This window comes from Phycisphaerales bacterium (assembly GCA_035627955.1).
GTDB lineage: Bacteria > Planctomycetota > Phycisphaerae > Phycisphaerales > UBA1924 > JAEYTB01.
Genome location: DASPKU010000011.1, coordinates 1 through 114,405, shown reverse-complemented (window position 1 = coordinate 114,405; position 114,405 = coordinate 1). Strand labels below are relative to the sequence as shown.

The window sequence follows — 114,405 nt, the reverse complement described above, 5'->3', positions numbered from 1 at the left end:
CGGGGGTCATCAGCGGTACGTCGAAGTGCTTGAGGGAGCCGTCAAAGTACGCGGCCAGCTCCAGCAGCAGCTGCTCCAGCGGGCCGGGGAGCTTGCTTCCCGCGGGCGCGATCTCGCGCCGGGTCAGTTTTGGGAGGTCGCGCAGCTCGGTCTTGAGCGCGCGACGGTCCTTGAACTCCAGCAGGCAGACCCCCTCGTCGGTGGCGGCGGCGACCATGCCGCCCAGCGGGGAGTCGAACTCGGTGACGACGATGGGCGACGCTGGCGCGTCGGGGCCGTCCTGGATGGTCGCCTGCTTCACCGTGGTTCCTCCCTGACTCTTTCCATGACGGGGGCGGGGCGCATCGTCGCATAACCGGATCGCGTAATCAACTGTTTCGAAATTGTTAAGACCTGCTCACGCGGGGGCGCTCCACCTACACTGCCCGTCCGCACACTTTGGAGTTCTGCATGACCGCTACCGCCGCCGCGCCCTCTGCCGCTTCCAAGGACAGCACCAGCCCCTACGGCGAGCTGTGCAAGGCCCTGTACGACGTTGCCACGCTTTCTGCGGTCAGCCAGCTGCTGAGCTGGGACCAGGAGACGTACATGCCCGCGGCCGCGGCGGGGAACCGGGCGGAGCAGCAGGCGATGCTGGCGGCGCTGGTGCACGAGCGGAAGACCAGCCCGCGGATGGGCGAGCTGCTGGCCGCGTGCGAGTCGGACTCGGCACTCAATAAGTCGGGCAGCGAGTCGGCGGCGAACCTGCGAGAGATCCGTCGCGACTACGACCTTGCGACCAAGCTGCCGGCGGAGCTTGTCGCCGAACTCGCCCGCACCGGCAGCCAGGCGCAGGAGGCGTGGAAGCACGCCCGCGAAAAGTCGGACTTCGCGGCCTTCGCGCCGTGGCTTGAGAAGATGATGGCGCTGACGCGCCGCAAGGCGGAGGCGTACGGTGCGCCGAAAGGCGGCGAGCTGTACGACGCGCTGCTGAACGAGTACGAGCCGGGGATGACGGCGGCGGAGGTCGAGAAGATATTCACGCCGCTGCGGGCGAGCTTGACGGAGCTGATCCAGCAGGTGCAGGCGTCGGGCACGAAGGTCAACACGAAGGTGCTGAGCATCGCGTGTGACCCTGCCGACCAGCACAAGTTCGGGCAGAAGGTGCTCGAGCACATGGGCTTTGACCTGTCCGCCGGGCGGCTGGACGTGACGACGCACCCCTTCTGCTCGGGCTTTGCGCCCGGCGACACGCGGCTCACGACGCGGTACCGCGACGAGAAGTTCACCGACGCCCTGTACGGCACCATGCACGAGGCCGGGCACGGGCTGTATGAGCAGGGGCTGCCCAAGCTCGCCAAGAACAAGCACGGCCCGCTCTTCGGCCAGCCCCTGGCGGAGGCGATCTCGCTCGGCATCCACGAGAGCCAGTCCCGGATGTGGGAGAACTTCGTGGGCCGCAGCAAGGCCTTCTGGAAGTGGGCGCACCCGCAGATCGTCAAGCACCTCTCCAGGAAGTTCGACAAGTACACACCCAAGGACCTGTACCTGGCGACCAACACCACGCAGCCCAGCCTGATCCGCGTGGAGGCCGACGAGGGCACGTACAACATGCACGTGATGATCCGCTTCGAGATCGAGCGGGCGCTGATCGCCGGCGACATGGCGGTCAAGGACGTGCCGGGCGAGTGGAACCGGCGGTACAAGGAGTACCTGGGCGTTGACGTGCCGGATGATCGGCGCGGGTGTTTGCAGGATGTGCACTGGAGCTTCGGGCTCATCGGGTATTTCCCGACGTACACGCTGGGGAACCTGTACGCCGCGCAGCTGTGGGACACGATCAACGAGCAGATCCCCGACCTGCAGAAGCAGATCAGCAAGGGCAAGTTCCTCGAGCTGAAGGAATGGCTGAACACCAACATCCACCGGCATGGCCGCCGCTACCTGGCGGGCGAGCTGTGCAAGAAGGTGACGGGGAAGGAGCTCTCGGCGGAGCCGCTGCTGCGGCACCTGCGCGAGAAGGCGGAGGCGGTGTACGGGATCTGAGCACCATGGTGCAGGCACGGCACATCGACTCGGGTTGCTCGGTGTACGCCTATGCGGACGAGTTCCTGGTGCACTGCCCAAGGTGCAGGGGGCGCGCGCGGGTGGTTCCATCGCCAAGAGGATCGGAAGGGGGGCGAGCGGCGGTCGCTGTGGTCGGGGCCCTTCACCCTGACGTGTCAGTGCGGTCATCTGGAGCAGCGCAAGCCGAACTTCTTGTGGGGACGCGAGGCGGTCGACATCGTGTTCCGGCTGCCGTTGTGGCTGGTCACGCCGTGCCGCGGGCGGACGCTGTGGGTGTACAACGGGCGGCAGCTGGGTGATCTTGAGAGTTACATCGCGGCGACGCACCGGCCGCGGGTTGTGGTCAATGGGCAGCGGGTGAACAGGAGCTACCTCGCGCGGCTGCCGGGGTGGATGCTGGCGGCCTCGGCGCGGGACGACGTGCTCGCGGCGGTCGCAAGGCTGCGGGCGAAGCTGGTTGCGTGATGTTGGGTTTGTGATGATGCCGGCGGGTGGCTTCGCCGTGGCGTTGTCCGTTGCGCGAGTCGTGGCGGCGCTTGGTTGATGGGTCGGTGCGCGGGGCGCTGGCGAGCGTGGAGGCGGAGGTGAGCCGTCGGGCGGTCTGCGTCTTGGGTCGTGCGTGGGGTCGTCGGGGTTGGACCCTCGCTGGCGCGTCGGGCTTGACATGCGCAGGATGGTGGTGGCTGCGCGGCGGGCGGTCTCTTCGTGGTTGGAGTAGGTGGCGATGCCGAGCAATCGCGAGAGGGCCGCGTGGTTGGACTCGGCGTGCAGCGTCTGCGTGCGATGGTTGGCGATGCTGGTGATCTGGTCCAGGTGGTGCTTGATGTGCGGCTGCGCGGCCCAGGCGGCAAGCTCGAGGACGGAGATGCCGAGGTTGTGGGCGAGGTGCGGGAGGCGGGAGTCGTGGTCGAACCAAGCTTCGAAGATCTCGCGGCCGCGGGGGGTGAGGGGGGCGTTGATGTCGGATGTCGGATGTGCGGTGTCGGAGGGGGGGAGGGGCGGATGGGAGGCGTGCGAGTCATGGGAGGCATGCGGGTTGGTGGGTGGGGTGTGCATCGCGCGGGTCCTCTACCTCAAGGGTGGAGGGCGATGTTTGTGCGCGCTTTTTGAGGGGTGGTGGTGGGCGTGCGTGCGTTTGGGCCTGTGATTCTCGGGGCAAGAAAATCTGTCGATTCTGGGAGATCGGGTTGGTGCGCGTGCGGAGTTGTGCGCACAAACGTCGCCGATGGTGGCGAAGGTGGTGTGGGTGGGGTGGTTGCGCGGGAGGGCGATTGCGCGCGTCTGGTGACAACGGTTGCGCTGGTCGTTGGAACGGGGAAGTGGGGGTGACGGTGGTAAGTGGGGGTGGTGTAGGGGGCTGCGCGCGGCAAGTCGATCTCGCTTGGCGCTCGGTGTCGCACGCATCGATTGACCGCTCAGGGCAGCGGTCAATCGATGGCACCCCGGCGAGCGCCGTACGCTGAATACCCGCGCGGGCTGGTGGGGCCGGCGCGGGGCTGCTGCTACTTGTTCTTGCGCTGGCTGTCGCTCCCGCCCTGCGCCTGCCGCCCTTGGCCGCCGGTGTCGCCGCCTTTCTCTTGCTGCTGGTTCTGCTGCACCTGCTGGCTGTGGTGGTCGAGGTTGGCCTGCACCTGCGGGCCCGGGACCTGGTTGGCGCCAAAGCGTCCGTCGGTGGGCATGCCGCCCTCGGGCCCGCCGCGTCCCTGGTACTTGCCGGGTTCGTTTGCCATGAGTCTGCTCCTTGTTTGGCCCGCCGCACGCGGCACGCACCGCGCGGGACGCGGGCGGTCAAGCGCGCAAGGCTAGCCGTGGGCGCCGGGGACCGACGTCGTGCTGGTTCAAGCGGTTTCAGGTCAGGTGGTGATGGGAGTTTGGTCGAGATCCAGGTGTCTGGGGGCGCGAGTCCATAGCGACGAAGACGTTGCCATGGCACGCGAGGACGTGCTCACCCAGGCGGTGAGCATGCCACACGTGATCGGAGTGTGGGCCGCGGCGAAGACGCATAGCGACGAAGACGTCGCCATGGCACGCGAGGACGTCGTCAGTGCACTTGGAAAGGTCAGCGGCGGCGGCGGGCGAGGGTGGTGAGGGCGATGGAGAGGATGGGGAGTGCGGCGGGGGCGGGACTGGGGTGGCGTTGATGCGGAAGGCGGCGCGTTCGGAGTCGGTGCCGGGGATGCCGGTGGCGGGGTTCCAGGGGCCGTTGTTGACCTGCCAGGCGCGGAGGCCGAAGTCGTCGACAACGTTGTAGGCCCAGGAGAGGTGGGCGTCGGTTTCTTCGGTGCGAAGGGAGAGCCAGTAGGTCTGGCCGTTCTGCAGGATGACGTCGCCGCCGAAGGGGGCGAGCATGGGCGGGGGCATGGTGCCGGGGGTGATGGTGCCGCCCGCGCTGGTCTGGTCGAGGACGGCGCCGGGGACGCCGCTCGCGTCGGCGTGGAGAGTGAAGAAGACGCGGTCGGGGCCGTAGAAGTGGTTGACGGCGACCTCGGCGGAGTCGAAGTAGTAGTTGCCGCCGGTGACGGTAAAGGGCACGGCGTCCTCGAAGGCGTCGCCGCCGAGGGGGCCGCCGTAGGAGAGGGTCCAGCCGTAGACGGTGTCGTAGCTGTCGCCGGGGCCGAAGTTGCTGAAGAGGACGTCGGCGCTGGTGTGGGTGGCGGTGAGGGCGGTGATGGCGGTGATTGCGGCGATGGTGGTGATGGTCAGTGCGGGACGCATGGGCTCACTCCCTTGGGCGCGGCGGTGGCCCAGCCGTTTCCACGGCGCGCTCCGATAAGGGGGAAGCTACACCGGGTTGGGCGGCGTGCCACCAAAGTGGCGGGCTGCCAACGACAGCGGGGGCCCGCTCGCGCAGGCCCCCGCCGGAAAAGGACGCCAAGGGAGTTGGCTCAGGCCGCGGCCTTGCCCTTCAGCTGGGTCTCCTGGCTGAACTGGTCGGCGATGAACATCCCCCCGCCGCCCTCAACCCCGAACTGCACCGTGAACAGGGCCGACTGCGGGCCGGACTGCTGCCCGCGCTTGCCGGTCACGATGTACGCCACCGACCGCGTGCCCGCGGGGATGGTGGCATCCACGAACTGCTTCTCGCCCACCACGTCCAGCAGCACGAAGGCCCCGGTGTTGAGGCGGCGCTTGACCTGGTAGACCACGTTGCTGATCCCGCGGGGGTTGCTGCACTTCCACTTGATGGTGAGGGCCCCGTCGCTGTCGATCTGCGCCGTCAGGTCCCGCGGCTGCGCGGGGGGCGGGGCGGTGCCGGGCTCCTTGGGGGCGGGGATCTGCCCCAGGGCGTACGTCGCGCCGGGGTTGCTGCTGTTGCGGGCGGTGGTCTCGATGTCGCGCACGCACGCGGCCGCCTCCACGCGGAGCAGGCGGGTGTTGGTGTTGTACTCGGTGGTGGCCGCCAGGGCCGCGGCCTTGGCCTTGATCTGCGCCGCCTCCGAGGCCTGCGCCTTGGCGAGCGCCGCCTTCAGGGCCGCGATGCGGGCGGGCGGGATGTTGAGGGCGACAAGGTTGTCCTCCCACCCCTCCTCCCGCGCGGCGACAAAGTTGATGAGATCGGACGCTTTGGACGGCAGTACTGGACCCGAAAAGTTCCACCCGGAAACCCCGGCAACGTCGCCGCAGGCCCTCCAGGTCATGCACCCCTCATCGGCGGCACTGGTTTTCAACTGAACTGACTTGCCTGGATTTGGCCCGTTTATTCCGCCTGCGCCGTCGGCGCGGGCCGCTTCGTCCTGATAACCGCCTCAAAGACCACGCCTGTTCGGGTTCTGAAATGGCCGCGAGGTTGCAACAGGCGCGGCCCGTTGCCCAAAGTGCGCGAGCATTTGGAGCTTTTGCGCGAGCATTTCCCGCGTTTGCGCGATCATTTGGAGTCTTTGCGCGAGCATTTGCCGCGTTTGCGCGATCATTTGGAGCTTTTGCGCGAGCATTTCCCGCGTTTGCGCGAGCATGCGCGGCGTTTGCTCGAGCATTCGTGCCATTGGCGGCTTTGCCCGCCAGTGCCGCGGCGACGCAGAGCGCGCGGGGACCCTCAGGGCCCGCGCAATGTCGGCACTGAATCAGCGAGCGACCATCCTGTAGACCAGGATGAGCAGGAAGACGACCACCACTCCCAGCATCACGAGCCACGCCTGGCGGGTCCTGCGCCGCTCCAGCCGCCGCCCGCGTGGGTTGAGGTTTTTGAACGCCCAGTTACGCAGCATCCACTTGAGCACGTTTGATCGTAGTGCAGCGGTGCGCAGGGCCCGGTGCGACTGGTTGCTCGCCGACAAGTGCCGCGGTTGCCCCGTGCTGAGGAGGAGCCCGGTGCCACTGGCGGCTCGCCCGCCAGTGCCGCGGTTGCGCCTGTGCGCGCGGGTGTCGCCGCCGCGCCCCGCGTCACCGCCGCACTGGCGGGCAAAGCCGCCAGTGGCACGCCGGGTCGTGACGAACCTCACCGCACGTCACGCCAGCGGATCAGGCCGGTACAGCTTCGTATCCAGCGCCCACTGCTTCTCCGTGAAGTTGCCGCCGAGGTCGAACGCGTTGGCGCGGTCGGGCCGCGCTGCGGCCAGCGACATCGTCGTCTTCGCGTCCAGGTTGTCGAGCTGCGAGACCAGGATGGCCTCGGGGGTGGAGGGGACCTTGGCGGCGCCGAACTCGGGCTGGCCGTGGTGGGAGATGATGATGTGCTGCAACACCGTCAACAACCCATGCGGCAGGCGCAACCCATAATCGCGCATGACGAGCTGGGCCTTGTCGTGGAGCATGATGGCGCCGTCCACGATGTGGCCGATAAGCTCGCCGCGGTCGGAGTAGCAGAAGGCGCGGTCGTAGCAGAGCTCGCGGGTCTTGCCCAGGTCGTGGAGGAAGAGGCCCAGGATCACGATGTCGCGGTTGATCTTGGGGTAGAGGGGGCAGATGCGGTCGGCGAGCTTGACGAGGGTCAGGGTGTGCTCGAGCAGGCCGCCGAGGTAGGCGTGGTGCATGGACTTGGCGGCGGGGGCCTGCTTGAGGGCGTCCATTAAGAACTTGTCGTCGGTATAGGCCTTGGCGAGGGCCTTCGCGGCGGGGTGCGTCAGCGTGTCGAGCACGGCGAGGAGCTCGCCGAACATCTCGTCGCAGTCGCGGGCGGAGCAGGGGAGCAGGTCGCGCATCTGCTCGGGGGTGGGCTCGATGGGGCGGATGCGCTGGATGATGAACTGGACCTCGCCCTGGTAGGCCTGGGTCTGGCCCTCGACGTAGACGAAGCCGTCGGTAGGGAGGCTGGTGTAGGTGGGCTCGTCGATGGTCCACATGCGGGCGGGGACCTGGCCGGTCTTGTCGCCCAGCAGGCACTTGAGAAAGTACTTCTTCTGGTCCTTGGTGGTGCCCAGCTGCTTGTTGATGATGGCGAACTCGCCGGCGATGTCCTGCGGGGGCTCGGAGAAGTCCTTGATGTAGGTGCGGGCGGGCTTGGTGGGGGCGGGGCGGGGGGTGGGGGTGGTCGTGTTGGCGATGGTGGACATTCAGGGTCTCGCTTCAGAGCCTTAACGCGGAGGATCGCGGAGTAGGGCGGAGGTGCGCGGAGGGGGGACCTTGGAAGTGAAAAACCCCGCGGGTGGGCGGGGTTGGGATTCTAGGGGATGGCGGGCGTGGGAGTGGTGGGGGAAAGACCGGGATCGTGGTGGTGGACTTCGCGCTTCGTGCACCCTTTCAGGGTGCGGGTGGGAGCGCGGCCGAGGTGTCCGTGGGCGGCGCTCGGCGAAGCGCCTCGCTCTGCCCGCGGCTACTGGCCTGCTGCCTTGCAGGCAGCGATTGCGGTTGAGTGACCTGTCGCTGGCCAACCATCGAGATGAGGACATCTCGATGGCACGGGTCAGTGGCCCGGTGCGGGTGCGGCGGGCATGCCCGGTGGGGGGGTGAAGGTGGAGTCGGGGGCCTTGTTCTTCACCGCGGGGAGGGACTTGAGGTAGGTGTAGATCGCCTTGACGTCCTCGTCCTTGAGCTCCTTGTAGTAGCCCACGGGCATGGGGGGCAGGATGGGGCGGCCGCCCTTCCAGTGCTGGCCGGTCTTGAAGCTCTTGGCGAAGGTGTCGAGGGTCATGACGCCGAGGAGGCCGGTCTCCATGTCGGGCGTGAGGTTGGGGGCGACGGCGGTGCCCAGGGGCGTGGCGAAGGCGGTGAGGGTGGGGGCGATGGTGCCGATGTTGCCCTGCTGGATCATCGACGGGTTCCAGGTGGGGAGCGGCGCCTGCTCGGGGTGGCCGGAGAGGAGGCGGTCCTTGATGGGCTGGCCCTTGTCGTCGTGGGGGGTGTGGCAGTCGTTGCAGGCCATGATGGTGACGAGGTACTGGCCGTGGGCGCGGAGGTCGGCGTCGGAGAGCGGGGCGGGAGCGGCGGTCTTGGTGACCTTGCCGGCGGGGGCTTCTTTGCCACCGTCCTTGTTGGTCCGCGGGCTGGTGGCCATGTAGAGGATGCCGCCACCGGCGGCGAGGGCGAGGATGAGGATGATGGCGGCGCGCATGAGCTGACTCCGTGTGCTGGTGCTTGGTCCCGGGTGGTGTGAGAGCCGGGTGGAGTTCTTAGGTGATCACCCCGGGACTTTCAACTCTCGTTGAGAGGATGTTGAGGTCCACACGGCACGGTGAGCTGGACCCTTCTCTCGCTTACGAAAGGAGTTGTATGAACAAGCTGAACCGCTTTGTGAGTGTGACCGCATTGATCGCGGCGGTGGGCGCGGCCGTGTCGATCGCGCAGCCGACGACGCAGCCGACGCAGCCTTCGCAGCCGACGCAACCCACTCAGCCGACGAACCCCACGACGCCGCCGACGACGACGCCGACGCGTCCGGATCAGCCGACGACGCCGCGTCAGCCGGACACGACTCGTCCGACGCAGCCGACGACACCGCCGACGACGACGCCGCGGACTCCGGACACCACGCGTCCGACCCAGCCGACCTCACCGACGACGACGCCGACGACTCCGACCACGCCGCGTCAGCCGGGGACCACGGATCCCAACCGCGACACGCGCGACCCTAACCGTGACCTGCGCGATCCCAACCGCGACACGCGGCAGCCGGGGACGACGGACCCGACGCGGCGTGACACCACGCGCGATACGACCATCACGCGTGACGCCAACCGCACAACGCAGACCACGACCGTGACCCGCGAGCAGGTGGACCAGTTCGTGACCACGTGGCCGGTGGAGACGCGCCGCTTCGTGACCACGCACTTTGAGACCTTCGGCGCCCCGGTGGCGGCAACGAATGAGTTCGTGGTGTGGCACGACGTGGGGCCGTGGGAGAAGGTGATGGTGATGAACGAGGCCTACGACAACACGGTGATCGTGGGCGGGCCCAAGGAGTTCATGACCACGTGGCTGAGCATGGACGTGCCGGCGGCCAAGGCGTGCGACCTGATGCGGTTCAACCCCAGCATCATCGTGAACCAGACGGCGAAGCAGGTGGGCGTGATGGCGAGCAGCCAGGAGATGGCGTTCGCGACGTTCAACCTGGCGCACGAGATCATCCAGGGCAGCCGCACGGTGGAGGATGCGCAGCAGCAGCTGATCCAAGTGTCGCGGACCATCCAGCAGGGCGGGGCGCGGGACCCGATCACCATGCAGCTGAACTTCCAGCCGGCTGCGCCCACTGGCGGTGACATGAACCGGCCCAATGGCGTGCCGTTCCGTGACGGGGGCTTCAACCCGCCGGGCAACGACCGCATCAACCGGCCGGGCGACAGCACGCCTGGCAACCCGGGGCGCCCCAGCAACACGCCCCCGGGTCGTGACAAGGACCGCCCTGGCATGGAGCCCAATACTCCGCCGCGGCGTGGGCCGTGAGCGGTGCCCTGAGCTGGCTCGCTTGATGCGGCCGCTAACTTGAGGCAGTTACGTTGGCAGTCACATGGGGCCACCGCGAGCGCGGTGGCCCTTTCGCGTGTGTGAGCGCGTGGGCGCGTTCTTGCATGCGGCGCTGAGGCGCGGTTCAGGGCGCGGCTGCACGGTAGCGGCCAACCCTCTCCCAATATTGAAAGGAGCAGCATGAACAGACTCAACCGAGTAGTCACTGTCGGTGCGTTGGTCGCGGCGGTCGGGGCGACGGTGTCGCTGGCGTTCCAGCCCGAGACATTGCGGCCGACGCAGCCCGGGACTCCCACGACGCAGCCGGGCACGCAGCCGCGTGATCCGTCGCTGCCGGGGCGCGATCCCAGCATGCAGCCGGGCCGCACGCCCACCCTCAGCCAGCCGGGCATGAACCAGGGCGGGGACTTCAAGTTCCAGCAGGGGCAGAAGGTCTCGCGCGAGCAGGTGGACCAGCTGATCAACGCGTGGCCGCAGGAGAGCAAGAAGGCGGCGCAGGCGACGCTCGAGAAGTACGGGCCGCCCGACGGCGGCACGTTCCAGGAGCTCATCTGGCACGATGCGGGCCCATGGCACAAGGTGGTCGTCTCGAAGGAAGCCCACGACCACAACTTCCCCATGGCCCACAAGGACGTGCTGATGGGCGTGATCAAGTTCAAGGTGCCGCAGGACAAGATCTCCGACCTCATGGCCTTTGACGGCAGCCTGGTGATCAACCGCACGGCGGGCACCATCGCCGCGGTGTGCGACAAGGAAGAGGCGAACTTCGCGGCCCTCAACCTGGCCCACGACATCATCCAGGGCAGCAAGAGCGTGGAGGAGGCCAAGGACCAGATGGCCAAGGTGGCGCAGGGGATCCAGCAGGGCACCAACGACCCCATCACCCAGGACTTCAAGTTCGAGGTGGACAACAACCAGGAGACGGGCGACCCCGACCAGCCGCACCGTCAGACCCCTGGCATGACGCCGACCGATCGCCCGTCGCGCGACCTCGACCGGCCCAGCCCCACCATGCCGCGCACGCCGGGGACGACCGACCCCACGCTGCCGCGCCGGCCGGGGACTGATCCGGACGTGCCGCGCACGCCGGGCACGGACCCCAACCGGCCCACGCCGCCGCGCGACCCGCTGAACCCGACGAACCCGGGCAACCCGACGCCGGACAACCCGACGCTGCCGCGGCGTCCGGGCGGGGGTTGATGGTTGTTGTTGAGAGCTTATAAGAGACCGTGGTGAAGAGTTGAGACTCCAGGGCCCCTGTGCGCGAGTGCGGGGGCTTTTTTCGTGCGCTGGAGTTCTCGGGGCGAGCGTCAAGGCGCTACCGCGGAGTTTCGCGGAGTGGGCGGAGGGGCGCGGAGTTGGGGAGGAGGACTGAACAAGCTGCAGGAGCAGGTCCAAGAAAAACGGCGTTCTGACGCCGCGGGGGAACGGCCCGTGTGGTGTCGCGTTATTGGGCCCTGCAGTTCAGAGCAAACGGTGCCCAGTTCAGAGCAAACTGCAGACCTTCCAGGGCAAACTGCAGACCTTCCGGAGCAAACAGCAGACCTTCCGGAGCAAACAGCAGACCTTCCGGGGCAGACAGCAGACCTTCCGGGGCGAACAGCAGACCTTCCGGGGCAGACACCAGACCCTGCGGGTCGGACGGTGGACCCTTCGTGCGAAGTGCAGCCGCTTCGACGGGGGTCACCGGCGAGTGCTTCGCCACCAGTAGCGCGGTTGTGCGGAGAGCAAGGCGACGGCCACTTGGGACGCGTCGCGAAGTTGTCGGGTGCGAGTTCTCTGTTGACCGGGCAACTCTTGCCCGACACCAGTGGGTCGGCCGTTGACCCATTTGTGCCACGACCGTGCTTTGACGGTCGTGTCTTCCTGCGGCGAGCCCACGACCGTCAAAGCAGGGCGTGCCACGCGCACGGTCGTGCCACAGTGGGCATCCATCGGCCTCACTGGTGTCGGTCAGGTTGCACAAGGGCGCGGGTTGTGTCCTACCGACACCTGGGCGGAGCCTCCCAAAGAAAAACCACGACAGCGCGGTAGGCTGTGGGCGTGCCCGTGACGTCCTTCCGCAACTCCGCACGCCTCCGCCGCTGGACGCTCAAGATCACCCTCGCCCTGCTCGCGGGCGTGGTGGTCACGTGGGCGGTGGCGTGGGGGTGCGCCCTCTGGGGTCCGGAGGACACCGGCCATCGGAGCATCGCTTTCGACGCATACACCACCGCCTGGGAGACTCCGCCTACGGAGCGCCAACTAGACGCGATTGGCGGCCACCATGTGGTCCGCACGCTGGTCGGTCTTCCCATGCGGTCAATGCAATGCACTGAGGTCTGGCGTGACTCGAGCGGCTCGCCCGACATTGACGGGATACCGATTAAGCGCGACACGTTGGGTTGGTTGCGACCGACGTACAACGTTGGTGAACTACCGATGCGCATCCTTCCCCTCGGCTTCGCCCTCAACACCCTGCTCGCGGCCGGTGTGATCCTGACGCTCACCGAGGGCGCGGGGGCGTGGCGGCGGCGGGCGCGGCGGACGCGTGGCCGGTGCCCGTGGTGCGGGTACGACCGCGCGGGGGTTGTGGTTGCGGCGGCGTGCCCGGAGTGCGGGAGGGCATGAAGGGGGCGCGGATCGCATTCCGAGTGTTGCTGGCGCTGATTGAGGGGGCGCTCGCGTTTGGTTTGGTAGTGGCTGCGATACTGGTGCTGCCGAGGCAGATGGTTGTGGTGTGGTTCGTGATCGGGGCCGTGGCGCTTGGATGGGCTTGGTTCATGATCGTGAGGTCGCTGGGGCTCGTGCCTCTTAAGTCGCCGCGCCCGAGCTGGGAGTGCCTTGTGTGTGGTTACGACCGGCGCGGCCTTGCTGCGGACGCGGCGTGCCCGGAGTGCGGGGGGAGGGCGTGAGGCCGGCTTCGACGTCAAGCGTGCTGCGGGATCTGGCGATCGTGGTCGCCGGGTTCGCTGGTCTTGGTGTGGTGGTCGCGGTTCTGGCGGTGTTGGAGGATGAGCTGAGGACGCCGCTGTGGGTGTCGCTCGGGGTGTTCGGGGTTGCGGTGGTGGTGTTTCTGTATGTCGTCTTCCGGCCTGACTTGAAGCGGGTGAGGGAGTGGCGGCGGCGGGGGCGTCGGTGTTGCCCCTTGTGTGGGTATGACCGATCGGGATTGTCGGTGGATGCGTCGTGCCCGGAGTGCGGCAGGGGGGTGTGATCGTGCGTAGGCGTTGGCTAAAACGGCTTGCAGTGGCGGCATCGCTCGGGCTCGCAGCGGCCATCGTGCAGCACTCGCTCACAACCTACGCACCGGGCGCGAGCGCCGCGGCTCATTGGGTTTCTTTCGGGCTGACCTTTGTGCTGACCGCGACTGGTGCCTTGCTGGTGTTCGAGGTCGTCCGTGGCATCGTGGCGGGTGGGAGAACATGAACGCGGGGGGGAAAGGGGTGTCGGTGCATGCTGCCGACCGGTGTCGAAGACGCCACGTCCCAGCCAGGGCCGTACGCCGCGTCCGCGGCGGAGGCACATAGCGACGCAGAGCCGTCGCCATGGCACGCGCGGGCATGCGGTGGCACGGCGGACCCGTCACTGACGTTCCGGGCTCGTGGGGACGTCGCTGGTGCACCTTTGATCGGCGGCATCCGGTAGAGTGCGGCGATGCGATTGATTACCACGAAGCTGCACCGGGCGTTCCCGGAGCTGGACCGGTTCAGCGATGAGCAGTGCGGGCGGTTCATCCGGGCGACGGGGCGGAGCTGGCGGGCGGCGCCGCACCTGGTGGTGGTGTGGGCGTCGTACCTGCTGACGGTGGCGGTGGTGGTGGGGTTGGGGGTGCTGGTGGCATGGCTCGCGGGTGTGGACCCTTCGCGGGTGGATCCGCTGGCGCCGTGGGGCGTGGTGGCGGTGCTGGTGACGGCGGGGGTGTGCCTGGTGCCGGCGTTTATCGTGCGCGACCGGCTGCTGCGGGCGCGGGTGCGGCGGGTGCTGGTGGCGCGGTCGCATTGCGTGCACTGCCGCTACTCGCTGCTGGGGATGCCGGTGGGGGAGGACTGCATCGTGGTGTGCCCGGAGTGCGCGACGCCGACGGAGGTTGACCCGTCGCTGGGCGAACTGGAGACAAGTGAAACCGGCGGACGGCGGTTTGCGCCGAAGGATGCGGGGCTGAAGGGGAGCGGCATGAGCGAGCGGCAGCGGCGGATCGTCAAGCGCGGGCTGATTGCGGCGGGGGTGCTGGTGTGCGTGCTGCTGCCGGGGCTGTGGGGGTTGTACGAGCTGGTGCTGACGCGGCAGGCCAAGGCCGCGGGGGCGGAGCGGCCGCAGCTGGAGCAGTTCATGGCGCTGGTGGAGCGTCGGCAGCCGGCGGGGGCGGGCGATGGCACGCCCAACGCGTGGGAGCTGTTCCCGCGGGTGCAGCTGCGGATGATGGACGTGGACGGGATGCTGCCGCTGCCCAAGGACAGCATGGGGAACGAGGTGTACGCGGACTTTGCTTTGATCTATTCGCCGCGGGTGATCGAGCTGATGGGGGAGGACGACAGCGCCGGGAAGCTGCGGCAGGAGCAGGACAAGCTGGCGGCGGAGGCGGCGCGGGCGCGGCTGGAGAAGTACCGCGAGAAGGGCGTGTTCGAGCTGATGGACGAGATGGCGGCGCGCCAACGTGCGGTGCGGCCGCTGCACTTGCCGGAGGACCAGCCCGCGGTGGAGGTGCTGCTGCCGGAGCTGGGGCAGTCGCGGAACATGGCGCGGCTGAACGCCGCGCGGATGCACATGGCGATCGAGGAGGGCGGCGCGGAGGGAACCGCGGAGTGGCTGCGGGCGTTCGAGGTAAACCTGGCGCTCTCGCGGATGAACCTGCTGCAGCCGTCGCTGATCGATCAGCTCGTAGGTGTTGCGATCTCGGCGCTGACGTACGAGCGGCTGCGCGAGTTTCTGAAGACGCACCCCGAGGCGGCGACCCTGGAGAAGATCATCGCCATCCTGGACCGGCAAGCGGTGGTGATGGATATGACGGAGATGCTCGAGGGCGAGCGGCTGTCGAGCCTGAACACGATCGGCTGGGTGTTCACGCACAAGCACATGGTGCGGCTGGGGCGGTGGTCCAAGGGCGTGCCGTTCGGGAACGCGGGGAGCACGGGGCGGGTGGGCTCATGGGCGGAGAACCGCGATGCGGTGAACGCGTACTTCGAGGGCGCGGCGAAGCTGCTCTCAACGCCGCTGCGCGAGCGGCCGGTGGGGCAGCCGACGCTGTCGGGCCTGAAGATGGTGGACCTAATGATGCCGTCGATCGACATGGCGCTGCGGTCGTTTGACCTGATCGCGATGGAGGAGGCGGGGGTGCGGGCGATGGTGGCGCTGGAGCGGTTCTATGCGGCGGAGGGGCGGTATCCGGCGACGCTGCAGGAGCTGGTGGCGAAGTACCTGGCGGCGGTGCCGGGCGACGCGTGGGACGGCCAGCCGCTCAAGTACCGCGTGCACGCGCCCGGACAGGAGCGGAACGGGTGGGGGTACACGCTGTACTCGATCGGCGGCAATGGCGTGGATGACGGCGGGCGCTCGCCGGGGAAGGACCACCGACACTCGCAGTTCAGCAAGAACCCGACGGCGCCGCGCGGGGCGGAGGGCGGGTTTGACTTTGTGGTGAATGAATAGCGTGGAGCGAGGACTCGTGACGGTCCGATTTCGCACCATCGATCCATCGTCCAGAGCGACGTTGAACCTATGGCACCCACCCGTGGTCATTCAGCCGCAGGTGTGCGCGCGCGTCTCGGGTGTGGTGACGAGCGGGGGCTCGTCGGCGTCACGGAGGGCGCGGGCGAAGGCGGTTTCCATCGCGGCCTCGCGCTGGCGCAGGACGGAGGCGGGGACGGGGCGGGCGACGCAGGGGTGAGCGGGCGTGAGGGCGGCTGTGTGCGCGGTGGTATCGGCACCGGGGCGGGTGTTCATCCTTGAGGCTCCGTTGTGCGGTCGTTCGTCGGCGCGGGTGTTGCCTTCGTGGCTCACGCGGCGCGGCTTTGTTGTAGCACACGGCCATGGGTGTTCAAGGCGGTGCGGCTTTTTTCCCGCGGGTGCGCGCAGATTGTGGATGGCGCGTAGGGGCGGCGTGCAGATCGTGTGAAGCTGTGGTGAGGCGGCGCGTGGTGCGCAGGTTTTGTGGGTGCGGTGGGCGCGAGAACCGGCACTGGGGGAGTCATCGGCAGAGCGTCGGTTCGGTCGTCGCATCACCGATCACTATCCAGAGCGACGGTGGATCGATGGCACCCCGCTTACATCCGCGGCCAGAAGAGGATGACGGCGACGGCGGCCGCGGCGTTGAGGGCGAAGACGAGGACGGCGCGGCGGAGCAGGGCGGGGCTGCCCAGGACGCCGCAGATGATGACCTTCATGGCCATGCTGGAGATGAGGGCGATGGCGATGGCGCGGGTGGCCTGGTGGGGCTCCATGCGGCCCTCGGTGACGGCGCGCCCGGAGGAGAGGGTGATGGCGTCCATGTCGGAGAGGCCGGAGATGGCGGCGACGGCGTAGAGGCCGCGGGAGCCGAGGTGTTCCTGGGCGTAGGCGGCGCCGAGGGAAACGGCGGCGTAGATGAGGGCGAAGAGGAAGGCGGCGCGGAGGTTGGTGGGGTTCTGCTGCTGGGGGAGGGACTGCTGGTTGTCGCGGGAGCTGACGAAGAGGATGAGGGCGAGGATGGCGGTGGCGATGCCGATGGCGAGGAGCGGGGCGAAGATGGTCCAGAGGTAGTTGGGGGCGGTGGCGGAGAGCTCGAGGAAGAGGCGGATGAAGACCATGGCGGAGGCGAGCATGATGGCGACGAGGGCGGTACGGGCGGCGTGCCCGTTGCTGTCCTGCTGGTCGCGGGTGATGCGGGCGAAGCTGGCGGTGGTGGCGGTGGAGGAGATCATGCCGCCGATGAGGCCGGAGAGGACGGTGCCGGCGCGCTCGCCGACCAGGCGGTAGGCGATGTAGCCCATGAGGCTGATGCCCACGACGAGCACGACGACGAGCCAGATGTTGCGCGGGTTGAGGACCTCGAAGGGCCCGTAGCCCTGGTTGGGCAGCACGGGGAGGATGATGCAGGCGAGCAGGATGAACTGCATGATGCCGTGCACATCCGTGGCGCCCAGGCTGCTGACGAACTTGTGCAGCAGGTCCTTGGCGTAGAGCAGGAGGACGACGGCGCCGGTGACCGCGACAGCGATGACGGTGTGGCCGGTGGCGTAGCCGAAGGCGAGGTAGACGCCCACCGCGTACATCACGAGGATGGCCATCTCGGTCGTGATGCCCGAGCCCGTCTTCTCCTTGCGCGGAACAGAGCCGAGGGGGTTGGGCGCGGGGGGCGGGAGCCAGGGGCGGGCGCGGAGGTAGTTGCCCAGCATGCTGGCGGCGATGACGCCGACCATGCAGATGACGATCATCGTGATGCCCAGGGGCTGGTTGAAGCCGAAGAGCAGGCCGGCGATGGTGCCCAGGACCGTGATGAGGGGGAAGGTGCGGATGCCCGCGATGTTGGACTCGGCCCACTCGCGCTGCAGGCCCACGATGCCGCCCAGGCCCATGGAGATGGCGAGGACTTGGATGGACTCGCTGACGTTGAGGAGGGGGACCGGGACGGGGTCGGGCATTGGTTGGTCAGCTTAACACACGGGCGGGAAAATGTCGGATGTCGGACTTCGGATGTCGGATGTGGGGGCTTACTTCGGTGGGGGTGGCTGCGGTTGTGGGGTGGTCGGCGCGGGCGGGTGCGAGGGCTGCTCCGAGTTGGCGAGGTGCTGGTTGAGCTGCTGGAGGTTGGTGCGGGCGCGCTGGGAGTCGGGGTTGAGGCGGATGGCGGTCTCGAAGCACTTCTTGGACCAGGCGAAGTCGCCCATGCGGGCCGCGAGCTCGCCGGCCATGTTCCAGATGGTGGGCTGACGGGGCTCCCCCTCGAGGGAGGCGCGGTAGGCGCGGGCGGCTTCCTGGAGGTTGCCGGTCTGCTCGTGGGCGTGGGCGAGCTTGTTGAGCTCGTTCCAGGAGCCGACGCCGTCCTTGAGCGCGAGGGTGTACATATCGCGCGCTTTGGCGAAGTTGCCGGTCTGGAAGTAGAGGTCGGCGGTGAAGATGCGGAGCGTGTGGTCGCCGGTGTAGACGTCGAGGGCGCGCTGGGCGGGGGCGATGGCCGCGGGGATCTGGCCGGCCTGGGCGAGGAGGCCCGCGGTGGTGCGGTCGACATCGGCGAGCTCGTTGCGGGAGACGCCGGCCAGGAGCGTCTCGGCCTCCGCGGACTTGCCCGACACGATGTAGTACGGCGCGAGGGCGAGCTTGTGGCGGCGGACCGTGGGGGCGTTGGCGACGGCCTTCTCGTAGTAGGGGATCGCGGCGGCGTGCCCGTCGAGGGCGGCGAGGGCGTTGGCGAGGCCGGCGTTGTACCAGGCGCGCCCGACACCGCCGTACGCGGCTTTCCATGCGGGGACGGTGTCGTCGGGCTCGGTTGCGGGGGGCTGCCAGCGGTTGACGTCGATGCGGTGCTGGGCGATGAGCGGGGCATTCTGCGGTGTGTTGCGGAGGAAGACGTAGCTGGTGGCGTCAAGTGAGACCAGGGCCCAATCGGGCGAGGTGTAGAGGAATGATGCGAGGTCCGCGTAGTTGGCGGTGGGGATGACAGCGGTGCCGAGGTTGTACTTGGTGGTGAGTGCGTTCCAGGTGGCGGGGGCGGCGCCGCTGACGTCGCGGAGGATCTCCTGCCCGTACTCAATGCGACCGTCGATCATGACGGGCAGGACGTCGCTGACTCGCCAGGTGAAGTAGCTGCCGTCGCGGACGATATTGAAGAGGTTGCCCTGGGGCTTGTGCTGAAGGATGAACTGCTCGGCGCCGCGGGGCTGGTACCACTCGACAACGCCCAGGCCGAACTCGCGCGGGAGGGAGCGGGCGACGGAGTATCGGTCGGTGGCGATGTGCCAGCCGGTGATCGCGAAGAGCAGCCCGAGGGCGGCGCTGGCGAGGTGGGCGGGCTGGCTGTCGCGGAGTTTCAGGGTGTGGGGGACCGCGGCGAGGTCGGCGCAGTTGCGGGTGGCGACCCACGCGAGCAGCACCGCGCCGATGCCGAGGTTGCGCTGGAGCGTGGCGAGGAGGTAGAGGGACATCAGCAGGATGACGGCGCGGGAGATGGGGGCGAGCCTGCGGACGGGGAGGTAGGTGAGCACGGCGAGGGCGGAGAGGATGGCCGCGGCCCAGAAGTCCCAGCCCCAGTCGGCGAAGCGGACCTTGAAGGGGCTGACCATCTCGGTGATGACCCGGGCGGTTGTGTGGCCGGGCTGGGTGAGGCGGAACACCTCGAGGGCGTACATGGCGCCCCAGTGGCCGTAGGGGTTCATCCAGCAGGCGGCGGTGGTGAGGAGGGCGACGATGAGGAGGTTGCGGGTGGGCGCGGCGGTGGAGGGCGAGGTGGCGCGCAGGCGCGATTGCAGCCATTGCGAACCGAGGAAGGTCCACGCGAGCAGCGGGCCAAAGACGAAGGTGGAGTGGGTGTTGGTCCAGATGATCTGGAATAGCGGGAGGAGCCAGAGGGCGCGGCTTCCACGCGAGAGTCCGTCGCGGGTAGCACGCTCAAGGATCACGAGAAACGCGGCGGAGAAGACGTACGTGAGCAACTCGGGGCGGACGACCCAGCGGTTGAAGCCGGCAAGCAGGGCGAGGCCGACGGCGAGCAGGCCCAGCGGCGTCAGCAGCACGCGCCGAACCGGCCACACGATGATCCAGAAGGTGAGCGTCACGAGCGCGGCCTGGAAGAGCACGAGCAGCGCCCCGCCGCCGCCCTGCCAGAGCCACGTGATGATGATGGAGTAGAGCCAGCGCATCTCGCGGACCGGCTCGTTGGGGGCCGTGTGCGAGTACATGAGGGTGTCGGGCACGCGCCGGTTGGCGAGGATCCACTCGCCGTTCTTGAGCTGCCACCAGAAGTCGGCGGACCAGAGTTTCTGGACGGTGACGGCGATGAGGAGGATGAGGAGCCCGGCGAGGGCGGCGGTGGCGAGGGCTTTGAAGTGGCGGGGGGCCGCTTGGGATTCGGGGGTGGTGGGGGCCATTGGGGGGGATGGTACGTGATAGGCTCGGGGGATGTGGATCGTTGCGTTGCTGCTGATGTTGTGGCCGTGGGGGGTGGAGGGGTGGCTGCTGGTGCAGCAGCAGGCCACGCCGACGGCGGGGCTGGTTGAGCGTGGGAACGCGATCATCCGGCGAGGTGAGCCGGAGGTGGGTGAGTCGGCGACCGAGCCGCTCAAGCGGGCCACCGAGACCGCCACGCGGGTCACGCAGAAGGCTCAGGAAGCGGAGCTCCCCAACGGCGAGCAGTACGTGCTTTGGTTCGGGGAGATTACAGGGTCGGACTCGCGCCCGCCCGAGGTGCGCTCGGAGGGGCGGCCGCACGCGATCGCGGCGCTGGAGGAGATGAGGAAGCAGGGCGTGTTCGACGCCGTGCTCGAAGCGGGGCGGGCGCCACGGGACGTGGTGTGGCTGATCAAGGAGCCCGGAAAGCAGTTCGAGCAGGAGGTGGCCCTGGGCGCCCTCCGGCAGATCGTTCGGGCGAACAGCGCGCGTCAGGTGCTGGCGGCCGAGGCTGGCGATTGGGATGAGTATGTCAGCGCGGTGGAGTGCACCCTTGTGATTGGACGGCTGTCGGGGCGTAGTGGCGCGATCCTCAACAGGCTGGTGGGGTTGGCGGCGGTCACCATGCCGCTGGAGAGGGTTCTCGTCGATATCGGCACACGGGATGTGCCGGGCGAGGTGCTCGATCGGCTGAGCGCGGTGTTCGAGCGCGAGCGGATGACGCCGCCGGATGCGACCATTGACCTCATCGGAGTGGACCTGGAGCTCACCGCTGCGCAGCTGTTCACCGACGGGCCGACTGGTGGGCGGCCGATCTACTCGAAGTTTCGCATGTCGTTCGAGTTCATCCGAGCGATCCAGCGCTTCCTCGGGGAATACGAGGGAAGCTGGTTCGACTGGCTCCCGGAGGACGCGGCGTGGAACCTGACGGGACTGGTGATGGCATCAAGGGCAGAGACGCTGCGCGTGCTGAGGCACGCCTACGACGAGTTCCGCACGAACACGGCACTGGCTCGTCCAGAGCGGCGATTACGAGTGAAGATGCCGCTCCCAAAGGGGGTGCGGCACACGTACACCCGGATTCTCGAAGACTTGTGCTTCGGCGCCTACGAGAAGTGGTGGGACACAGAGGAGGCTACTGCCTTCAGACTGGACGGCGCGCGGCTTGTTCTGGCGGTAGAGCGGTATCGGGACCGGCATGCAGGGCAAGCGCCGCAACGATTGGAGGCGCTGGTGCCGGAATACGTGGCTTCGCTGCCGCGGGACCCGATCTCGGGCAAGCCGCTGGTCTACCGCGTGCTGGACGCCGCTGCGGACCCGCAAGGGCGTTCGTACGTGCTGTACTCTGTCGGAGGCGACGGCATCGACAATGGTGGGGAGTATGACCCGATGCGGAACCAAAGCTCGCTGATGGGTCCGGCGACGGCGTCGGGGCATGACTATGTGTTCAGCGTTCCGCCGACGTGGCGAGAGGAGAAGCGATGAGTATCGCCGCGGTCGTGGCGGCGACGTTGGTCGCCGCCGCACAGCCCGAGAGCATCGATCGCATGCCCGACTTTGGCTCGCAGGAGCCTTACCGGGCGCGGCAGCGAGAGCTGCTCGCGGCGATCCCCGGGCCGAACGCGTATGAGGCGGTGATGGAGGCGAGGCGGCTGCTCGACGGGGTGCGTGAAGAGGTGCAGCTCTTCGATCAACCCTACTGGATGCCGTTTGATGCGCTGCTGGGTGAGGCCGAGGAGCCGCACCATGTGGAGGTCGCGCGGGAGATGCTGCGGCTGAGCGCGGGACGAGGGATCGAGCCGGCGATCGCGCGAATCGCGAAAGGCCGTGGGGTGGTGCGGCCGCTGGGAGATGGGCTCGCGATCATGGACCTGCTGCCGGACCTGATCACGGTGCGGCAGTGCAGCAAGATCAACCTGATCTTGATGCGTGAGGATGCGCGTGCGGGGGACTGGGAGCGGTGGCTCGAGAAGCTGGATCAGCTGCTACGGATTGCGCGGGCGTACCGCGAGGATTCCTACCTGATCGGGATCATGATCGGGTTCGCAGTTGAGAGCACGGCGCTGCTGGAGTTGGAGCGCGTGGTGGACCAGAGGGTGTTGGACGCAGCGCAGCTGGAGCGGGTCGCTGGGCTGCTGGATGGACTGGGGATGCGGGAACGGCCGACGCGCGGGATAGAGGCATCGCGGCTGGTGATCAAGGCTGCAATTGATTATGTGTACGAGCGGAACAGCTGGCAGCGTGTGGGGTACTTGGCGCGCGTGTATGAGGACAACCGACTCGCGCCGCCGAACGACGCGGGCCTGCCGTTGTCAGAGGACCCTCCGATCGCGGGGTGGGTGACCAGGGCCGCGGCGCACGCGAGCGTGGATGAGTTGCACGACAACGCCGTGCGGCTGCTGTCGCTGCCCTTCAGAGAGCGGATTGCGGACCCGTTCAAGATTGATGAATACGAGCGACGGCAGTCCATCCATAAGAACCCTGTGGTGGCGATGACACTGCCCGCGATCGCGAAGTACTTTGCGAGCATCGGGCAGATCGAGGCGGAGCAGGCGGGCGCGCGGGCGATGGTGGCGCTGGAGTGGTACCGGGCGGAGCATGGGCGGCTGCCTGCGAGTTTGGGCGAACTGGTGCCGCGGTACGTGGCGGAGGTGCCGCGGGATTACTTCTCGGGCGGGGGGCTGGTGTACAAGGGGCCGCGGGAGGGCGGGTACGAGGGCGGGCGGGAGTACCTGCTGTACTCGGTGGGCTATGACCTCACCGACAACGACGGGAAGTGCGACCCGAAGAGCCGCGTGTGGGCGGTGACGGAGACAGGGAAGGGCTTGGACTTCGTGGTGAATCCGGCGCCGAAAGTGGTGACTCGAAAAGGCGAATGATGTCGCGGTCTACAGGCGATGCCGCAATGAGCGGTGCTCGAACAGGAAGGGGACCTCATGATCGTTGCCGTCTTGAGTGCGTGCGTGTGCCTTGCGGTGCAGCCCGTGGTTGGCGGCGACGGTACGCCCGGCCGCACCGACTACCGCAAGCAGCTCGAGGAGCTGCGAGCGAAGGCGGCGGGGCCGGTCGCGTGGGACGCGCTGATGGAGGCCCGCGAGCTGCTGCTGAAGGCGGGCGAAGCGGTGATGGGGGAGCGGGGGCGTGGCATCCCGTGGGCGGCGCTGGTGGACGAGCAGGCGGACCCGGGCGAGCGGGGGTTGGCGCAGCGAGGGCTCGAGGAGGTGCGGAAGGCCGCCATCGGCGAGGTGATTGCGCGGGTTGCGCAGGCGGGGAACGTCGGGCGCCCGATGCCCGCGGACGTGGCGCTGGTGGAGAGCGACCTCTGCGACCTGTGGACGCTGCGGGCCTGCTGCTGGGTGAACCGCGTGGACATGTTGCAGGCCGCGGAGGAGGGGCGGTGGGACGCGTGGGTGGACCGAGCGGCGGAGAACTTCGCGATGGCGAAGGTGTACTCCACGGACACGGAGATGGTGGGGTACCTTGCCGGGGTGGTGGTGTGCCAGGTAACGCTGGAGGACATCGAGCGCGTGCTGGGGCGTGGGACCGTGCCGGAGGCGGCGCTGGCCCGCCTTGCGTCTCTACTTGACTCTTCACTGCCACTGCCACGACCTGGCGCGGCGGTGCAGGGGGCCAGGCTGATGTCGCTGGCATCCATCCACGCGACGTACACGCGGGATGATCCTCCCGGGATGGCGTCGCGGCAGGAGGCGGTCGCGAAGACGGAGGAGTTCTACGCGGGTGCGGGACGAGTGGTGGGGCTCGGATTCGCGGAGCGCCGGAAAGATGCGTTCAGGTTCGCGGAGTTCGAGTCGGCGCTGGATACCAAGCGTCACCGCGTGCTGGCTGTGACGATGCCGAACCTGCCCGGCGCGATTGAGAAAATGGACGAGGTGGAGGTGGAAGCTGCCGGCGTGGAGGTGATGGTGGCCCTGGAGCGGTACCGGCTCAAGCACGGGGCGTACCCGGAAACGCTGGCGCCGCTGTCGCCCGCGTTCTTGAGGAGTGTGCCGCGGGACCCGTTCACCGGAGCGGAGATGCTGTACAGGGGGCCGAAGGGCGGGCCGCACGCGGGCGGCCGGGCGTGGGTGGTGTACTCGGCGGGGTATGACCAGAAGGATGATGGCGGCAGGGAAGACACGGAGGACCCGACGCGCGCGATCACCGGGCGGGGGATGGCGGGCAGGGCCGGGGGCCTGGACTTCATTGTGAACCCGGCGCCGAAGAAGGGGGAGTGAGCGGCCGGGGCGATATGATTGGGGCATGTCCAGCACCCCCACGACCCCCACCAGCCGTCCGTCCGTTTCGCCATCCATTCCGCCGGTTGACCCCCACGCCGTGACGATTTCGGGGCTGGTGCTCGATCCGTCGTATGGCCCTGGCGAGCAGGGGTACAAGGAGGCGGAGGGGCTGAAGGAGCTGGCGCGGGATGTGCCGCAGCCGGGGCAGTTCCCGTACACGCGCGGGCTGTTCCCCGAGGGGTACCGCACGCGGCTGTGGACGATGCGGCAGTTCGCTGGGTTTGGGTCGGCGGACGACACCAATAAGCGGTTCAAGTACCTGCTGAGCCAGGCCAAGGGGACCAAGGCCAACACGGGGCTGTCCACGGCGTTTGACCTGCCGACCCTGATGGGGCGGGACTCTGATGACGAGCTGTGCGTGGGCGAGGTGGGCAAGTGCGGGGTCGCGATCAGCACGATCGAGGACATGCACCGGCTGTACGACGGGATCCCGATCGACAAGGTGACGGTGTCGCAGACGATCAACGGGCCCGCGGCGGTGATCTGGGCGATGTACCTGGCGCACGCGACGCAGCGGGGGATCTCGTGGGACACCCTTGGCGGGACGCTGCAGAACGACATCCTCAAGGAGTTCCACAGTCAGAACGAGTTCATTTACCCGCCCGAGCCGAGCGTGAAGCTGGTGGTGGACACGATCGAGTTCCAGTCGAAGTTCGTGCCCAAGTGGAACAGCGTGAGCATCTCGGGGTACCACATCCGCGAGGCGGGGAGCACGGGCCCGCAGGAGCTGGCGTTCACGCTGCGGGACGGGATGGAGTACGTGGAGGCGTGCCTGGAGCGAGGGCTGGATATCGACAGCTTCGCGCCGCGCCTGAGCTTCTTCTTCAACTCGCACAACGAGTTCTTCGAGGAGATCTGCAAGCTGCGGGCGGCGCGCCGGATCTGGGCCCGCGTGATGAAGGAGCGGTACGGGGCGAAGAACGAGCGCTCGTGGTTCATGAAGACGCACGTGCAGACGGCGGGGTGCAGCCTGACCGAGCAGCAACCGCTCAACAACATCGTGCGCGTGGCCTACCAGGCAATGGCGGCGGTGCTGGGCGGGTGCCAGTCGCTGCACACCGACAGCATGGACGAGACGCTGGGCCTGCCCACCGAGCAGGCGGTGACGGTGGCGCTGCGGACGCAGCAGATCCTGGCGCACGAGACGGGCGTGACGCGCACGACCGACCCGCTGGGCGGCTCGTGGTTCATCGAGCAGCTGACGGACACGATGGAGCGCGAGGCGCTGAACATCATCGACGAGATCGACCGCATGGGCGAGTACAAGGATTGGCGGGCTAAGGGCTCGCGCGTGCGGGGGGACGTGTCCCTGGCAGAGCACGAGGCGTACGAGGCGCGCCGCACGTTCGGGCGCTCGTGCATCAACGGGATCAACCGCGGCTACTTCCGGCGTTCGATCGCAGAGGCGAGCTACCGGTTCAGCGAAGAGTGCGAGGCGGGGGACCGCATCATCGTGGGCGTGAACGCGTACACCGAGAACAGCGGCGAGCGGCCGATCGACATCCTCACCATCTCGCACGAGGTGGAGGTGGAGCAGAACAGGCGACTGGCTGACTTCAAGGCCCGGCGCGACGCGAAGGCGGTCGCGGCGGCGCTGGAGCGCATCCGCGTGGCATGCCGGGATGGCGACCCGAAGGCCGCGGAGATGGGGCTGAACAAGTTCAACGTGATGCCTGCGCTGGTGGACGGAGCGCTGGCGAACTGCACGCTGGGCGAGATGGTGCAGGCGATGGCGGATGTGTACGGGCGGTACACGGGGGGGCCGGAGTGGTGAGTGATAACGGCGGGGCCGCCGGAATACCGACCTGGGTGCCGGAGCGTGCTCGAGCCGAAGTCCCGCTTCCGAAGGTCACAGAATACCTCTTGAATCCGAGCCATCCCGACGGAAGTCCCAAGGCGAGATTCTTCTCTCGCTTCGGCTTCTCGAGGAATGAGCCTGCAGTTCTCGTCGCGGCGCTGCTGGTTCATGTGGCTGAGAACCCCGCCAGCTAAGTCACGGCTGTTTCCTATGGGACCATCTATGGGATCGATGCTCCGATGCCCTGCCCCGACGGTCGGTTGCCCCAGGTTCGATCGGTATGGATTATCAAGCCACCTCATGACCACCCGAGGCTTGTAACCGCGTACCCGCTGGGTCTTCGCCCTGAGATCGGAACGGAGTGATACCATTGAACGGCATGGCTGAAACCCACGGCATTCCTGAGCTTCACCGTGTCGTCCTCACCGAGGACCTGGCTCAGTACGCGCTCAAAGCTGGTGACGTTGGCACGGTTGTCGACGTCGCGAGCGATGGTCAGGGGTACCTGGTTGAGTTCCTCACTCTGAGCGGTGAAACGGTTGCGGTGGCGGAGGTCAGTTCTTCGCAAGTCCGGGCCATCGATTGGACGGAAGTGACGCACGCTCGCAGGCGCGCAGGGTAACTTACAGTACCGCTGGTGCAGCAATATATCGCGAGGGTTGGAAGCTCACCGCGGCTCGCCCAGGTGCTCCTTCAGGAACGTGGCGATGCGGCCTTGGAGACTCACCGTCACGTTGGGGTCGGGCACCATGTGTGTGAAGCCTGAGAGGGGCAGGAAGTCATGCACCTTGCCGGCGCGGAAGAGGGCCTCGCTCATCTTCAGTGAGTGCATGAAGTAGACGTTGTCGTCGGCGGTGCCGTGGATGATGAGGAGCGGTACGGTGAGGTCCTTGCAGTACGTGAGGACGTTGCTGGCCTGGTAGCCCGCGGCATTCTCCTGCGGCAGGCCCATGTAGCGCTCGGTGTAGTGCGTGTCGTAGTCCTGCCAGTCGCACACCGGGGCGCCAGCAACGCCGGCCTTGAAGACGTCGGGGCGGCGCATCGTGGCCATGGCGGAGAAGTACCCGCCGAAGGACCAGCCGGTGATGCCCACGCGGGTGATGTCCATCTCGGGGTACTTGGCCGCGAGGGCTTTGACCGCGGCGGCCTGGTCCTCGAGGGGGCCGTCGATGACGTTGTTCTTGATGGAGCGCTCCCAGTCGCGCCCGCGACGGGGCGTGCCGCGGGCGTCGATGGAAACGACGATGAAGCCCTGGTCGGCGAGCCACTGGTGCAGGAGGTATGAGCGGGGCGTGGCGTTGACGACGTTGGTGTGCGGGCCGCCGTAGACGCTGTTGATGACTGGGTACTTGCGGGCCGGGTCGAAGGAGCGGGGGCGAATGATGGCGGCGCGGAGGTTGCGGTCGGTGACCGTGGTGAACTCGACGTTGGGGATGAAGGGGGGCTCTTCGGCGGCGGAGGAGAGTTCACCGATCGGCTCCGCTTCCATGCCGCGTCGCACCAGCACCTTGACGGTGCCGTCCGCGAGGTTGCACGAGTGGACCCACGTGCCCAGGGCACCGCCGCCCTTTGCGAAGGTCGCGCTGTGCTGACCGGCCTGGGTGGAAAGCCGGACCGGCTCACCGCCCGCGAGCGGCACGGCCCAGAGGTGGATCTGCATGCCGTCGGGGCTGGCGATGACGTAGGCCATCCCGTGCTTCTCGTCGGCCCCGAGCAGGTCGATCAAGCCAAAGCCCTTGGGAGTGAGCGAGCGCTGGATCGCGTGCTCGCGAGCGCGGTGCACGAGTGACCATTCGCCGGTGCGCTCGGTCAGCCACAGGAAGCCGCTGCCGTCCTGGAGCCAGTGCGGGCAGCTCTGCTGGAGATTGACCCAGGCGTCATCGCGCTCGCGCCGGAGCGCGGCCGTCGAGCCGCCTTCCAGATTCACAGCGAGCAGCATCTCATCGGTCTGCGTGCGGTTCTGCACGAGGATGGTGAGCGGCGCGTTCTTGGGCCACTTCACGGTGGCGAGGTAGGGGTACTGCTCGCGGTCCCACTGAACCCAGACCGGGTCGCCGCCGTCGACGCTGACAATGCCGAGCTTGACGTCGGCGTTCTTGCCGCCGGCACGGGGGTAGGGCCACGCGTTGGGCGCGGCCTCGGGGTGCATGGGGTCGGCGATGTGGAAGACCTCCATGGCGGAGGTGTCGGTCTGCTGGAAAACGATGTGCGTGGAATCCGGCGACCACCAGTAGCCGCGGAAGCGGCCCATTTCTTCCTGGGCGACGAACTCGGGCAGGCCGTTGGTGATGGAGCCTCCGGCGCCGCTGGTCACCTTGCGCTCCTGGCCCGATGCGAGGTCGGTGACGTACACCTCCCCGTTGCGGACGCAGGCGAGGCGGGCGCCGTCGGGCGAGAGGTGGGGGTCCATCGGCGCGCCCGCGTCGCTCTTGATCTCGGTGCGGTGACCGGTGGCGCGGTCGATGATGAACAGGCGGCCGGAGAGCGGGACGACCAGCTTCGAGCCGTCATCAGAGAGCTCGTAGCTGGTGATGCCGCGGCTGGACAAGCGAAGGCGTTCGCGGCGTGCCTTTTCCTCGGGCGTCAGCTGCTCGTCCTGGCCGCCCAGAACCTGCTCGGCGGTCAAGAGCACGCGCTCCTTGCCGGTGGCGACGTCGAACTCGTAGAGGTCGTGGACAAAGGACCGCGGGCCGGAGCGGAGGAAGAGCACGGCCTTGCCGTCAGGCGTGACGGTGATGGACTTCGGGCGGCCCAATGTGAAGCGGTAGGTGGCCGCGTACTGGCGGAGGAAGTCTTCGTTGTGTGCTTTGATCGAGACTTGCGCGACTGAGGTCGCGGTCTGCTGCGGTGCCGGGCGGGTTGTGCAGGCGGTGATCGCGAGGCAGAGGCCAAGGGGCAGGGTCAGACGCCGGAGATGGTGCATCGATAGCTTCCAGAGAGGACGCGAACGCGAGCAGGAGTTCAGGTGCGGGGGAATAGCACTCGTGGCTCACGGCTCGCCATTGGGCCGGTAGTCGCCGTCTTCCCAGGTCTTGAGGGTGACGAGCACGTCGGCCTTTTCGGTCTTGGCGTGGCCATCGAGATACATCGCATTGGCGCCCATCCCATGGCGCTTAGGGGAGATGCGCTGGATGTAGATGGGGTTGTTGGGGACGGAGCCGTCGAGGTTGGAGAGCTCGTGAAGGTCGTAGTGCTGGGCGACCTGGACGTTGGTCTGGCCGGGGGCGTACCACGCGCCCGAGTGCACGTTGGTGGGGTCGTCGGCGAAGCAGGACATCCAGATGCACTCGCTGGGGCGGGGGTAGCGGTGCATGGGCGTGGCCTTCTTGGCGATGCTGTTGAGCATGCCTGGGGCGGAGAAGGAGAAGCCGTTGACGACGTAGTGGATCTGGTGCTTGTCGCCGCGACGGCGGCTGGGGTCTTTGTAGTACGGTGCCTCGCGGAACCACTCGCGCTCGCCGTTGGGGTAGAGCTCGTTGTCCTTCTTCGCGGCCTCGGGGTCGAGGTAGGGGCGGAGGACCTGCGGCCACTGCGGGTTGCGGGGCTGGGTGGGGCGGCCGGGCCACTGCTCGCTGTCGCCGCTCTCGCGCGGGATGTACTCCTTGCGGTCGGCCGCGTAGCCCATGAGGGCGACGCCGATCTGCCGCTGGTTGCTCAGGCAGATGACGGTGCGCGCGGCCTCGCGGGACTTGCCCAGCGCGGGCATCAGCAGGCCGATGAGCAGGGCGATGATGGCGATGACAACGAGGAGCTCGATGAGCGTGAACGCGCGGGGCAGGGTGGGCCGCGGGTGCGTCATGGGTTCAGCTTACCGCGCGTGGTGGGGGCGTGCGAGCGGTTTCGCGGGTTGGCGGTGCCGTGGGGTGGGGGCCCACCGAGATGAGGACATCTCGGTGGCACGATTCCGAAGCGCGCGGGCGGTGGCGTAAAGGGCGGCCGCGGCGGCGAGTGTGAGGGCGGCGGCGGTGAGGTTGCGTTCGGTGCGGGCGCGGCGGAGGCCACCACGCTGGTACTCGCGGGCGTAGTAGTACGCGAGGCCCCAGGTGTTGGGCTTGCCGAGCAGCGGCTGGAGGGAGTCGGCGGGGCCGAAGGCGCGGGCGGGGTTGAAGTAGGGGGCGATGGGGGAAGGGCGTTCGAGGGCTGAATCGACGGCGGTGCGGGCAGCGAGGGTGCTCCATGGGAGGCCGGCGGCGCAGAGGGCGCAGTGGATGGTGCGCGTATCGGCAACTGGGCCAGCGATGGGCAGGATGTCCTTGCTGACGCCGATGAGGCCGGGCCAGTATGCCTCGAAGCGCGCGGGCGCGAGCTGTGGGAAGGTGGATTCGATGTATTGGGTGAGGTGGCGGAGCCCCGCGGCGGGGTCCGGGGTGCCGGCGCGGGTGGAGTGCGTCAGCAGACTGCCGCCGACGAGGAGGCGGTGGTCGGGTGTGGGGCGGAAGTACTGGTAGACGAGGTCGGTGTCCCACACGAGGAGCGGGCCCTTCGGGAAGAGCTGGTGGAGGAGATCGCGCGGCAGCGGGCGCGTGATGGCGAGGTAGGTGCGGGCGCGGTAGACGCTGCGGGTCTGAATCCCGAGCCTGGGGGCGTAGCGGTCGGTGCAGACGAAGATGCGTTGGGCCTCGATGGTGCCGTTGAGAGTCGTGACGAGCCCTTCGGCGATGTCGGTGGCGGGTGTGTGCTCGAGGAGAGTGAGGCCGCGGGACTCGAGCAGGGTGGCGAGGGCGTTGGCGTACTGCGTGCCTTGAATGCCGAAGGTACCGGAGGTGCGGAGCGCGGCCGTGTAGCGGGAGGTGCCGAGCCATTCGGTGATGTCGTGCTCGTGCCAGTGGGCGTCGAAGCCGAGGGCGGTCTGGGCATCGTGCTCGTCGCGGAGGGAGCGTGGGCCGGAGCGGCCGCGGGAGCAGTAGAAGCTGTCGGCCTCAATCATGCCGCAGTCCTGGCCGGAATCGATGACGTTCTGCTTGATGAGGTCGCAGGCGTCCTTGGCGGATTGCCACAACGTGCGGGCGGTAGCGTCACCGAAGCGGCGGCGGAGCTGGGTGACGCCGAGCTCGCTGTCGGGGGTGATGAAGCCGGAGCTTTTGCCCGTGGCGCCCGCGCCGATGAACGATGCCTCGATGAGCGTGACCTGCTGGCCGAGTTCGATGAGACGCTGGGCGCAGGAGAGGCCAGCGATGCCGCCGCCGATCACGAGGTTGTCGGTGCGGTGCGTGCCCGTGAGAGCGGGGCGGCGGGTAGTGGGGAGGGAGCGGTACCAGAAGACAGAGGGGAGCGGGGCGGCCATGCCCAAGTGGGCGGGGTGGGGTTGAGGCGGGGGCGAAGCGCGGGTGAAGCGAGGGCGCAGGTGTGTGGGGGGGGGAGAGGTGCGGCGGGTGCGGCGGTAGGAAGAAGACCCTCGCTTGCGCGTCGGGCTCGTTCAGGCGGCGCCGCCGAGGCGGAGGGTGCCGCTGGCGGCGGGGCTGGGGAACTTGACGCGGAGGATCGCGCCGCCGCGGACGCCCTCGCGGGGGGCGAGCTCGATGGTGCCGCCCATGCCCTGGACAACGTTGCGGGCGACGGCGAGGCCGACGCCGCTGGCGCGGGGCTTGGTGGTGAAGCCAAGGTCAAAGAGGCGGGCGCTATCGACGTTTGCGGGGAGGCCGGCGCCGTCATCGGTGACTTCAAGGAGATACCAGTCGCGCGTGTCGCGCCCATAGCCGCCGATGACCGGCGCGCGGTCGTGGCGGACGCTGATGTCGACACGCCCGCGGACGCCGCGGCGCGAGATCGACTCGACGGCGTTCTGGAGCGCGTTGAGCACGACGGTGTACAGAGCGCCGGCGGGGAGCGATGCGACGGCGGGGACGAGGTCGAGGTGGAAGTCGACGCCGCGGCGCTTGGCCATGGGCGTGAGGAGCTCGACGGCGTGGTCGATGGCCTCGGCGAGCGTGACCGGGCGCGAGCGGGCGAGCGATGCGGAGCCGATGGAGAGCGAGGGCCCCTGCATGGCGTTGTGCACGAGCTCGCTCATGCGCTCCAAGGCCTGCGCGGCGGTGGTGAGGCGTTTCTCGACCTCGCCAGCCATGGCGATCTCGAGCACGGACTCGCCCGATAACTTGGACTTGAGGGTGTCGAGCGTGGTCTTGGAGCCGTCGAGGAGCGAGTCGAGCTTGGCGATGAGGCCGCCGAGGTGCTCGACCTCTTCGTAGCTGGCGAGCGGGCCCACGGCAGCGTTATTGGCACCGGTGAGGGGCGTGCGCCGGTGGGGCGGCTGGCTGGAGTCTTCACGCTCGGGGTTCATGTGAGCTTGAAGATCGGATGTGGGGCGGAACGAAAACGGCCCGCTGCGGGGGATGAGCAGCGGGCCGGGTGGGGTTCTGGGAGTCGGGCAGGTCGTGCCGTTTGTGCGGAGGGGCTGAACGTGCGATAACGCGGTGAGTTACTGGACGCCCACGGCCGCGGCGTCGCGGTCGGTGAGCAGGCCACCGTCGCTGCGCTGCCGGACGGTGCCGTCGCGCTTCCAGGATCGCTCGCATTGCGGCTCCTTGCGGCGGTCCTCGACGGTGATGCCGGTGGCCTTGGCATCGATGCGGACGAGACTGACACCGAGCAGGTCGGCGAGGTCTTCCATGTCGAAGCGGGAGAGCGTGCCGGAGGTGTCGGGCAGGGTGACGCCGAAGTCGAGGGGTTCGGCGGACTTTGCGGCGGGGTCGCCCGCGGACTCGCGTTCGCGGAGCTGCTGGCGGGCCTTTTCGAGCTCGATGAGGGCCGCGGCTCGGAGGGAGGCGACCTCGGTCCACGCGGGGTCGGCCTTGGCGTTGGGCGCGGGGGCAAAGGTCTCGAGGTGGACGCAGGCGTCGCTGTTCTGGTCGGCCTTCAGCAGGGCGCGGTAGGTCTCGTCGGCGGTGTGGGGGAGGATGGGCGCGAGCAGGCGAGCGAGGCCGTCGGTCATCAGGTAGAGCGCGGCCTGCGTGCGGCGGCGGCGCGGTGCGTCGGGCTTGTCGCAGTAGAGGCGGTCCTTCACGGCCGCCAGATAGACCGCGGAGAGCGTGTCGTTGCAGAAGTCGTAGAGCTTGGACTGGGCGGTCTTGAAGTCGTAGGCGTGGTAGGCGGCGGTCACGGCCTCGGCGACGCGGTGGTACTCGGAAAGGGCCCAGGCGTCGAGCGACGTTGGGGGAAAGTCGAAAGGCGCACCGGTCGGGAGACCGGTGCCACCAAGACCGGTGCCACCAAGACCGGTGCCATCAAAGTCATACAGGTTGCTGAGCATGAAGCGGAGGGTGTTGCGGACCTTGCGGTAACTCTCACCGGCGAGGGCGAAGAACTCGACGTCCACCTTGACGTCGTTCTCGTAGGGCAGCGAGGCCACCCACCAGCGCATGACGTCGACGCCGAACTCAACGGTGAGGTTGTCGACCTCGTAGCGGGCGGCGTCGGCGCGGGACTTGCTGAGCTTGCGGCCGTCCTTGTCGACCATGAAGCCGTGGGTAAGGAGGGTCTTGAAGGGCGGCTCGCCGGTGACGCCGAGGGCGGGAAGCAGCGAGGCCTGGAACCAGCCGCGGTGCTGGTCGGAGCCCTCGAGGTAGAGGTCGGCGGGGTAGCCGAGGTTGCGGGCACGGATCACCGAGTTCCACGAGGAGCCGGACTCGAACCACACGTCGATGATGTCGCCGCCCTTCTTGACGCTCTCCCAGCCCGCGGCGTGCGCGGCCTTCACCGCGGCACTCGCGTGCGGGTCGCTCGCGGGGTTGTAGCCGGCGAGCAGCTCGGCGGGCTGCATCTGGAACCAGGCGTCGGAGCCCTTGGCCTTCACGAGCGCGATAATGGCGCGGACGCTGGCGGGCGTCATGAAGGTCGTGCCGTCCTCGAGCACGAAGGCGGGGATGGGCAGGCCCCAGGCGCGCTGGCGCGAGATGCACCAGTCGGGGCGCGACTCGAGCATGCCGCGCATGCGGTTGCGGCCCCACTCGGGGACGAACTTCACCGCGTTTTCGCCTGGCGACACGGCGTTCATCGAGCGGTCGCGGAGCGAGGCCTTGCCGTGCTGTTGCACGTCGAACGCCTGATCCACGGCGATGAACCACTGCTCGGTGCAGCGGAAGATCGTGGGCGTCTTGCTGCGCCAGTCGTGCGGGTAGCTGTGGGTGAACTTGTGGTCGTAGAAGAGGTGGCCGCTGTCGCGGAGGTGCTTGGTGACCTTTTCGTTGGCGTCCCAGACGGAAAGGCCGCGGAGCCACTGAGGGACGGTGGCGTCGTAGGTGCCATCGCCGCGCACGGGGCAGTAGATGGGGAGTCCCTCGCGGAGGCCGGTCTGATAGTCCTCGGCGCCGTGCCCGGGGGCGGTGTGAACGAGGCCCGTGCCGTCCTCGAGCGTCACGTAGTCGGCGCCCATGACGGAATAGACCTTCTCGGTCGTGGCCTGCTGGCGGGCCGCGGCGGTGAAGGTGGGGGAGGCGACGCCCTCCTGCGAGGCGAGGGTGACGAAGGGGTGGCGGTACTTGAGGCCGACGAGCCGGTCGCCGGTGGTGCGGGCCAGGATCGAGACCTCTTCGGACTTGGCGAGCTGCGTCACGCGCGTGACGGCGTCCGCGGCCATGACCGTGATGTTGCCGTCCACCCACACCAGCGCGTACTCGAACTTGGGGTTCACCGCGATGGCGAGGTTGGCGGGCAGGGTCCAGGGGGTGGTGGTCCAGATCATGAAGGTGGGGCGTTGCGAGGGGCGGCCTTTGGGGGGGCCGCCGCGCTTGGACTCGCTCTCACCGGCTTCGGCCTCGTCGGCGCCATCGGCGTCTTCGAGGGTCTCGTCGGTCTCCTCGTCCTTCAGGCCGAACGCGTCGTACACGGCCTCGCCGTCGGCGGCCTCGAAGTCCACGTAGACGGACAGGTCTTCCCGGTCGTAGTACTCCAGTTCGGCCTCGGCGAGGGCGGTCTCGTTGGCGATGGACCAGTGGACGGGCTTGAGGGCGCGGTAGACGAGGCCGCGCTCGAGGAGCGAGGCCAGCACTTCGAGCGTGTCGCCCTCGTACTGCGGGGCCATGGTGAGGTAGGGGTTGTCGTAATCGGCGAGGGTGAGCAGCCGCTGCATCTGGCCTGCCTGGAGCTTGATGTACTTCTCGGCGTGCTTCTGGCACTCGCGCCGCACGGCCATGCGGCGGGTCCACTCGTCGAGCGTCTTGAGCTTCTCGACCTTGCCGCCCTCAACGAGCTCGGTCATGACCTTGTGCTCGATCGGCAGGCCGTGGCAGTCCCAGCCTGGGATGTAGGGGCAGTCCAGGCCACTCATGGACTTGGCGCGGACGACGAAGTCCTTAAGCGTCTTGTTCATGAGGTGGCCGAGGTGGATGGAGCCGTTGGCGTAGGGCGGACCGTCATGGAAGGCAAAGCGGGGCTTGTCCTGGCGTGCCTGGCGGAGCTTCTGGTAGACGCCGACCTTGGCCCAGCGCTTCTGCGAGGCGGGCTCGTTCTGCACGAGGTTGGCCTTCATGGGGAAGCTGGTCTGGGGGAGGTTGAGGGTGGCGCGATAGCGGCTCTTCTCTTCGCCCTTCTTGGCGGAGGTCGGAGAGGTCGCGGGTTGAGCGGGCGTGGTCATAGGGTGTTCTCAGGTGGAACGGGATGTTAGGTGAGCGGGGTGTGCAATTGAGTCGCGGCGGCGCGGTGCCGATTGATCGCAGGTTGGGGTGTGGCTTGCCAACCCGGCCCTAGCCCTCCCCTCAAGGGGAGGGGACGGGAAAGGACCCTCGCTCGCGCGTCGGGCTCGTTGGAATGGAAAAAGGCCGCCCCGTGGGGGTCGGCCTCGTGGAGGTACTCGGATGGGAGCACGCCGCGACCGACCCTCAGCGGGGCGGGGTAATTCGGGCGGCGAGAATCGCTGGGCGGGCGTGCATCGGCGGGAGTGTAGGTCGGCTGTTCGGGGCCGCGGGTTTAGTTGAGGGCGATCACGGCGGTGATGGACTGGCCGCCGACCTCGACGCGGGTGATGGCGTGGAGACGCAGGCCGGTGTCGAGCAGCGGGCGGACGAGCTTGGCATCATTGGTGAGGACGTGCAGGGCGGGGTCGGCGGCGGACTTGAGGGCGGGGGCCGCGGCGACCAGGAGGGGGGCGTGGTCGTTGGCCCAGGACGCGGCCGTCAGCAGGCGGGCGGCGCCGTCGGAGGGGTCGATGTCATCGAGGGCGAGCAGGTGCAGGCGGCCCTGGGCGTCTGCGGCCATGCGGATGGAGGGCGCGTAAGGGCAGGTGATGGTGAGCGGCGTGAGGTGGAGCTGCGAGAGGAGCGGGTCGGAGACGACCGCGAGCGGGCCGACGCGGGAGGCGGTGTGGGGAGTGGGAGAAGTGGAGTGGAGGAGCGGGGGAGTGGAGGAGTGGGGGACCTGCGCGGGGGCGATGGACGCGGGTGCGGGCTGGATGGTGGGGATGACGACGGGCTGCTTGTTTATCGGGGTTGCAGGGCGAGCGTCGCTTGAACCCACCCCAACCCCTGCCTCTGGGAGGGGCTTTGGGGCAGCGGGAGCGGCCCGCAGCGCGGCGATCACTTCGGCGATGGTTGTTGTCGTCGGGGCGCGGTAGAGCTGCACGGCGAGGGAGCTGCTGATCCGGGGGATACGCGTCGCGGCGGGGAGGTCGCGGCGGAGGAACTGGCTTGCGGCCCGGCGCAGGCGGGACTCGGCCAGCTCGGCGCGGGCGTCGGTGGCGCCCATGATGACCAGGTGCACCGCGGGGGCGGTGTCGGTGAGGTCATGCGAGAGGCCCTTGATGGCCTGGAAGGTCGAGACGATCGCGGGGTCGTCGCCGCCGGTCAGGATGGCGATGCCGGCGAGGTGGGGCTGCTGGAAGAAGTCGCTCTCGGAGGGCTCATCGACGCGGATGACCCAGCGGCGGAACCGCGCGGCCATGCGGGCGAGCACGGCCGTGAGCTTCTCGCCCGGGGCGGTGCTGATGTCGGCAGGGATCTTGTGGCCGGTGGGCAGGATGAGGTCGAGGACAGCCTGGCCGGAGACCAGACGCAGCAGAGCGACGGGCTGATCGTCGGTGTCGGCGAGGTGGCGGGCGTATTGGGTGATCCAGGCGGAGGCGAGGACAGGCAGGTGGCCGGCGAGCACGCCCTCGATGACCACGCCGGGGGCGCGGCTGGAGGAGTCGGTGGTGCCGTTTGAGCTCTTGGTGGGCTCGGGCTTCTTGTCGAGCTTGGCTTCGGCCTCGTCGCTGGCGAGCTTCAGGCGCGGGCCGATGGCGGCCGGGCGGGCGAGGGGCTCGTCGGCGAGGAAGAGGTCGGCGAGGGCGTCGTAATCGGTGGGGGCGACATCCATGTCGATGACGGGCGTGGGGGCGGGGATGGGGGGCACTGGTTTCTCCGAAACGCAGCTTGGAGCGGCGATGGCACGACGAGCGGTCAGATGTGGGCCGGGGCGCCGACGGTGAAGGCCGAGTTGGTCTCGCCGAAGGGGTTGGGCTCGCAGGTGTCGTTGTAGGGGTCGGTGCACCACTGGCCATCGATGACGAGGCGGTAGGTGTGTTTGCCGGGGGGCAGCTTGACGCAGAGCTCCCACACGCCCAGCTCAGGATTGGCCTTCAGCACGTGGCTGGTGGGGTTCCAGTTGTTGAAGCTGGCGGCGATGGAGACGCTGTCGCCCAGCGTGAGGGGCTGGACGAAGAGCACGCCCTGGTTGGTCTCGCGCACGCCGAGGAGGCGGTGGGTGCTGGGGGAGACGGGGGCGGGCTTGGTCGCGGGGGTCTCGATCAGCTTGAGGACGGTGGAGCGGGGCTGGGGGGTGGCTTGAACCGTGGTGGCCGGCGGCTGGATCAGCGTGGCCACGCCGCCGCTCGCGTTGTCGACCGTCGGGCCGGAGGGGACTGTGGGGGTCGGCAGGGTGGGGGCGGGGGTCACGGGGGCGAAGCTGGTGGGGGTGGTCTCGGGTGCGGGTGTGCCGGGGTTCTTGCCCAGGGCGACGCGCCGGAGGAACTCTTGCGCGCGCCGAGCGACATCTTCGGCGCGGGAGATCGGCTTGACCTCGGGGGAGGTGGGAACGCTTGGAATAGTCGGGGCCGCGGCGACCGGTGCGGGCGCGGGTGTCTCGTCGGCGGTGATGTCATCGTCAAGGTCGACAACCGTGCTGCCGCGGGGCTTGAGGTTCTCGGCGACCCACTGAGCGAGCTTGAGGTAGTCCTCGGCGCCGGCGGACTCGGGGGAGTAGTCGAGGATGGACTGGCCAAAGCTCGCGGCTTCGCGGAGCTTGGCGTCGCGCCGGATCACCAGCGGCAAGCTCTTCTCCTTGAAGCGCTTGTAGAGCTCCTCGAGGAGGTCGATGGCGACGGCGTTGGAATTGTCGTGGATCGTCGGCAGCACCCACACTGGGAGCGAGACACCCAGGCGGCGGGCGATGGTCTTGACGGTCTGGAGCTGGCGGTTGGCGCCCTGGAGTGAGAAGAAGGAGGTTTCAACGGGGATGAGGACGGTGTCGGCCGCGGCGAGGGCGTTGTACGTGAGCAGACCGATCGAGGGCGGGCAGTCGATGCAGCAGACGTCGTAGTCGCCCTTGAGGTGCGTGAGCACGTTGGCGAGGCGCTTGTCCTTGTCCACAAGGTCAGCGAGGCCGCCCCGGGGCGCCTCGAGGCCGGCCAGGCGCATGCGAGAGGGGGCGAGGTCAAGGTTGCGGCCGGCCCTCCAGAGGAGCTTGGTGGGGTCGATGGGGCGCTGGCCGACGGCGAGCATGGCGTCGCCGATGTCCATCTCGATGCGCTGCTCGGGGATGCCGAGGCCGGCGGCGCAGTGGGACTGGGGGTCCATGTCGATGAGGAGGGTGCGGCGGCCCTGGCGGGCGAGACCGGCGGCGAGGTTGATGGCCGTGGTGGTCTTCCCGCAGCCGCCCTTCTGGTTGATGATCGCGATGGTGCGCATGGGGTGCCTGACCTCGTGTCTGGAGAGTGGAATCAGGCACGCTTATCGACCGCGCAGCAGTTGCCGCTTGAAACGCTCGTGCAAGCCCGGGGCAAGGCTCTACGATCCGGCACGGAGGTCCTCATGCACGGCCTTGGAACCATCGTTGTGGGTATTGACTTCTCTCCCGCGAGCGCGGCGGCGCTGACCCAGGCGATCCGGATCGCGGCGTTCGGGCAGGCGAGCGTGCGGCCGGTGCACGTTATCGAAACCCTGGTGGTCATCGACGTGAACGCGCCGCTGGTGCCCATGGTGGCGGATGCCACGCAGGAGCTGATCAACTCGTCGCAGCAGCGGTGGGCGGAGTTCGCGGCCAGGGTGCCGGGGGCCGAGAAGCTGAAGCTGGAGGTGGAGGTCAACTCCAGCGTGGCGGCGATCTCGCGCCGGGTGGGTGACGCCCATGCGGGGCTGCTGGTGATGGGCGTGGAAGGGGTTACCAAGTCAAAGGGGGCGGGGCCGGTCGCGAGCGGGGCGGTGCAGCGGGCGGGGACGGACGTGCTGCTGGTGCAGCAGGGGCACAGCGGGCCGTTCACGACGGTGGTGGTGGCCGTGGACTTCTCGCCGACCTCGAAGCGGGCGCTGGAGCAGGCGGTGCGGTTCGCCACGCAGGACGGGGCGGGGCTGCACATCGTGCACGCGTACGCGAGCCCGTGGGGGCACAAGCTGAACAAGCCGGGCGAGGTGCCGGAACTCGAGAAGGCGCTGCGAGCGGGGATGGAGCAGAAGCTGCGGGAGTTCGCGGCTCCGCTGTCGCACGAGATGCAGTACCTCAAGCCCGTGTACACCCTGGTGCAGCACGACACGGCCGCGCACGGGATCTCGGCGTATGCCAGGCAGGTGGGGGCGGACCTGGTGATCATGGGTAAGCGCGGGCAGACCAACCTGCGTGACCTGCTGCTGGGGAGCACCGCCGAGCGGCTGCTGCGAACGGCGCCGTGCTCGGTCTTGGCGGTGAGGCCGGGGTGATCGACTTGCGGAAGGTGAGTGGCTGGCCAAGCAGGACCCCTAGGCGGGTCGTGCCACCGGGGGGAACTTGAATGGAAAAAGTGCTTGTGCTCGGTGCGGGGATGGTGGGGTCGGTCATGGCCGCGGACTTGTGCCGTGACTTTGAGGTGACGGTCGCGGATGTAAGCGAGCGGAACCTGGAAGCCGCCAGGGCGCGGTGCGGGGCGCGGCTGAAGACGGTGCGCGAGGACCTGTCCAGTGCCGCGGCCATCACGCGACTGGCTTCGCAGCACGACCTGGTGTGCGGGGCCCTGGCGAGCCACCTTGGGTACGGCGCGCTGGGGGCGGTGATCGACGCGGGGCGGCCCTACTGCGACATCTCGTTCATGGCGGAGGACTTTGGGGAGCTGTCGGCGAAGGCCAGGGCGAAGGGTGTGACGGCGGTGGTCGATTGCGGCGTGGCGCCCGGGATGAGCCACATCCTCTCGGCGTACGGGGCGGCGCAGCTAGACCGGTGCGAGGAGATTGAGATCTACGTGGGCGGGCTGCCGCGGGAGCGGAGGTGGCCGTACGAGTACAAGGCGGCGTTCGCGCCCGCGGACGTGATCGAGGAGTACACGCGCCCGGCGCGGCTGGTGGAGCACGGGCGGGTGGTGACGCGGGAGGCCCTGAGCGAGCCGGAGCTGATGGACTTCGCGGGGGTGGGGACGCTGGAGGCGTTCAACACCGACGGGCTGCGGAGCCTCACGACGTCGCTGAAGGTGCCGTTCATGAAGGAGAAGACGCTGCGCTACCCCGGGCACATCGAGCTGATGCGGGTGATGCGGGAGACGGGGCTGTTCAGCAAGGAGCCGGTGAAAGTGAAGGGCGTGAGCGTGCGGCCGCTGGATGTGACGAGTGCGCTGCTGTTCCCCAAGTGGACGTACGGGCCGGGCGAGGAGGATCTGACGGTGATGCGGGTGACTGCGTCGGGCGAGCGGGGCGGGAAGCCGGCGCGGGTGACGTACGACCTGCTGGACTTCTACGACAAGGCTTCTCAGGCGACGAGCATGGCGCGGACGACGGCGTTCCCGTGCACAATCGTGGCGCGGATGCTGCTTTCAGGGCGGGTCGGCGAGAAGGGCGTGCTGGCGCCGGAGATGATCGCGGGCGTGCCGGGGCTGGTGGAGGACCTGCTGCGGGAGCTCAAGGCGCGCGACGTGTCCTACACGTGCAGCCAGTCGGCGCACTAAGGAGAGGCCTACCGCGGAGGACGCGGAGAGGGCGGAGTTGCGCGGAGAGGGACGTGTTTGCGGAGTCAACCCGGCGGGAGTTGATCCCACTGAAACTCGTTGACTCTGTGCTGAACGAACCCACCCGAACCCCTCCCTCTGGGAGGGGCTTTCAAGGCGGGCTTACTTCATCGCAGGCGACGTGAGCTCCGGGGCCGGGGCGGCCTTGGTGCCAAGCTCGGCGGGGCGGACGGAGCCCTCGAGGCGGCGGGACATCGGTGGGGGGACGCGCATGCGGTTGTTCTGCGGGCCGGAGGACTGGCCGATGGGGCCGACCGTCCACACCATCTCGTCGTAGCCCAGGTCGTTGGCGCGGGACTTGGAGTTGCTGAACCAGAGCTTGAGCTGCTGGCCCGGGGGAATGTCGTAGCTCCAGAGCTGCTCGTTGGTGCCGACGTCGCGGAGGCTGACCGTCTGCGGCACGGCGGCGGTGCTGGTGTACGTCTGCTTCTCGTAGACATCACAGCCGACCAGGAGGGCGGGTGCGAGGGTGAGTGCCGCGAGGACGCCGAGCTTGTTCATTCCCAAGGTCTCCAAAGGTCAGTGGGGCCGGTGTGAGTCCCGGGGCCCACTGTATCGCCTATTCAGCCGGTCCAGCACCAACGTACACCACGGTTGCTGGTCCTGCCGGGAGGTACACTGAGCCGGTGACACCCTCCCGTACGACGACAGACCAGGTGAACGTTCAGCCCGCGTGCCGCATTGGGCACGGGTATGACCTGCACCGTCTGGAAGTGCTTGCACCGCAAGGGGCTGGGCGACCGTTCATCCTCGGGGGGGTGCGGCTGGAGCACACGCACGGGCCGGTGGCGCACTCGGACGGCGATGCGCTCTACCACGCGGTGACGGACGCGGTGCTGGGGGCGCTGGGGCTGCCGGACATCGGCCAGCTGTTCCCCGATACCGACCCGCGGCACGAGTCGCAGGACTCCCGGGTGTTCATCGAGGAGGCCGCGCGGCTGGCGCGCGAGCGCGGGTACGTCGTGTCGAACCTGGACGTGACGGTGATCCTGGAGCGGCCGAAGCTGAGCCCGGTGAAGGAGCGGGTGCGGGGGAATGTGGCTGCCGCGCTGGCGGTGGGGGTGGAGCGGGTGAACATCAAGGGCAAGACGCACGAGAAGGTCGATGCGGTGGGGGAGGGGCGCGCGATCGAGGTGCACGCGGTGGTGCTGCTGGCTCGCGAATAAACGGGAGCCTCAGCAGCTGCCGCCGCCGAGCACGCGGAAGAACGACTCGATGTCCTGGTCGGTGCCGATGTCGCCGTCGTGGTTGAAGTCGGCGCCCTGGCACGTCGCGCAGCAGGTGCCGCCGAGGCAGGCGAAGAACGCCTCGATGTCCTGGTCGGTGCCGTAGTCGCCGTCGCCGTTGAAGTCCGACGAGCAGCAGACGCCGGTCTCGCCCGCGTAGTAGAGGCGGTAGAGGCTCGCCCCGCGCTCGATGGGTGACGCGGCCCCCAAGTCCTTGTAGAGGTCGGTGAAGTAGAGGCCGTTGGGGCCCGCGGCGAGGCCCACGATCGAACCCTTGCCGGCGCCGGCGTACTCGAGCACGGTGCCGGGGCCGGAGGTGAGGGAGCCCTGGTCGGTCTCGTTGGCGCCCGCGCTCACGCCGAACTCGACGATCCGCTTGCCGAGCACCTGCGGCCCGGTGGCGTAGGTGGGGCCGGACTCGGTGACGAAGAGCTTGCCGTGCTTGTCGGCGGGGAAGCCGCTGGCGTTGAAGACCTCGTTCTGAATGAAGACGCCGTTCACGGGGCCGCGGGAGGGGTTCCAGTTGTAGATCGCAAAATTGGCCATGCTGGCGTCGGAGCCGGTGTACGCGAAGTTCCGGCCGCGGACCATCTTCGCAAGGCGGTCAACGGTCGGGCCGTTCTCGATGATGACGTGCAGGTTGTCGGCGAGGCGCCACGCGCCGCCGAAGGGGTTGCGCACGCCGTAGGACCAGACGTAGTCGCGAGCGGAGATACCGTCGGTCGCGTTGTAGAAGGGGTTGTCGGTGGGGGCGGCGCCCGCCTTGGTCATGCGGAGGATCTTGCCGCGGAAGCGGGTGAGGTCCTGGGCGGTGGACGCCACGAAGCCGTCGCCGTTGTGGACGTAGAGCATGCCGTCGGGGCCGAAGGAGATGTTGGAGATCTGGTGGCTCTGGCCCTGCGGGTCCGCGGGCATGTTGAGAATCGTGGTGACAGTTGCGGCGGTGCGGCCGCCATCGTTGCTCTGGAGGCGGATGACGCGCGGGTAGTGGTTGCCGGTTCCGTCGTCCATGAGAACGGTGGCATAGACGTCGCCATTGGTCGGGTCCACGCAGATGCCCGCGAGGCCCTGCTCGCCGCTGCCCGGGAAGGCACCGGTGGGATTGAAGTTGATGAGGCCGGTGCGGTAATCGCTGAGCGTGCCGTCACGCGTGACCATCTTGATGGTGCCGTAGAGCTCGGTCACGTAGCAGAAGACGTCGGTGGGGTTGGGGCCGGGGTTGGGCACGAACGCAATGTTGACCGGGAGCTGGAACCCGGTGGCGAACTTCTCGACGGCATAGCCGTGCTCGGTGGCGAGGAAGGGCATCTCCGAGCCGCGGGCAAGGGTGGTGAAGTCGGCGTGGTCCTGGGCGGCGGTGCCGGTGTAGGTGTTGCCCGCGGCGGAGGCCCAGTAGTACGCGTGCTGGTTAGCGGCGAGGTTGACCGCAGGCAGGTAGATGGTCTTGGTGGTGCAGTGCTCGTTAACGACGGCGAGGTTGGTGGCGGGGAGCGAGAGCGGGGACGAGCCGGCGATGAAGTGGGCGCGGACCTCGACGTGCTCGGTGAGGGCGGCCGGGTTTGTGATCACGTGCCCACCCGCGGAAGCCGCGAGCTCGACGAGCAGGTCGCCATGGCCGGACTCGAGCCGCAGGCGCGGAGGCGTAGACGCGTTGGGTAGTTCCACCGGAGCCCCGGTACTGGCGATGGTCCAGCGCGGCGGCAGGGTGACGTCCTCGATCGACATCGGCAGGTTGGACGTGATCGTGCCAGTCGAGAAGGGCCGCTGCGCCCAGGCGCTGTACTCGGTGGCGGAGCTGGTGTCGTCACGGTGGCGGACGCGGAGCGTGTAGTTGGTGCTGGGGAGGAACTCGGCCCGCCCCGCGTGGGAGTTGAGGAACACGCCGTCGCCGATGTGCGTGTGCAGGCGTTCAACGCCGGTCAGGCACGCGGCCCGCCAGACGACCTCCGAGGGGGTCACGGTCCAGATCTCCCAGTCGGTGCAGCGGTGGGTGGCGCCGATGGGGGAGAAGAAGACGTCGGTTTCCATGTGCACGTCGGCTGGGTTGACCACGCGTCCGTCGAAAGTGGGCTCGGTGATGATCGGCGTGCGCGGGTTGTTGGGCTGGGCGGGGGCGCCCTCGGTGAAGGACCACGCCTGGATGTCGTGGATTTCGGTCGAGCCTCCCGTGGCGCCGGTGAATCCAACCCAGGCCCTGCCCTGGTTGAGCGCGAGGGTCGTGGCGAGGTTGATGGAGGCCGTGATCTTGGGCGTGGTCATGTCGCCGACGAAAACGGACATGACGCCGTTGCCGCCGCCCACCCCGGGCACGTAGGTGACCTTGCACGTCTGCACGGAGCCGTTGGAGAGGCTGCCCAGCGTGGTGTTGATGCCGATGGACGCGGCCTCCTCGGCGGAGTTGGGCTGCTGTCCGCGGGTGTGGATGCTCACGTGGTTGCCGTTGGGGTCGTTCACGGTGCCGGCGTCGCACGTGCCGCTCTGGAACGTATCGAACTCGACCACCACGCTGTTGGGCATGTCGTGGTAGCCGATGCGGCAGCCGCCAAGGCCGACGGCGTTAACGGCGGAGTTCTGGATGACGAACGCGAACCCGTCCGCACCGCCCCCGGCGAGCGTGTGGATACGGAAGTTGAAAGTGGTGGTGAATCCGTCCGCGACCGCTTGCGGGGTGGTGTGCCAGGCCGCGCCAACGCTGTTTGCCGCGGCGGCGTTAAGTCGGAGTGTGGCGCCGCCGTTGATGGAGGCCGCGCCGACGAGGGAGAGCCCGTTGGCGTTGGGGAACGTTGCGAAGTTGAAGTCGGCGAGGGCGGCAGGGGCGACGAGGGTCAGGGCCAGAGCGAAGAGAGAACGCATGGTGGGCTCACATCAGGACGGAATTGGGAAAAGGCCGTGCCCCCACGGCCCTTCCAGCGTACCGAGTTTTCCAAGGGATGCGAGGGAGGGTGCGTCAGCGCGGAGCGCCGGAGGCGCTCTGTCCGAGTTCTCGGCCCTAGGGGCGGTCGGGAACAGGCGGGCATCCCCCAAGGCCGGGAACTTCTCGCGCCAGCGGCGGACCTCCCTGGCGTCTACCTCGACCGAGAGCACGCCCGGCTCGGGGCCGAGCTCTCCGAGGATCTCCCCCTTGGATGAAACGGCGATGGAGCCGCCGGCGTATTCGAGCCTGGGGTCGCGCCCCGTGCGGTTCACGGCCAGCATGTACGCCTGGTCCTCAATAGCGCGGGCGATGGCGAGGGCGCGCCAGTGGTGCTGGCGCGAGACCGGCCAGCAGGCGCCCAGAGCGAAGACCTCGGCGCCCTGCCTGAGGGTGGCGGTGCGGAAGAGCTCGGGGAAGCGGAGGTCGTAGCAGATCGCGGGGGCGACCTTGAGGCTCGTCCCTCCGAAAGCCCAATCCCACACGACCACCTCGCGACCGGGCGCGAAGGTCTCGTGCTCGCCGCCGATCGAGAAGGGGTGAATCTTCGTGTACTCGCAGACAATCTTGCCCGAGGGGGAAACAACGGTCATGACGTTGCTCGCCCCGCACGCCACCTGATGGCACGCGGCCACGGTGCGCCCGCCCTGCACGAAGCACTGAAACTCAGCGGCGATTTCCGCTAACAACGCAAGCGTCTGCCCCGTCCTGTCGTTCGTCTGCTGGATGTTGAAGGAGAAGCCGGTCGCGAACATCTCTGGGAGGAGGACGAGGTCGCCCGGCGACACCTCAGCCCGGTCGAGCAGCTGCCGCACCCGCTCGTGGTTCTCGGCGGGGTCTTCCCAGGCGATGTCCAGCTGGACCAGGTGCGCCCGGCGGGCCGAAGTGACGGCCTGATTCGAATCGGAAGGACTGCCCATATGACAACCGTATCAGCCCGCCAAACCCGCTGCCGCTGCGAGCCCCTGAGCTTCGCACGGGCTTCACACGAAAGCTCGCCCGGGGCGGTGCGGAGTGCCGAATACTTGGGCGTGACGGGCCCGTCGAACAACTCCACGATTCTCCTGGCGTCGCGGTCGCCGCGCCGGCGGCAGCTGCTGGAGGAGTTCGGCTTCGGCGCCCACGAGGCGACGCACCCGGGGTTCGAGGACAGCGTGCTCAAGCCCGCGACACAGAACCCGGCGGCGTGGGTCGCCAGCCTGGCGTACCTGAAGGCCTGGGCGAAGGCCAACGAGCCGGGAGCGGCCCCGCGCGTCGTCATCGGCGCGGACACCGCGTGCCTGATGGACGGGCGGCTGATCGGCACACCAACGACGCAGCAGGAGGCGGAGGCCATGATCCGCGGCTTCATGGGGCGCGAGCACGAGGTGCTGACGGGGGTGGCGGTGGTGGACTGCCGAGCCGACGAGCCGGTGCGGTACATCTTCACCGACACGGCCAGCGTCCGGCTCGGGCGCCTCAGCGAGGACCAGATCGCCCGGTACATCGCGAGCGGGGCGTGGCAGGGCAAGGCGGGGGGCTACAACTACCGCGAGGCCCTCGCGGCCGGTTGGCCGCTTTCGCACACGGGCGACATGACGACGATCATGGGGCTGCCGATGGATCGGCTCGCGCCCCTGCTCACCAGGCTCGGTGTGGCGCGTGCGCCGATGCCGCAGGATGTAAAGGTTCCCGCGTGACTCAGCTTGTTCTTGGCCAGCTTGTTGCCGGTGCTTCGCAGACGCTGTCACCTGTGCCGCTGGCGCCCTTCTGGCTGGTGGTGCCTATCGCTGCGGTGGCGATGCTGGTGGTGGGGGGGCACGTTGTCCTCATCGATCGTTCTGACCAGCCGGCGACGCGCAAGCGGATCCGGACGGTCAACGGGCTGCTGATGATGTTCACGATCCCGCTGATCGCGGCGGCCTTTGCGTTCATTCCGCCGACGAACACCCGCCTGTTCCTGATGACCTGGATCCTGGTGGTTGGCCTGATCGTGCTGGTGCTGGGGCTGGCGCTGCTGGACATCGGCGCGAGCATGCTGATGCACCGGCGGGAGCGGGCGGAGCTGCGGCGGCAGATCGCGGAGGCGCGGGCGGTGGCGGCGGGGGCGAAGAGCAGGTCGTGAGTGGCTTGGGCTAGCGCGGCGCCGGGCGAAGACGCTCGCTTGCGCGTAGGGCTTGCGCGTCGGGCTCGTTCATCGGGCTCGTTCCATCGGCCGGTCCGCGTGTGTAACCTGTGCGCACCTGCATGGGCACGCTTGATGACGCACAACTGAGCGCGAACCGGCCGAAGGCCCCGATGAGCGGGGTGCTGGGCTCCCTTGCCTCGAAGGTGTACGGGGCGGTGGTGGCCCGACGCAACCGCGCATTCGATCGCGGCAAAGGCGTTGTCACCTTTGATCGGCCGGTGATCAGCGTCGGCAATCTGTCCGTTGGCGGCACGGGCAAAACTCCAATGGTGCTGCACCTGGTACGGCTGCTGCGGGAGAACGGGAGCTGGCCGTGCGTGGCGATGCGGGGGTACGGGCGGGCACGGGGCGAGGGGCTGACTTCTGACGAGGCGCAGGTCTATCAGCGTGCGTTCCCCGACCTGCCCATGGTGGCACAGCCCGATCGGACCGAGGGGCTGCTGAACCTGTTCGCGACAGAGGAGGGTGAGCGGGTCAACTGCATCATCCTGGATGACGGATTCCAGCACCGCCGCATTGCGCGGCAGCTGGACATCGTGCTGGTGGATGCGACACGCCCGCCGTTCGGCGACAAGCTGCTGCCGGCGGGGTGGCTGCGGGAGCCGATCTCCAGCTTGTCGAGGGCGCACGCGGCGGTGGTCACGCATGCGGAGGCGGTAACGCGGACCGACGCGATCGAGATCGAGACGCGCCTGTGGAACTTCCTGCCCAAGGGCGTTGTCTCGGTCTGCCGGCACGCGTGGACGGGCGTGCTCGTCGCCGGGCCGGCGGAGGATGAGGAGCGGCCCACGGCATGGCTGCGACAGCAGCGGGTGTACCTCGCGTGCGCGATCGGCAACCCCGGGCCGTTCCTGGGGGCGGCGCGGGAGGCGATCGGGCAGGAGCCCGTCGGCGCGATGGTGCTCAAGGACCACGCCGAGTTCGAGCCCGAGGTGCTGTCCCGGCTGATCGAGGACCTGCGGCGGCATTCGGCGGACGTGTTGCTGGTCACGGAGAAGGACTGGTCAAAGCTGCTGCACGTGCCCCTGGACCGGTGGCCGTGTGCGGTGGCAAGGCCGCGGCTGGAGCTGTCGTTTGACCGGCAGGGGGAGGCGCTGGAGCGGGCGGTGCTGGAGTGTGTGCGGTTATTCAAGGACGAAGGTTGAAGGGGTGCGAAGGTCGGCCCGCGGCGGGCCGAGTCCCTCCCTGACGGTCAGGGTTCTTATTGCGATGCAACCGGCGTGTCACACGCCGGTACCACCCCTGTGCCCCTCTCCGCTCCCAACCCGGTACCATCCACGCGAATGTCCCTCCGCCTCAAGCTCACCCCCATCCGCGGCAACGCCAAGGCTCTCCAGGTCACCGACGGTGCTGTCAGCATCGGGCGCGGGCCGGATAACACCATCCCGCTCATCGACGAGCGGGCCAGCCGCCGCCACTGCGTCATCGAGCTCGACCACCAGGGCTGCTGGATGGTCCGCGACCTGGGCAGCCGCAACGGCACCAAGCTCAACGAAGAGAAGGTCACCACGGCGATCCTCAAACCCGGCGATGTGCTCAAGGTGGGGCAGCACGAGTTCCTGATCGAGGGCGACCGGCCCAATATCCCGGAGTTGCAGGCAAAGGAGCTCGACGTCAATGCGGCGTACGAGCACAGCGAGATCGCAAAGGAGACGGGGCTCAAGGCCAGCCGCGAGGTGGGCTGGATGTTCGAGCTGGCGGAGGTAATGAACGCCCTGCCGCCCAAGGACAGCGCGCCCGAGGAGGTGCGGATCGTCGATGCGAACGGTAATCCGAGCGACGTGCTCTCAGGGACGAGCGATGGGCCCAACGCGGTGCGGATGCTGTTCCAGCTGGCGAGCAAAAGCCGGGCGACCGACATCCACATGGAGCCCAAGGCGGAGATCTGCAACGTCCGCATGCGCGTGGACGGCGACATGGTGCCGATCATGGAGCTGCCCAAGCGCGTGGGCGAGCTGGTGTTCGGCGTAATCAAGGCGGCGTGCCACATGCACGTGGCGGGGCGCGACGCGGTGCAGGACGGGCACTTCTCGACGGTGTTCCCGGATCGGCGGGTGGAGAACCGCGTGAGCTTCACGCCCAGCATGTACGGGCAGAAGCTCGTGGTACGGCGTCTGGACCAGCGGGGCACGCCCGAATCGCTGGGCGACCTGGGCATGACGCCCTGGATGCACGAGCGCATCCGGCAGGTGTGCAGCCAGGACAGCGGCCTCATCATCACCTGCGGCCCCACCGGTAGCGGCAAGACGACGACGCTTTACAACGCCATCCGCGAAATCGACCGCACCACCCGTAACGTGATCACGATCGAGGACCCCGTCGAGTACCAGCTCGCGGGCGTGACGCAGATCCCGGTGGACGAGCAGAAGGGCAACAACTTCGGCCAGCTGCTCCGATCCGTGCTGCGCCAGGACCCCGACGTCATCCTCGTGGGCGAGATCCGCGACGAGGAGACCGCCCGCACCGCCATGCAGGCCGCCATCACCGGGCACCTGGTGTTCTCCACCGTGCACAGCAAGGAGACCATCACGGCCGTGTTCCGCCTGCTGGACCTCAAGGTCGAGCGGCACCTGGTGGCCAACTCGCTCGACCTGATCCTTGCGCAACGGCTGGTGCGGATGCTGTGCGACAACTGCAAGCGGCTGCAGCCGGTCGCTCCCGGTCAGGCCACGCGCCTGGGCAAGTTCCTGCAGGGAAAGACGCAGATCTACACGGCCACCGGCTGCTCGCGATGCCTGCGGACGGGCTACCGCGGGCGGCGGGCGCTGTTCGAGCTGCTGGACTTCAACGACGAGCTGCGCGACATTGTGCTCCGCGACCCCTCGATCACAGCGATGAAGAAGGTGATCGAGCAGGGGCTATTCTCAACGCTCCAGCAGTTCGGCTGGAGGCTGGTGGCCGACGGCGTGACGAGCCTGGACGAGGTCGATCGCGTGGCGGGGATGTCCTGACGCAGGGGCCGGCGATGAGCGACACCAAGAAGTGCATCCGATGCGGCGGCACGCGGCTGGAGCCCGGGGCTCTCGGCTCCTTCAGCCTCACCTTTCGCCCGAAGAACACGCCGTTCCTCACCATGGCGTCCAATGACGTCGCCGTTGACGCCAACATGTGCTTGGACTGCGGGACGGTGGAGTTCGTTGGTGACGTTGTGAAGGCCCGCAAGCTGATGGGCGAGCGGGCAAAGCCTCACTAGCTGGCGCCAGCTGCACATCGCTGACGGGACTCCGTTATACTCGCCCCCGCGTGTGCCGGGCGGGGGGACCGCTGCGGGCGCGCTGCTTCACAGGAGCCCGCGCCGTGTCGAAGAACAACCCCGCGAACCGCAAGGTCGCCGACCACCTCAAGCAGGGCGTGAAGCAGATCGGCAAAACCTACAACGCGCTGTACAAGAGCCAGGGCGGCATCGGCGGGCCCAAGGACAACATCAAAGCCATCGTGACCGGGCGCACGAGCAAGGACATGCCCAAGATCCCCGCCGGCACGCGGGCCGCCGCGGCCGCCATGGGCGCCGCCAGCGTCACGCCGCTGGGCCCGGTCGCCGCGTTCGCCTCGGGTGTCAAGAAGTCGGTCGTCGCCAAGGCTGACGCGAAGGCCGCGGCTAAGGCACCGAAAGTCGCCACGCCCCAGAAAGAGATCAAGCTGGCTATCAAGAAGCCCGCGCCCACCGGGGCGAAGCCGCCCGCGCGCCCGTCGACGCCTGCGCCGACGACGAAGCCCGGAAGTCAGAAGCCCAAGGCCTAACCAAAGGTAATAACACACCCATCCACTGGAACTCTGCTATGCCGCCGCCCCCCAACAAGCCCGTGAACAAGAACGCGAACCGCCCGCTGCCCACGCCGCCGGGCGCCGCCCCGGCCGCCAAGGACAAGTCCGCGGCGAGTGGCGCGAATAAACCCGCGCCGCCCGGCAAAGCCGGACCCGGCGCCGCAGGTGGGCGCGGCCCGGGCCCCGCTGGCCCCAACGCTGGCGGTCCGGGCGCACCCACCGGGAAGGACAAGAAGCCCGCGGCCGTCAACGGCTCCGCGGGAGCGTCGAAGAGCACGAGTCGCAACGCCGGCGTTGCGGGCCCCGCGAAGTCCGGCGCCTCTGCTTCCGCGGGCTCGGCATCGGCGAGCGGCGCCAGCGGTCCTGCGGCCTTGGGCAAGGCTCCGATCGCGCCCCCGAAGCCAACCGGCGGATCGATGAGCGCGAACCTGCCCAAGCCGACGGGCAACACGTCGCGCCCGCTGCCCAAGCCGCCGGTGACGAGTGGCTCGGCCTCGAAAACCTCGACTATCCCGAAGGCGCCCAAGCCGCCGAAGTCCAACGCTCCCACCGGCAAGCCCGAGCCCTCCACCTATGACGCCAGCCGCGAGAAGGATCCGGCGTTCAAGCAGTGGCAGGAGAATGTCAAGCACGCGGAGAAGGCCGTGAAGAAGTACGGAATCAAGCCCGAGGACTTGAAGACCGGGCGGAAGTGACGCTGAGCTTCGGAGAGGACGGGCAGCCGCCGCACTGCGCTCGCGTGCACTAGGGCTTGCGTGCGCACCACGACTGTTCGAGCGCGTCCTCGAATGCCCGAGCGAACGAGCCCGCATCGCACAGCGCCGATTGCACCCGCGCCCGCAGCGTGCGCCGCAGCTCCGCCCGGCGCTGGTGGTCGCTTGCGAGCAGAGCGGCGGTGTTGACGAACGCGTCCTCAGAGCTCGCCGCCAGCTCCGGCAGCCCCACCCGCGAGAGGATGGTGAGCCCCATGCGCGAGGCCGTGCGGTCGCCCGTGAGCGACACCACGGGCACGCCCATCCACAGCGACTCGCAGAGCGTGGTGGTGCCGTTGTAGGGGAACGTGTCGAGGGAGATGTCGACGGCGTGGTACGCGGGCATGACAGAGCCCTCGGCGGGCGCGGGCGGCTCCACCTTGATGCGGGAGCGGTCCTTCACACCCGCGGCCATCACGCGCTTGACCAGGTCCTCGCGGAGCCCGGCCTCCGCGAGCGACACGTGCCTGAACAGCAGCTCGCTCCCGGGGACAACCTCCAGGGTGCGGGCGTACAGCGAGAGCAGCGGGGCGTTGAGTTTCGGCACGGCCCCGAAGCACCCCAGCACCAGCGGCGCGCCCGCGGGCCGCTCATTCACGGGGGGCGCATCGGGGTAAGGGCGGTACGCGAGCATGCAGGGCTCAAGCCGCAGGGGCTGCTCGGGCACCGCCAGCGGTGCACCGTCCGCCGCGTCCGTCAACGCGTCCACCACGCGGAAGTCCATCGCGCTCAGGCCCGTAGGCGCGGGGTATCCCAGCCACGCGACCTGCACGGGAGCGGGCCGCCGGGCGAACACCGCCAGACGGTTGTTCCACGTGCAGCCCGCGAGGTCGATGAGGATGTGCACGCGATCGGAGGCGATGGTGGCCGCGAGCTCGTCCGCGTTCTGCGTGTGCACGCGCCGGAAGTGCGTCGCCTGCCGCTCGTACTGGCGGGTGAAGTCGTCCTCGGCGGCGTGCGTCGAGTAGCACACGATCTCGAAGCGTCCGCGGCCGACGTGCTCCAGCAGCGGCAGCAGGAAGCTGGTGACCGAGTGGCGGCGGAAGTCGCCGGACACCAGCCCGATCCGCAGCCGCCGCGGGCGCTCGCCGCCCGCCTCCGGTGGGGGGATGCGGTGCACCGGGGCCGCCCGCGCCCCCGGCTCTGCTTCCAAGGCCGCGGCGTAGCGGCGGTGCGCGGCCGCGATATCGGCGGTGCTCACGCCGGGGGCGTAGTTGAGCGTGAAAGCGTAGAGGTGCAGCAGGCGCGGGTTGGCGTTGCGGGCCTCGACATGCGGCCGGAGCAGCGCCAACGCCTCATCGGCCTGCCCTGACTCCTTGAGCGCGTGGGCGAGAGCTCCGACCGCCTCCAGGTCCGCGGGGGCGCCCTTTGGACGCGACGCGATGAACGCCCGCAGGTGGGCCGCGCCGGCGAAGGGCTCGCCGCCCGAGGCCAGCAGCATCCCCAGCATGCGGCGGGCTTCGGGGTTGCCCGCGGCCGCGGGCTTCTCGATCACCTTCCGCGCCGCCGCCCGGTCACCCGCGTGGAAGTGGGCCTTGGCGAGGGTGAGCGCGAGCACCTGGTTCTCGGGGCGGCCGCGGAGGGCGAGGGCGTAGCGCTGGGCGGCGTCGGCCCAGCGGCCCTCGGTCGCAGCGAGGTACCCGGCGAGCTCGTTGATGTGCGTGTCCGCGGGTGCCGCGGTGAGGGCGTCGGCGAGCACCTGCGCGGCCTCGGCCCGCCGGTTGGCGTGCAGCAGCTGCGTGGCAAACTCCGCCAGCTGACGCGTGTTGGTGGGCTGCAAGGGGGCGGATCCTGGACGAACGGACAGCCGGGACCGTGAGGGCGCGCGAGCCACGGCCATTACGCGGGCGGTCGCGGGCGGATGCCTGATTTCCGCGGGATTTCTCGCGGCCTGCGGCAAGGGGCGGTGGGGGCGGGGGATGCGCGAAGGTGAGGCTCGCTAGCGGACGTGCGGGGCCGTGGCTCGCGTCCCGAATGGGAGCAGTGCTGTAGCCACGGGTGGAGCGGCGCTTCGCCGCGGAACTCGTGGCAAGCAGGCAGACCGTCGCCGCCCCGAAGGGGGCGGAGCATCAGTCAAAGACGTACCGCTCCTCGAAATCGATCTCGTGCAACCGCAGCATGCGCAGAAGTTCGGACTTGAAGTCTTCCTTCGCGTGGTGCTCGGCCTGGTTCGCGATGTACAGCTTGACCGCGGGCTCCTGCGACTTGCTGACGGAGAACACGCTGTAGCCCTCCTGCCATGCGAAGTCGCGGAGCGCGGTGTAGTTCTGGTGTACCCAGAGGGAGGAGTGTGCCTTCACATTGCGCATCAGATCGGAAATGCACATGTCGGTGCGCCAGCGGAAGTACATGTGGACGTGGTCTTCGACCCCGCCGATGGCGTGGAGCACGCCCTTCTCGCCTCGGATGATGCCGCCGATGTAGTCGTAGACAGGTTGCCGGATGTCAGCAGTAAGCCAGGGGAGACGGCGCTTCGTGGAGAAGACGACGTGCAGCAGAATCTGCGAGTACGTGCCGGGCATGCCATGGCTCCTTGCTCCGCCCCCTCCGGGGCGGGAAAGGGAGAGAGGAAGAGAGAATAACGGCGTCCTTGTCCACGGGTTCCGGTCGCCGGAGGCGACCTCCACCCGTGGCTACAGCACTCGGCCCCGTTCGGGGCCAAAGGCCAGGGGGAAGTAGTCACAATGAAAATTGATCGTGCCCATGCTGTCTTGAGCCCCGAACGGGGCTCAGTGCTGTAGCCACGGGTGGAGCGAGCCCGACCGCGGGCGAGCGGAACCCGTGGAAGCTCGCGCACATCCTTACCGCCCCGGAGGGGCGGAGCTCTGGATCCCTCGAGCAGCGATCGGGGCTCAGTGCATCGAGCCCCGAACGGGGCTCAGTGCTGTAGCCGCGGGTGGAGCGAGCCCGTCCGCGGGCGAGCGGAACCCGTGGAAGCTCGCGCACATCCTCTCCGCCCCGACGGGGCGGAGCTTGCCGGTACACCCGTCACATCATCGGCACATCGGCCCCGCGCTCGCGGGCACACGCGATCGCCTCGTCGTACCCCGCGTCGGCGTGCCGGAAGACGCCCATCGCCGGGTCGTTGGTGAGCACGCGGGACAGCCTCTTCGCCGCCTCGGGCGTGCCGTCGGCGACGATGACCTGCCCCGCGTGCTGGGAGTAGCCGATGCCCACGCCCCCGCCGTGGTGGAAGCTGACCCACGAGGCGCCGCTGGCGACGTTGACCATCGCGTTGAGCAGGGCCCAGTCGCTCACGGCGTCGGTGCCGTCCTTCATCGCCTCCGTCTCTCGGTTGGGTGACGCGACGCTGCCGCAATCCAGATGGTCGCGCCCGATGACGATCGGCGCGGACACCTTACCCTCCGCCACGAGCCGGTTGAACAGCAGCCCCGCCTGGTCGCGTTCCTTGTACCCCAGCCAGCAGATGCGGGCGGGCAGGCCCTGGAAGGCCACGCGCTCGCCCGCCATCGTGAGCCAGCGGTGCAGCCCCTTGTCCTCCGGGAACAGCTTCAGCAGCTCGCGGTCGGTGGTCGCGATGTCCGCCGGGTCCCCGCTCAACGCCACCCACCGGAAGGGCCCCCGCCCCACGCAGAACTGCGGCCGGATGAACGCGGGCACGAAGCCGGGGAACTTGAAGGCGTCCTTGTACCCCTGCTCCAGGGCCCGCTGCCTGATGTTGTTGCCGTAGTCGAACGTCACGGCCCCGCGCTCGTGCAGCGTCACCATCGCGCGCACGTGCCGCTCCATGGCCGCGAGGGACTTCTTGGTGTACCCCGCCGGGTCCGCCGCCCGCGCGGCGTTGGCCTGCTCGAGCGTCATACCGATGGGCACGTAGCCGTTCAGAGGATCATGGGCCGAGGTCTGGTCGGTCAGGGCGTCGGGCGTGATGTTCTTCGCGATCAGGTAATCCAAAAGCTCCACCGCGTTGCAGCACACGCCCACGCTCACGGCCTTCTTCTGCTCCTTGTACTTCAGCGACTGCGACACACCCGCCTCAATCGTCGGCGCGATCTCATCGAGGTACCGGTCCTTCTTCCGTCGTTCTAAGTTCTTCGCATCCACATCCGCGATCAGGCACACCCCGCCCGCCATCACGGCCGCGAGCGGTTGAGCGCCGCCCATCCCGCCGCACCCCGCCGTCACGCACAGCCGCCCGCTGAGATCGCCGCCGAACTTCTGCCGCCCGCACTCCGCGAACGTCTCGTACGTCCCCTGCAGAATCCCCTGCGTGCCAATATAAATCCACGACCCCGCCGTCATCTGCCCGTACATCATCAGCCCGCGGGCGGCCAGTTCGTCAAAGTGCTTCTGCGTCGCCCAGTGCGGCACCAGGTTGCTGTTCGCAATCAGCACCCGCGGCGCATCCTCGTGCGTCCGCACCACGCCCACCGGCTTGCCCGACTGCACCAGCAGCGTCTCGTCCGGCTTGAGCCGCTTGAGCGTCGCCACGATCGCATCAAAGCACGCCCAGTCCCGCGCCGCCCTCCCCTTGCCGCCGTACACGACTAACTCCGCCGGGTTCTCCGCCACCTCGGGGTCCAGGTTGTTCATCAGCATCCGCATCGCCGCCTCCGCCGCCCACGACGAGCACACGCGGGTGTTGCCGCGCGGGGCGCGGATGGTGCGGGGAGTGGTGGGGCGGTGGGAAGGTGCGGAGGTGGGGAGGTGAGGGGCGGTGGTCATTGTGGGGGAGTTTAGGGGCGGCGAAAGAGTTCGAGTTTCCGCCGGTCTTCCGCAGTCATCGGCGAGGCCTTGAGCTCACCCGTTGCGGACTCGCGGAGAACGAAGCCGAATCGCTCGTAATACCAATGCCGCTCATCCACCCGCCACTTCGGAGGTGTAGGAGCACCGGGCTTGAGGAGACGGGCGATGCTTCCTGATTCCTCGAGCACCGCATCCGCCTCTCCGAACACCGGCGTGATGCGGTCGATCGGGCGTGATCGGCAGCCCGTTGCCAGCACGGCCATGAACGTCGGCACTAGCACGATGGTCACCTGTATGGCCCCGCGTCGCATCATCGCAGTGTAACGACCGGGTGGCACGGTCCGTCTTTTGGTCGTGCTGCCCCCGCCGCGGACGCGGCGCACGGCCCTAGCCGGGGGTGGCGTCCTCAACACCCCCGGACGCGTGCACCCGCAACGCCACCGCCCCAGCGGGGCGGGTGAAGCGCCCCAGGTACACTCAACCCATGGAGCAACCCGTGCCGCCGCCCGGCGAGAGCCCGATCGACCCTCAGCGCACGGACATCGACCCGGTCGCATTCGCGCTCTCGCGCACGCTGTGCCACCTCGTCTGGATCGACGAGCACGCCAGCGACTTCGCCCGCACTCGCACCAGCGACCCGGCGCACGCCGAGCAGGAGCTCCGCTACCTCCTGGACTCAATCCCCCACGCTCTCAAGCACGCGCGGCGGCTGCGAGACCTTCTTCTGGCGGGGCAGACCATCGACCCTGCCAAGACACTCCCGAGCGGTCTCGCAGAACAATGAGAATGCCCTGGCTCCGGTTGGGCACTCGGGGAGAGGTGCGGCAAAGTGGGTCCAACTACTTGTTCGGCGGCTTCCGATTGCCGCGTCGGGTGGGTCCTTTCTCCCGGGGCAGGTACCAGGCCCAATACGCGCAGCAAAAGAGCGTGGTCGTGTTCCAATGGGACGTCCGAGGTGCCGGATGTGTGGCCGCGGCGAACGCGAACACGGCGGCTATGGCGATAGCAGGCAGCGTGAGGGTCATCAATCCGATGAACCGGAGGGCCCGACTCGGCACGAACACTAATGCGATCGCGAACAGGATGGGGATGACAGCGGCAACGTACAGCAAGGACGCGATGCCGAGCAGCACGTGCGTGCCGCTGTCAAGCTGCTGGATGGACTGGATCAACTGCTGCACACGGGCATCCTAACGAAGCCTTGGGCGGGTGGCACGGGCAGCGCAACTCCCGCGAAGTGCCACTGGCGGCTCGTCCGCCAGTGTGGCGGTGACGAGGGGCGCGGTCAATCTCCCGTGCGCACGGCGCCACCGCGGCACTGGCAGGCGAGCTGCCAGTGGCACTGTTCACGAACCGTGTGAGGCGTTCAGCGGCTCTCGTCGGTCGTTGAACGGTCGCGGTGCACCGTCCCACAAAGGCCGTGGGGCGTTGAACAGCCGCGGTGCGCCGCCCCACAACGCCGGTGGGTCGTTGCACAGCTCCAACCCGTCGTCCCACGGCCGTTGTGGGGCGTCCCACAGCCGCTGTAGGGCGTCCCACATCCGTTGTGGGACGGCTGTTTGCCGTTTTTGAAGGCCCTACGGCGGCTGTGGGGCGGTGGGGTCTCGGCGCTCGCCGCCCGCTGTAAGCGGCGGAGATGCCGGGGTTTAGCGGTGAGCGGCGAAGGGAGGCTCAACCTCGACAGGATGGAATATGCCGCCTGTGACGAAAGTGCGGGCGGGATCGGGCCGACGAGAGGCGTGGGCACAACGCCCTCTCGGAGTTTGAAGCCATGGGCAAGAAGATGGTGGTTCCCAACGACCGGCGGCAGAAGGTGGCGTTCTACCGCGAGCACATCGCGGCGTGGGCGACGCACGCGGCGTCGATCGGCATCGGCCCGGGGCTGCTGGCGGACGTGCAGGACAAGCTCGCGGCGGCGGAGGCGGCGGACGAGACGATGACCCGACTGAGGGCGGAAAGCGTGGCCGCGACGGCGGAGTTTTATGGCGCGGTCGGGGCGCTGGCGAAGACCGGCTCGGCGGCGATGGCGACGATCCGCACCTACGCGGCGATGAGCGGGGACCGTGATGTGTACGCGCGGGCGATGATCCCCCCGCCGAGCGCCGGCGGCAGCATCGCGATCCCCGGCACACCCGAGGGGTTCAGCGCCGAGCTGCTGCAGGACGGCAGCGTCACGCTGCGGTGGGAGTGCAAGCACCCCGCGGGCTCGACCGGCGTGCTGTACTTCGTGCGGCGGCGCGTGATGGGCGGCAGTGAGGGCGGGTGGGAGTTCATCGGGACCACGGGCGCGAAGACGTTCGTGGATGGCACGGTGCCCGCGAATGTGCGCGGCGTGGAGTACGAGGTGCACGCGGAGCGGAGCACCAAGCGCGGCCACCCGGCGCGGTTCAGCGTGCGGTTTGGGGCGTCCACTTATGGGGAAGCGGCGCGACGCGCAGCGTAGACGGAGCACAGCGCCGCTCGAATGAGCATAGAGGGTCCGCGCGGAAGGGCGCACGGCGCGAGCAAGGAGCGCAGCATGACCTCCACGACAAACATGTTCCCCCTGCTCCAGCTCGGCGGCATGCCACTCTCTCTCGACCCCATCGCCCTTGTCCTCATGGGGGTCATCGGTGCGGTCGAGGCGGTGGTAGGGTTGCTGGGGTGGGCGCTGCTGGGGCACGCGGTGGTGGCGGCGGTGCTGCTGCCGTGGATCGCGACGCGTTCACTGATGACCGCAAAGGCGCGGGCGTGGTGGTGCCTGTTCGTGCTGCTGGCGCCGGTGTCGGGAGCGGTGGTGTGGTTGGCCCACAGGGAGCATGCACCGGCCCCGCCACCGAGATGAGGACATCGCGGTGGGGGGGTACGACTTCCGCTCGCGGACCGATGCCACGGGTGCGCGGACAAAGGCAAAGACCATTTGGGACGCTTCGCGAAGGTGTCGGGAGGAGGTCGCACGACCGCTCACCCCTCTTGCCCGACACCAGCAGGTCGGCCGTTGACCGCTCCGAGGTACGGCGACGCTCATCTATACCGGCGACGCCAACGCCCCGGGAATTTGGGCACTGGGGAGGGGTGCGCGGCTTTGCCGCACCTCTCCCCGAGTGCCCAACCGGAGCCAACGCCTTCTCGCCTTGGCCTTGATGCTCCTGCCGCCCCGCCGGGGCTTTCGCGTCTGTACGCGTCACGGGGGCCCACGCCCCGGGCTACCGGCTGCGCGCGGCTCCGCCGCTCAAGAGACTCACGCACGTTCACTGCGCAACTGTGAACTGCCGCCTGAACGCCTTCAGCATCGCCGCCCTGGCCGCGGCCGCGGTGCGGTAGCGTTTCTCAGGGTGGCAGGGGAAGCCGCCGCTTTCTTCCAGCACCGTGGGGTGCCACGTGCGCGGGTAGGGCTTCTTGCCCCTGGTCTTCTCGGCGCGGATGAAGTCGGGGACCTCGACCTGCATGACCTCATAGAGCCAGGTGCGCAGGCGGTAGCGGGAGGGCGCCTCGCGGATGATCTCGACGCGGTACTCGGGCCCTCCGGGGATGGCGATGTCGAAGGTCTTGATGACCTCGTGGACCTGCAGGGTGGGGGGCTTGGGGGGCATGAAGCGTGGTATAGCACGCGAGGGGGAAGGGGACATAGCGACGAAGACGTCGCCATGGCACGCGGGGTGCGGCTGCGTCCGAACCCAACCGCCTTCCTCTGTGCCCTCTGTGTGCTCTGTGGTTCAAACCCCAAGAAGCCGTGGGGGCGAAGGGTGGGGGGGCAATCAACCCCCCGGGCGTCGATCCCCCGATTCCGCTACTCTCTGGGCGTTGCCAGAGACACTGACGCCGGAACATCCTGAGCCTGTCGGATCCGTAGCCGTGGTAGAGAGCCCTGTAGACGGGGGTTCGGGCGTCCGTGACGGGCATGATCACACCCAAGCGGACGGGGATTCGCACCCGCACCCCCACACTCACTCGCACGCCCACGAGCACCTCAGCCCCGCCGACCGCACCGTGCGGCGGGTGAACATGGCGGCGGTGGTGGTGCCCCTGCTGGGCTTGTGGCTCGCCATCTACCTCGCGTGGGGCACGGCCTTCGACTGGACGCAGGCGGCGATCTCCCTGTCGATGTCGATGCTGACGGCGCTGGGGATCACCGTCGGCTACCACCGGCTGTTCACGCACAAGAGCTTTACCGCCGTGGCCCCGGTGCGGTACATCCTCGCGGCCCTGGGCTCGATGGCGGTGCAGGGGCCGGTGATCGAGTGGGCGGGGGCCCACCGCAAACACCACCAGCACGCCGACGGCGAGCACGACCCGCACTCGCCCCACCACCACGCCGGCGGTGAGTTCGCGGCCACGCTGATGGGCACGCTCAAGGGTTTTTACCACGCGCACATGGGCTGGATGCTCGCGGGCCACCAGCGGGGGCTGGCGCGGTACACCAAGGACCTGCGCGAGGACCGGGTGGTGGCCGCGGCCAACCGCCACTTCAAGTTCTGGGTCATCATGGGGCTGGTGATCCCGGCGGTGCTTGGGGGCGTGCTGACGATGACCTTCAAGGGGGCGCTGCTGGGGCTGCTGTGGGGCGGCCTGGTGCGGATCCTCGTCAACCACCACATCACGTGGAGCGTGAACTCCATCTGCCACCTGTGGGGCACGAGCCCCTTCGTCAGCCACGACGAATCACGCAACAACGCCATCGTCGGCGTGCTGGCGATGGGCGAGGGCTGGCACAACAACCACCACGCCTTCCCCACCTCGGCGCGGCACGGCCTGCGCTGGTGGGAGCTTGACGTGAGCTACTGGGTGATCCGCGGCTTGGTCGTGCTGCGGCTCGCCAGCCACGTGAAGGTGCCCAGCGCTGAGAAGATGGCAGCGCGGAAGAAGTGACGGAGTGACGGAGTGACGGAGTGACAGAGTGACAGAGTGACCAAGTGAAGGTGGGGCGCTGGGGCAGTGAGGGGGCGGGTTATTCGGGCCGCGGGGTTGGGCCGGTGGGGGTCCGGCGGGCGTACCACCTTGGAAGGGGGCCCCATGCACGCCATCATCTACTCGTCGTCCCAGGAATCGCCCTGCGGTGGTTCCGCCGCCTTCGGCACGCTGGAGGCCCGCGGCGGGGCGAAGCTTGATCGACTCACCGCTGGCGACATCGTGTGGGTGGTGCAGCGCATGCCGGGCGCCCGCCGCACGCCGGGGCTGTGCGGGCGGGTGGTGGTTGAGAGTATCGCGAGCGGCGGGGTCGGCGGGGAGGCGGGCGGGGTGAACAGCGGAGGCCTGGCGGAGAGTTCGGGCACGCGGGCGCGCCGCATCGTGGCCCGCGAGGGCGATTCCCGCCACTGCGAGCCCTTCGCCTGCCCGGTGGTGCACACGTGGGGGGTGTGGCGGCAGCACTACCGCGGCGTCATGCTGCTCACTGACGAGCAGGCGGGCACCATGGAGCAGGTCTGGAGCGAGCGGCCGGGGGCCTGACCGGATGATCAGTGAAGAACAAGAGCCGTCAACGGCGCGTGACGCGTCCGTGTCAGGCCGTGTCACGCTCTGTCACACTCTGTCACACACTGTCACGCTCTGTCACGCTCTGTCACGCCTGCGGCAGCGTGAGGCAGAACACCGAACCGCTCTGGCCGTCAGGCCGAGGCTCGACCCACACCCGCCCGCCGTGCCGCTCGACGATGCGGCGCACGATGGCGAGGCCCACGCCGGTGCCCGGGGCCACGGCGGCCGCGGCCCGCCCGCGCCGGAACATGCGGAAGACGCTGTCGCGCTCCTCCGCCGGGATGCCCAGGCCGTTGTCGCGGATGCGGAGCGTGACCTCCCCGTGCTGCTCGCTGTCCTCGACCTCGAGGGTCTTGAGCGGCGAGCGGTTGTACTTGATGCCGTTGCTCAGGAGGTTGGTCAGGACCTGGAGCAGCAGGGAGCGGTCGCCGCGCACCGCGGGCAGGCCGCTGGCGACCGTCACCTGCACGCGTTCGGATTCCACGAGCCAGCGCACAGCGTCCAACGCGTCGTGCACCAGCGTGCCCAGCTCCAGCCGCTCGACCTTGAGCTCGCCGTGCCCCGCGCGGGCGTACTCCAGCAGGCCCCCGATCATCCCGCTCATGCGCTCGCTCAGCCGCCCGACCGACTCCAGCCGCGCGAGGCTGGCAGGGTCGAGCACCGCCCCGGCGTCGTCGCGGACCATCTCCGCATAGGCGCGGACGCCGCGGAGCGGCTCCTTGAGGTCGTGGGCGACGATCTGCGCGAACTCGTCGAGGTCGCGGTTGCTGCGGCGAAGGTCCTCGGCCGCCTGCTCGGCCTCGCGCCGCGCGATGTTGCTCTCCTCCTGGAGCTTGGCCGCCACCACGCCCGCGCCCGCGAACACCGCCAGGGCCGTGAGCAGCCGCACGTCCTCGCGGTCGAAGGGCACCCGGGCCCCGCCGTTCTCCCCGCTGGGCCCGGTGCGGACCTGCCCTTCGTGCAGCGCCACCCACACGGCCCCGATGGGCCCGTGCACCTGCGAGGTGTCGCGCCCGCCGTGGCCGAACGCCGCCGACCCCGAGCCCGCGCTGCCGCCCTGAATCCCGCCGTGCGGCCCCGGCACGGGGACCACCAGCGCCTCCCGCATCAGCGGCCGGAGGTCCGCCAGGCGCGGGAAGGCGATGGCGGGGTCCTTGTACAGCAGCGGCCGCCCCGCTTGAATGCAGGCGCCGCCGATGCTCTCGTGCCACGCGACCTGCGGGGCGTCGTGCCCCTTCATGACGCCCGCCAGCGACGACCAGCGCACCGTGTGCCCCCCGCCGGGCAGGACCTCGCTGAGCGTGAGCCCTGCGCTGCCCGCGCCGGTCATGGCCAGGGCCTCCAGAGCGAGAGTGTCGAAGATGTGCTCGGGGCTCCCGCCGAAGCTCGCCCCCAGGCGGCGCATGGCCGCGAGCTCGCGGTCGTAGTCGCGCTCGCGGGACTGGCGACGCTCGAGCTCCGGCGTGATGTCGCACGCGGCCAGGCCGGCGGCGGCGTTGTCCTCGCGTTTGAGGTTGGCCGCCGCGCGGCCGCGCTCGCCGCCGTGCTGATGCTGATGGGCGCCCCCCGTCGTGCTCATGTGCATGGTATAGCACGAGGCAGAGGTGGGACACCGGCTGTCGGCGTGCGCAATGAAAAGGGCCGGGCATCAATGCCCGGCCCTCCGTCCTTCACTTGGCCGATTGGCCGCTGCTGGGATTACCAGCCGCCGCGCCCGCCGCTGCTGCGACCACCGCCGCCGCCACGGCTGCCGCCGAAGCCGCCGCGACCGCCGCCGCCGCCCGCCTCGCGAGGCTTGGCCTCGTTCACGGTGAGGTCGCGACCGTCAACGTTCTTGCCGTTGAGGGCGGCCATGGCGCCCTGGGCCTGGGAGGCGTCGTTCATCTCGACGAACCCGAAGCCGCGGGGGCGGCCGGTGTCGCGATCCATGACCAGCGACGCGGAGGCGACGGGGCCGAAGGCCTCGAACATCTCGCGGAGCTGACCCTCGGACGTGTTGAACGACAGATTACCGACGTAGAGCTTCATACCGATACTTCCAAAGAGCCCAGAGTGAGAACCGCTGCTTGAACCTGGGCGGAGGAAGCGTCGGGGAGCCAGTGCGATCCGGACACGAAGGCCGGGGCGATCCCGGCGGCGGAGGAACTGAGGCCGGGCGAGTATAGGCCCCTCCGTCCCCCCGGGAGGCCCTACCGCCGGGGCAGGGTGATGACGAACACGGACCCCTGCCCCTCCGGGTTGTCTTCAATGACCACCTCGCCGCGGTGACCCTCCACGATCTTCTTGACGATGGCCAGCCCCACGCCGCTGCCAGGGCCGAAGTCCTCCTCGCGGTGCAGGCGCTTGAAGATGCGGAACGCGGTCGACCGCTGATTGGGCGGGATGCCGACGCCGTTGTCGGAGAGGCAGATGGAGATGAAGGCGGGAGTGGCAGAGTGGCCAAGTGGCAAAGTGGCAGAGTGAGAGGCGGGAAAGGCGGGAGCGCCGGGGGCATTCTCTTTCACTTTGCCACTTTGCCACTCTGCCACTTTGCCACCTTCCCCGCCCGCTTCGCGGGCGTACACCCGCACCCGCTTCACCTCGCTCCTGTTGTAGCGGGCCGCGTTTGCGAGGAGGTTCTGGAAGACCTGCGAGAGGGCGACGGGGTCCACGCTCAGCGAGGGGAGGTTGGGCTCGATGGTGAGCTCGACCTTCTTCTCCTTGTACTCGGGCAGCGTGCTCGCGGCCTCGTAGACCAGGGCGGCGAGCTCGACGGGCGAGTCGCTGAGCTTGACGTCGCCGCTGCGGGCGAAGCGCATCATCTCGTCCACGAGGCGCCCGCCGCGGACGGCGGCCTTCTGGATGCCCTCGAGCTTCTTGATGGCGTCCCCGGGCAGCGCGGCGCGGTGGTCGTCGAGGATGAAGCTGGCCTGGAAGTTGATCGTGCGGAAGGGCTCCTTGAGGTCGTGGGCGGCGATGTGGGCGAAGTCGGTGAGGTCGCGGTTGGCCCGGGTGAGGTCGGTGCGGTGGGCGTCGGCGTCGGCGAGCAGCTGCTCCAGCTTGGCCGCGTTGGCGCGGATGGTGTCCTCGGCGCGGCGGCGGTCGGTGATGTCGATGCCGATGCCGTAGAGCATCGTCGGCCGGTTGTTCACGTACACCGCGCGGCCGCGCCCGTCCATCCACCGCCACACGCTGGGGTGGTCGCTCGCGTGGCGGAAGCGGAACTCGATCACGTAGTCGCGCTGCTGCATGATGGCCGCGGCCACCTCGTCGCCCACGGCCTTGCGGTCGTCGGGGTGCACAAGGTCGAAGAACGCCTGCTCGGAGCCGGGGAAGCCCCCCGGCGGCAGGCCGAACAGTTGCTCAAGCTCGGGGGACCAGACGACCGTGTTGGTGGCGAGGTCACGCGTCCACCAGCCCATCCGCCCGCCCTTCATCGCCAGGGAGAGAGTCTCGTGCAGGTCGCGGAGGGTTTCGAGGGTGGGGGCGTGGGGGGGCGTCATGAGTCGGGGAGTTTAGGGGTGCGGTCAAGGGGAAGGCTCTACCGCGGAGTTGCGAGGAGTGAGCGGAGTTCTGCGGAGAAAGGCAGGGCAGTGTGAACGCGAAGATCGCGAAGGGGGAGCGAAGGCGCGAAGAGGGGATGGGAAGACGGAAGACGAGTACTTCGGACACTCTCATGGGCTTTCCTCCTTCATCTTCCTGGTCCGATCCCGTCTTCTCCACCTTCGCGCCTTTGCTCCCCCTTCGCGCTCTTCGCGTTAACAATGCGTTCTCCGCGCATCTCCGCTCACTCCGCGCAACTCCGCGGTGGATGCCTTGACCGGATAGGCTTGGGCGTGCCCGACCGCGGCCACATCCCCGTGATGCTTGACGAGTGCCTGGGCGTGCTCGCGCCCGGCGTTCGGGGACCGGGCGAGGTCTATGTAGACTGCACGGCGGGCCTGGGCGGTCACGCCGCGGCGGTGGGGGCGCGCCTTGCATCGGCGGGCGGGGGCACCGTCATCATTAACGACGCCGACCCCCTGAACCTCACACGCGCGGAGGCGCACGTGCGGGAGCAGGCGGGTGGGGGCGTCAGCGTGCACGTGCTGACCGGCAACTTCGCCGAGGTTCCCAACAAGCTGCCGTTGCTGGCGGCGGGTGTTGGGGGCGGTGGGGGAAGCGGGGGCCTTAAGGCCGACATGGTCCTCGCCGACCTCGGCTTCGCCTCCACCCAGGTCGACGACCCCGCCCGCGGCTTCAGCTTCTCGCAGGACGGGCCGCTGGACATGCGGCTGGACCCGACGTTACCCGTGTCCGCGGCGGACCTTGTGAACGGGCTGCCCGAGGGCGAGCTGGCGTCCATCATCCAGCGGTTCGGCGAGGACAGAAACGCCCGCCGGATCGCGGCAAAACTTGTGCGGGCGCGGGCAGAGTCTCCGATAAGTACGACGGGCCGATTGGCCGAACTGGTGCGGAGCGCAAGCCCCGGCCAGTGGGGCGGGATCGACCCCGCCACCCGCACCTTCCAGGCGCTGCGGATGGCGGTCAACGACGAGATCGGCAGCCTGGAGGCCCTCCTGGGCGCGGCGGTGCGGGACGCGGAGCGGCTCGCTTCAAAGCTGGAAGCAACGTGGCTGAAACCGGGCGCGCGGTTCGCGGTGCTGTCGTTCCACAGCCTCGAGGACCGCCCCGTCAAGAAGGCCGTCGAGCAGATCGTGAAGCTCGGGGGCGAGGACCTGACGGATGGCCCGCGGGTTGCGGGTGAGGAGGAGCTCTCGCGGAACCCGAGGGCAAGGTCGGCGAAGCTGCGGGCGGTGAAGATGCCCGGAGGGTGAGCGGAGATCAGAGAGCCGAGAACGGGACTGCCTTCCACCACTCTCCGCTCTCCATTCTCCGCTCTCCAGTCTGTGGATAGTTGCGCGTCGTTGAAACGCGCAGGAAATGCAGTACCATTGCGGCCGCTGCCGAGAGGCACGGAACGCGGTTTACGGCGGGTGGTTTGAGGGCAAGGACGCTCTCGAAAGCTCGCCGCAAAGAAAGGCCCGCCGCCGCGGGCAAGCAAGGACGCTGAGCGTGACGCGTGAACTCAAGTTGGCGTTGATTGTCGGCTTCGCACTGGTGCTGGTCGTGACGGTGCTCATCAGCGACCACCTGTCGCACGCGCGGCAGACGCGCCTCGCGAGCCTGCCCACCGAGCCCGCCAAGGTGACCGAGCCGCCGCCCATTGCGCTGGAGAACGGCGCCGACACCCTGCCCCGCGGCACCGTGACCGAGCCCACGCCCAACGCCCCCGCGCCGCTGATCGGTTCGATGCCCACCGCCGAGACCGAGCCGCTGGTTCTCGTGCAGGGCACGCCCACGACGCTGGCCAACGCGAACGGGCTCGCAGGCACGAATGGCCCCGCGAACGGCGCGGCCCCGGCCGGCGCCGGCACGATCGACCTGATCAACCCGCTGCCGCAATCAACGGCTCCTGCCCCTATCGGCGGGACGACTCATGCGCAACAGCCGGCGAACATCAGCAACCAGGTGCAGCCCATCGCCTCCAACACCGGGCGCACAAGCGGGCTTGAGGATGTGGTCCGCAACGTCGGCGCTCAGCTCCAGGGCGACACCATCTCCTTCACCCCCGGCGTGCAGACCACGCGCCAGGCCGTGAACCCAATCAACGGCGCCGGCACGCAGCCGCAGAACACGAACCTCACGGGCGTGCAGCCGCTGCCGCTCAACAGCGGCAACCCGCTCGCCAACCGCACCGCTGCCGCGAACAACACCCCCGCGCCCACCAGCGTGCTGCCCCCCGCACCGGTGAGCAACGACAAGGTCCACACCGTCGCCAGCGGCGAGCACCTCTTCAAGCTCTGCAAGCAGCACTACGGCGACGGCAAGCTCGCCAAGAAGCTGGCCAAGTACAACGGCATCGACCCCAGCACGCCCCTGAAGATCGGCCAGAAGATCAAGCTCCCCAGCAGCGAGGTGCTGACCGGCAAGCCCGCGCCGACGACGCCCGCACCGGTGCTGACCCAGACCAACTTCGATTCCATCCGCGGCGTCTCGCCCGTCCCCGGCGGCACCAACACCGCGCGCGTCCCGGTCATCGAACCCCGCCCGACCGCCGGTGGAGCGGCAACGGCGGGCAGCACTCCAGCTTCCAAGACCCGCCCCTACACCATCAAGAAGGGCGACTCCCTCGCGGCCATCGCTCAGAAGGAGCTCGGCACCATCAAGCGGGCCAAGGAGATCGTCGAGCTCAACAAGAAGCTGATCAAGAACCCCAACAACGTGCCGCTGGGCGTGACCATCCAGCTGCCCGCGGCGTAACGCCGATGAATGAACGCGAATAGTGGCCGCGGGAGTTTCCGCGGGGAAACGAGAGGCCGGCGGTGTTCCCAAAGCTTGTCGCGGTCGTCGTCGCCTTAGGAGCGTGCGGGTGCACGCTCCTTGCTCTGCGCCAGTCGCGCCTCCAGGTCGCCAGCGAGATCGCGCAGACGCAGATCCGCATCAACCAGGAGGACGAGCGCCTGTGGGTCCTCCGCGCCAGGATCGCCGAGCGCGTCACGCCCGAGCAGGTCGAGCGCCTGGCCGCGGATGTCGGCCCGCTGCGGCCGCTCGTGCCGCCGGTCATCGATGAGAAGACCCGCTTGGAGATGGAGAAGAAGCTCGCCGCCCGCAACACGCCGGGGACCGCGGAGTTCGTCGGCCCCATGCCCAAGCCCACGCGGGCGAACGCGAGCAAGCCCAGGCCACGCTCGCAGGCGAGCCACAACAACCGCAGCAGGGTCGCACGTGCCGGGGGGAACTAGATGAACCCGTTCATGTTCCGTGACAAGCTTGGCCGCAGCGGCGAAAGCCCCGCCGCGCAGACCGTGGCACGCGCCGGCCGCTCCTCCTTCGGCACGGTCGCGTGGTGCCTGGCGGGCGGCATCTCGTTGGCGCTGGTGGCGGTGCTGGGGCGCGTGGCGCAGCTGCAGGTGGCCCCCTCGGACTCGCTGCGCGAGCACTTTGAGCCGCGCGTGACGCGCCGCACCGAGCTGCCCCTCCGCGGCGAGATCGTGGACCGCCGCAACCGGCCACTCTCGGTCACCCGCTTCGGCTCGCGCGTGATTGTCGACCCCACGCTGCTGCCCCAGGACATCGATGGCGCGATCACGCGCCTCGCCGAGGCGATGGAGCTGCCCGCAGACGCCGTAGGCGCCCGCATCCTCCGCGCGGTAGTCGAGAACGAGCGGCGTGCCGCGGCCTTGAAGCCGCCGGAATCAGGCGAGCCCACCAAGGTCACCAGCCGCTTCCTCTCCAAGCTCAAGGAAAAGCTCGAGCCCATCGCGGGCCTGGACGATGAGCCGCAGCCGCCCGCGCCTTCCGAGCCCGAGGCACTGCCCGAGGGGGCCGCGCCCAAGAAGCCGATCCGCTATGTGGTCGTCAGCGGCACGCTCAACGACGAGAAGGCCCGCGCGGTGAAGGCCCTCGGGATCAAGGGCGTGTCCCTCGAGAAGCGTCAGGTCCGCGAGTACCCCGGCGGCATCGAGTGCGCGGCCATCGTTGGCAAGGTCGGCATCGATCACAAGGGCCTGCTCGGCGCGGAAAAACTCCTCGACCAGCAGCTCAACGGCAGCAAGGGCCACGTCGACTTCGTCCGCGACGCCACCGGCAAGCCCATCTGGATCGAGCCCGGGCAGATCGCGCCCGCCGAGCCCGGCGGCGATGTGCGGCTCTCCATTGACCTCGAGGTGCAGCGGATCGCGTACGAGGAGGTGCAGCGCGGCATCGCCGACGCCGACGCCGCGGGCGGCAGGTGCCTGGTCGTCGATTCGATCACCGGCGAGATCCTCGCGATGGTCGACATCCTCCGCACGCCGCCTGACGCGAAGGAGTTCCCCTGGGCCGACGACCCCAAGGTGGAGCCCCCGCCCGGCGGCTGGACGCGCCGCAACCCCGCGCCCAAGAAGCCGCCCGCGCCCGACTTCCCCGGCAAGAGCCGCTGGATCGTCAACACGCCCGACCCCGCCCGCGAGATCCACCCCGCCCTCGCCCGCAACCGCAACGTCGAGGACATGTACGAGCCCGGCTCCACCTTCAAGCCCTTCGTGTGGGCCACGATCACGGAGCTCGGTCTCGCCCGCCCCGATGAGGTCTTCACCACGGGCCGCGGCGGATGGGTCCCGCCCGACGGTCGCAAGCCCATCCGCGACGTCACCGCCCGCGACTCGATGACGTGGCAGGACGTCCTCGTCAACTCGTCGAACATCGGCATGATCAAGGGCGCCCAGCGCCTCACGCCGCAGCAGCTGCACGACGCCGTGCTCCGGTTCGGCTTCGGCAAGGCCACGGGCCTCGGCCTGCCCTACGAGTCCCGCGGCATCGTGACCTCGATGAAGCACTGGAAGAACAGCACGCAGGTCTCGGTGGCCTTCGGCAACGAGATCGCCGTGACGCCGCTGCAGATGGTCCGTGCCTTCTGCGCGTTCTCCCGCCCCGGCGAGCTCGCCGGCACCCTCCCGCGCCTGCGGCTCACGATGAACGAGACAGGGGAGGGCCCGGGCGTCACCTACCGCGTGCTGCCGCGCTCCGTCGCAGAGCTCACGCGCGAGACGATGAAGGGCGTCACCGGCTCGATGGAGACCAAGTACTGCCCGCCGCCCGAGGGGCAGCGCTGGCGTTACACGATCTTCGGCAAGTCCGGCACCAGCAAGATCGCCGTGGGCTCCCCGCCCGAGGGCAAGCGCAAGATGCGCGGCACGCCCGGCTACCTCGACCAGTACCGCGTCAGCTTCATCGCCGGCGGCCCGCTGGAGAACCCGCGCCTGGTGGTGCTGGTCGTCATCGACGACCCCGGCCCCGAGCGCATCCGCAAAAACAACTACTACGGCTCGATGGTCTCCGGCCCGGTGGTCCGCCGCGTCATGGAGCGCACGCTCACCTACCTGGGCACCGCCCCCAGCCCCCAGCCGCAGCAGTGATCGTTCTACTCCTTTGACTCGTATGAGTCCTATGACTCGTATGAGCCGGGCTACTTCGCCGCCGCCGGCGCTGCCTTCTCCGCCGCCGCATCCTCGCTCAGCGGCGACTGCCCCCGGATGATCTTCCCGCGCACCCCGTTCTTCGTGACGATCGACTTCACGAACGCCTGGTACTCGTCGTTGAGTGAAGCCGCCGACGCGCCCAGATAGATGTCGAGCAGGTCCGCCCCGCGCCGGCTCGTGATGCCGCGCGAAGCAAGAGCATGCCGCACCCGCGCCTCCAGCCGCCCGTTGGCCGCGTCGGTGACGATCTTGCGGAACCCATCGCGGTACGCCCCGTCCTTGGCGTCGTTGAGGAAGTGGATGAGTGCCCACGCCTGCGCGTAGTAGATGAGGGCCGCGTCGGGGTCGTCCGCCATCAGGTTCTGCGGCGTGCTCCGCATGAGCTTTTCGAGCGGCTGCAGCTTGCCCGCGCGCTCCGCCTGCCGCAGCTGCTCCCACCGCTCCACGTTGGCCCACGGCATGAACACCGGCCGGTCAATCTGCTCGGGGTTCCAGCGGAAGCCCTCCATGTACGTGGCCAGCCCCTCTTCCAACGTCACCGGCAGCGAGTTGCGGAAGGTCTTCTGCGTGTACTGGTGCCAGCCCTCGTGGGCGGCGATCGCGAAGGTGTCGCGCGGCCCGATGTCGTAGAGAATCGCCCGCCCGTTGCTGCTGAACCCGCCGCGCTGGATCCGCAGGTACATCTCGCTGTCCGCGCCCATCACGCGCTGCGTCATCCGCGCCCACTGCGGGCGGGTGCCGAGGATGAACGACTCCATCTGCTCGTTGGGCCGCGGCAGCGTGCCCACCGCGCTGGTGTAGTTGTTGAGCGCGAGCTCCATGAACACCGGGATGCGGTCCACCAGCTGAGCCCGCGTGGCCGTGGTCATGATGCGGTAGCTCGCCGTCTCGATGACCTTGCCCTCCTTCTGCTCGAAGGTCCAGGGCGCGGTGGCGATGACGATCTTCGCGGCGTTCAGCGTCGGGTCGACCACGCCCGGGGCCGCCTGCGGCGGGGCGGCGGCCAAGCCGGGTGACGCGGGAGGCTGGTTCGAGCACGCGGCCGCCAGCCCGGCGATCGCCGTCAGCAGCAGGATGCGGAGCGAGAGCGAACGGTGGGGGTGGGGGGCGAGCAACGGCATCCGTTCCATCCTTCCCATACTACCTTCGGCCCGAACCCCGTTGCCGATGAAGTTCGCTCACCGAGCGGCCCCCAAACGTGCGGGTCCTGCACGGAACCTCCCGCGTTTGCAGGGCCGTTCTCCGGGTGAAACGGACGCGCTCGCCCGCGATTGCCGTCAGGAAAGCGTCGCCAGCGTCGCCGCGGCCGCGGCCCGCTCGGCCTTCGCCTTCTCCAGCTGGTCTTTGGTCTGCTGCACCATGTGCGGGGGGGCCTTCTGGGCGTACCCCGGGTTCGCGAGCCGGCCCTCGAAGGTTGCGATGGACTTGTCGAGGTCAGCGACAAGTTTCTCCAGGCGGGCCTTCTCCGCGCCAGTGTCCATGGTGGCCTCGTCGGCGAGGTCGCTCACCTTGAACTCGTGGGCGCTGAATGGGAAGGAGACGGACGGCCCCTTGGGCGGCGAGTTGACCATGGTCGCCACGCCCGCGAGCGTCGGCACCAGCGTGTGCACGGGGTTCGTGGGGTCCATGAGGTCGCCCAGGAACGAGCCGCCCCGCAGCAGCTGCGGCGGGAAGTGCAGCGTGACCTTCCGCTTGGGCGCCACGTTGTGCTGGGCCCGCACCTCTCGGATGGCCGTGATGAAGCCGCGGAGCTCCTCGAACTCGCGCTCGGCGTTCTCGTTGCGCAGCGAAGCCGACACCTTCGGCCACCCCGCGGTCGCCAGCAGTCCGTCCTTGCGTGCGTCCCCGAGCTCAATCCCGGGCACCGCGTCGGTCCTGATCGTCCGCGACTGCTCGTAGATGGCTTCGGTCACGTACGGCATCACCGGGTGCAGCAGCCGCAGGATGGTGTCCAGCGTCGCCGCCAGCACCGCCCGCTGCCGCGGATCGCCCGCGACCGTGGGCTTGATCGCCTCCAGGTACCAGTCGCAGAAGTCCCGCCACAAGAGGTCGTACATCGTGGTCGCGTAGTCGGCGAACTGGAACTCCTTAAGGGCCGTGTTGCACGCCTCAACCGCGACGGAGAGGCGGGAGAGCATCCAGCGATCAACAAGTGGCAAAGTGGCAGAGTGGCCAAGTGGCAAAGTGGAGGACGCAGAACCAGCAGCATCGGGCGAAGTGCCTTTGTCACTTTGCCACTTTGCCACTTCGCCACTTTGCCACTTCTCGTCCCCCAGGATGCCCAGCGCAAACCGCGCCGCGTTCCACAGCTTGTTCGCGAAGTTGCGCCCGAGGTCAAACTTGGGCGACGTGTTCTTCCCGCTCGCCGAGTCCTTCACGACCGGCATCCGCACGTCCTGCGTCTGCGTCGTCATGTGGCACAGCGTGAACCGCATCGCGTCGGCGCCGTGCGTGGCGATGATGTCCAGCGGATCGACGCCGTTGCCCAGCGTCTTGCTCATCTTCCGCCCCTCGCCGTCCTGGATGACGGAGTGGATGAAGACGTCGCGGAAGGGCACGGGGCCAGCGCGGAAAGTGGCAGAGTGGCCAAGTGGCAAAGTGGCAGAGTGGGGGCCGGGCGTCGGGCACTTTGCCACTTCGCCACTTTGCCACTCTGCCACTTCTTGCCGGAAGTACCGATTGAACATCACCATCCGCGACACCCACAGCGTGATGATCTCGCGGGCGGTGCACAGCGTGCTGCTGGGGTTGAAGGCCCGCAGCGCGTCGGTGTCCTCCGGCCACGCCAGCGTGGAGATGGGCCACAGGGCGGAGGAGAACCAGGTGTCGAGGACGTCGGGGTCCTGCTCAAAACCGAATGATTCCAGCCTGTGCCTCTTCGCGATCGCGTCGTCGAGAAGACAGATATAGATGATGTAGTCGCCCGTGAGAAGGTCCTTGAGCGGAGCCAAGTCTCCGATCGGCTCTTCATGCCCGGTGTTCAGGTTGAAGCAGCGGACTGATGCGCCGGGCACACTTCCGCTGAAGAAGTCGCCCAGCGAAAGGCCGCCCGTATATGGGTTCTGATCGAGCTCGCGGAACCAGTTTTCCGCGGTCAGAGTGACTTTCTTGCTCCACACTGGGATCCGGTGCCCCCACCACAGCTGCCGCGAGATGCACCAGTCGCGGATGTTGTCGTGCCACAGCTCGTAGGTCCGCGAATAACGGGCCGGGTGGAACCGCAGCGAGCCGTCGCCGTCCACGGTGTCACCGGGCGTCGCCGAATGGGCCTTTGCGGACCTCGTCGGAGCCTCCGCAGATCGCGCCGCAGCCTCAACAAACCTCGTCGGAGCCTCAGCAGATCGCGCCGGAGCCTCAACAAACCGCGCCGGAGCCTCAACAACTCGCGCCAGAGCCTCCCCTGAGCGCGCCGGGGGATGGCCAGCGTTCGTCCGCTGGTCGCGAACCAGCGCACGATTGGCCGAGCCCGATAAACGGTCGTCCGTTACCCGCACGTACCACTGGTCGCTCAGGTACGGCTCGATCGCCGCCTTGCTGCGGTCCGAATGGCCGACGGTGTGCCGGTACGGCTGCACCTTCTCCAGCAGGCCGCGGGCCTCGAACTCCTTGACGACCAGCTTGCGCGCCTCCTCGCGCTTCCTGCCGACGAACAGGTGGGCGTCGCCCACGTCCGTCCAGCCGTGCTTGTCGCTGATGGACGCGTCGGGCGCCATCACGTTGATCATGGGCAGGCCGTGCTTGCGGCCCAGCTCGTAGTCGTTGGGGTCGTGCGCGGGCGTCACCTTCAAAAACCCCGTCGCGAACGCGGCCTTGGGGTCCTCGGGCTCGTCGCTCTCGCGCAGGTTGAGCGCGGCGCCGTACGGCCCCTTGGCCGAGGGCATCACCACGTACTCGTCGGCGATCACCGGGATCACGCGGCCCACGAGCGGCAGCTCCACGTGCAGCCCCTGCAGCGCCTTCGCCCGCGGGTCCCTGGGGTTGATCGCGACGGCCGTGTCGCCCAGGTAGGTCTCCGGGCGCGTGGTCGCGACCGTGACGTACGCGCGTTCGTCCGCTGGCATCCCCTCGGCCCCCGGGTACCCGGCGCGGGCCAGCTCCGACCATGTCACGGGGGAAGTGGCAGAGTGGCCAAGTGGCAAAGTGGCAGAGTGCGAAGAGGAGGCATTGGTCGTGGCATCCTTCACTTTGCCACTTTGCCACTCCGCCACTTTGCCACTTTCCGCCGGCCGCACTAGCGGGTATCGCAAGTAGTAAAACGCCCCGTCGATCTCGATGTTCTCGATCTCGTCGTCCGCGATCGCCGTCTGCAGCACCGGGTCCCAGTTCACCAGCCGCTTGCCGCGGTAGATGAGCCCGTCGCGGAACAGCCGGAAGAACGCCTCGCGCACCGCCCGCGCGCAGATCGGGTCCATGGTGAACCGCTGCCGCTCCCAGTCGCACGAGCAGCCCATCTTCTTCAGCTGGTTCGTAATGGTCGCCTCGTACTCGTCCTTGAACGCCTGGATCTTGGCGATGAACTGCTCGCGCGTGAAGTCCGTGCGGCGCTTCTTCTCCTCCTTCATCACCCGCTTCTCGACCACCGCCTGCGTGGCGATGCCCGCGTGGTCCGTCCCCGGCATCCACAGCGTCTCGTACCCCATCATGCGGTGGGCCCGCACCAGGATGTCCTGGATCGTGTTGTTGAGGGCGTGCCCCAGGTGCAGCGCGGCCGTGACGTTGGGCGGCGGGATCAGCACGCAGTACGGCTCGCGCTCCCCCGAAAGGACGGGAGTCGGGTCGGCGTGGAAGGCCTTGCTCGCCATCCAGCGGTCAAAGATGCGGTCCTCGTGCTCGGCGGGGCGGTACTGTTTGGGCAGTTCTTGCATGGGTTTGACGGCGGTTTGCGAGTCGCTCGGCTCCAAGTGCCGATGGTACGCGGACCGATCAGCGGATAGGGGATCGCCAGGGCCACGGGCTGACGCCGGCGGTCCCTTAGGCAAGGCCACGGAGGGAGCACGCGTGGGCAGTTGCGGTTGCAAGTCGGGCGGCTGTGGTGGGGGCCGTGGGGGTTGCCGGTGCGGTAAGGGCGGCTGCGGGTGCCGCGCGGCCTCCTCGGGCCGCTCATCCTCGGGCAAGGTGCTGCCGGTGGTCGCGATGGTCGCGCTGCTGGCCGCCGTGGGCGCCCTCGTTGGCTACATCCTCAAGACCACCCGCCCCGCGCCTGCGAATGGTGAAGTTCCCCTGCGCAGCGAGATCGTTGACGCCCGAACCCGCCCGCTCAGCACCGGCAAGCCCGCCGACACCAAAACCATCGACGCCGTCCTCAACTCCGCGCAAACCTACCTCAACAACAGCGAGCCGGAGAAGGCGGAGGCCGTGCTCAAGGGCGCCATCGCCCAGCACGCGGGCGAGCAGTCCTTCTACCTCATGTACGCCGAGCTGCTCGCGGGGCAGAAGCGGCTGGCGGAGAGCTACGACAACTACGTCAAGGCCCTCGCCATCGGCCCGCGCGACGCGGCCACCGAGCTCGCGGCGGGCACCGTCGCCAACCTCCAGGGCCTGCACGACCGCGCCGTCGAGCACTTCATGGCCGCCCAGACCGCCAACCCCAGCGACGACAAGCCCCCGCTCTACCTCGCGGCCGTACAAGTCAAACTCAACCAGAAGGACGAGGCCAAGAAGAACTACCTCCTCGCGGCCAAGCTCAACCCCGACAACGCCACCCCCTGGGCCGCGCTCGCGCAGCTCGCCCTGGACGAGAACAAGCTCGACCTCGCCCGCCAGCACATCGAGAAGGCCCGCACGCTCCAGCCCGCGAACACCACCTTCCGCCTCATTGAATCGCGCGCCCTCAAGCGCCAAGGCAAGGCGGAGGAAGCCCTCCAGCTGCTGGTCAACCTTGACGCCGCGCAGAAGCGGCTGCCGGGGGTGATGCCCCAGATCGCCGAGTGCTACGGCCTGCTCCAGCGCCCCCGCGACGCCGCGCTGCTCTACGCCACCGCCAGCGACGAGGAGCCCGCCAACGCCCAGTGGGCCTACGAGGCCGCGCTCTGGTTCGACCGCGCCCTGGACAAGGTCCAGGCCCTCAAGTACGCCCAGCGCGCCGCCGCCCTCAACGCCGAGGGCGCCGCGAAGCTGGTCGAACGCCTGAGCCAATAGGTGTGCCGCCGGGTGGCACGATCCGTCCTCGGGTCGTGCCTACTCGCTCACGTGACCCTGAGGCCCCCGCAGCTTCACTACCCCGTACACGATCATCACCACGCCCACGACCGCGAGCAGCCCCGCGAGCCGCAGGTACCCGGGCCCGCCGTAGAAGTAGAAGAATGCGCCAACGCCGATGTACGCCAGCCCGGACGCGATCCGCTCGAACCGGAACGGGAAGAACAGCGGCAGCACCACCGCGCCGACGAGCGTGGCCATCAGCCACTTGTCCAGCGGACCCATCGCGAAGTACAGGCCCGCGATGATCGCGAGCTGAATGCCGACCGAGACCAGGCGTTCCTTCATCAGTGGCGACATGCACGCAGCATAACGACCCACGCCCGCCAGCTCACTCCCGCCACGCCACCACCGCCCCCGTCGTCAGTACCAGCAGCGCCGCCGTCCAACCCACCTCGTTGTCGCGCTCCATCAGAAAGGCCGCGACCCGCACCGCCAGCAGCGAGCAACCCAGCACCAGCGTGGCGAACCGGCGCGGGATGAACCACGTCACGACCACGCCTGCGGTCAGGATCACCACGAACAGCGTGCTGTGCCGGAACCGCCAGGCGCAGTACGCCACCACCAGCAGCTGCACCGCCGACAGGCACACGGTCATCAGGAGGTTGGAGGCCTGCTTGCCCATGCCCCAACATCGGCAAACGCGCACGCAAAGATGCAGCCCGATACAGGGCGACAGCTCGCGCCCTAGCCTCACCCGTGACCGCCACACCGCCCACACCGGCCCGCCTCATCACCGTGGGCGTTCTCTATGGCCTGGCAGGCTTCGCCGCGGGCTTCGTCATGGCGCCCGTGCGCATCATGCTGCTCGAACCGCGGATCGGCCCGGTGGCTGCCGTGCTCGTCGAAGTGCCGGTCGTCCTCACGGTTTCTTTCCTGGCCGCGAGATGGCTTGTGCGTCGCTTCGTACCCGGCGCGACACCTGCGCAGCGCGCCGCCCTGGGCACTGTCGCATTCATGCTGCTGCAGACCGCCGAGTTCGGCCTCTCGCTCGCGATGGGCGACACGCCCCCGAGCTACGCCGCAAAGATTGCCGCACCCGCCGGCGTCATCGGCATCGCGGCCCAGGTCCTCTTCGGGCTGTTGCCGCTCATCGTCAACGATCCGCGGGAACAGCTCTGATGTCGGATCACCCGATCCGCTCCTGCCCATTCATGTACGGCCGCAAAACCGCCGGAATCGTCACGCTCCCATCGGCATTCTGATTCATCTCCAGCAGCGGGATCAGGAACCGCGGGCTCGCCAGCACGGTGTTATTCAAGGAGTGGCAGAACAAGGTCTCGCCCTTCCCCGCCGCGCCCCCAGCCCTGTACCGCATGTTCAATCGCCGGCACTGGAAGTCGTACAGCCGCGATGCCGAGTGCGTCTCGCCGTACGCCCCCGTCGGCTTGCCGTTCGCATCAAGCTCGCCGCGCCCGGGCATCCAGCACTCGATGTCCACCATGTCCGCGTTCTTGGGGCCCAAGTCGCCCGTGCAGCACTGCAGCAGCCGGTACGGCAGGCCGATCGCCTGCAGCAGCTCCTCAACGTACCCAATCATGGTCTTGTGCCACTGGCGGCTCTCGGCCTCGTCCGCCTTGCAGATCACCACCTGCTCCACCTTGTCGAACTGATGGATGCGGTACAGCCCCGCCGTGTCCTTGCCCGCGGCCCCCGCCTCGCGCCGGAAGCACGTCGAGACCGTCACATACTTCAGCGGCAAGTCGGCTTCATCCAGGATCTCGCCCTGGTGGATGCCCATCAGCCCCACCTCGCCGGTGCCGGTGAGGAACAGGTCGTACCCGCCGCCGCGCTTGCCCTCCTCGATGTGGTACGCCTGCTCGCGTCCCGCGGGGAAGAAGCCGGTGCCGACCATCGCCTCCTCGCGCACGATCACGGGCACCGACATCGCCCGGAAGCCGTTCTTGTTCGTCATGAAGTCGATCGCGTACCGCGTCACCGCCTGGTGCAGCCGCATGCCGTCGCCCGTGAGGATGTAGCTGCGGGTGCCCGCCATCTTGACGCCGCGCTCAAAGTCCGCGAGCTTGAGGTCGCGCACGAGCTCGATGTGCGTTTTGGGCTCGAAGCCCTTCTGCGCCTTCCACGGCTTGCTCGGGTCAAAACCCGCCGGGCTCCAGCGCTTCGCCTCGACGTTGTCGTCCGACCCCTTGCCCACCGGCACGTCGGCATCTGGCGGCAGCGGCACCTGCAGCAGCAGCTCGTTCAGCTGCGGCTCGATCGCGGCGATCTGCGACTCAAACTCGGCGATCTGCGTCTTGAGTGCCGCGGGCTTGGCCTTGAGGCCCTCCAGCTCCTTCTCGAGCGATTCCTTCTCGGGCCCGGCGGCCTTCTTGATCGCCCCCGCGAGCTTGCCGATCTGCGGCCCCAGCTCCTTCTCGATCTTGCGCTGCTCCGCCCGCGTGTTCTCCGCCTGCGTCATGGCGACCCGCCGCTGCTCGTCCAGCGCGAGCAGGCGGTCGATGTCCACGGGGATGTTCTTCTTGGCGCAGCCGTCCTTGAAACGCTGCGGCTCGGCGCGGAGTTGCTTGAGGTCGATCATGGGGCCAAGTGTAGGGCGTGACGTGACGAGCCCTGAGCGTCAGCGAGCGGGTTCCTGCCAATACACCCCTCACTTACGTTCGGGGCTCGCCATGCAGAAACCCTCCTCACGCCGCCCGCCGCCCGTACCACTCCTCGCCCAGCGTGCGCACCTGAATCGCCCGCATGATGTCCGCGCCCGTGATGATCCCCGCCACGCCCCCGTCGCGACCGACCACCACCAGCCGCGCGTGCGTGTCCACCCCCAGCTGCCGCACCGCCTCTGTGGCCGCCGCCACCTCCGAGATCGTCGGCGCCGGCGACACCATCACCTCTCCCACGAGCGCACCCGGGCTGGGCCGCGGCGACCGCGTCAGCTCCCGCAGCGAGATCAGCCCCACCAGCTTCCCCTGCTCATCGAGCACCGGGAACCCGAGGTGGTGCTCGTCAAGCATCACACTGGTCAGCTCGCTCACGGTCATCCAGGGGTGCACGTAGCGGACGTCCCGCGACATCAGGTCGCTCACCCGCAGCCCCTCGAGCGTGCCCTCCACGATCGAGTGCCGCCGCTCGCCCTGCACACCCAGGAAGATGAACACGGCCACGAACACCGTGAACAGGTTGCCGGTCATCAACCCCAGCACCGCCAGCCCCGCCGCGATTACGCGGCTGATCACAGCCGCAATCCTGGTCGCCTTGCTGTGCGGCATCGCCATCGCCAGCAGCGACCGCAGGATCCGCCCGCCGTCCAGCGGCAGCGCCGGCAGCAGGTTGAACGCGCCGAGCATCACGTTCACGAGCGCCAGATACGCCAGCACGAACATCGCCCCCGGCCCCACCGCGCCCGAAGCGACCGCCCCGCGCAGCCCAACGTACAACACCGCCGCCAGCGCGAAGCTCACCAGCGGCCCCACCAGCGCTACCACCGCCTCCCCGCCGCGCCGGCGCGGCATCTCCGCGATGTGGGCCATCCCCCCCAGGAACCACAGGGTGATGCTCTTGACCTCCACCTTGTAGAGGCGCGCCGTCACCGCGTGCCCCAGCTCGTGCAGCAGCACGCACACGAACAGCCCCACGGCCGCGACCAGCCCCAGCGTGTACCGCGTCGCCGGCTCCGCCAGGCGATCCCCGCCCGGGATCCCGATCGTGTCGGCGAAGTAGGCGACATTGCCACCGATCATAAACGCCATCAGCGGCAGCACGATCAAGAACGACCAATCGAGGATCAGCGGGATGCCCATCAGCGAGAACGGCAGCCGCAGCCCGCGCCCGATCACGCCGCCCTTGTCGGTGCTTCTTGCTCGCCCTTCCGGCGCGCCCTGCTGGCGTGCCGGAAAGCGGTGGGGGTGGTCAGAGGCCTCGCTTCCATGCGGGTAACTGCTCATGCCCCTGTCGTACGTGCTCGGGAGCCCGGGTGGCAGTCAATCTGTGCTGAAATCACCCTCAGGGCCCGGCTGACTTCCCCGGGGCGTGGTCCAGTGTTGGTAGCTGTTGCCATGAAACGACTTGCGCGGGGCGGAGCCCCCGCGGACCACACCCACAGGGAAAGGAGCACCCATGCAGATCAGAACCAACCACGCCGCGGCCGCGACGGTCGCCGGCCTCCTCGCCGCCATGACCTTCACCACCGGCTGCGAGAATCTCCCCGGTAACGAGAAGCAGCAGGGCGCGGTGATCGGCGGCGCCACCGGCGCCGCGGTCGGCGCGGCCGTGACCGACAACCGCCTGCTCGGCGGCCTTATCGGCGGCGCCCTGGGCGCCGGCGGCGGCTACCTCATCGGAGCCAACTGGGACAAGATCCAGGGCAACGAGCGCGACGACGCCCACGAGGCGATCCGCAAGTCGCAGAACGAGCCCGCCACCGCCCAGGAGGCCCGCAGCGCCAACACCGCCGACATCAACAACGACGGCTTCGTCACCATCGACGAGGTGGTCGCCATGGAGAAGGCCGGCTTCAGCGACGAAGAGATGATCGACAAGCTCGAGCGCACCGGCCAGGTCTTCGACCTCACCCAGGCCAACGAGGACCAGCTCCGCGACCAGGGCGTGTCACGGCGCGTGGTGGCCGCCATGCGCGACATGAACCGCACCGGCGACTTCGACCGCCGCACTCGCGACGACGACTTCCGCCGCGACCGCGACTGGGACCGCGACCGCTATTGATCCGAAACCGGAAAGCGGAAACCGGAAAGCGGAAATGAAAAAGGCCGCGCCCACCCAGGCGCGGCCTTCTGTCTTTCACACTTTGCCACTTAGCCACTCTGCCACTTTGCCACTTCCCTCAGTTCGGCAGCACCTGCACGCGGCTGATCTGCTCCACCAGCAGCTCGTAGATCAGGGCGATGTCCTGGTCGGCCATCCGCACGCAGCCCATGCTCTTGGCTGCGCCGATCGAGGAGGGGTCGATGGTCCCGTGCAGGCCGAAGCCGGTGTACACCTTCGAGTCCCCCAGCCCCTCCCACCCGAGCCAGAACTCGCCGATGGGGTTCTTGGGGTCGTTGGCATCGAACTTCTCGCCCGTCTTGGGGTTCACCCAGTGCGGGTTGATCAGCTTGCTGTTCTTCTTGATGACGAAGTTGCCCAGCGGCGTGCCGTTGTTCTCGCCCAGCCCCACCTTGAAGCTGCGGATGAACACCCAGCTCTCCTGGTCGTCGGGGCTGCCCGCGTACAGGTCCAGCCGGTAGTCCGCCTTGTGCACCACGGCGTTGAACGGCCCGCGCACGAGCTTGAGCTTCTGCCCCACGCGGATGGCGTTGGGGTTCGAAAGCCGGTTCACCCGCGCCAGCAGCCGGTGGTCCACCGCAAGGTCCCGCTTCTTGCGGATCTTCTCCAGCGAGTCGTTGGCGACGACGGTGTACGTCTCCACCAGCGGGTCGCCCGCGGCGATCTTCGGGCTGAACACCAGGTCCTCGTTGATCGTCTCCAGCTTGCTCCGCAGCACCTGCGCGTCCGCCGCGCCGATGTCCGCGCTCATCAGCGCCCGCGAGTACGACACCCGCGCCTGCACCAGGTTGTTGGCCGCGAAGGCGCGGTCGCCCGCCTCGATGTGCTGCCGCACGCCCGCCGCCGAGGTCGAGGGGTTGAGCGTGGGAACTAGCGCCGGGTTGCTCGACCCCGGCGAGAGGTTGGCAGGCCCGCTGCCAGGGTTCTGCGGATTCCCCGGCCCCGTCAGCGGCGAGGTCCCCGGCCCCGTTGTGTTCCCCCCGGTCACGTCCACCGGCCGCGGCTTGGTGGGGTCCTGAATCCCCCCGCTCCGCCCCTGCGTCAGCACCACCGGCGCATCCGCCGGCGGCACCGGCGGGTTGTGCGCCAGCGAGTTCACGCCCGTCGGCGTCGCCGGCACGTTCGCGGGCACATCCGGCGCCAAGCTCCGCGGCGGGGGCGTCTGCTTCGCGGGCTCCTTGGCCGTGGCCTGCTGCGGGCCCGTCGCGTCCTTGGGCATGTACTTCCACAAGCCCCACGACAGCCCCGCGACCAGCACCAGAGCCGCCGCGCCCACCATCACCTTGTTCGGCCCCTTGCCGCGCCCGCCGCCGCGGGTCATGACGCCGCGGTTCGTCTCGTTCGTGCGTTCAACCTGAGAGGGGAGTGCCATCGTGTGCCTTCCGTGCTGTAGACCGTGGATCCCGGGCGCGATTCCACCGGCGCGCCGGGTACAAAGCATCGACAAACCGGCGGCATTTCAGTGAGCGGTGGGGGGCGTCGCGTACGGGTTGAACACCAGCGTCCGCGTAGGGGTCACTAACGCGTCCATCCCCACATCCCATGCGTCGCGAGGCACGCTCGCGACCACCTGCTCGTCCAACCCGACCGCCACCTTCCACGCCCGCACCTGGGGCCGCGAAAGAAACCGGTCGTAGAAACCGCCGCCCCTGCCTAATCGCCCCCCCGCGGCATCAAACCCAAGCCCCGGGACAACGATCAGGTCGAGGTCGGCCAAGTCTACTGGCGGCGCACTTTCTGCGGGCTCGCGGAGCCCATGCCGCGTGAGCGACAGGTTCTCCCCCCAAACAGTCACAACCCGCGCCGACATCCCCCCGGTCGCCCACTCCGCCCGCGGCAAACACACCCGCACGCCCCGCCCCAAGCACTCAACCGCCGCGGGCCCTACATCCACCTCCCCGGCCGTGGGGAAGAAGAACATCACCGCACGCGCCCCCGCCTGCTCAACCAGACCCGACAGCCGCGCGCAAACCCCCTCCGACCCCCGCCGCCACACCTCAGGCGACAGGTTGTTCAGGGTCTGCTTGAGGCTCGCTCGCAGTTCCTGCTTGGTCATAAAGGCGTCAAGGCACTACCGCGGAGTTTGCGGAGGGAGCGGAGTTGCGCGGAGAGGACTCGATGAATCCGATCCCGCTCCCCTGCCTTTCCTCCGCGAAACTCCGCCCACTCAGCGAAACTCCGCGGTGGAGTCTTCTCCTACACCGCAGCCAGCACCTCATCCCACGCCATCGCCTTCCCCGGCTCCCGCGCCTGCACCCACTTCACCCTTCCGTCCTTCCCCACAACCACCGTCCCCCGCGACGAGATGTTCAGGTCCGCCCAGTACAGCCCGTACGCCTTGCACACCTGCCGGTGCATGTCCGCCAGCAGCATCTGCTTCAGCCCCAGCTGATCCGCCCACGCCTTCAGCACGGCGAAGCTGTCGCACGACACACCGACGACCTGGGCCCCCTTCCCCTTCCACGCGGCCATCTCCGCGTCCACGCACTTCATCTCCGTCGTGCACACCCCGGTAAACGCCATCGGGAAGAAGCACAGCACCACCTCACCCTGCCTGAGGGCGTCCGACAGCCGCCAGTCCTTCTTGTTCTGGTCCGGCAGCACGAAGTCGGGGGCAGTATCGCCCTTGGCAAGGGGCGACGAACGCGGCGTCAGGTGGTCATTCTGCGGCATGTGTTCCTTTCGAAGACCTCACCGCGGAGTCACGCGGAGGGGGCGGAGTTTCGCGGAGAAAGTCGGGGCAGATTCTTTCATGCTCCCCTCCGCGCAACTCCGCTCTCTCCGCATACTCCGCGGTAGAAGTCTTGGTATCCTATAGACACGCGGCGGAGCCCGCGCTCACACCTGCCACGGGACGGAGTCCATATGGCCACCACACAACCCAAGACCCCCCACGCCATGCCCGACACCCTCGAGGCCCGCTACGCCGAGGTGCAGGCCCGCATCGCCGACGCGGCCGCCCGCGCCCGCCGCAAGCCCTCCGACATCCTGCTCTGCGCCGTCACCAAGACCGCCGACCCCGAGCAGATCAAGGGCCTCCTCCAGCTCGGCCACCGCGACTTCGCCGAGAACCGCGTGCAGCAGCTCATCCAGCACGCATCCATCGTCGAGGAGTACCTCAACCGCCAGAAGCTCATCCCCAGCGGCAAGAAGCTCGCGGCCGACGTCAACGACACCCTCTTCGCCGCCGGCTCGTCCAACTCCAAGCGCGTCGAGCTCAAGCCCGTTGCCAGCCTCCCCGGCGCCAAGGAGGGCGTGCGCTGGCACATGATCGGCCACCTCCAGCGCAACAAGGCCAAGAAGGTCACCGAGTTCGTCCGCCTCATCCACAGCGTCGACTCCCTCCGCATCGCCGAGGAGCTCCAGCACATCGCCCTCAAGAAGGACCACGTCATCGAGGTCCTGATCCAGGTCAACTGCTCGGGCGAAGAGCAGAAGTTCGGCTGCCCCCTCCCCGCCGCGATTCCGCTGGCCGAGCAGATCCAATCCATGATCAACGTCCGCGTCCGCGGCCTCATGACCATGGCCCCCCTGTCGGAGCATCCGGAAGACTCGCGTCCCCACTTCGCCCGCTGCCGCGAGCTCTTCGAAGAAATGCAGACCCTCGGCTTCGGCGAGCCCGGCAGCCCCTTCAACATCTTGTCGATGGGCATGAGCGGCGACTACGAGGTCGCCATTTCAGAGGGCGCGAACATTGTCAGGGTGGGCAGTGCGATCTTCGGCGCCGCCAAGACCGGCCCCGAGCAAGCCGAGCTCCCCGAACCCGACGAGGAGTAGGTACGCTCTCCTATGAGTCCTATGACCTCCTATGACTTCCTATAGGATGTCATACGACTCATACGACTCATAGGAGCGCCTCCGATGCCCGAAGGCTTCCTCGCCCCGCGCGACTACCGGCGGCTGCTCTCCTACCGCAAGGCCGAGGTCGTCTACGACCTCACCCGCGTCTTCTGCGACCGCTTCCTCACCCGCGGCGACCGCACCATTGACCAGATGGTCCAGGCCGCGCGCTCGGGCAAGCAGAACATCGCCGAGGGCAGCCGCGCCGGCCTCACCAGCAAAGAGTCCGAGATCAAGCTCACCAACGTGGCACGGGCCAGCCTCGAAGAGCTCCTCATCGACTACCACGACTACCTCCGCACCCACCGCCTCGCGCTGTGGGACAAGGCCTCGCGCGAGGCCCGCTACATCCGCCGCCTGGGCAGCACGATGGGCCGCGACGAAACCTTCGAGACCTACCGCCCCTTCGCCGAGACCCGCCCGCCCGAGGTCGTCGCCAACATCGCCATCTGCCTCATCAACCAGGCCAACTACCTCCTCGACCAGCAGCTCCGCCGCCTCCAGTCCGACTTCCTGGAGAACGGCGGCCTCCGCGAAGCCATGACCAGAGCCCGCAAACAATCCCGCGGCCACTAACCACACGCTCCTATCAGTCCTATGCCTCCTATGAGTCCTAGTCCTCCCTTTGGAAGAGGCGGGTAGCCCGCATGACCCTCTTCGAACTCGCCGCGCTCATCATCCTGGTCGCAGCCCCGGTGGGGGCGGGGTGGGCCGCGGCACACCTCCACCCCTGGCTGTACTACCCGACCGTTGCAGCCGTGATGCTCGTGTTCATCGGGGTGCTCAGGGCCTGGGGCGGGAAGGAGAGGAACACGAAGCCCGAGCCGGGCCTCGGGTGCAGTGCCACGCTCCTGGTGATCGCACTCTCCACGGTCTTCAGCGTCGACTTCGCCGCCCGCCACGGCCCCAGGGCAGTGGCGCTCGCCATCGTCGCCACGCCGGTCGTGCTCGTGGTCATCATGGGCATGCTGACCAGCCTCCTCGACGGACTCCGCCGCAAGCCCGACGACCGCCGCGAGTAGAACGGGCGGGCGGGGGGTGGGCGGGTGCCACGGGCTGCCGTCGATCGCGAAGTGCAACTCGGCTCGTCCGCCAGTGCGGCGGCGACCGTGGGTGCGGAATCATCGCAAGTGCACACGAGCGCAACCGCGGCGGCAAGCTCCCGATGGCACCTGGCCACGCGGGGGAGGGGGCAACCGCGACTCTCACTCCGGCACGCGAGCTGTGAGTAGCATCAGTCCCAGCCTATGACTCCCATCGACAAGGAACTCAGCGAAGCCATTTGTCGTTACCTCGCCCGGAATGATCAGGGCTTCCCGAAGCTCGATGGGGATGCCGTGGCGATGCTCGTGGGAGAGGACCGTGCCCAGGAAGTGATAGCCCAGATCGAGACGATCTTGCAGGCAGTGCTCGCGGCAGAGTGGCCACTCCGGGGTGATGCGACCACGCGTTCTGAAGCGGCGATGCGGCGCCTCGCTGCCGCCCACCCGGGCCTCTCCGCTGAGGCCCTCGAGGCCGCAGTCCCTTACTTCTGGCACTCGTTCTTCTGGTGAAAAAATCCGGTAGGGGTGGGTGGCACGTGCATCTCTCCCCGCGAAGTGCCACCGGCGGCTCGTACGCCAGCGCGGCGGTGATGCAGCCGCGATAACAACTCTGGAGTGCGCATGGTCGCAATCGCGGCACTAGCAGGGGAGGTGTTGGTTCCACTGGGCACCGGGCCTCCCGCGTATGCTGACCCCATGAGGCTGCAAGACAAGATCGGGACCTCGGTTGTTTTGGTAGTGCTCGCGCTGGTGACCTACTCCGAGCTGGTGCTCGCGCCACAGCTAGGTCCAGCGTCGGCCGCCATCGACCGCGAGTACCACGTCGGCTATCTGCGCGGGATTATCGCGGGGGTCGCAGTAACGTCGCTGCTGTTCTCGGTGCGGCCGCGTCGCTCACACCCTAAGGACGGAGCGAGCACTGGCGAAGGCTCTCGGTAGGCGCTCCCAGGCGACTCGCCCGCCGCGGCGACGCACCCTGCGGCGAACGCGGCGGAGCGTCTCGACGTGCCGCACCATCGATTCACCGTCCAGAGCGACGGTGGATCAATGGCACTCAAAATTGCATGGCCCGCTCACAGCACCACTTACGCCACCATCGGCGACGTTTGTGCGCAAAGTCGTGGACATGCGCACAATCCCCCTCGACGCCGCGGAACGCCGCGTTAGGCTTCCGTCATGGTCTCGCAACCACACCAACCCTGCTCCTGCCGCGCCCAACCTGGCAGCGCACACCCGCCGCTACCGCCGCTCTCAAACAGCGACCGCGCCACCCTCACCGCGCTGCTGCTCAACGACTTCGACCCGCTGACCACTGCCGGCGCCGTTCAGTCCACGCCGCTGGACATCGTGATCTTCAGCGCCCGCGCCGACGTCGCTCCTTACATCCGTGCCCACCGCGTCCTCACCATGGCCCGCATGGAGGCCCACGCCTGCGAGACCCTCGCCCGCCTCCTCAACCCGCCGCACAACACGACCAAACAACTCGACCACCACAACACCGAATCCCGCCGCGCCGCCACCACCCTCCTCCGCGCCATCCACGCCGCCCGCCTCGCCCTCTACCCAACGAGCCCGACGCGCCAGCGAGGGTCCTCACCACCGCCCGACGACACCGATCCCAACGACGGCCCGGGAGTCCGCCGCGCACCCCCGCGCCCGCCACATACTCCGAAATCACAGCTCACGCCGGAAACCGCGAGCACTCCAGCAGCACCACCAGCTCACACGCCTTCACCCGCGGCACACGCGCCGGGACGCGACACTCCCGTAGCATCACCCGATGCGCCTCACGCACTGGCTCACCCTCCCCGCGGCCCTCGTCATCGCCTTCCTCCCCGCCCTCGGCGGTTTCATCTCCCGCCCCGACGCGTGGTACCAGTCGCTCAGCAAGCCGGCGTGGAACCCGCCGTCGTGGGTGTTCGGGCCCGTGTGGACGGCGCTGTACGCCACCATGGGCGTGGCCTCGTGGCTGGTGTGGCGGGAGCGGGCAAGGAGGCCGAGGCATGTGCGGGCGGCCCTCGCCGCCTACGCCGTGCAGCTCGCCCTCAACGCCGCGTGGTCGCCGCTGTTCTTCGGCCTGCGGCGGCCGGACCTGGCGCTGATCGACATCGTGCTGCTGTGGGCCGCGATCGTGGCGACCGTCGTGCTCTTCTGGCGGGTGCACAAAGCCGCAGGCGCGATCCTCCTGCCCTACCTGGCGTGGGTCACCTTCGCGACCGCCCTCAACCTCACCATCTGGCGGCTGAACCCCTGAGCCGGAGGCGCAGCGCACAACAGGGCAGCTGCGCCCTCATTTTCACTTTTCCCTTTTCACTCTTCCCTTTGGCCTCATGCCTTCCACTGCTGGTACATCCGCCCGCTGCTGAGGCGCGTGAGCTTCATGTACTGCTGCAGGTTGGTCCCCGGGCACTCGGTGGGCTTGAGCTCCTGGTGCGTGTACACGCGGGAGGCGGGGACCTTGTGCCTGCGCATCTGCGCGGCCACGAAGTTGTCGAGCGTGGCCAGGGCGGCGTTGGTGGGGCGGTGCTCGTTGAAGTTGCCCAGGAGCATCACGCCCAGGTTGTGGTCGTTGGTCTTGCTGACGTGGGCGCCCTCGATGTGCGTGGGCCGCCCCTCCCACACCCGCCCCGCGGGGTCGATGATGTAGTGGTAGCCGATGTCCACCCAGTGGGCGCCGGTGGCGGCGTCAACGCGGGAGACGTGGCTCCTGCGGATGTTCTCCAGCATCCGGGCCACCTCGGACTTGCCCAGGATGCCGGTGGAGTTGAGGGCGCTGTGGTGCACCGTGATCCGCGTGATGCCGTTCATCGGCTTACTGACGCGGAAGTTGGGCTTGGCCCGCGTCCACTGGGCGCGGGTAAGAATGGTCTGCGTGACCCCGGGCTCCCGCGGCGGGGCGCTCACGGGCTTGGCGACCACCGGTGCGGTGGGGTCGGGCCACACGTCCTTGGGCAGCGAGACCACCCCCTGCGAGCGCGCGGGCTGGCAGCCGGTGAGCATCGAGATCGCGCCCAGGAGCAGCCCGCCCTCGATGAGCTCGCGGCGGGTGAAGTGCAGGCCGGTGTCGGGGGAGGATTTCACGGGTGATTTCATCGGCCGCGTCCGTGCAAAGCCATGAGACGGGGAGTGGAGGGAACAGCGGGCAAGCAACAGCGGGCGTCGAGGGGCGATCCCTCACCGTCTCACCGTCTCACCCACTCACCGTCTCAGATTACTAAGCCCGGGCGTCCTCGTCGGCATCCGACAGGTTGGGCCCCGGATGGTTCTCAGCGAGGTGCATGGAGCTGCTGACGTGCCCGCACCTGGGGCAAATGACGCCGTAGTCGCCGTGGGGGAGGTTGGCGATGGACTGGCCGCAGCCCAGGCAGACCTGCCCGCGGAGGGAGCGGGTCATGGAGTTGACCACCAGGGCGAGGGTGGCGACCGCGGCCCCGACGATGGGCCAGGCGGGGAGTGTGGTCATGGAGACAACGCCCAGGGTCGTCAGGCCGACGCCCACGGCGATCCACAGCACCCGCCGCCGGATGGAATGCAGGAAGGTCACAGATCGGAGCTCCTGGAGGGCCATCAGGAGAGTAGTCGGCGACGGGGAGGGGTGCAACTTGAGCGGAGGTCTACAAGGGTCGGTACAGGTCGATCACGTCCCGCACCTTGGCCGGGTTGGGCATGTCCCGCATCTCGATGGGGTCCTCGTTCTCGCCCGAGCTCGAGAGCTTCAGGGTGCCGACGTTCCAGACGCGGTCGAGGAAGGTCTGCTCGACCTGGACATTCTTGATGTCGGCGTGCCGCACCTCGCTGGTGGCCTTGCTGAGCAGGCCCTTGGTCTCGATCACCCGTTTGGTGGTGATGCGGAGCCCCTCGGATAGGGTGTGGACCTTCCAGATGATGAAGACCTTGAGCGCGACGATGGCGATGGCCGCGGAGGTGCCGCCCAAGGGAAGGTGGCGGGGGTTCAGGTAGACGAGCCAGTAGATGGCGCCGGCGATGCCCCCCAGCAGGGCCAGGGTGAGGAGAAGGAAGCGGATGGGGTGGGCCCCCAGCATGGCGGGGCGGACGACCATGACGTCCACCTCGGGGCCGTTGGCGGGCGGGTAGCCGGACTCGGCGGCCCGGTCTGTTCGGGGCGCGGCGGTGGTGGGGGCGGGTGCGGTCGCGCCCACGGGCGTGCCCACGGCCACGGGGCCGGGGATGACGTTGATGTCGCCGCAGGAGGGGCAGGCGACCTTCTGGCCGGGCTGGCCGTTGGGGACCTCGAAGGCTTGCTCGCAGCGGTCGCAGGTGAGTTGCATGTCGCGCGGGACTCCTTGGGGAAGGGGCGGGTTCGGTTTCCGTATACTGCCCGCCCCATGCGGATCGTGATGGTGAACTGGGCCAGAATAGCCGACGGGGCCACCCATGGTGGGGGGGCCAACGTCTACGCCCAGCAGCTGTCGCTGGAACTGGTGCAGCGGGGGCACGAGGTGCTGTGGCTGCACGGGGGGCTGACCTACGTGCCCGACCCCGCGACCGGGCAGATCGGCCCGTGCGTGGTGCGGCGGATGGAGGACTACCGCGGCGTCCGCGTGTTCGAAGTGATCAACTCGCCGGTGGTGGCGCCGGGGCCGTGCCAGGGACGGGAGCCGCTGGCGGAGGTGTCGGCGCCGGAACTGGAGGCGGAGGTCGGGCGGTTCTTTGAGCTGGTAGCGCCCGACATCGTGCACTTCCACAACATCGAGGGGTTCAGCTGCGGGTGCGTGGACGTTGCGCGGAAGGGGCGGGGGGAGTGGGGCGGTGCGCGGGTGGTGTACTCGCTGCACAACTACCACACCATCTGCCCGCAGGTGTACCTGATGAAGCGGGGGCGGGTAGCGTGCTTTGACTTCCGCGGCGGGGAGGACTGCGCCGGGTGCATGGCGGAGATGCGTGCGCCAGCGGAGGAGCGGGCGCACCGGGCGGCGTACCACATGCCGCGGGTGGAGCCGCCGAAGGCGCGGCCGGGGCTGGGGGAGCGGCTGAGCGCGGTGTTCGTGGCCCCGCCGCCGGAGCCGCCGCCGCCGATGCAGCTGCCGGGGCGGCCGGTGCAGAGCTTTGTGGACATCGTGCCGGATGAGGAAAAGAGCCGATCGCGCGAGCGATCGGAGGCGTCTGGTTTTTCAACGCCGCCTGCGCCCATGCCGCGCGACCCGGATGCCCCCGAGCTGCGGCCGCTGAGCAACGCGGCGCTGCCGGATCCATCGTTCACGCCGGAAGCAACAAGCGACTACGCCCGCAGGCGGCGCGCGATGGTGGAGATGCTCAGCCGCTGCGACCGCGTGCTGGCGGTGTCCAGTTTCGTGAAGGCGAAGTTCGAGGCGCTGGGCGTTGATCCGCGCGTGGTGACGGTCGAGCACATCGGCACTCGGATGGCGGACGTGGCGCGGGTGGCGCCCGAGTGCCTGGAGCCGCCGCCGCCGCTGGATGGCCGGCCGGTGCGGGCGGTGTTCCTGGGGTACAACAACTACTACAAGGGCCTGCCGATGCTGGCCGACGCCCTGGAGATGGTTGATCCCGCGCTGCTGGCACGGCTGCACCTGTGCGTGTACGCCAAGGACGTCGAGGCGATCGAGTGGCGGCTGAATGCGCTGGAGCGCATGCTCGCGGGCTTGTCGGTGCGGAGTGGGTACAAGTACGAGGACATCCCGCGCCTGCTGCACGGTAAGGACGTCGGGATCGTGCCCAGCGTGTGGTGGGACAACGGGCCGCAGACGGTGATGGAGTTCTTCGCTTGTGGGATGCCGGTGATCGCGGCGGAGCTGGGCGGGATCCCGGACTTGGTGCGCCACGGGGAGAACGGGCTGCTGTTCAGGGGGAATGACCGCGCGGCGTTGTGTGAGACGTTGACGGGTGTGCTGCGGGAGCCGGAGCAGTTGGTGCGGCTGCGTGCCGGGGTGCGTGCGCCCATGAACGTGCCGGAGCATGCGGCGCGGGTGGAGCGGGTGTATATGGAGTCTCTCGCGCGGTGAGCGAAAACCACCGAGATGAAGACATCTCGGTGGCACGCCGTTACCATGGCGGCCCGATGCGGATATGCCTGGTGACAAGCGAGCTGGCCCCGTTCCATGGGTGGGGTGTGGGGACGGCGAATGGGGAGCTGACGCGGGCGCTGCTGGCCGCGGGGCACGAGGTGCACCTGCTGGTGAACGACCTGCCGGGGCTCCGCGAGGGGGCACAAGAGTGGTACCCGGACGCGGTGGTTCACGTGCTGGATGCGGGCGAGGTGGAGCGGCAGAAGCACGTGCCGTGCCTCTCGACGCGCCGACCGATGGCGGTGTACGAGCGGCTGAAGGGGCTGCACGCGCAGCACGCGTTCGACTACATCGGGTTCAACGACTTCTACGCGGACGGGTACTTCGCGGTGAGTGCGAAGCGCACCGGCGCGGCCTTCGGCGGGTGCGTGCTGGGCGTGGTGCTGCGGAGCTCGATCTTCCTGCTGCGGGAAATCAACGGGCAGCCGGAGTTTGACCTCGAGGTCGGCGCGATCGGGCACATGGAGCGGGGGGCTATCGCGGGCGCGGACCTGGTGGTATCGCTGAGCCGAGCGATGGTGACACGGCTGAGTGGCGATGAGGAGCTGGGGCCGGTGTTTGCGGATGGCCGGGCGGGCGGGCCGGTGGTGCGTGTGATCCCAAACGCGGTGAGCATGGAGGATGGGGAGCGGGCGCTGCGGCCGCGGCGGAAGGGTGCGAGCGCGGGTGAAGGCGTGCCCGAGGTGCTGTGCTTCGGGCGGCTGGAACGGCGAAAAGGAATCGAGACGCTCGTCGAGGCGGCGCAGCGGCTGCTGACGGATGGTCTACAGCTGCGGGTGCGGATCGTCGGTGTTGACACGGACACCGCCCCGGGGCGGCGGTCGTTCGTGGCGTTTCTCAAGCGGATGATCGAGCCGCGCTGGCGCGAGTGCTTTGAGTTCGAGGACAACCAGCCGCACGAGCGGCTGGGGGCGCTCATCGCGCGGGCCACGGTGTGCTGCTTCCCGTCGCTGTGGGAGAACTTTCCCAATGTGTGCCTGGAGTCGATGCGGCTGGGCGCGCCGGTGGTCGGGTCTGATGGCGGGGGGATGCCGGAGATCATCGAAGACGAGGTGAGCGGCGTGATCTTCCGCGCGGGGAACGCGGGATCGCTGGGGGGGGCGTTGTCGCGGGTGCTCACCGATCGCGAGTTCCGCGATCGGATCGGGCGCGGTGCGCCGGAGCGGGTGCGGGCGCTGTGCGACCCGGCGCGGGTGGCCGCGGCGTGGGCGGACGCGATCGAGGCGGCGCGGTCGAGTCGGGCTGTGAAGGCCGGGGATCAGCGTGCGTCTGTAAGCGTGGTCATCCCGTGCTTCAACATGGGGGCGACGCTGCCGGAGACGGTGGAGTCGGTGCGGAAGCAGACCGTGCCGGCGCAGGAGATCATCGTCATTGACGACGGCTCGACCGACTCGGAGACGGTGCGGGTGATCGCGGGGCTGGAGAGAGAAGGCGTGCGCGTGGTGCGGCAGCACAACCAGGGCTTGTCGATGGCGCGGAACGCGGGGTGCGCGGCCGCGGCGTCGGAATGGGTGCTGCCGCTGGATGCGGACGACATGCTCGCGCCCACGTTCATTGAGCGGTGCCTGGCGGCGGTTCGTGAGGACGCGGGGCTGAGCGCGGTGACTTCGTGCATGGCGTGCTACACGGACGCTTCGGGAGGGGCGCGGGATCATGTGGTGGATTACGTGCCCCTGGGGTTCGCGCGGGACCTGCTGCCGGCGCGGAACGTGGCGTCGTCGGCGATCGCGATGGTGCGGCGGTCTGCGCTGGAAGAGGTCGGCGGGTACGACCCGGAGATGACGGCGCTGGAGGACTGGGAGCTGTGGTGTCGGCTGTGCGCGGCCGGGCGCCGCCTTGCGGTGATCCCGGAGAAGCTGATCTTCAACCGGATCCGGCGCGACTCGATGCTGCGGAGTCTGGGGCCGTCGGAGCATCACACGCTGCGGGCGGTGATCCTGGAGAAGCACATGGGGCTGTCGCGGCGACCTGATCGCGTGGCGCGGGTGCTGCTGGGCGAGACCTTCTACTGGCGCGCCGAACTTGGGCGTGAGCAGGCGGGGGCGGAGGAGCGGGCGCGGGAGCGGGCGATGGCGATGATTGGGGAGAACGCGCGGTACCGGGCGGTGGATAGGGTGAATGAGATGCTGAAGAGGATGGGCGTGCAGGGGGTGATCAAGCGGGGGTTGGGGGTGGGGAATAAGCGGAGTGGGTGAGTTGGGCGGCGTGGGCGCGGGGATTCGACGCGGAAGACCCTCGCTTGCGCGTCGGGCTCGTTGCGGGTCGGGGCACCCTCGCTTGCGCGTCGGGCTCGTTGGGTTACTTCGTGCCGATGTCGGAGCGGACCTGCATGCCGGCGAAGTGGATGACCTTCACGGCGGCGTAGGCGCGGTCGCGGGCTTCGGCGAGGTCCTTGCCGACGCCGGTGACGCCGAGGACGCGCCCGCCGGCGGTCTGGACGACGCCGTCGGGGCCGCGCCGTGTGCCGGCGTGGTAGACCTGCACGCCGGGCATGGCGTCGGCGGCCTCGATGCCGGTGATGGGGATGCCGGTGCGGGGCTTCTCGGGGTAGCCTCCGCTGGCGATGACGACGCAGCACGCCGCGCCGGGGTCCCACTCGACGTCCACGGTGTCGAGGCGCTGCTCGCACGCGGCCAGGAGCAGCTCGAGCAGGTCGCTCTTGAGGCGGGACATCAGCACCTGGCACTCGGGGTCGCCGAAGCGGGTGTTGAACTCGAGCACCTTGGGGCCGGCGGGCGTGAGCATGAGGCCGGCGTAGAGCACGCCGGTGAACTCGATGCCCTCGCGGCGGAGGGCATCGACGGTGGGGACGAGGACTTCGCGCTCGATCTTGGCCATCAGGGGCGCGTCGATTGAGTCGGTGGGGGAGTAGGCGCCCATGCCGCCGGTGTTGGGGCCGGTGTCGTTGTCGGCGAGGCGCTTGTGGTCCTGAGCGGGGGGCAGCACGAGGATGTGCTTGCCATCAACGATGGCGAGGACCGAGACCTCGCGGCCTTCCATGCGCTCTTCGATAACGACCTTCTGGCCGGCGTCGCCGAACTCGCGCTTCACCATGATGCGGTCGATGGTCTCGAGCGCTTCGGCAAGGGTCTTGGGGAGGATGACGCCCTTGCCCTTGGCGAGGCCCGCGGCCTTGATGACCGGCAGCCCATCGAGCTCGGTTTCGTAGGCGACCTTGACCACGGGGTCGGAGGTGCGGAGGTTGTCGATGAACTTGGAGCGGTCGGCGGGGTCGCGGTAGGTCTCGGCGGCAGCGAGGGCGGCGGAGACGACCGCGCGGGCGCGGATGGCGGCGATGCCCTCGCCGGTGCCCTTGGTAGCGCCGATGCCGGTGATGCGGGTCATGACTTCGCTGATGCGCTTGGTGATGTAGGTTCGCTTCTCGTCCTGGTTGCCGAAGTCGGTGGGGCGGCCCAGGAGTTGGTTGAGGAGGACCTCGTCGCGGACGCGGGCCTCGAGGAAGGCGCGGGCGTGGGCGGCGTGGGTGAAGGTCTGGGCCTCGGCCGTGGGAATCGAGGCGGCCCGCATGATCTGCTTGGCCCAGGACTTGTCCCACTCCAGGCGGGCGGCGTCTTTCAAGGGGCCGAAGACGTGCACGCCGGGGGCCTTGAGCTTGTCGGCGAAGCCCTCCGCAAGCGGGTCTTCGGGGCCGATCACGACGAGGCCAATCGCGTGCTTCGCGACGAACTGCTGGAGGCGGTAGATCTCGCGGATAGAGACGGGGACGTCGACGGGCTTGGCGAGCGAGGCGAGCCCGGGGTTCTCGGGGTGGGTGGTCCAGAGGTCGCCAAGGCGGGGTGAGGCGGCGAGCTTGACGGCGAGGGCGTGTTCGCGCCCGCCGCCGCCGATGAGGAGAACGTTGATCTTGGGCGCATCGCCTGCTGTCATGGGCCAAGCATACCCCGGCGGGGTGGAGGGGCTTGCGTGTGCGCGGGTGTGGCGCGGTTTGCGCCGGGTTGATGCGGTGCTGCGGAGGGTGCGGGAAGGGTTTATGTCACGCGGCGTGTGGTTTGATTGACCCACCGGGGGCGCGTCCCTACAGTCGCCCCACGATTGCGGGGTAGAGCAGCCTGGTAGCTCGTCGGGCTCATAACCCGGAGGTCGCAGGTTCAAATCCTGCCCCCGCTACTTCAACGAAAGGGCTCGCGCGAGGCGCGGGCCCTTGTCGTTTTTGGGGTGTGCCGCTGGGCGTTCGCTTGGTTACCGCGGGGTGGGCGGCGGCGGGGCCACCTCTTTGTAGAAGATGACGGTGTCGTGGTAGGCGGTGCGGTCGGCGTTTAGGGCATAGCGGGGGATCGTGCCGACCTCGGTCCAGCCGAGCTTGCGGTAGAGGTGCACGGCGTCGGCGTCGCGTCGGGCGTCGAGGGTAAGCAGCGTCCAGCCGCGGGCGAGGGCCTCGCGTTCGGCGGCGTGCATGAGTGCGGTGGCGAGGCCCCGCGAGCGGGCGCGCCGGTGGACGATGAGCTTGCAGACCTCGGCGCGGTGGGGCTGGTTGGGTGCCCAGGCGGGCTGGAGCTGGACGGTGGCGGCGAGGCCCTGCTGATCGCGGGCGGTGAGGATGACGGCGCCGGAAGTGGAGGCGGCGGCGAGCGAGTTGCGCCACCACTCCGCGGCGTGCGCGTGCGTGAGCGGCGCGAGGAAGCTGACGGCAGCGCCGGAATCCACGGCGTCGACGAGCAGGTCAGCGAGGGCGTCGAGGTCGGTGTCGGCGGGTGGCAGAGGCAGGCATGCGAAGGTGGGCGGGGCGTGAACGGCGGATGAGATCATGGTGCGGCTCCGCTCTGGCTGGGTGAATGTAGGGCCGATGTTGGTGGGGTTGCGCGGGCGGTCAGGCGGTGTGTTCACGCGGGGTTGCGGCGGTGCTTGAGGACGGGGGCGCAGGATGAGGAGGTGAAAGTGCTGAGGTCGAGTGCGTGGTGGCGGCAGGCCGCGATGGTGGTGCTGCTGTTCGTGCGCGGGCGGCTCAGCCGGAGGGGGCACCTGGGGCTTTCATTCACAATCGGGGTGCTGGCCATCGCGGCCGGGCTGTGGGCGTTTGTCGAGATCGCGGATGCAGTGCACGAGCAGGACGACATCGCGAGGTGGGATGGAGCGGTGGCGGAGTGGCTGCACGACAGCGCGAGCGCGGGGCTCACGGTGGTGATGTTGGCATTGACTGGGCTGGGTGACCCGGTGGTCGTGATCGTGACGGGGCTGGTGCTCGCGGGGTTGTTCTGGAAGGCAGGAGAGCGGTGGCGGGCGCTGTTCCTGTTCCTGAGCGTGCCGGCGGGTCTGGCGCTGAACACGGCACTGAAGCACGCGTTCCTGCGGGCGCGACCCGTCTTCGACGAACCGCTGGCGAGTGCGCACGGGTACAGCTTCCCGAGCGGGCACGTGGCGGGGGCCACGCTGCTGTACACGGCGGTGGCGGTGATTCTGGTGCGGTCGGTGCGGGGGGCGAGGAACCGCGTGAGGGTGGTGGCGGTGGCGGGCTTGCTGATCGTGGTGGTGTCGTTCACGCGGATGTACCTGGGCGTTCATTACCTGACGGACGTGCTGGCGGCGCAGGCCGTGGCGTTCTCGTGGGTGGCGCTGAGCGCGACCCTGCTCAATACGCTTCGGCGGCGAGCGCTTCGGGAGCGGGTCGAGGTTGCGGCGGGGGGTGGGGCGAAAGGAACGCCGTAGCCATGCCCCGCGTTGCGATCATTCTGAACGCGAGTTCGGGGCCGTTGCAGACGACGCCGGCGCAGCTGGAGCCGCTGTTGCGGAGCGCGGGGATTGAGGCGACGGTGCATTGCCCGCAGGGCGAGGAGAAGGTCGATGTGATCGCGCGGAGCCTGGTAGCGGGCGGGGTGGAGACGGTGGTGGCCGCGGGCGGTGACGGGACGGTGTCGGCGGTGGCTTCGGTGCTGGTGGGGAGCGGGTCGGCGCTGGGGATCCTTCCGCTGGGGACGTTCAACCACCTCGCGAAGGACCTGCGGATCCCGCTGACGCTGGAGGGGGCTGTTGCGAACTTGGCGAGCGGCGTTTCGCGGGCGATTGATGTCGGCGAGGTGAACGGGCGGCGGTTCCTGAACAACCTGAGTATCGGGGTGTACCCGGCATTCGTGGAGGCGCGGGGGGAGGCGAGGCGGCTGCCGAAGGTGCTGCGGTATGTGAAGCGGGCGTGGGCGATGCTGCGGGTGTTCCGGCGGCTGCCGCAGCTGTGGGTGCACATCGATGTGGATGGGCAGCGGCTCTCGCGGATCACGCCAGCGGTGCTGGTGGGGAACAACGAGTACCGGCTGGACGCGCCTGGGGCGGGCACGCGTTCGACGCTGAGCGATGGGCGGTTGTCGCTGGTGATTACAAGGAGGCGCGGGCCGCGGGGGTTGATCATGCAGGCGTTGCGGGCATCGCTGGGGCGGCTGCGGGGGTCGCGCGACTTGGATGAGCTGTGCGGGAGAGAGATCACGATCCGGACGAGCTTCGGATCGATCAAGGTGGGGATTGATGGCGAGATCGTGCGGATGAAGACCCCGCTGCGCTGCCGCGTGCTGCCGGGGGCGCTGCGGGTGATCGTGCCGGCGGAGGCGTGACTGGCTGCCATGCGGACGATCCTGCACATTTCCGACCTGCACTTTGGCATGCTGGACGCGGCCATTCTGCGGCCGCTGCGGGAGGCGGCTGTGCAGGTGAGGCCGGACCTGACCGTGGTGACCGGCGACCTGACGCAGCGGGCGCGGGGGTGGCAGTTCAAGGAGGCGGCGCGGTTCCTGGAGTCGATCCCGGGGCCGCGCCTAGTGGTGCCGGGGAACCACGATGTGCCGCTGTACAACGTGGCGGCGCGGTTCGCGGCTCCGCTGTGGGGGTACAAGCGGCACATCAACCCGGACCCGGAGCCCGTGTACGAGGATGAGGAGATGGTGGTGCTGGGGCTGAACAGCTCGCGCTCGCTGACCATTCAGGATGGGCGGCTGAACGAGGAGCAGATCGCGCGGATGCAGAGCGTGTTCTGTGGGGCTGGGGGCGAGCGGGTGCGGGTGCTGGCGAGTCATCACCCGTTCGTGGTCACGGAGGAGTCCGACAAGGAGCCCATTGAGAACGCGGCGGAGGCGCTGCGGGCGATGTCGGCCTGCCGTGTGGACGCCGCTTTAACGGGGCACCTGCACACCTCGTGGACGCACTGCCGGGCCGTGCACAGCGAGCTGGAGGGGCGGCAGGAGTGGGGGACGGTGCTGATCCAGGCGGGGACGGTGTCGATGCGGGCCAGGGGCGAGGCGGGTGCGTTCAACGTGGTGCGGATCGAGCGGGAGCGGATGTCGATCGACCGGTACCTGTGGAACGCGGACGGGAACTCGTTCGCGGCGTCGCTGGCGGAGACGTTCGTGAAGGGGGAGCACGGATGGGTGTGCGGCTGAGAGTTACAGTTGGGCATGTCCCGACTGGCTGTGCTTGCGTTCGTGCTCTTCGTTCCTGTTGTCTTCCAAGGGTGTGCCGCGTCGCACTGGGAGCGTGAGTTCATCCCCGAGTCGCCGGTGTCGGACTCCGCGGTTGCGAGCCCATTACCAACGGAGGCGCCAGTGAGCGTGCGCGAGGTGGATTGGAAACGGCTGATCGATGGGCTGGAGGAGCTCAAGGAGGCGGAGGCCAGGAGCGACGTGCCGCGCGGGCAGTGGCCGGAGTCGCGGCAGCGGGAGCACAAGGCCGCGTTCCTGCGGACGCTGCAGGTAACGGGCGAGCCCAAGGGCGTGCACATCCTGGGGCGGACGGAGTTCCGCACGACGGCGCCGCTGAAGCCGCAGCTAGACAGCGACCTGCGGCGGTTTGCGCGGAAGATCGGCGCCAACGAGGTGGTGTGGGCGCGGTTCTACCTAGGGAAGACCGAGGAGATCGTGCGGGAGCCGGTGACCACCTACACGACCGGCACCGACTTCAGCCGGCGCGGGTCCGATGCGTACAGCGAGAGCTCGACGTCGTGGGTGCCGGTGGTGGTGGACGCGGACGAGTTTGAGTATGCGGCGTACTTCCTGCGAAGGTAGCGGCCTAGGAAAGGACTTCCTTCGCCGCCCATTCGTGGTAGGCTCTGCGCCGGCAGGAGAGAGGGCGGACGGGAGAGTTCAATTGCTCACACTGCGCGCTGCCGGTTGTTCGTTGGTGCTGTGCGCCGGGCTCGGTGCACCTGCGTTTGCGCAGGGGCTCGTCGAGTTCGAGGTATCGCCGGCACTCGAAAAAAACTGGAGCAGCACCATCACGGCCGTGCCCGGGCAGGTGCTGGACTTCCGTGTCAAGATCTCGTACACGGGCAACCAGACCCCCTTCGGGCTCGCCAACATGTGGTTCCAGCCGACGTTCAAGAACTGGAACGTGAACGCGGCCGCGACTGTGGGTGACTTCCTCTCTGGCTTCGTGAACGATGGTGGGGCAGGAACGACGCCGCTGGGGCACGTCCCGGACGTGCCCGGCGTGTATGGACGGATTTCGCCGTGGGGGTCGTACGACCCGCCGTCGCCGTTGTACGGCTACCTGAATCACGTGGACGGCACGTCGTACATGCGGATCGCCCAGTACAACACAACGAGTTGGATCGGGCAGGGGAACAACACGACCGGTGGCCTCGGGATGGCGATCGGCCAGGTGCCGTACCCCATCTCGGTCTCGGATCCCCGCTACCCGACGTTCAGCAATCAGGTCACCGCCGTCATCGTGCTGAAGCTGGCCATCACGCTTCATCCGACGCTGGCACCGCGGACGATGGAGTTTGGGGCTGCCGAAGGTTTCGCGGGCGTTGGGACCTCAACGCTGCGGTGGTACGCCGACGAGGCAGAACTCTTCGCGAACACCGTCTTCGGCGCACCGACCTTCGTGCCGGCGACCGTTCACATCGTTCCATCGCCCGCGAGCTTTGGCGGGGTCGCAGGGCTGCTGCTCCTGCGACGCCGCGGGCGCTAGCGCTCTTGGCGCAGGGACTGTGGAAGATTCATCAGGAAAGCCGCGGCGGGGATCAGGTAGGTCAGGCACATCCAGCGGTACCACCCGGGAACGGGCTCCCCCAACCACATGCGAATAAATCCGCACAGCAGGAACATGCCTGCCGCGGTGAGCGCCAGCAGGACAGAGAGCACGCGTGGATGGATCACCGGCGCGCTCCGTCCTGCTTCAGTCGAGGTTTTCGCGGAGGTCGAACAGCGGGTTCGGCGTGCCGCGGGTGTACTCGGCGGAGGGGCTCATGTTCTTCATGGGGTTGAGCAGGACGTCGGTGTAGAGCTCCGAGGCGTCGGGGATTGGGCTCTGCTCGGCGAAGTCGAGGGAGCGCTTGACGGCTTCCTTGACCTCGGACTGCATGTCCATGAACTGCTGCTCGGTCATCATGGGCTTCCCGTCGGGCCCCTTGCGCTCGTTCATGAGCTGGGCGGCGAGGCGGTCGATGGAGTCCTTGGCCTTGAACTGCTCCACCTCTTCCTTGGTGCGGTACTTCTGGGGGTCGGACATGGAGTGGCCGAGGTAGCGGTAGGTCTTGAGGTCGACGAACGCGGGCTTCTGGTTCTCGCGGCACCAGTCGGCGAGAGGCTTGAACTCGTCGTAGAGGTCGACGACGTCGAAGCCGTCGATGATCTCGCCGCGGATGCCGTAGGCGTCGGCCTTCTTGGTGAGGTTGTCGGCCATGGTGGTGCCGCGGCCGATGGCGGTGCCCATCGAGTAGCCGTTGTTCTCGACGATGAAGATGATCGGAAGGGACCAGAGGCCGGCGTGGTTCATGGCCTCGTGGAGGGCGCCCTGGTTGAGCGCGCCGTCGCCCATGTAGCACAGGGCGACCTTTTTCTTGGCGGGCTGGCCGGGCTCGACGCCGGGGTTGGGCAGGGCCTTGCCGAGCACCTCGACCTCGTACTTGGCGGCGAAGGCGAGGCCGGTGCCCAGCGGGTTCTGCGCGGAGACGATGCCGTGCCCGCCGAAGAGCCAGTTGGGGCGGTCGAACATGTGCATGGAGCCGCCCTTGCCCTTGGCGCAGCCGCCGATCTTGCCGTACATCTCGGCCATGCAGGCCTCGGGCGACATGCCGCGGGCGAGGGCGTGCCCGTGGTCGCGGTAGGCGGTGACGATGGGGTCGTCCTGGTTTACCGAGTTGATGGTGCCCACGACGAGGGCTTCCTGCCCGATGTAGAGGTGGCAGAAGCCGCCGATCTTGGCTTGCTGGTAGGCCTGGGCGGTGCGGTTCTCGAACTCGCGGATGAGGTACATGTCGCGCAGCCACTTCATAAACGTGGAGGCGGGCAGGGAGTCGCTGGGGCGCGGGCTCTGCTCGGCCTTAGGGCCGCGGCCATCGGTCATTGCGGGGTTCATCGGACGCGCGGTCACGTTCGCCATCGGGTAGCTACCTCAGTGCCCGCCTTGTCCCGGGTTCGGGGGAGGAAAGTGCGGACAGGGATGATAGGAAGGCGGAGGGATCGGATCAGGAGGAAGGCATCAAGGCAGGAGGCATCCAGGCATCCAGGCACAAAAAAGACGAGGCCACCGGGTGAGCCGGTGGCCTCGGGGGAACGACTGCTGGAACCACGATCACGAGGACGTGATCGTGGCACAGGCACCGCAGTTTACTTGACGACTTGTGCGTGCGACACGCCCTTGGCCTGCGCGGCGTCGGCGACGGTCTTGGCCCGCAGGATCATGAGGGCGGTTTCGAGCTGGAGGTCGATGCCCTTCTGGATGAGGTCCTCGGGGTTGGGGGTCTCGCCCTTCTGCACGATCTCGCCCTTCTCGTTGATGGGGCGGACGTCGGCATTACGGCGGAGAACAAGGGCCTTCTCCATCTGCTTGGGGAGCATCTCGACCTTGAGGTCGGGCTCCACGCCCCAGGCCTTGGCGCCCTGGCGGCGGTGGATGATGGTTTTGTCGGGCAGCATGTAGTAGGCGGTAGTGACCTTCATGCGGGCGTTGGCCGCGAGGGGCCAGACGTTCTGCACGGAGCCCTTGCCGTAGGAGCGGCTGCCGAGGACAACGGCGTCGATCATGCCCTTCTTGCCGTAGACCGAGAGGGCGCCGGAGACGATCTCGCTGGCGGACGCGGAGCTCTCGTTGACGAGGCACACGACCGGGATATCGGCGAGGCTGGCGCGGCTGGGCTCGCTGAGCTCGGGCCGGTCGATCACGCCGCCGGGGCCCTGCGTCATGACGATGGGGGCGTTCTCGGCGCGGATGAAGCGCTGGGAGACCTTCACTGCCTGGTCGAGCAGACCCCCGGGGTTGTTGCGGAGGTCAAACACCAGGCCGGCAACGCCCTGACGCTTCATTTCCGCGACGGCGCGGTCGAGCTCAGAGACGGTGGACTCGCTGAACTGGAGCAGCCGGACGTAGCCGATCTTGCTCTCCTTGTCCACGAACCAGTCCCACTGGTCTTCGCGGATGCCCTCACGCTTCCAGCCCTTCACGCTGGCGACGTTGATGAGGCTGCGCTTGACCTTGACCGTGACGTTCTCGGTCTTGCGTGCCTTGGCCTTGGCGATGGCGGCCTTGCGCTCGGCCTCGGGGTCCTTGGCCTCGGGCTTGGCCGCTTCCTTCAGGTTTGCCGGTTTCTGGTCGCTCTTGGCGTCGGGGCTCGGGGCGGCGGAGTCAATCTGCTCCTCGATGGGGCGGCCGAGGGTGAGGGTGACCTCGGTGCCCTCGGGGCCGGTGATGACCTCCACGGCCTGGTCGAGCGAAAGGCCGAGCAGGTTGTGGCCGTTGACTTCCTTGATGATGTCACCGGGGTGGATGCCGGCCTTCTGCGCGGGCGTGCCCTCGAGTGGAGTGACAACGCGGATGTTGAAGAGCTCGTCGTACTCGATCTGCACGCCGATGCCGACGAAGCGGCCCTCGGTGCTCTTGATGAACTTGTGCAGCTCGTCGGGCCAGATGATGGCGGAGTGCTCGTCGAGCTGAGCCATCATGCCGTTGCCGAACTCGTGCAGGAGCGCCTGCTTGGGCACCTTCACGCTCGCGGAGTTGATGGTCGTGAGTCGGTCGAGCAGATTGTCGATCTGCACCTGGTCCATCTGGCCGCCGCCGGGCCGGTCGGCGCGGGCCTGGACCTTGGCGACTTCATCATCGATGAAGCTGAGCATGTCCTGACGGGCCTGGTCGTTGCCGATGTTGGGGAACGCCGCGACGAGGTCGGGCGTGGTCATCATGGTTCGGATGGCTTCGAGGCCGCCGACCACGAGCGAGTTGATGGGCTTCTGCTCGATGTGCTGGCGGGCGCGGGCCGCGGCACGGAGGATCATGACCTCGTCGATGCCCTTGGTCTTGACGGTGTAGTCGTCGCCGAAGGGGTTGTAGGGCGGGAGCTCCTCGTCGTTGCCCATGGCGCGGGCGCGGGCGGCGCGCTGGTTGTAGAGCTTCTCGGGAACGTAGAGGCGGAGCATCTCCTGCCGCTGGATGATGCGGCGGACGTCGGCGCGGTAGGTGCCGGGGACGTCGTAGAGGGCGTCGAGCAGCACGAAGAGCTCGCCCGCGGCGACGACGTCGCCGCGCTTCTCGGCGTCGGCGGCGGCGCTGCGGGCGCGGTCGGTCAGGCTCTTGATCTGACCTTCGCGGAGCAGAGCGTCCTTGTCCTCGGCGATGAGGTGGAGCTCGATGGCGTTGCGGAGGGCCTTGCCCAGGATGATGTCGGTCATCGGCTGGGTGGCGAGGTGCTTGTCGAGCTCGGCCCGGACCTCGGTGGTGCGGGCGGCGCGGTCCTGCTCGCGCTGCTCGATGTGGCGGGCGAGGCTGGTCGCGGCATCGGAGATGGAGTTGTCGGCGGCGTTGGGGCGGTCGAGCTTCTGGAGGGCCTCGTTGAGCTTCTCGATGTCACCGCTGCGGGCGGTGTTCCACACGGCGGAGAGCTCGGCGACGCTGGCGGTGCCGGCGCGGTCGGCGAGGCGCTGAGTGTCGGTGGGCTGGGCGGAGAGGGTCAGGGGAGAGAGGCCGATCAGCAGCACGCTCGACCAGGCCGCGGCACGACGAAGGATGGCCATGGAAACGCTCCGGGGGGCCGTCAGTGGCCCGAGTTTGGGGGACTGGTGAGCATCGGCCCCCACACCACCCTCTGTTAAGGATGCTGATCGGGTCGGGCCCCGTCACCCATGATATAGGACCACACAATCCGCACGGTTCGCGCCGTGGTTTCAGTGGGACCCCTTTAGGGGGTCTTTCACCTGCGCCATGACCCGCTGGACCACCATGAGGGCGACCACGATGGCGATCGCCCCGACGATGGCCAGAACGACGGGTTCGCGGTGCTGCTCGGGCATCAGGCCGGTGCTGACGGCGTAGCTGCTGGCCAGCAGGATCCCGGGGCCGATGGTGTAGCCCGCGCCGATGAGGGCCTCGTGCTTGCCGCCCGCTTCGACCTCGGCCTGGCCGACCTCGAGGGCGTAGTAGAGCGCGCCCGAGTAAACGACGGCCATGCCGGTGCCGAACATCGCGAGGCCCGCGATGAGAAGCGCGATGCTCTCCATGGGCGCCGCGAAGACGGACGCGCCGAACCCGGTGACGAGCAGGACGCCGCCGAGCACGGCGGGGTACCAGCGGCCATGCCAGCCGTGCCAGCGGTTGAGCAGGATGAACACGAGCACACGGGCGAGGAGCCACGTCGCGGTGAGCATGGCCCAGAGCTCGACCTTGATGCCCAGGGACTTCATGGCGCTGGGGAGGTAGGGGCCCAGGGCGCTGCCGACGATGTAGCTCATCGGCAGCAGGAGGCGGAACGTGACCAGGAGCTTGGCGTAAACGGGCGGGTGCGGCTCATGCTCGTCGGGGAGGTGCGGCGCGGGCTCATTCTGCAGGCGTGTGAGCAGCGTGAGGCAGAGCAGGTGGATGAACCCGAGCAGGAACACCATGAGCGCGGGCTGGCTCTCGACGTAGCGGGAGATGCCGACCGACGCGACGACCACGGCGGAAGACCAGACGATGTTCCAGCGGCTGGTGACGGTGCGGAGGGTCTGGCCCGAGCGGCCGCCGCTGACGTAGCTCTCAACCAGCGGCCAGAGCACGCCGGTGAGCGGGCTGTAGACGCCGACGAGCAGCCAGATGATCCACGTCGGGCGCCCGCCGCCGAGCCATTGGATGAGCTGCGGCACGGTGCAGAGGGCCGCGCCGGCGATCATGAGGAGGGCGAGGAGGCCGCGGGTGCCGATGGTGGCGCGACGCGCCCACTCGACGAGCGGTCGGGTGGCGAGGGCGCCGGCGATGTAGGTGACGCCCAGGAGGACCATGAGCCAGGCGTTCTGGCGTTCGGTGAAGCCGTAGCCCCCGGTGCTCATGAAGACGATGCCGTTGGTGACGACGCCGCTGCCCAGGCTGTTGAGGAAAGTGAAGGCGAACACGGCCCACAGGGGCGAAACGCCGGCCCGGACTCCCGCGTGGGCGGGGGTCGGGAGGAGCACGTTGGTAGGGGTGGTGGGGGGCTCGGCGGGCTTCATCGCGGGGGTGAGTGGACGGATGCGAGGAAAACGCGGGGGCGTTTGCCGCACGCCGGGTGCGATCGTAGCATCGTGTGCCGGTTTGACCGGCTTTGTGCCCGTAGCTCAATTGGATAGAGCGCTGCCCTCCGAAGGCAGAGGTTACAGGTTCAACTCCTGTCGGGCATGTTCGAGTTGATCAACGAGCAGGGCCGCTCCGGTGTGGGGCGGCCCTGGTCACTTTTGAGGAGCGCGGCGATGATCACCGGGGCCCATGCGATTCTGTACTGCGAGGATGCGGAGAAGGCGCGGGCGTTCCTGCGCGACGTGCTGAAGTTTGAGCACGTGGACGCGGGGCACGGGTGGCTGATCTTCGCACTGCCGCCGGCGGAGGTGGCGTGCCACCCGCTGGAGGCAGGGCAGAAGCCCTCGCACGAGCTGTACTTCATGTGCGAGGACATCACCGCGGCGACGACGGAGCTGAAGGCCAGGGGCGTGGAGTTCACGATGGAGCCGAGCGACCAGGGATGGGGGGTGCTGGCGCGGTTCAAGGTGCCTGGAGGGGGCGAGATCGGGATCTACCAGCCGCGCCACCCGCGGCCAAAGCACCGGTGAGGGTGGCCGATCGGCGCGTCGCGGGTGGTGGCGGCGGTCTGGTAGAGTGGCCGCCCCGTGCACGCGACCATCGGACAAGCTGCGACCCCGGCCGGCCCGCCCAAGGGCCCGCTCACGAAGGAGGAGCGGGTCGAGCTGGGGATGGTGTACCTGATCGTGGTGGTGCTGTTCACGCTGGGGATCCTGGCGTGGGTGGTGATCGCCAACGCAGCCCGAGCGCGCCGGCGGAGGGCTGAGGCCGAGGCACGGGGGCGCCCTCCGCGTGTCGTGAGCGACAAGGACCCCTGGGAGGAAGCCGCGAAGCGGGTGCGGACGCCCAGCTCTTCGGAGCTGGAGGACACGGCCATCCGCGGGGCGATTGCTCCTGGCGCATCCCCCGAGCGGGAAGCGGGCGAGAGCGGACGACCGGTGGTGCTGATCACCGGGGCGGCGAAGCGCGTGGGGCGGGCGGTGGCGCTGCGGATGGCGCGGGCCGGCTGCGATGTGTTCTTCACATACCACCAGTCGGGCGAGGAGGCGGAGTCGCTCGCGCGGGAACTGTCGGAGCTGGGATCGATGGGTTCGTTCTACCAGATCGACCTGACGGACCCGGCGGTGATCGAGGACTTCGCGCGGGACCTTGCAGCGTCGATGAACCGGCTGGACGTGCTGGTGCACAACGCGTCGGTGTACTCGGCGTCGCCGCTGCAGGATGTGACGCTCGAGGACGTGATGCGGCAATACCAGGTGAACGCGGCGGCGCCGCTGCTGCTGACGGCGCGGCTGGCGCCGCTGCTGATGCAGAGCGAGATGAAGGGCGGCGCGAGCGTGGTGTGCTTCACGGACATCCACTCGATGGGACGGCCGCGGAAGGACTTCGCGGCGTACTCGATGAGCAAGGCGGCGGTGACGGAGATGGTGTACTCGCTGGCGCGGGACCTGGGGCCGGAGGTGCGGGTGAACGCGATTGCGCCGGGCGTGGTGGCGTGGCCGGAGGAGGGGGCGGACGCGGACCCGGAGATGCAGCGGAAGTACGTGCGGCGGATCCCGCTGGGGCGGCCGGGCACGCCCGACGACGCGGCGGAGGTGGTGCGGTGGCTGGCGTTCGACGCGACGTACCTGACGGGGGAGATCATCCGGGTGGATGGGGGGAGGTGGTTGACGTGAGGGTTCCAGAGGAGATGCGGTGATGGTGCGTCGGCGTGCGTTTGTGCTGCTGCCGTTGGTGCTGCTGCTGGCGATCTCCGCGGCGGCGCTGGGCGTGGTCTATGGAATGAATGCGCCGGCGAAGCAGACGACCAGCGCGGCGTACAACAAAGGGAACAGGCTGGGGCCGACGGTGGGCATCCCGCTGGTGGCACTGTTCTTTGTGTGGCAGGCGGGGCGGTTCGCGGAGCGGCGGGGCAACGGCTCGGCGAACGCGGTGTTCGGGGGCATCCTGCTGCTGATGAATCTGGCGGTGGGGATCAACGTCTATCGCGTGCTGACGGGCAGGAAGGCGCCGGTGGTGGCGCAGCGGGGGAGCGGGGCGGGGCCGAGCGCGCCGGCGTTCCCGTACACCACGCCTCCGCCGCCCTTGCCCCAGCCTCGACCGCCGATGGATGGCCAGGCGCCGGTGACCCAGCCGGGCCAGGCGCAGCGGCCAGCGCCTGCACCGCCCGCGCCTTCGGGCCCCTCTCCGCATGAGGCGGCCACGAAGGCGGCCGACGCGAAGGCCAGGCCGGTCATCGAGGCGTTCGAGGCGAAGCTGAAGGAGGAGATCACGCTGGCGGCGGACGCGGCGGAGGGGTTCTCGAAGGAGATCGCCAAGCCGCCGGCGCACGACAAGCGGGTGCTGAAGGAGCGCACGGCCAACGCCGACGCGTTGCGCAATGCGCTGACGAGGATCGAGAGGCGGCTGAAGGACGCTGGCGACGACCTGGAGAAGGAGCTCGCGCGCGCCGGGCTGGAGAGCTTCGATGCTCGCCACCGGGCCATGCGGTGGAGCGCGGACTTTTCGGCGAGCTCGAGGCAGTTCGCGGCGGGGCGGCTGGTGTCGCTGTGCGACCGGGTGAAGAACGAGTGCGCGGTGCTGGACCGCGAGTTCCCGGCGTGGACGCTCACGAAGGGTGAGATCACGGTGCGGGACGCCCAGAAGCGGCACGCGCTCACCAGCGAGCGGTTCTTCATCGAGGCGGATGTGCAGCACCTGCACACGACACTGGCGTCGCTGCGCGAGGGGCGGTGAGCGGGCGGGCGTGCGCGGCGGTCAGCCTTTGACCTCTTCGATCTCGGTCCGGACGTCCCAGAGCTCAGGGAAGAGGCGGTCGTCGACCATCTGGCGGAGGTAGGCGACGCCCGCGGTGCCGCCGGTGCCGCGCTTGAAGCCGATGACGCGCTCGACGGTCTTGATGTGGCGGTAGCGCCAGAGCGAGTACTGCTCGTCGACGTCGACCAGCTTCTCGGCCATTTCGTACAGGTCCCAGTGCTGCTCGGGCTTCTCGTAGACCTGCTTGAACGCGGCGATCACGGAGGGGTGCGGCTTGTGCGGCTCGGTGACGTCGCGGTCGAGGACTTCGCGGGCGATGGCGAGGCCGCGCCGGGCGAGGAGGCGGATGAACTCATCGTACAGGCTGGGCGCGAGCAGCGTGCCCTCGACCTCCTTGAAGATCAGCGGCTTGTGCTGGAACACGGCCAGCATGCGCTTGTCCTTACGCCCGAGCATGAACTCGATCTGGCGGTGCTGGTAGGACTGGATGCCGCTGGAGGGGCCGAGCACGTGGCGGAACTGCACGTACTCGCTGGGCGTGAGCGTCGCGAGCACGCTCCACTGGTTGAAGAGCTGCGCCTGGATGTGCTTCACCCTGGCCAGGATCTTGAAGGTGGGCTCCAGCTTGTCCTCCGCGACGAGCCGCAGGGCTGCCTTCAGCTCGTGCACGATGAGCTTGAACCACAGCTCGGTGGTCTGGTGCTGGATGATGAAGAGCAGCTCGTCGTGGTGCTGGGGGGCGCTCAGGGGCCGCTGGGCGCTCAGCACCTGCTCGAGGTGGAGGTAGCCGGCGTAGTCCAGCTTGTTCTTGAGGTCGACGTGCATCCCCTGCGGGTCACGCGAGGCGCCGGGGTCGGACGGGCCGTAGGACATGGGTTGGCTCCCAAAGCGACGGGGTGAATCGTCGTGATGAGAGCGTACGCGGGTGTGGTCGGGGTCAGCGTCCGGTGTCGGTCCACCGCGAGCGGGCGTCGGTCTGCTCGGCCAGGGCCATGTCGTTGCCGAAGGGGCTATCAGGCCAGACGCTCAGGCGCGTCTCGCCGTTGCCGGACTTGAACATGACGGTGTCGGCGCGGGCGGCGAAGTAGCTCTCGCGCCCGGCGCCCGAAACAGAGCAGGCGCCCATCCAGAGCGTCGCCGCGGCGAGGGCGAGGACACTCAGGGCCCGACGTGCTGATGAGGAGCGCTGCGTGCGTCCAGCCATAGCCGGAACACTCCTGGAGGGCGGCCTGCCCACGGCCCACGCAGCCCTGTCGTATTGAGCGTACAAATGCGGCTCCCCATCCTGCCACGAAAACGATCGTGCCGCGGCACGTTTCATCGCTCACGTGATTGCTTCAGTGGCTACTTACTTACGCACATCGAGCGGGTTGCTCAGGCGGTCCATAACGGGTGCGCGGTGCGGTCTGTTCGGAGAAACTGCGCCATATTTGACGGTTGGGCCAAGACCCGTAGGATGCCTCACCCAACAGCCCCCTCCCGGTGGGACGCTGCGTGGGGTGTTTGCCTCAGGGACGATCATTCATGAAGCCAGCCTTCAGCACCGTGGCCTGCCCGGAGTGGACGTTTGAGCGGATCGCGACGCACGCGGAGAAGTGGGGCTTCCTCGGTGTAGAGCTGCGGACCTTCGGGTACGCGTCCACCAACTTCGCGTGCGAGCCGGCCCTGACCGCGCCGGCGAAGGTGCGCGGGCTGCTGGAGCGGGCGGGGCTGGAGCTCGTGTCGCTGGCGACGGGCATCCGCTACGACGACCCGATCACCCCGCCGGTGCTGGGCATGCTGCTGGATCACGAGCACACGGTGCGCGAGAGCAAGTCGGCGATCGCGCTGGCGGTGCGGCTGGAGGTGCCGTTCGTGCGCGTGTTCGGGTACGAGATCGTGGGGAGCGAGAGCCGCAGGAGCGCGGTGGCGCGGATCGCGTCGCGCCTGTACAAGGCGTGCGACCACGCACGCAACAGCGGCGTGAAGGTCATGCTGGAGAACGGCGGGTCGTTCAGCACCGCGGCGCAGATGGCGGAGGTCATGGACGCCGTGAACCATCCGCTGCTGGTCGCGGCGTACTCCCCAGCGGTCGCGGCCCTCGCGGGCGAAAGCGGTGCCGACGGCGTCAACGTGCTCGGCGATCGCCTGGCGTGCCTCAAGGTGCGGGACTTCGCCCATGGGAAGCCCTGTGCGCTGGGCGACGGGCAGGTCGACAACCGCTCGGCCATCGACGCGCTGGGGCGGCTGGGTTTCCCCGGGTGGGTGACGTACGAGTACGACGGGGCGTGGCTGGGCGGGCCGATGCAGGACCCCTCGGCGGTGCTGGAGGTCTCGGCGCGCCGGCTGTTTGAGTGGATCGGCGCGGCTCGCGGGCGGGGCGGGCTGCGGCCGGACATCCAGCGGGTGATGACCTGAGCCAGCAGTTGCGGCGCGGGTAGCATCGTGGCGTGAGGCCGCGTGTTCACAGGCCGACGTTCAAGACGGTGCCGCGGAGCGAGATCGCGGACATCGGCGCGGCCACGCGCGACGTGCTGGCGCGGTGCTATGGGTTGGGTTTTGCGCTGGCGGGGGTGACGCCCGCGCAGCCAACGAAGTGGCGTGAGCACATCCTGGAGTGGCTGCGTGCGGGGCGGCACGGGCAGATGGACTACCTCGAGCGGGACCTGGAACTGAAGTTTGATCCTGCGGGGGTGCTGCCGGACACGCGGGCGTTCATCGTGGTCGCGGACCTGTACGCGACGCGGAACGACGCGCCGGTTGAGACGCCGCCGGGGCACGGGCGGATCGCCCGCTACGCGCACGGGCGGGACTACCACGTCACCATCAAGAACCGGCTGCACGACTTGAGCGATGCGCTGCGGGGCGCGTACCCGGGATGGGGGTTCCGGTCGTTCGTGGACACGGTGCCGGTGCTGGAGCGCGAACTGGCGCAGCTGGCGGGGCTGGGGTGGCAGGCCAAGAACACGATGATCATCAACCCGCGACTGGGGAGCTACTTCCTGATCGGGGGGGTGGCGACGACGATGCCGCTGGTCCCGCCCGCCGAGCAACCGGTGGTGATGGACCACTGCGGCACGTGCACGCGGTGCATCGAGGCGTGCCCGACGCAGGCGATTACGCCTTACAGCGTGGACGGGTCGCGGTGCATCTCGTACCTGACCATCGAGCACCGGACGCCGATCGATCCGGCGCTGCACGGGGCGATGGGTGATTGGGTGTACGGGTGCGACATCTGTCAGGAGGTGTGCCCGCACAACTCCGCGCGGCCCGGGCAGGATGTGGGGGCGCGGCTGCCGGAGTATGAGGCGCGGCGGGTGTCGCTGCCGCTGCTGGAGGTGCTGGGGTGGGATGACGGGGCCCGGCGCGAGGCGCTGCGGGTGTCTGCGATGAAGCGGGCGACGCTGGCGATGATGAAGCGCAACGCGGTGATCGCGGCGGGGAACCTGCTGCGGGTGCGCGAGGATGGGGCGCTGCGGGCGCGGTTGGTGGAGCTGCGGGATGATCTCAGCGAGAGTGAACTGGTGAGGGGGGCGGCGGGGGAGGTGTTGCGCGATTGGGAGGTGGGGCGTGTGGACGGAGGGGAACCACCGAGATGAAGACATCTCGGTGGCACGTGTGATGAAGACCCGCTCGCTTACGCTCGGGGCTCGCTGGGGACATCTCGATGGAACGGGCTTACTCGGGGTAGCCGAGCTTGCCGAACTCGGTGTTGTTGAACATCTCGAGGGTGACCTCTTCCTGCTTAATGAAGCCGGTTGCGCGGGTCTTGCCGGAGCGGTGCAGCTCGACCATGCCGCAGACGCCCGCGGCCGTGGTGAGCTCGATCGCGGGCCACACGCGCCCCCACAGCTCGCGGCTGCGGACCGCGCGCTTGAAGTTCACCTGCTCGCGCCGGCCGTTCTTGACGCCCACGCAGTTGACGAATACGACCACGACGTCCTGTGACGTGTTGGGGATGGCGTGGTCTAGCAGCTCCACGGCCATGGCGCGGTCGAAGCAGTGGCCCTTGCTGTTGGTGCGGGCGTGCTCGCAGCCCAGGCGCAGCTCCTGGAGCAGGAAGCGCATGAGCACGTTGTGGCCGGGGTAGCGGATGGTCTTGTAGGCGATGCGGGTTTCGGGCGTCACCTTGCCCTTACTCTGCATGGACTCGATGAGGCTGCCCACGCCGCCGCTGGTGTAGAAGGCCTCGT

At 68.6% G+C, this 114,405-nt stretch carries 103 protein-coding genes and 2 tRNA genes (1 of these 105 only partly in view); 53 read left to right on the top strand and 52 right to left on the bottom strand.

What is annotated here, in order from left to right; all coding sequences use genetic code 11:
* A protein-coding gene (locus VD997_09265) for a methylated-DNA--[protein]-cysteine S-methyltransferase (protein HYE62174.1) crosses the window boundary here: on the bottom strand, positions 1-301 show its 5' portion. Its footprint begins 275 nt before the window's first position; 301 of the gene's 576 nt are visible here — the first part of the coding sequence; it begins with the start codon at positions 299-301; the stop codon falls past the left edge of the window.
* A 149-nt stretch (positions 302-450) separates the two neighbouring features.
* Between VD997_09265 and VD997_09260 the strand changes: the two genes are divergently transcribed.
* The gene (locus VD997_09260) at positions 451-2,025 is read left to right on the top strand and encodes a carboxypeptidase M32 (protein ID HYE62173.1); all 1,575 of its coding nucleotides are present in this window, start codon (positions 451-453) and stop codon (positions 2,023-2,025) included.
* Positions 2,026-2,238: 213 nt separating this feature from the next.
* The gene (locus VD997_09255; protein HYE62172.1) at positions 2,239-2,511 is read left to right on the top strand and encodes a hypothetical protein; all 273 of its coding nucleotides are present in this window, start codon (positions 2,239-2,241) and stop codon (positions 2,509-2,511) included.
* A 1,037-nt stretch (positions 2,512-3,548) separates the two neighbouring features.
* Here VD997_09255 and VD997_09250 read toward each other — a convergent pair.
* The 7 genes from VD997_09250 to VD997_09220 all read right to left on the bottom strand — a co-directional run bounded on the left by VD997_09250 (position 3,549) and on the right by VD997_09220 (position 8,533).
* Entirely contained in the window at positions 3,549-3,776 is a 228-nt protein-coding gene (locus VD997_09250; protein ID HYE62171.1) for a hypothetical protein, read from the bottom strand.
* 118 nt (positions 3,777-3,894) lie between these two features.
* Entirely contained in the window at positions 3,895-4,761 is an 867-nt protein-coding gene (locus VD997_09245) for a choice-of-anchor R domain-containing protein (GenBank protein HYE62170.1), read from the bottom strand.
* A gap of 170 nt (positions 4,762-4,931) precedes the next feature.
* Positions 4,932-5,684 (bottom strand): hypothetical protein, encoded by a 753-nt coding sequence (locus VD997_09240; protein ID HYE62169.1) that lies wholly within the window; start codon positions 5,682-5,684, stop codon positions 4,932-4,934.
* A 108-nt stretch (positions 5,685-5,792) separates the two neighbouring features.
* Entirely contained in the window at positions 5,793-6,020 is a 228-nt protein-coding gene (locus tag VD997_09235; protein ID HYE62168.1) for a hypothetical protein, read from the bottom strand.
* A gap of 87 nt (positions 6,021-6,107) precedes the next feature.
* A complete protein-coding gene (locus VD997_09230; protein ID HYE62167.1) occupies positions 6,108-6,263 on the bottom strand; it encodes a hypothetical protein in 156 nt (51 codons plus the stop codon).
* Positions 6,264-6,491: 228 nt separating this feature from the next.
* Complete coding sequence (locus VD997_09225) at positions 6,492-7,535, bottom strand: HD domain-containing protein (GenBank protein HYE62166.1); 1,044 nt, start codon at positions 7,533-7,535, stop codon at positions 6,492-6,494.
* A 350-nt stretch (positions 7,536-7,885) separates the two neighbouring features.
* On the bottom strand, positions 7,886-8,533 hold the full coding sequence (locus tag VD997_09220; protein ID HYE62165.1) for a c-type cytochrome: 648 nt from the start codon (positions 8,531-8,533) through the stop codon (positions 7,886-7,888).
* Positions 8,534-8,691: 158 nt separating this feature from the next.
* On the opposite strand from VD997_09220, the gene VD997_09215 reads away from it, so the two are divergent.
* The gene (locus tag VD997_09215) at positions 8,692-9,861 is read left to right on the top strand and encodes a hypothetical protein (GenBank protein HYE62164.1); all 1,170 of its coding nucleotides are present in this window, start codon (positions 8,692-8,694) and stop codon (positions 9,859-9,861) included.
* A gap of 201 nt (positions 9,862-10,062) precedes the next feature.
* Positions 10,063-11,082 (top strand): hypothetical protein, encoded by a 1,020-nt coding sequence (locus tag VD997_09210; protein ID HYE62163.1) that lies wholly within the window; start codon positions 10,063-10,065, stop codon positions 11,080-11,082.
* A 247-nt stretch (positions 11,083-11,329) separates the two neighbouring features.
* Here the strand turns inward: VD997_09210 and VD997_09205 are convergent, their stop codons facing one another.
* Positions 11,330-11,569, bottom strand: coding sequence for a hypothetical protein (locus tag VD997_09205; GenBank protein ID HYE62162.1), 240 nt, complete (start codon positions 11,567-11,569; stop codon positions 11,330-11,332).
* A gap of 356 nt (positions 11,570-11,925) precedes the next feature.
* Between VD997_09205 and VD997_09200 the strand changes: the two genes are divergently transcribed.
* Positions 11,926-12,492 (top strand): hypothetical protein, encoded by a 567-nt coding sequence (locus tag VD997_09200; protein ID HYE62161.1) that lies wholly within the window; start codon positions 11,926-11,928, stop codon positions 12,490-12,492.
* 1,026 nt (positions 12,493-13,518) lie between these two features.
* Positions 13,519-15,510: a hypothetical protein gene (locus VD997_09195; GenBank protein HYE62160.1), complete on the top strand. Its 1,992-nt coding sequence runs from the start codon at positions 13,519-13,521 to the stop codon at positions 15,508-15,510.
* A gap of 90 nt (positions 15,511-15,600) precedes the next feature.
* On the opposite strand, the gene VD997_09190 is transcribed toward VD997_09195, so the two are convergent.
* The 3 genes from VD997_09190 to VD997_09180 form a co-directional block, all read right to left on the bottom strand.
* The gene (locus VD997_09190) at positions 15,601-15,804 is read right to left on the bottom strand and encodes a hypothetical protein (GenBank protein HYE62159.1); all 204 of its coding nucleotides are present in this window, start codon (positions 15,802-15,804) and stop codon (positions 15,601-15,603) included.
* 320 nt (positions 15,805-16,124) lie between these two features.
* Positions 16,125-17,480: an MgtC/SapB family protein gene (locus VD997_09185; protein HYE62158.1), complete on the bottom strand. Its 1,356-nt coding sequence runs from the start codon at positions 17,478-17,480 to the stop codon at positions 16,125-16,127.
* 69 nt (positions 17,481-17,549) lie between these two features.
* Positions 17,550-19,922 carry a tetratricopeptide repeat protein gene (locus tag VD997_09180; protein HYE62157.1) on the bottom strand — a complete coding sequence of 791 codons (2,373 nt, stop codon included), beginning with the start codon at positions 19,920-19,922 and terminating at the stop codon, positions 17,550-17,552.
* Positions 19,923-19,953: 31 nt separating this feature from the next.
* On the opposite strand from VD997_09180, the gene VD997_09175 reads away from it, so the two are divergent.
* The 5 genes from VD997_09175 to VD997_09155 all read left to right on the top strand — a co-directional run bounded on the left by VD997_09175 (position 19,954) and on the right by VD997_09155 (position 26,659).
* Positions 19,954-21,426 (top strand): hypothetical protein, encoded by a 1,473-nt coding sequence (locus VD997_09175; GenBank protein ID HYE62156.1) that lies wholly within the window; start codon positions 19,954-19,956, stop codon positions 21,424-21,426.
* Positions 21,423-22,820: a hypothetical protein gene (locus VD997_09170; protein ID HYE62155.1), complete on the top strand. Its 1,398-nt coding sequence runs from the start codon at positions 21,423-21,425 to the stop codon at positions 22,818-22,820. The genes VD997_09175 and VD997_09170 overlap by 4 nt, the downstream gene beginning before the upstream one ends.
* A gap of 57 nt (positions 22,821-22,877) precedes the next feature.
* A complete protein-coding gene (locus VD997_09165; protein HYE62154.1) occupies positions 22,878-24,176 on the top strand; it encodes a hypothetical protein in 1,299 nt (432 codons plus the stop codon).
* A 25-nt stretch (positions 24,177-24,201) separates the two neighbouring features.
* A complete protein-coding gene (locus VD997_09160) occupies positions 24,202-26,013 on the top strand; it encodes a methylmalonyl-CoA mutase family protein (GenBank protein HYE62153.1) in 1,812 nt (603 codons plus the stop codon).
* Between the two features lie 403 nt (positions 26,014-26,416).
* A complete protein-coding gene (locus VD997_09155; protein ID HYE62152.1) occupies positions 26,417-26,659 on the top strand; it encodes a DUF4926 domain-containing protein in 243 nt (80 codons plus the stop codon).
* A 45-nt stretch (positions 26,660-26,704) separates the two neighbouring features.
* Here VD997_09155 and VD997_09150 read toward each other — a convergent pair whose 3' ends face one another.
* The 7 genes from VD997_09150 to VD997_09120 form a co-directional block, all read right to left on the bottom strand.
* Positions 26,705-28,960: a DPP IV N-terminal domain-containing protein gene (locus tag VD997_09150; protein ID HYE62151.1), complete on the bottom strand. Its 2,256-nt coding sequence runs from the start codon at positions 28,958-28,960 to the stop codon at positions 26,705-26,707.
* A 66-nt stretch (positions 28,961-29,026) separates the two neighbouring features.
* Complete coding sequence (locus tag VD997_09145) at positions 29,027-29,836, bottom strand: type II secretion system protein (GenBank protein ID HYE62150.1); 810 nt, start codon at positions 29,834-29,836, stop codon at positions 29,027-29,029.
* Positions 29,837-29,845: 9 nt separating this feature from the next.
* Complete coding sequence (locus VD997_09140; GenBank protein ID HYE62149.1) at positions 29,846-31,321, bottom strand: FAD-binding oxidoreductase; 1,476 nt, start codon at positions 31,319-31,321, stop codon at positions 29,846-29,848.
* Positions 31,322-31,453: 132 nt separating this feature from the next.
* Positions 31,454-32,317, bottom strand: a complete 864-nt coding sequence (locus VD997_09135) for a HAMP domain-containing sensor histidine kinase (GenBank protein HYE62148.1) — start codon at positions 32,315-32,317, stop codon at positions 31,454-31,456.
* A gap of 138 nt (positions 32,318-32,455) precedes the next feature.
* On the bottom strand, positions 32,456-35,608 hold the full coding sequence (ileS, locus tag VD997_09130; GenBank protein ID HYE62147.1) for an isoleucine--tRNA ligase: 3,153 nt from the start codon (positions 35,606-35,608) through the stop codon (positions 32,456-32,458).
* Positions 35,609-35,940: 332 nt separating this feature from the next.
* The gene (locus VD997_09125) at positions 35,941-37,359 is read right to left on the bottom strand and encodes a hypothetical protein (GenBank protein ID HYE62146.1); all 1,419 of its coding nucleotides are present in this window, start codon (positions 37,357-37,359) and stop codon (positions 35,941-35,943) included.
* Between the two features lie 47 nt (positions 37,360-37,406).
* Positions 37,407-38,912, bottom strand: coding sequence for an AAA family ATPase (locus tag VD997_09120; GenBank protein ID HYE62145.1), 1,506 nt, complete (start codon positions 38,910-38,912; stop codon positions 37,407-37,409).
* A 123-nt stretch (positions 38,913-39,035) separates the two neighbouring features.
* Between VD997_09120 and VD997_09115 the strand changes: the two genes are divergently transcribed.
* Positions 39,036-39,917 (top strand): universal stress protein, encoded by an 882-nt coding sequence (locus VD997_09115; protein HYE62144.1) that lies wholly within the window; start codon positions 39,036-39,038, stop codon positions 39,915-39,917.
* A 71-nt stretch (positions 39,918-39,988) separates the two neighbouring features.
* Positions 39,989-41,128, top strand: a complete 1,140-nt coding sequence (locus VD997_09110) for a saccharopine dehydrogenase C-terminal domain-containing protein (protein HYE62143.1) — start codon at positions 39,989-39,991, stop codon at positions 41,126-41,128.
* Positions 41,129-41,290: 162 nt separating this feature from the next.
* Here the strand turns inward: VD997_09110 and VD997_09105 are convergent, their stop codons facing one another.
* A complete protein-coding gene (locus VD997_09105; GenBank protein ID HYE62142.1) occupies positions 41,291-41,689 on the bottom strand; it encodes a hypothetical protein in 399 nt (132 codons plus the stop codon).
* A 125-nt stretch (positions 41,690-41,814) separates the two neighbouring features.
* On the opposite strand from VD997_09105, the gene ispF reads away from it, so the two are divergent.
* Positions 41,815-42,354: a 2-C-methyl-D-erythritol 2,4-cyclodiphosphate synthase gene (gene ispF / locus VD997_09100; protein ID HYE62141.1), complete on the top strand. Its 540-nt coding sequence runs from the start codon at positions 41,815-41,817 to the stop codon at positions 42,352-42,354.
* Positions 42,355-42,363: 9 nt separating this feature from the next.
* On the opposite strand, the gene VD997_09095 is transcribed toward ispF, so the two are convergent.
* Entirely contained in the window at positions 42,364-45,267 is a 2,904-nt protein-coding gene (locus tag VD997_09095) for a PQQ-dependent sugar dehydrogenase (protein ID HYE62140.1), read from the bottom strand.
* Positions 45,268-45,279: 12 nt separating this feature from the next.
* Positions 45,280-46,245, bottom strand: a complete 966-nt coding sequence (locus VD997_09090; protein HYE62139.1) for a nitrilase-related carbon-nitrogen hydrolase — start codon at positions 46,243-46,245, stop codon at positions 45,280-45,282.
* 111 nt (positions 46,246-46,356) lie between these two features.
* Here VD997_09090 and VD997_09085 point away from each other — a divergent pair, with 111 nt between their 5' ends.
* From VD997_09085 to VD997_09055, 7 genes are all read left to right on the top strand, one after another.
* A complete protein-coding gene (locus VD997_09085; GenBank protein ID HYE62138.1) occupies positions 46,357-47,004 on the top strand; it encodes a Maf family protein in 648 nt (215 codons plus the stop codon).
* Positions 47,001-47,429 carry a hypothetical protein gene (locus tag VD997_09080; GenBank protein HYE62137.1) on the top strand — a complete coding sequence of 143 codons (429 nt, stop codon included), beginning with the start codon at positions 47,001-47,003 and terminating at the stop codon, positions 47,427-47,429. Before VD997_09085 ends, VD997_09080 begins: the two co-directional genes overlap by 4 nt.
* Positions 47,430-47,551: 122 nt before the next feature.
* The gene (gene lpxK, locus VD997_09075) at positions 47,552-48,637 is read left to right on the top strand and encodes a tetraacyldisaccharide 4'-kinase (protein HYE62136.1); all 1,086 of its coding nucleotides are present in this window, start codon (positions 47,552-47,554) and stop codon (positions 48,635-48,637) included.
* Between the two features lie 138 nt (positions 48,638-48,775).
* Positions 48,776-50,443, top strand: a complete 1,668-nt coding sequence (locus VD997_09070; protein ID HYE62135.1) for an ATPase, T2SS/T4P/T4SS family — start codon at positions 48,776-48,778, stop codon at positions 50,441-50,443.
* 14 nt (positions 50,444-50,457) lie between these two features.
* On the top strand, positions 50,458-50,685 hold the full coding sequence (locus VD997_09065; GenBank protein HYE62134.1) for a hypothetical protein: 228 nt from the start codon (positions 50,458-50,460) through the stop codon (positions 50,683-50,685).
* A gap of 104 nt (positions 50,686-50,789) precedes the next feature.
* Positions 50,790-51,233, top strand: a complete 444-nt coding sequence (locus VD997_09060) for a hypothetical protein (GenBank protein HYE62133.1) — start codon at positions 50,790-50,792, stop codon at positions 51,231-51,233.
* Between the two features lie 38 nt (positions 51,234-51,271).
* Entirely contained in the window at positions 51,272-51,952 is a 681-nt protein-coding gene (locus VD997_09055) for a hypothetical protein (GenBank protein ID HYE62132.1), read from the top strand.
* 49 nt (positions 51,953-52,001) lie between these two features.
* Here the strand turns inward: VD997_09055 and VD997_09050 are convergent, their stop codons facing one another.
* The 4 genes from VD997_09050 to VD997_09035 form a co-directional block, all read right to left on the bottom strand.
* Complete coding sequence (locus VD997_09050; GenBank protein ID HYE62131.1) at positions 52,002-53,789, bottom strand: tetratricopeptide repeat protein; 1,788 nt, start codon at positions 53,787-53,789, stop codon at positions 52,002-52,004.
* 289 nt (positions 53,790-54,078) lie between these two features.
* Positions 54,079-54,531 carry an IS200/IS605 family transposase gene (tnpA, locus tag VD997_09045; GenBank protein HYE62130.1) on the bottom strand — a complete coding sequence of 151 codons (453 nt, stop codon included), beginning with the start codon at positions 54,529-54,531 and terminating at the stop codon, positions 54,079-54,081.
* Positions 54,532-54,997: 466 nt separating this feature from the next.
* On the bottom strand, positions 54,998-56,695 hold the full coding sequence (gene hutU / locus VD997_09040) for a urocanate hydratase (protein ID HYE62129.1): 1,698 nt from the start codon (positions 56,693-56,695) through the stop codon (positions 54,998-55,000).
* Positions 56,696-56,706: 11 nt separating this feature from the next.
* Positions 56,707-57,027, bottom strand: coding sequence for a hypothetical protein (locus VD997_09035; protein HYE62128.1), 321 nt, complete (start codon positions 57,025-57,027; stop codon positions 56,707-56,709).
* 173 nt (positions 57,028-57,200) lie between these two features.
* Here VD997_09035 and VD997_09030 point away from each other — a divergent pair, with 173 nt between their 5' ends.
* Complete coding sequence (locus VD997_09030) at positions 57,201-57,500, top strand: hypothetical protein (GenBank protein HYE62127.1); 300 nt, start codon at positions 57,201-57,203, stop codon at positions 57,498-57,500.
* Between the two features lie 55 nt (positions 57,501-57,555).
* Here the strand turns inward: VD997_09030 and VD997_09025 are convergent, their stop codons facing one another.
* Positions 57,556-57,897: a hypothetical protein gene (locus VD997_09025; GenBank protein ID HYE62126.1), complete on the bottom strand. Its 342-nt coding sequence runs from the start codon at positions 57,895-57,897 to the stop codon at positions 57,556-57,558.
* A gap of 590 nt (positions 57,898-58,487) precedes the next feature.
* Between VD997_09025 and VD997_09020 the strand changes: the two genes are divergently transcribed.
* Both VD997_09020 and VD997_09015 read left to right on the top strand, forming a co-directional pair.
* Positions 58,488-59,159 (top strand): fibronectin type III domain-containing protein, encoded by a 672-nt coding sequence (locus tag VD997_09020; protein ID HYE62125.1) that lies wholly within the window; start codon positions 58,488-58,490, stop codon positions 59,157-59,159.
* Between the two features lie 75 nt (positions 59,160-59,234).
* Positions 59,235-59,540 carry a hypothetical protein gene (locus VD997_09015; protein ID HYE62124.1) on the top strand — a complete coding sequence of 102 codons (306 nt, stop codon included), beginning with the start codon at positions 59,235-59,237 and terminating at the stop codon, positions 59,538-59,540.
* Between the two features lie 406 nt (positions 59,541-59,946).
* On the opposite strand, the gene VD997_09010 is transcribed toward VD997_09015, so the two are convergent.
* The gene (locus tag VD997_09010) at positions 59,947-60,288 is read right to left on the bottom strand and encodes a hypothetical protein (GenBank protein ID HYE62123.1); all 342 of its coding nucleotides are present in this window, start codon (positions 60,286-60,288) and stop codon (positions 59,947-59,949) included.
* 211 nt (positions 60,289-60,499) lie between these two features.
* Here VD997_09010 and VD997_09005 point away from each other — a divergent pair, with 211 nt between their 5' ends.
* Together VD997_09005 and VD997_09000 are read left to right on the top strand one after the other, a co-directional pair.
* Positions 60,500-61,564 (top strand): acyl-CoA desaturase, encoded by a 1,065-nt coding sequence (locus VD997_09005; protein ID HYE62122.1) that lies wholly within the window; start codon positions 60,500-60,502, stop codon positions 61,562-61,564.
* Between the two features lie 144 nt (positions 61,565-61,708).
* Positions 61,709-62,143, top strand: a complete 435-nt coding sequence (locus tag VD997_09000) for a hypothetical protein (protein HYE62121.1) — start codon at positions 61,709-61,711, stop codon at positions 62,141-62,143.
* 112 nt (positions 62,144-62,255) lie between these two features.
* Here the strand turns inward: VD997_09000 and VD997_08995 are convergent, their stop codons facing one another.
* The 3 genes from VD997_08995 to VD997_08985 all read right to left on the bottom strand — a co-directional run bounded on the left by VD997_08995 (position 62,256) and on the right by VD997_08985 (position 65,652).
* Positions 62,256-63,749: a HAMP domain-containing sensor histidine kinase gene (locus VD997_08995; GenBank protein HYE62120.1), complete on the bottom strand. Its 1,494-nt coding sequence runs from the start codon at positions 63,747-63,749 to the stop codon at positions 62,256-62,258.
* A gap of 119 nt (positions 63,750-63,868) precedes the next feature.
* Complete coding sequence (locus VD997_08990) at positions 63,869-64,198, bottom strand: RNA-binding protein (GenBank protein HYE62119.1); 330 nt, start codon at positions 64,196-64,198, stop codon at positions 63,869-63,871.
* 161 nt (positions 64,199-64,359) lie between these two features.
* Positions 64,360-65,652, bottom strand: a complete 1,293-nt coding sequence (locus VD997_08985) for an ATP-binding protein (protein ID HYE62118.1) — start codon at positions 65,650-65,652, stop codon at positions 64,360-64,362.
* 333 nt (positions 65,653-65,985) lie between these two features.
* On the opposite strand from VD997_08985, the gene rsmH reads away from it, so the two are divergent.
* The 4 genes from rsmH (at position 65,986) to VD997_08965 (ending at position 71,088) form a co-directional block, all read left to right on the top strand.
* A complete protein-coding gene (gene rsmH / locus VD997_08980; protein HYE62117.1) occupies positions 65,986-66,966 on the top strand; it encodes a 16S rRNA (cytosine(1402)-N(4))-methyltransferase RsmH in 981 nt (326 codons plus the stop codon).
* Positions 66,967-67,204: 238 nt separating this feature from the next.
* A complete protein-coding gene (locus VD997_08975; protein HYE62116.1) occupies positions 67,205-68,452 on the top strand; it encodes a LysM peptidoglycan-binding domain-containing protein in 1,248 nt (415 codons plus the stop codon).
* 62 nt (positions 68,453-68,514) lie between these two features.
* Positions 68,515-68,934 carry a hypothetical protein gene (locus VD997_08970; GenBank protein ID HYE62115.1) on the top strand — a complete coding sequence of 140 codons (420 nt, stop codon included), beginning with the start codon at positions 68,515-68,517 and terminating at the stop codon, positions 68,932-68,934.
* Positions 68,935-71,088 (top strand): penicillin-binding protein 2, encoded by a 2,154-nt coding sequence (locus VD997_08965; protein ID HYE62114.1) that lies wholly within the window; start codon positions 68,935-68,937, stop codon positions 71,086-71,088. It abuts the gene before it with no gap.
* Positions 71,089-71,138: 50 nt separating this feature from the next.
* Here the strand turns inward: VD997_08965 and VD997_08960 are convergent, their stop codons facing one another.
* Complete coding sequence (locus tag VD997_08960) at positions 71,139-72,272, bottom strand: DUF1570 domain-containing protein (GenBank protein ID HYE62113.1); 1,134 nt, start codon at positions 72,270-72,272, stop codon at positions 71,139-71,141.
* A 156-nt stretch (positions 72,273-72,428) separates the two neighbouring features.
* Complete coding sequence (locus VD997_08955) at positions 72,429-76,052, bottom strand: valine--tRNA ligase (GenBank protein ID HYE62112.1); 3,624 nt, start codon at positions 76,050-76,052, stop codon at positions 72,429-72,431.
* Positions 76,053-76,266: 214 nt separating this feature from the next.
* Here VD997_08955 and VD997_08950 point away from each other — a divergent pair, with 214 nt between their 5' ends.
* Positions 76,267-77,289 carry a hypothetical protein gene (locus VD997_08950; GenBank protein ID HYE62111.1) on the top strand — a complete coding sequence of 341 codons (1,023 nt, stop codon included), beginning with the start codon at positions 76,267-76,269 and terminating at the stop codon, positions 77,287-77,289.
* Between the two features lie 39 nt (positions 77,290-77,328).
* Here the strand turns inward: VD997_08950 and VD997_08945 are convergent, their stop codons facing one another.
* Together VD997_08945 and VD997_08940 are read right to left on the bottom strand one after the other, a co-directional pair.
* Positions 77,329-77,649 (bottom strand): hypothetical protein, encoded by a 321-nt coding sequence (locus tag VD997_08945; protein HYE62110.1) that lies wholly within the window; start codon positions 77,647-77,649, stop codon positions 77,329-77,331.
* A 31-nt stretch (positions 77,650-77,680) separates the two neighbouring features.
* Positions 77,681-77,974 carry a hypothetical protein gene (locus VD997_08940; GenBank protein ID HYE62109.1) on the bottom strand — a complete coding sequence of 98 codons (294 nt, stop codon included), beginning with the start codon at positions 77,972-77,974 and terminating at the stop codon, positions 77,681-77,683.
* A gap of 74 nt (positions 77,975-78,048) precedes the next feature.
* Between VD997_08940 and VD997_08935 the strand changes: the two genes are divergently transcribed.
* Positions 78,049-78,471, top strand: a complete 423-nt coding sequence (locus VD997_08935; protein ID HYE62108.1) for a hypothetical protein — start codon at positions 78,049-78,051, stop codon at positions 78,469-78,471.
* Positions 78,472-78,478: 7 nt separating this feature from the next.
* On the opposite strand, the gene serS is transcribed toward VD997_08935, so the two are convergent.
* Positions 78,479-79,888, bottom strand: a complete 1,410-nt coding sequence (serS, locus tag VD997_08930) for a serine--tRNA ligase (protein HYE62107.1) — start codon at positions 79,886-79,888, stop codon at positions 78,479-78,481.
* Positions 79,889-79,994: 106 nt separating this feature from the next.
* Positions 79,995-81,251, bottom strand: a complete 1,257-nt coding sequence (locus tag VD997_08925) for a site-2 protease family protein (protein HYE62106.1) — start codon at positions 81,249-81,251, stop codon at positions 79,995-79,997.
* Between the two features lie 172 nt (positions 81,252-81,423).
* On the opposite strand from VD997_08925, the gene VD997_08920 reads away from it, so the two are divergent.
* A complete protein-coding gene (locus tag VD997_08920; GenBank protein ID HYE62105.1) occupies positions 81,424-82,029 on the top strand; it encodes a glycine zipper domain-containing protein in 606 nt (201 codons plus the stop codon).
* A gap of 118 nt (positions 82,030-82,147) precedes the next feature.
* Here VD997_08920 and VD997_08915 read toward each other — a convergent pair whose 3' ends face one another.
* The 3 genes from VD997_08915 to VD997_08905 all read right to left on the bottom strand — a co-directional run bounded on the left by VD997_08915 (position 82,148) and on the right by VD997_08905 (position 84,762).
* Complete coding sequence (locus VD997_08915) at positions 82,148-83,461, bottom strand: L,D-transpeptidase family protein (GenBank protein ID HYE62104.1); 1,314 nt, start codon at positions 83,459-83,461, stop codon at positions 82,148-82,150.
* Between the two features lie 87 nt (positions 83,462-83,548).
* Positions 83,549-84,145 carry a 5-formyltetrahydrofolate cyclo-ligase gene (locus VD997_08910; protein ID HYE62103.1) on the bottom strand — a complete coding sequence of 199 codons (597 nt, stop codon included), beginning with the start codon at positions 84,143-84,145 and terminating at the stop codon, positions 83,549-83,551.
* Positions 84,146-84,285: 140 nt separating this feature from the next.
* Positions 84,286-84,762, bottom strand: coding sequence for a redoxin domain-containing protein (locus tag VD997_08905; GenBank protein ID HYE62102.1), 477 nt, complete (start codon positions 84,760-84,762; stop codon positions 84,286-84,288).
* Between the two features lie 192 nt (positions 84,763-84,954).
* On the opposite strand from VD997_08905, the gene VD997_08900 reads away from it, so the two are divergent.
* The 6 genes from VD997_08900 to VD997_08875 all read left to right on the top strand — a co-directional run bounded on the left by VD997_08900 (position 84,955) and on the right by VD997_08875 (position 89,226).
* The gene (locus tag VD997_08900) at positions 84,955-85,866 is read left to right on the top strand and encodes a YggS family pyridoxal phosphate-dependent enzyme (protein HYE62101.1); all 912 of its coding nucleotides are present in this window, start codon (positions 84,955-84,957) and stop codon (positions 85,864-85,866) included.
* 84 nt (positions 85,867-85,950) lie between these two features.
* The gene (locus VD997_08895) at positions 85,951-86,505 is read left to right on the top strand and encodes a four helix bundle suffix domain-containing protein (protein ID HYE62100.1); all 555 of its coding nucleotides are present in this window, start codon (positions 85,951-85,953) and stop codon (positions 86,503-86,505) included.
* A 71-nt stretch (positions 86,506-86,576) separates the two neighbouring features.
* Positions 86,577-86,951, top strand: a complete 375-nt coding sequence (locus VD997_08890; GenBank protein ID HYE62099.1) for a hypothetical protein — start codon at positions 86,577-86,579, stop codon at positions 86,949-86,951.
* Between the two features lie 225 nt (positions 86,952-87,176).
* Complete coding sequence (locus VD997_08885) at positions 87,177-87,482, top strand: hypothetical protein (protein ID HYE62098.1); 306 nt, start codon at positions 87,177-87,179, stop codon at positions 87,480-87,482.
* 186 nt (positions 87,483-87,668) lie between these two features.
* The gene (locus VD997_08880) at positions 87,669-87,911 is read left to right on the top strand and encodes a hypothetical protein (GenBank protein HYE62097.1); all 243 of its coding nucleotides are present in this window, start codon (positions 87,669-87,671) and stop codon (positions 87,909-87,911) included.
* 841 nt (positions 87,912-88,752) lie between these two features.
* Positions 88,753-89,226, top strand: a complete 474-nt coding sequence (locus VD997_08875; GenBank protein HYE62096.1) for a TspO/MBR family protein — start codon at positions 88,753-88,755, stop codon at positions 89,224-89,226.
* A 74-nt stretch (positions 89,227-89,300) separates the two neighbouring features.
* Here the strand turns inward: VD997_08875 and VD997_08870 are convergent, their stop codons facing one another.
* From VD997_08870 to VD997_08860, 3 genes are all read right to left on the bottom strand, one after another.
* Positions 89,301-90,065, bottom strand: a complete 765-nt coding sequence (locus VD997_08870; GenBank protein HYE62095.1) for a peptidoglycan recognition family protein — start codon at positions 90,063-90,065, stop codon at positions 89,301-89,303.
* Positions 90,066-90,186: 121 nt separating this feature from the next.
* Positions 90,187-90,516, bottom strand: coding sequence for a hypothetical protein (locus tag VD997_08865; GenBank protein ID HYE62094.1), 330 nt, complete (start codon positions 90,514-90,516; stop codon positions 90,187-90,189).
* A gap of 70 nt (positions 90,517-90,586) precedes the next feature.
* Positions 90,587-91,261 (bottom strand): PH domain-containing protein, encoded by a 675-nt coding sequence (locus VD997_08860; GenBank protein HYE62093.1) that lies wholly within the window; start codon positions 91,259-91,261, stop codon positions 90,587-90,589.
* Positions 91,262-91,318: 57 nt separating this feature from the next.
* On the opposite strand from VD997_08860, the gene VD997_08855 reads away from it, so the two are divergent.
* Together VD997_08855 and VD997_08850 are read left to right on the top strand one after the other, a co-directional pair.
* Entirely contained in the window at positions 91,319-92,953 is a 1,635-nt protein-coding gene (locus VD997_08855; protein ID HYE62092.1) for a glycosyltransferase, read from the top strand.
* Positions 92,954-93,009: 56 nt separating this feature from the next.
* A complete protein-coding gene (locus VD997_08850) occupies positions 93,010-95,211 on the top strand; it encodes a glycosyltransferase (GenBank protein ID HYE62091.1) in 2,202 nt (733 codons plus the stop codon).
* Positions 95,212-95,314: 103 nt separating this feature from the next.
* Here the strand turns inward: VD997_08850 and purD are convergent, their stop codons facing one another.
* Positions 95,315-96,904, bottom strand: coding sequence for a phosphoribosylamine--glycine ligase (gene purD / locus VD997_08845; GenBank protein ID HYE62090.1), 1,590 nt, complete (start codon positions 96,902-96,904; stop codon positions 95,315-95,317).
* 166 nt (positions 96,905-97,070) lie between these two features.
* Here purD and VD997_08840 point away from each other — a divergent pair.
* Positions 97,071-97,144: transfer RNA gene (locus tag VD997_08840), tRNA-Met, on the top strand.
* Positions 97,145-97,216: 72 nt separating this feature from the next.
* Here the strand turns inward: VD997_08840 and VD997_08835 are convergent.
* Positions 97,217-97,783 carry a GNAT family N-acetyltransferase gene (locus tag VD997_08835; protein ID HYE62089.1) on the bottom strand — a complete coding sequence of 189 codons (567 nt, stop codon included), beginning with the start codon at positions 97,781-97,783 and terminating at the stop codon, positions 97,217-97,219.
* Positions 97,784-97,912: 129 nt separating this feature from the next.
* Between VD997_08835 and VD997_08830 the strand changes: the two genes are divergently transcribed.
* From VD997_08830 to VD997_08810, 5 genes are all read left to right on the top strand, one after another.
* Entirely contained in the window at positions 97,913-98,680 is a 768-nt protein-coding gene (locus VD997_08830; protein ID HYE62088.1) for a phosphatase PAP2 family protein, read from the top strand.
* Positions 98,681-98,682: 2 nt separating this feature from the next.
* Complete coding sequence (locus tag VD997_08825) at positions 98,683-99,573, top strand: diacylglycerol kinase family protein (protein ID HYE62087.1); 891 nt, start codon at positions 98,683-98,685, stop codon at positions 99,571-99,573.
* 9 nt (positions 99,574-99,582) lie between these two features.
* On the top strand, positions 99,583-100,395 hold the full coding sequence (locus VD997_08820; GenBank protein HYE62086.1) for a metallophosphoesterase family protein: 813 nt from the start codon (positions 99,583-99,585) through the stop codon (positions 100,393-100,395).
* Positions 100,396-100,410: 15 nt separating this feature from the next.
* Positions 100,411-101,016, top strand: coding sequence for a hypothetical protein (locus VD997_08815; protein HYE62085.1), 606 nt, complete (start codon positions 100,411-100,413; stop codon positions 101,014-101,016).
* Between the two features lie 82 nt (positions 101,017-101,098).
* On the top strand, positions 101,099-101,926 hold the full coding sequence (locus VD997_08810) for a hypothetical protein (protein HYE62084.1): 828 nt from the start codon (positions 101,099-101,101) through the stop codon (positions 101,924-101,926).
* On the opposite strand, the gene VD997_08805 is transcribed toward VD997_08810, so the two are convergent.
* From VD997_08805 to VD997_08790, 4 genes are all read right to left on the bottom strand, one after another.
* Complete coding sequence (locus VD997_08805) at positions 101,923-102,114, bottom strand: hypothetical protein (GenBank protein ID HYE62083.1); 192 nt, start codon at positions 102,112-102,114, stop codon at positions 101,923-101,925. The two genes, VD997_08810 and VD997_08805, sit on opposite strands and share 4 nt — an antisense overlap.
* 19 nt (positions 102,115-102,133) lie before the next feature.
* Entirely contained in the window at positions 102,134-103,339 is a 1,206-nt protein-coding gene (pdhA, locus tag VD997_08800; protein HYE62082.1) for a pyruvate dehydrogenase (acetyl-transferring) E1 component subunit alpha, read from the bottom strand.
* Positions 103,340-103,566: 227 nt separating this feature from the next.
* Entirely contained in the window at positions 103,567-105,966 is a 2,400-nt protein-coding gene (locus VD997_08795) for a S41 family peptidase (GenBank protein HYE62081.1), read from the bottom strand.
* 150 nt (positions 105,967-106,116) lie between these two features.
* Complete coding sequence (locus VD997_08790; GenBank protein HYE62080.1) at positions 106,117-107,412, bottom strand: hypothetical protein; 1,296 nt, start codon at positions 107,410-107,412, stop codon at positions 106,117-106,119.
* Between the two features lie 94 nt (positions 107,413-107,506).
* Between VD997_08790 and VD997_08785 the strand changes: the two genes are divergently transcribed.
* From VD997_08785 to VD997_08770, 4 genes are all read left to right on the top strand, one after another.
* Positions 107,507-107,580 (top strand) — tRNA-Arg (locus VD997_08785).
* Positions 107,581-107,649: 69 nt separating this feature from the next.
* On the top strand, positions 107,650-108,006 hold the full coding sequence (locus VD997_08780) for a VOC family protein (GenBank protein HYE62079.1): 357 nt from the start codon (positions 107,650-107,652) through the stop codon (positions 108,004-108,006).
* A 57-nt stretch (positions 108,007-108,063) separates the two neighbouring features.
* Positions 108,064-109,152, top strand: a complete 1,089-nt coding sequence (locus VD997_08775) for an SDR family oxidoreductase (GenBank protein ID HYE62078.1) — start codon at positions 108,064-108,066, stop codon at positions 109,150-109,152.
* 22 nt (positions 109,153-109,174) lie between these two features.
* On the top strand, positions 109,175-110,212 hold the full coding sequence (locus tag VD997_08770) for a hypothetical protein (protein HYE62077.1): 1,038 nt from the start codon (positions 109,175-109,177) through the stop codon (positions 110,210-110,212).
* A 21-nt stretch (positions 110,213-110,233) separates the two neighbouring features.
* Here the strand turns inward: VD997_08770 and VD997_08765 are convergent, their stop codons facing one another.
* The gene (locus tag VD997_08765) at positions 110,234-111,106 is read right to left on the bottom strand and encodes a tryptophan 2,3-dioxygenase family protein (GenBank protein ID HYE62076.1); all 873 of its coding nucleotides are present in this window, start codon (positions 111,104-111,106) and stop codon (positions 110,234-110,236) included.
* A 64-nt stretch (positions 111,107-111,170) separates the two neighbouring features.
* On the bottom strand, positions 111,171-111,437 hold the full coding sequence (locus tag VD997_08760) for a hypothetical protein (GenBank protein ID HYE62075.1): 267 nt from the start codon (positions 111,435-111,437) through the stop codon (positions 111,171-111,173).
* A gap of 320 nt (positions 111,438-111,757) precedes the next feature.
* Here VD997_08760 and VD997_08755 point away from each other — a divergent pair, with 320 nt between their 5' ends.
* Together VD997_08755 and queG are read left to right on the top strand one after the other, a co-directional pair.
* A complete protein-coding gene (locus VD997_08755) occupies positions 111,758-112,630 on the top strand; it encodes a sugar phosphate isomerase/epimerase (GenBank protein ID HYE62074.1) in 873 nt (290 codons plus the stop codon).
* Between the two features lie 32 nt (positions 112,631-112,662).
* Positions 112,663-113,811: a tRNA epoxyqueuosine(34) reductase QueG gene (queG, locus tag VD997_08750; protein ID HYE62073.1), complete on the top strand. Its 1,149-nt coding sequence runs from the start codon at positions 112,663-112,665 to the stop codon at positions 113,809-113,811.
* 79 nt (positions 113,812-113,890) lie between these two features.
* Here queG and VD997_08745 read toward each other — a convergent pair.
* A partial coding sequence (locus VD997_08745) for a hypothetical protein (protein HYE62072.1) occupies positions 113,891-114,405 on the bottom strand: 515 nt, incomplete at its 5' end.

Bases quoted from the DNA above. Each gene is read 5' to 3' on its own strand.
- VD997_08850 (HYE62091.1), top strand. From the start codon at position 93,010: ATGCGGATATGCCTGGTGACAAGCGAGCTGGCCCCGTTCCATGGGTGG.
- VD997_09055 (HYE62132.1), top strand. From the start codon at position 51,272: ATGCCGCCGCCCCCCAACAAGCCCGTGAACAAGAACGCGAACCGCCCG.
- VD997_08885 (HYE62098.1), top strand. From the start codon at position 87,177: ATGACTCCCATCGACAAGGAACTCAGCGAAGCCATTTGTCGTTACCTC.
- VD997_08870 (HYE62095.1), bottom strand. From the start codon at position 90,065: ATGAAATCACCCGTGAAATCCTCCCCCGACACCGGCCTGCACTTCACC.
- VD997_09145 (HYE62150.1), bottom strand. From the start codon at position 29,836: ATGACGCACCCGCGGCCCACCCTGCCCCGCGCGTTCACGCTCATCGAG.
- VD997_09155 (HYE62152.1), top strand. From the start codon at position 26,417: ATGGCTGAAACCCACGGCATTCCTGAGCTTCACCGTGTCGTCCTCACC.
- VD997_08815 (HYE62085.1), top strand. From the start codon at position 100,411: ATGTCCCGACTGGCTGTGCTTGCGTTCGTGCTCTTCGTTCCTGTTGTC.
- VD997_08855 (HYE62092.1), top strand. From the start codon at position 91,319: ATGCGGATCGTGATGGTGAACTGGGCCAGAATAGCCGACGGGGCCACC.
- VD997_09020 (HYE62125.1), top strand. From the start codon at position 58,488: ATGGGCAAGAAGATGGTGGTTCCCAACGACCGGCGGCAGAAGGTGGCG.
- VD997_08960 (HYE62113.1), bottom strand. From the start codon at position 72,272: ATGCCGTTGCTCGCCCCCCACCCCCACCGTTCGCTCTCGCTCCGCATC.
- VD997_08925 (HYE62106.1), bottom strand. From the start codon at position 81,251: ATGAGCAGTTACCCGCATGGAAGCGAGGCCTCTGACCACCCCCACCGC.
- VD997_09015 (HYE62124.1), top strand. From the start codon at position 59,235: ATGACCTCCACGACAAACATGTTCCCCCTGCTCCAGCTCGGCGGCATG.
- VD997_08760 (HYE62075.1), bottom strand. From the start codon at position 111,437: ATGGCTGGACGCACGCAGCGCTCCTCATCAGCACGTCGGGCCCTGAGT.
- VD997_08790 (HYE62080.1), bottom strand. From the start codon at position 107,412: ATGAAGCCCGCCGAGCCCCCCACCACCCCTACCAACGTGCTCCTCCCG.
- VD997_08765 (HYE62076.1), bottom strand. From the start codon at position 111,106: ATGTCCTACGGCCCGTCCGACCCCGGCGCCTCGCGTGACCCGCAGGGG.
- lpxK (HYE62136.1), top strand. From the start codon at position 47,552: ATGGGCACGCTTGATGACGCACAACTGAGCGCGAACCGGCCGAAGGCC.
- VD997_08995 (HYE62120.1), bottom strand. From the start codon at position 63,749: ATGAGCACGACGGGGGGCGCCCATCAGCATCAGCACGGCGGCGAGCGC.
- VD997_09215 (HYE62164.1), top strand. From the start codon at position 8,692: ATGAACAAGCTGAACCGCTTTGTGAGTGTGACCGCATTGATCGCGGCG.
- VD997_08835 (HYE62089.1), bottom strand. From the start codon at position 97,783: ATGATCTCATCCGCCGTTCACGCCCCGCCCACCTTCGCATGCCTGCCT.
- VD997_08895 (HYE62100.1), top strand. From the start codon at position 85,951: ATGCCCGAAGGCTTCCTCGCCCCGCGCGACTACCGGCGGCTGCTCTCC.
- VD997_09160 (HYE62153.1), top strand. From the start codon at position 24,202: ATGTCCAGCACCCCCACGACCCCCACCAGCCGTCCGTCCGTTTCGCCA.
- pdhA (HYE62082.1), bottom strand. From the start codon at position 103,339: ATGGCGAACGTGACCGCGCGTCCGATGAACCCCGCAATGACCGATGGC.
- VD997_09165 (HYE62154.1), top strand. From the start codon at position 22,878: ATGATCGTTGCCGTCTTGAGTGCGTGCGTGTGCCTTGCGGTGCAGCCC.
- VD997_09170 (HYE62155.1), top strand. From the start codon at position 21,423: ATGAGTATCGCCGCGGTCGTGGCGGCGACGTTGGTCGCCGCCGCACAG.
- VD997_09210 (HYE62163.1), top strand. From the start codon at position 10,063: ATGAACAGACTCAACCGAGTAGTCACTGTCGGTGCGTTGGTCGCGGCG.
- tnpA (HYE62130.1), bottom strand. From the start codon at position 54,531: ATGCCCGGCACGTACTCGCAGATTCTGCTGCACGTCGTCTTCTCCACG.
- VD997_08910 (HYE62103.1), bottom strand. From the start codon at position 84,145: ATGACCAAGCAGGAACTGCGAGCGAGCCTCAAGCAGACCCTGAACAAC.
- serS (HYE62107.1), bottom strand. From the start codon at position 79,888: ATGATCGACCTCAAGCAACTCCGCGCCGAGCCGCAGCGTTTCAAGGAC.
- VD997_09070 (HYE62135.1), top strand. From the start codon at position 48,776: ATGTCCCTCCGCCTCAAGCTCACCCCCATCCGCGGCAACGCCAAGGCT.
- VD997_09185 (HYE62158.1), bottom strand. From the start codon at position 17,480: ATGCCCGACCCCGTCCCGGTCCCCCTCCTCAACGTCAGCGAGTCCATC.
- VD997_08985 (HYE62118.1), bottom strand. From the start codon at position 65,652: ATGACGCCCCCCCACGCCCCCACCCTCGAAACCCTCCGCGACCTGCAC.
- VD997_08780 (HYE62079.1), top strand. From the start codon at position 107,650: ATGATCACCGGGGCCCATGCGATTCTGTACTGCGAGGATGCGGAGAAG.
- ileS (HYE62147.1), bottom strand. From the start codon at position 35,608: ATGACCACGCCCGCTCAACCCGCGACCTCTCCGACCTCCGCCAAGAAG.
- VD997_08795 (HYE62081.1), bottom strand. From the start codon at position 105,966: ATGGCCATCCTTCGTCGTGCCGCGGCCTGGTCGAGCGTGCTGCTGATC.
- VD997_09150 (HYE62151.1), bottom strand. From the start codon at position 28,960: ATGCACCATCTCCGGCGTCTGACCCTGCCCCTTGGCCTCTGCCTCGCG.
- VD997_09090 (HYE62139.1), bottom strand. From the start codon at position 46,245: ATGGGCAGTCCTTCCGATTCGAATCAGGCCGTCACTTCGGCCCGCCGG.
- VD997_09120 (HYE62145.1), bottom strand. From the start codon at position 38,912: ATGCGCACCATCGCGATCATCAACCAGAAGGGCGGCTGCGGGAAGACC.
- VD997_09035 (HYE62128.1), bottom strand. From the start codon at position 57,027: ATGCGACGCGGGGCCATACAGGTGACCATCGTGCTAGTGCCGACGTTC.
- VD997_08770 (HYE62077.1), top strand. From the start codon at position 109,175: ATGGTGCGTCGGCGTGCGTTTGTGCTGCTGCCGTTGGTGCTGCTGCTG.
- VD997_08875 (HYE62096.1), top strand. From the start codon at position 88,753: ATGCGCCTCACGCACTGGCTCACCCTCCCCGCGGCCCTCGTCATCGCC.
- hutU (HYE62129.1), bottom strand. From the start codon at position 56,695: ATGACCACCGCCCCTCACCTCCCCACCTCCGCACCTTCCCACCGCCCC.
- VD997_08940 (HYE62109.1), bottom strand. From the start codon at position 77,974: ATGGGCAAGCAGGCCTCCAACCTCCTGATGACCGTGTGCCTGTCGGCG.
- VD997_08915 (HYE62104.1), bottom strand. From the start codon at position 83,461: ATGGCACTCCCCTCTCAGGTTGAACGCACGAACGAGACGAACCGCGGC.
- VD997_09095 (HYE62140.1), bottom strand. From the start codon at position 45,267: ATGCGTTCTCTCTTCGCTCTGGCCCTGACCCTCGTCGCCCCTGCCGCC.
- VD997_09235 (HYE62168.1), bottom strand. From the start codon at position 6,020: ATGCTCGAGCAAACGCCGCGCATGCTCGCGCAAACGCGGGAAATGCTC.
- VD997_08905 (HYE62102.1), bottom strand. From the start codon at position 84,762: ATGCCGCAGAATGACCACCTGACGCCGCGTTCGTCGCCCCTTGCCAAG.
- VD997_09260 (HYE62173.1), top strand. From the start codon at position 451: ATGACCGCTACCGCCGCCGCGCCCTCTGCCGCTTCCAAGGACAGCACC.
- VD997_09135 (HYE62148.1), bottom strand. From the start codon at position 32,317: ATGAACCCCGAGCGTGAAGACTCCAGCCAGCCGCCCCACCGGCGCACG.
- VD997_09245 (HYE62170.1), bottom strand. From the start codon at position 4,761: ATGCGTCCCGCACTGACCATCACCACCATCGCCGCAATCACCGCCATC.
- VD997_09000 (HYE62121.1), top strand. From the start codon at position 61,709: ATGCACGCCATCATCTACTCGTCGTCCCAGGAATCGCCCTGCGGTGGT.
- VD997_08820 (HYE62086.1), top strand. From the start codon at position 99,583: ATGCGGACGATCCTGCACATTTCCGACCTGCACTTTGGCATGCTGGAC.
- VD997_09225 (HYE62166.1), bottom strand. From the start codon at position 7,535: ATGTCCACCATCGCCAACACGACCACCCCCACCCCCCGCCCCGCCCCC.
- VD997_09220 (HYE62165.1), bottom strand. From the start codon at position 8,533: ATGCGCGCCGCCATCATCCTCATCCTCGCCCTCGCCGCCGGTGGCGGC.
- VD997_09240 (HYE62169.1), bottom strand. From the start codon at position 5,684: ATGACCTGGAGGGCCTGCGGCGACGTTGCCGGGGTTTCCGGGTGGAAC.
- VD997_09250 (HYE62171.1), bottom strand. From the start codon at position 3,776: ATGGCAAACGAACCCGGCAAGTACCAGGGACGCGGCGGGCCCGAGGGC.
- VD997_09110 (HYE62143.1), top strand. From the start codon at position 39,989: ATGGAAAAAGTGCTTGTGCTCGGTGCGGGGATGGTGGGGTCGGTCATG.
- VD997_09065 (HYE62134.1), top strand. From the start codon at position 50,458: ATGAGCGACACCAAGAAGTGCATCCGATGCGGCGGCACGCGGCTGGAG.
- VD997_08880 (HYE62097.1), top strand. From the start codon at position 87,669: ATGAGGCTGCAAGACAAGATCGGGACCTCGGTTGTTTTGGTAGTGCTC.
- VD997_09175 (HYE62156.1), top strand. From the start codon at position 19,954: ATGTGGATCGTTGCGTTGCTGCTGATGTTGTGGCCGTGGGGGGTGGAG.
- VD997_08900 (HYE62101.1), top strand. From the start codon at position 84,955: ATGGCCACCACACAACCCAAGACCCCCCACGCCATGCCCGACACCCTC.
- VD997_08755 (HYE62074.1), top strand. From the start codon at position 111,758: ATGAAGCCAGCCTTCAGCACCGTGGCCTGCCCGGAGTGGACGTTTGAG.
- VD997_08890 (HYE62099.1), top strand. From the start codon at position 86,577: ATGACCCTCTTCGAACTCGCCGCGCTCATCATCCTGGTCGCAGCCCCG.
- VD997_08920 (HYE62105.1), top strand. From the start codon at position 81,424: ATGCAGATCAGAACCAACCACGCCGCGGCCGCGACGGTCGCCGGCCTC.
- VD997_09180 (HYE62157.1), bottom strand. From the start codon at position 19,922: ATGGCCCCCACCACCCCCGAATCCCAAGCGGCCCCCCGCCACTTCAAA.
- VD997_09115 (HYE62144.1), top strand. From the start codon at position 39,036: ATGCACGGCCTTGGAACCATCGTTGTGGGTATTGACTTCTCTCCCGCG.
- VD997_09030 (HYE62127.1), top strand. From the start codon at position 57,201: ATGGAGCAACCCGTGCCGCCGCCCGGCGAGAGCCCGATCGACCCTCAG.
- VD997_09195 (HYE62160.1), top strand. From the start codon at position 13,519: ATGCGATTGATTACCACGAAGCTGCACCGGGCGTTCCCGGAGCTGGAC.
- VD997_08990 (HYE62119.1), bottom strand. From the start codon at position 64,198: ATGAAGCTCTACGTCGGTAATCTGTCGTTCAACACGTCCGAGGGTCAG.
- VD997_08860 (HYE62093.1), bottom strand. From the start codon at position 91,261: ATGCAACTCACCTGCGACCGCTGCGAGCAAGCCTTCGAGGTCCCCAAC.
- VD997_08945 (HYE62110.1), bottom strand. From the start codon at position 77,649: ATGTCGCCACTGATGAAGGAACGCCTGGTCTCGGTCGGCATTCAGCTC.
- VD997_08965 (HYE62114.1), top strand. From the start codon at position 68,935: ATGAACCCGTTCATGTTCCGTGACAAGCTTGGCCGCAGCGGCGAAAGC.
- VD997_09140 (HYE62149.1), bottom strand. From the start codon at position 31,321: ATGGCCGCCCCGCTCCCCTCTGTCTTCTGGTACCGCTCCCTCCCCACT.
- VD997_08825 (HYE62087.1), top strand. From the start codon at position 98,683: ATGCCCCGCGTTGCGATCATTCTGAACGCGAGTTCGGGGCCGTTGCAG.
- VD997_09105 (HYE62142.1), bottom strand. From the start codon at position 41,689: ATGAACAAGCTCGGCGTCCTCGCGGCACTCACCCTCGCACCCGCCCTC.
- purD (HYE62090.1), bottom strand. From the start codon at position 96,904: ATGACAGCAGGCGATGCGCCCAAGATCAACGTTCTCCTCATCGGCGGC.
- VD997_09010 (HYE62123.1), bottom strand. From the start codon at position 60,288: ATGCCCCCCAAGCCCCCCACCCTGCAGGTCCACGAGGTCATCAAGACC.
- VD997_09190 (HYE62159.1), bottom strand. From the start codon at position 15,804: ATGAACACCCGCCCCGGTGCCGATACCACCGCGCACACAGCCGCCCTC.